The sequence below is a fragment of the Williamsia muralis NBRC 105860 genome (assembly GCF_001598915.1).
Taxonomy (GTDB): Bacteria; Actinomycetota; Actinomycetes; order Mycobacteriales; family Mycobacteriaceae; genus Williamsia; species Williamsia muralis.
Map to the genome: position 1 here is coordinate 1 of NZ_BDAP01000008.1, position 104,290 is coordinate 104,290.

The window sequence follows — 104,290 nt, forward strand, 5'->3', positions numbered from 1 at the left end:
CGGTCCGGCACGTCGCGTTCTTGGAGATCGCCGGGACGAGTCATCTGTTGCCCGACAAGAGGATTGAGTCTAAGGACAGGGATCGAATTCGACTTATTGCAGTTCGGTCAGCATCGCGAGGCCGACCATGGTGCCCACAAGTGCCGGGAGGGTCAGCAAGATCGCCAGATCACCCCCGACGGGAGTGAACGGCGACGAGGCCGTCGTCGGCCGCACGCGTCGCCTGGGTGTTCCCGTGTGTAGGCGCCTCGGCGGTTCCAGAAACATCATGCTGTTCATTATGTCGGTGTTGGTGTACCCGTCAGCGCCAATCATCAAGAATTCATCTGGACGGTGTAGTCCTTGCATCTGATGCCGATGCATACGGGTGGGCCGTGGTGAGTATGTCGCGATCAGCGAGCATGGTGTGCTGACCGAGGGCAGGGCCATGGAGAGGCGGCGGTGTCGTGATCGAGCGCGTGAGGTCGCTGTGCGGCCGCGCAATGTCGCCTTCACGGCACGACCCGCGCAGGGCACGGCGCCGTCAGGTGTCGGTGTGGCTGTTTCCCACACGACTATCGGAGTGAGGCGCACCTGCGTTCAACCGGGTCGGTGCAGGAAGGGTGCCCAGTACCGGGCTGTGGCAACGACCAGTTCCGGATCAAGATAGTGTCGGTTTGATTGTGATCGATACTGCTCCAAGACAGCGACTTTCGCATCGATCGTCTCGTCGACGGGCACAAACTTGCTGGGCGCGAACCCGTTCAGAGAGGACGGCGACTGTAACAGAAAACCTGCTGCACGCGGCGGGCGGCGATCAACGCCTTCTCGTGCACCGCCCGGTGATCTTGATGGCTGTCGGCAGCTGAATGCACGTACATCGTTGTCGGCCGAACCGCAGCGATGACCTGTTCGATGATGGCGGTCATCTCCGGGCCTCGCCCAGTCGCGTGTCCGGTAAATCCGCCATCAGCAATTGCGCCGACATCGCCATAGCCGCCGCGGCAGCCTCGGCCCGCCGGGCCGCGGCCGGCCCGCCTACCGCGCCGCCACTGAGAGTCACACCGTGACCGGGTGGCCCTGCTGGCTATGCCGCAACAAGGTGGCCCCGCACCCAATCTCCACATCGTCAGGATGCGCGCCCACAGCAAGTACCCGCTCGGCACCCTCGGCCGCCGCCGCCGGCGCCAAAACACCGACCACCGCGTCGTGATCATCAGCGTCGACGACCTCGGTGAACCCGCCCGCAGCGCCGAAGCTGTGCAGATCGGGGTGGTTCTCAGTGACGACGTCGTAGCTCGGCTGCGAGCATAAGGGCCGCACCGATCCCACCAAGTCCACCTTGGCAACACTCAGCACCTGACGCCAGTCGGACCGAGTCAATCACGCAAAGGGCCAAAATTTCACGGTCGCCCGACGGCGCCCGGTCGTTGCGGAGCAGTTCCAGGTTCAACCGCGGGCACCGCCAGCGTCCTTACGCCCAAACGTTGTTACCGTGCCGGCGTCCGGTATTCGACCAAGCTTCTTCGTCTCCCGGATAGGAGGACGAGATCCATGCGGAACCACCAGGCTCTTGTTGACCACGGCCTTGGCAGGTCGCGCGGTTGGGCTGAGCAAGTAACCAGGTGTGGGTCAAACCCGGGGTGGTTCACTCTGTAGATTTGCTTTGAAGCTGGTCGAGGGTTCAGGAAGGCATGTGGTGGAAAGGTCCGCGGAAGTCGTATTTCGCTCACTCGGAAATGCAGAGGTCGAGTGCGCGGTTCGCAGCCCGCAAGGGCTGACGATGCGCTGCAACGGTGCGCTGGGCGATCTAGAGCCTCGCGTTCTGGGTGACGACGCGTTGGGTACGAATCCCGCCTTGGTCCACAACGCATGGGCATTCGCCAAGCACGATCATTTAGACCGCACGCTACCGGAAGGCGACGAGCGAAAAAGTCATCGTGAGCAGGCAAGTGTGCACCGTAAAATTGTGGCTGGCATCGCAGAACTGGTCGATAAGTTAGGTACCGCGTCGAAGAATTCCTGGTGCTCAGCATGCTTCACCCGCAGCGACCATCGACGCCTGACGCAAGGATTCGGCACGATGCCGGCGTACCTCTGCGAATCGTGCGGATCGCCGACATTGGGATGCGCAGGTCCTGGGTGCGCGAACATGGCGACGCGAGGTTTCGCGGCCGTGCTGGTGCCACGGTATTGCGCCGAGCACAGGCATGAGATCCCCGGGTTCGAGAAGGCGTCGGCGAGCTTTGGGGTGCTAGAGGATTACCACGAATTCCTCAATTTCGAGCGCCGCAACCTCGCACTGGGGTCACGTGTAGCGACGATCTCTGTTCTTACCGCCGGCGCACTCGCGACTGGCGCATTTTTTGCTGCTCCGGCGATCGGTGGGGCAATAGGAAGTCTGAGCGTCGCGGGGGGCGGCGGCTACGCCGGTGCCGCGGCGAGCAGTTACGGATTAGCCTTGCTCGGTGGTGGCTCGATCGCTGCAGGTGGGCTGGGAATGGCTGGCGGGACAGCAGTCGTCGCAGCTGTCGGCGGAGCTCTGGGCGGTGCACTAGGCAGTTCCGTGACAACTGCTTACATCGGCGCCGACAAGTCGTTCAATATCGAACTGATCAAGCCGGGGTCCGGCATAGCCGTGATCGTCGCGAATGGACTGTTCAGCGAGGGGACGGACACACGCAAGGACTGGAAGAAGCTTGTCGCACAACGCTACCCGGATTCACCGATCTATCGGGTTCATTGGGGGAGCAATGATCTCGGAGATCTGGCGGCAATGGTCAAGGCGCTGGGTGGACAACCGGCAGCGGCGCTCGGAGTCAAGGGGCTGGCTGCAAAGGCGGGGAAGGCGGGCGCGAAGAAGTTGGGACCGCTGGCACCCGCGCTCGCGATGGCAGCCATTGCCAAAAACCCCTGGCACACCGCCAAGGTCAAGGCCGACCGAACGGGTGTGGCTCTGGCAGGACTGTTGGCGAGAACCGATGCACAAAGCTACGTGCTTGTTGGCCATAGCCTTGGTGCCCGCGTTGCAGCCACAGCGGCCGAAACCCTTGCGACATCGAAGAGCAGACCGAAAATCGACACGGTCCATCTGCTAGGCGCCGCAGTCGGGTCAAAAGGTGACTGGCGACTGCTCAGCAACGCAGTCACCGGTGCAGTGCACAACTACCACTCATCGAACGACGGTGTCCTCAAGTTCGCCTACAAGACCGCCCAAGGCGGACAAACGGCGGTCGGATTCGCTGGCTTCCGCACCAAATTCGCCCGCATCCACGACCACGACGTCTCCGCTAGTGTCGCTGGCCATTCGAAGTATCTCGAAAACGTGCAGCTCAACTGATCGAGCCGTGCTGCCGGGATGCCGACGAGGCCACCCGCAAGCCCTGCTGCAAATGCCCGCCCCATATGGCCGGTGGCCCAGAGGCCGGCCTTCAGAGTGCGCTCGCGACGGGACGTGCGGGCCCTCAACAACGGGCATTCTGCTTTTCGTTGCGCTGTTTCTCGTTGACCTTCTTGCGTTGCGCGTCGGTTACGTTCTCTACGATCGCGACCGTCAGCGTCCTCAACCGCGCGGCCGTCCGCAGGTCCTCGGGCCAGGGTCTGCACACGGCCGTCGTCGACGGGTTCCTGCGAGGCCACAAGCCTCTCTAGCGCGTCCGCAACGGCGAGAAGGCCTCGACCTGTTCCAGGGTGGCCGGACGGTGGCTCTACCTGCGGCGTGTCAAGTTTACTTGACATAAGGTATCTTATCAGTGCGCGGAATATGTTGCACCGCAGAGGATTACGTGCCCTATTGGCATAGGTCATCCTGGCCGTTGGCTGGGTCCGGTTGCTGATTTGGCGTAGATCCGCCAAAGCGAGCGGTCGGATGGCGAGTGGTCCCAACGCGGACTGAGCGCTGGCTACTCACGTGACCGCGATGCGCATTGCTAGGGCGCGTCAATGTTCTCGGCCACGGGTATGTTGCGGCGTTCGCGGAGTTCGCTGGGCACGGCAAAAAAAATCAAACACACCGATGGTCGCCGGCCGTCCCGTCGCCGCGACAAGTTCTGTCGCAGACCGGGCGCTGGGAGCGTGGATTTCAATACCCTCGAGCTGGCGGCGCTGCTTGGGGGCGTGCAGCTGATCAAGGCGAGCGGCCGCCGACAGCAAAAATGCCGCCTCGCCGCACGAGGGCTCAAGGATCCGGTCCGTAGGTGCCTGAATGGCCCAGCGCGAGACGAAATCGGCCAACGCCGGTGGTGTGAAAAACGCGCCGCGGGCCTTGCGTAGGAGCTGTGTGTCAACGGGGTTACCGCCGAACGGTGCGCGTGTCATGCTGCCGAGTCCTCACCGAGAGCGTTCGCAAGAATAGCTGCGGCACAATCACTCACAGACGTACCACGCGTCTCCGCCTCGTGCGCCAGCTGGTCAGCAAGGGCGACCGGTACACGCACCAGCACGGCCTTGCGTTCACCGCGCCAATGCCGACGCCTGTCCTGGGTACCGCTAGATGAAGATGCCACGCCAGAAGTTGTATCAGCTTTCTCCGACACCGCCCGCGAGGCGCGAGCTCTACCGGCGAAGCAGAGCGCAGGACCCGCACAGCTCGTGCACAAACCGGCATTCGTCCGACCAGGATAGATTGCTGTAGAGACCTGGAGGGAAGTGCGCATGGCGAAGGACCCGCACGGTCGCACTTTGCGGCTACTAGTGGACACGAACATCGTCATTGCCCACGAAGACGACAACCCAGCGGAGCCGCACATCAATGCAGAAGACGCGGCGGCCCTGATCCGGCTCGCCCGCGATCTCGGTTTCGAGCTACTCGTCAGTCACGGGACTCGGACCGACTTCCAGAACGCCCCCGAACCCCGCCGCACCACGCGCCAGAGGACGCTCGACAAGTACTACGTCGTACTCCGCGCCGTGGGAACAAATCACGCTGTGCGACAGCAGTTTCCCGCCTCACTTACTCGCAACAACAAAGCGGACATGGAAGTGTTGTCTGCGTATTCGACTGGAGCAGCGACCGCTCTTGTGACCGAAGACCGTCTGATGCGCTCACGTGCAGAACGCGCTGGTCTGGCCAACGTATTCTCCCTCGCGGAAGCGATCGACTGGCTCCGCGCCTTGCGCGATCCCACGCTGGCCAACGCCGCCGCCGCTCATATGCCGGCCGCCTACCAAGTCAACCGAGATGCTCCGCTATTTGCATCGCTCAGCGACGACTACCCGGACTTTTCGAGATGGTGGGACAAGGTCGTCGATGAACGCAGATCGGTCATCCTCCTCGGAGACAACGCCGACCCCAACGGGATCGCAGTACTGAAAGAGGAGCACAACGCGTTCGGGCTGGGGGATCGTGTACTGAAGATCTGCACTTTCAAAGTCGATGAAGGCGTCGGTGGTTCACGCCGCGGCGAACTGCTCCTTCGCGCAGTCGTTGACTACGCCGTTGAACGTCATTGCCCAACCGCCTATCTCACCGCTTGGCCCCGTCATGAAAAGCTGATCGGGTGGCTAGAACGGTTCGGCTTCGCCGAGAGTGCCGTCACTGACGACGGTGAGGTCGTCATGGTCAAGCGATTCGGTCCCGAGCCAGGCTCCCCCCGGCTCCCCCCGCTCGAGCACCACGTACGGTACGGCCCACGTGCGTTACTCGTCGACTCCCTATTTCTGATCCCGATTCAAGACAAGTTTCATGCCCGGCTGTTTCCCGACAGCGACGATCAGCAGTCGCTCCTGGAGAACGAATCGTGCGGGAATGCCATCCGTAAAGCGTATCTATGCCACTCACCTAGCCGTCAATTGCGGCCTGGCAGCACGGTCGCGTTCCTGCGCACCGGGAGCGGCTCAGCCCAAGTCACGGCTGTTGGTGTGGTCGAGCAAACTCTAGTCAGCCGTAAGCCGGACCAAGTGGCCGCGTTCGTCGCTGGACGGACCGTTTACAGCTACAACGAAATCTGCCGTCAGTGTGAAAGCGAGGTGCTAGCCATACTTTTTCGTTTAGATCGCCGTGTCGAACCGCCATGGAGCCGCCAATCGCTCATCGACAACGAGGTGATGAAAAGCTCGCCAATGAGCATTACCGCAGTCCCCGAGGCAGGAGTGAGATGGGCACAACAGCAGCTGGACACGTAGGACGCGTAGGACGCGTAGCGCTTATGTCCATCCATCCAAAGTATGCGAATCAGATCCTGGCTGGAGCCAAACGAGTCGAATTTCGCAAACGCCCCATCGCACCGGACGTTACCCATGTCCTGGTTTACGCGACCGCGCCCGTCAGCGCCATCGTCGGAGCATTCGCCGTGAACGAGCAGGTGACGTTGGCTCCACAGATGCTATGGCGAAGATTTCGTCACGTGGCCGGCATCGGATGGGCAGACTTCACCGCGTATTACACCGGCCGACAGTCCGGGACAGGCATAGCCGTCGGCGACGTATTAGTGGCCGATGAACCGATGTGTCTGCAGTCTCGACTCGGACTATTCAGGCCCCCACAGAGTTTCCAGTACTTACCCACGGAAACCGGGCGAACGCTGCTAGGCGAAATGCAGAGCGTCAACCGCTACTCGACCGCTTAGGGTTTCTCAACGTGACGACGCCCGCCGCCAGGAGGTTCGACGCGAGCTGCTGATCGAGGTCTGCCGGTGAGCTGCTCACGTGGGCTTCGCCTGGTTCTCTTCGGCAGGGATCATGATGAACTGATGGTCGAGGTAACCAGCGTCTCGCAGCGCTGCGACAAGGACCGCCGTGTACGGCAGGCTTATCGTCGCAGCGATACCTTCTAGCGTGGATCGGTTCGGCAGCGCTTTGACACCGTTCGTACGCATCAAACTTAATGTGGCCCGCGAGATTCCGATCCGGCGAGCTGCCTCCGCGTCGGTCCGCTGGTCGGCCACCCGCCAGAGGTCGATGAGCTCGAGTAGACGAGATGCGGACATGGTCCCAGTGTTGCAAAGTAAGACCGGTTTGTCGAGTCTGACCTAACGATTAGTTTGGCGCTACTTGACATAAATACACTATCGGCGTAATCAATTGCTTTGCAATACTTTTCGTCGCGAGATATTGTCAAGGCCTGTGGATGAGCGATTTCTAGGCGGCATCCTCGGCGTGTGAAGTGGCGTCGGGTTCGATGAGTTTGCCTTTGTCGAAGGTGGCGCCATCACGGACCAGTTTCACCAGCTGCGATGCGTTGACTGCCCGCCATGTGGCCTGCGCGGCCTCGATGAGCTGCGCTGGCTGGCAACGACGTCACCGTTTCGATGGCCGCAGAGGGTGGATAATTGCAGCTGAACGCGTTTGAACCCATCATCGCAAAGTCCCTCTTTGACAGCCTGGAGCATCTGACAGCTGGGAGCTGCTACGGACGCTCTCGGACTGCGAGCCCCTAACTTGCGGGCACGGGTGTTACCCGCCACCCGCTGGTTCTTCTCGCGCGTAAAGTTGGTTGTGCTGGCCGGTTCTGACCCTGTCGGCTAACGCCGCTGTCCCGGTCTGGGACCCCGACCCCTCAGGCCGGGGCAGCACCACTAAGAGCCGGACCGCTCACCTTGGTCCGCGTGACTGCCGAGGTCGTAATAGCCGTGCGCCAACTGGCCGAGAACCCATGGGCTAGGTCGGTCGTCGAGGCTGGCGTAGCCCTTTATGTGCCCGTCGAGCAACATCTGGTCGTAGACGAATGCTGTCCTTGACTGCTCCGGAAGGCGACGGAGGATCGTGATCGCCCGGTTCAGTTGGTCCGCGTCCACGCCGTTCCTCTCGGCGGTCTTGCGGAGATCATCGGGCGGCCGGCCGTTTGCCTCGGCCGTGATCGTCATGCCCGCGAGCTCCAGGACGTAGGGCAAGTTCTGGCTACTCATAGGGGCAACGGTATCTTCTGCCTCCCCAGATGGTGGTGCAATCGGCGTCGACGCCTCAGGCCGGGGCCGCACCTTGGTCGCGCGGGATAGTTCGCGAGAGCGGCGATACCCCCGACGGCCGCTCGACTATCGGATCTGCGGGTGTCGAAGCAAAAAGAGAAGACCACCCCTTTTCGGCTCTTGACGGTCGCGAGGGGTGGTCCTCTGTTGAAGTGGCTCAGACCCCAACGTGGAGATGCTACATCGGTAATGCCCCCACGCGTCGAATCCGGAACCCGGCAGAAGGACACGGAGGCCGAACACTCAAACCGCCTACCGCCAGGGCGAGCGAGAGCCAGTTCACGGTCGCACAAAGAGGGCTCGGGTCTTGGTTCGAGAGGGTTGACTTGAGGTCATGACCTACTACGTATCGAGCCGCAACTGCCAATGGTGTACACAGTCGAAGACTCGACTAAATCTGAAGTCCAGGCCTACTTCGAAGATCTGATGCTCGGATCGACCCGCAGAGCCGATGACCCCGAGGATGACGACGAGCTCGAATCGCAAGGTTTCGTGATCAAGCAGGGACCGGGCGTGCTGCGGCACGCTCGGCGCGAGTCAATGATTGAGACGACGGACGCTGAGGATCCGAATCCGTCGTACATCATCGACTGGGGGCGGGTTGCATGCATTGCCATCACCGATGCGGATCCGGACCCGGAAGCTGAGCACTAAGAGTTGATCATTCACGACGATCGGAAGCAAGTGCTCCCCGGAGGCGGCGAGATCTATTTGTCGCGACCGTCGGGACCGAGCTGGGAAAGTGGCGGGGAGTGACTCAGCCGTAAGACCTCTGGGGGAAGGCATACTTTCGATCATGGGATCTGGGGGACCTCACCGGCGGCCGTGACGTAAAGAAGTAGTCCTTGGAGCGTTCATTCTTCTCATACTGGTGGGGCTGTCCGCTGTGGCATTCCTGTACGCGCATTGACAGCGGCCGCAGCCGGGCGTGACGTGCCTGAAGTGGACCAGAGCGTGCTCGGGTTGTCTTCTCTTGCGATCATAGAAGCGTGGGGGAAGAAACTGGAGCCTCGGAGTGCAGCGTCCTGCATTGTCAGCGGCCCGGTGCGTGGGTTGCGTTGGAGTTCAACGTTCGGGGCAAAGTCGAGCAGGCGAGGATCTGGCTGTGTGACGAACACGGGAATGGTCCGTCCGACTAGCGTGCTGTGATTGTTGGGCACCGATTGAACGGCAGCCCAACGTGGGCCGGGTGGTCCCCTAGGTCGGTAACCCAAGTTTGTTGGCGGTGCGGTGCCCGTGGGTAGTGGTTATGCTCGTGACGGCCGGTGTCCTACCTAGGATCACACGCCCGGCCTGATGCCCCCGGCCATTTCTCTCCCTAGATCCATGGCCGGGGGCCATCGCTATGTGTTCTATGCGATATTCCTGATCAGATGCGGCGGGCATCATGTTGTGGCTGTTCGCGGTGGGGTTTAGCTTGTCTTCATGGGGGATAAGCGGGAACGAAACAGCTCAGTCGCGCTGTACGTGCGCATCGTTTTATTGGGTATCGTGCTGATCGCCTTCGGGCTGCTCGTGGCTTTTAGCACCACAGTTCCAAGTCCATAGAGTGGGCGCCCAAACCCGCGATCGGGGGTGTGTCCGGTGCGGAGGGGGGGCGGTCGGAAGCTGTGGGCGAGTATCAGCAAATGCAGGCGCCCGTATCTGGGCGTCTACGCTCGGTTGCCGGTGCGAGTGGGGTTGGTGAGTGCTGCGAGACCGCTGTCGTAGACGCCGTTACTTCGGGCTCGTATGGCCCATTTGCGAATGTTGAACTGGCTGCCGCACTCAAGTTCCTGACAGTCGTAGCCAGACACTCTCTGGTGCAATGAGTCTCCGCCTGCTCGATCGTCGTAAGCCACGTCAGCGAGCATCCGACCCCCGCAGTTTGGGCAGGGTGCGTCGGTGCTCAGGTAGTCATGGTCGATCATGGTTGGTGACCTCCACTAATGTGATGTAGAACACATACTTTACCGCCTTGGTGACGTGGTGTGCAGCTAGCCGGGCAGATGGACCTAGCGAGCGGGATGGCCAATCGTGGTGCGCCGCACCCGATACCGCTTGTCGCGATACCGGGTGCGGTTACCGGAAGGGTTGGGTCTTCCGGCATCAGTGATTCGGTGCTGTTGGGCGCGCGGATGGAGCTGGACACACAATTAGGCACGCTGATTTGATCGGCAAAATGCGGCCGCGAGGTTCCATCGAGGAAAGCGTGAGTCGAACGGGTGGCGGCTGTTTCACCGGGGAGTTTGGACACCCTTGCAAGTTGGGTGAGAATCACTAGATCGTGCCGCAGTATGGATTGCTGCCCTGGGGCCGGGGTTTGGGGCACTCGGCCCCAGGGCAGCAAAGTGGCGACGCCGGTTGGAGGTCCAGCTTCGCCCAATCGGACGTTACCCAACCGTGGCCTGTGGCGCTCGGCGAGAGGAGCTGGCGCCCGCGGAATCCCTGAATTTTATTTTGTATTCCGAAACTCCTCCATGGGTGGCATTCTGCCGCTTTTAGGGTGCCGCCCCGAGCGGTCTGAGGTCTGGGTCGGCGCCCGGGGCGGCACGGGCACACGGCGCGGCGTAGGTGTGCGACGGGGTTGCACCAGTCGCGGTGGCCGTGTCGCCAAAGTTCCACGAGTGCGACACGACCGAGCCATCGGTTTCGGTGGAGGTCGAGCCGTTGAACGCGACGGTGAGTTCGTCGGCGACGTAGGTGAACTCCGCCAGCGTTCTCAAGGCAGAGTCGCCGTGCCGGGCCGGTGGTTGCGGTTGTGGTTGCTGGCCATCTGGATGGTCCCGTTGATCGGGGCCGCCGGATGGTGGCTTTACCTGCGTTATGTCAAGTTGACTTGACATAATCTATCCTATCGGCGCGTAATCAATTGCGCTGCAACGTGTTTTGTCACCGGTGACGAAAGGCAAAGGGAATCACGCTCGGTTCGCTGGCCACAAGGCCATCAGGAAGACCCCGGAGTTCGCCTCACCAATGCAGTCAGGTACGTCGACTCGTGGAGCAACGAGTGCGTTACTTGCACACCCGAAACGCGCTCCATCAGCGCCATGACGGCAGCTTCGGTGTGTACGGTCGCCGGAAACTGAGAGGCGCCCAAATCCGCCGATCTCTTCTAGCCAGGGCACTACGCGTCCGGGTTGTTGTGGACACCAGCGGTGCACGTGCTGTGCCTGGACGACGGCGACGGTTTAGCCGGTTTGAGCGTTGACGAGTAGTCGGCCGTCGCCGAGTTCTAAGACAGCGTCCATGTCGGACAGATGTGTGCGGTCGTGGGTGACCACAACGGTTGCAGTGCCATTGGTATGGGTCAGGGTGGTGACAAGATTGAGGATCGCTGCTCCGCGCTGGTGGTCGAGTGCGCTGGTGGGTTCGTCGACCAGCAGCACTGCGGGGTTGCTCATCAAGGCTCTGGCGATATTGACCCGCTGCCGTTGCCCACCGGACAGTTGATGCGGCCTCTTGTGCGCGTGATCGCCTAGACCGACAGCGTCGAGCAGCGTGAGCGCGTGCGTTGCTGCGCCGCGGGGGGAGTGTCCATCGAGGTGGGCGATGACCTGCAGTTGCTCGACGGCGGTCAACGACGGCAACAGATTGGGCTGTTGAAATACGGTCCCGATCTTGTTGCGCCGCAGTGTCGTCAATTCTCCGCGGGTCATTGCGGCAGTCGGTGTTCCGTCGATGACGACGTGTCCGCTGTCGGGTGTGATCAAGGTGGCCGCCACGGCGAGCAAGCTGGATTTGCCGGAGCCGGACGGGCCGATGACGGCGGTCATCGTGCCCTTCTCGACGTGCAGATCGACGCTGTCCAGCGCGGTCAGCCGGGCGTCGCCGTCGGGGTAGGTAAGGGTGATGTTAGTCAGATGCAGGCTCATCGTGCGCTCCCGAGTGCGGTGAGGGGGTCAACGGAGGTGATTCGATTGATGGATAGTCCGGCGCCGGCTGCGCCGAGGACGATGATGATCAACGCGGGTATAGCCACGGTGCCGATGTCGAGTACGAACGGCACAGGGCCGCTGACGAGTGCGCCCACTGCTGCGGCCAACCCTGTTCCGATGGCGGTGCCGACGGTAAGAAGTGCGACGGCTTGACCGAGGGCATCTCGAAGCAGGTACGCGGTGGACGCTCCGAGGGCTTTGAGTACCGCGACGTCGCCACTGCGCTGGATGGTCCACACGGTGAAGAACGCCCCGATGACAAGTGCGGAGATAGCGAAGAGGAAGGCGCGCATCAGTTGCAGCGAACCGTTTTCCGAGCTGTAGGAGCCGACGGCGGACTTGGCGTCCGCTGTGGGCACCGTGTCGGTGCCGATCCGCTCGTCGGCCGCGGTGAGGTCGGCGTCGGAGACAGTGCTCAACCCGACCACCGTCGCGCGTAGTGGGCCGTCGGACGCTCCGCCGGACAGGGTCTGCCATGCCTGCAAGTCCATGTAGATCACCGGCGTGTGGCTGTAGGAGGCGTCGCCGGCGATCGCGGCGACCGACAGCCGCTGTCCACCGAGGATGATGTGGTCGCCGGCACCGGCGTCGAGCTCGTTGGCGGCCGACGTCGACAGGATTGCGGTGTCGGCGTCGATTCGGTCCGATTCCGGTGCCAGCGTTGAGCCTGGTTGCACGCCGAAGGCAGAGATCGAGGCGCTGCGCGACCCGGCTTCGGCTTTGGTAGTGGTGATGCCGAGTGGTTCGGCTCGCTGCACTCCGTCCACGGCGGCCCACTGCTGCCATGTGGATTCAGTGACGGTGCTATCGGTGAAGGACACCGACTTGCCCTCTGTCGGCGCTGCGAACGTCAGATGGTCAGCCGGCAATTCGGTGATCGCCGACGTGCTTTCTTTGCCCAATCCTGCGGTGAGTCCGGACAACAGGCCGACCAACATGGTGATCAGGACGATGACGGTTCCCATCAGGGCGAACCGCCCCTTGGCGAATCGGAGGTCTCTCCATGCGACGAACACGTCTCTTCTGCCTTTCTTGCAGACGACCGGATCAGGTGCCCGGTGACTGTGTTCAACCCTCGCCTGAGCCGGGGTGCGGGGGCATCGACCGGGAGAGTGCATCCTGAGAGCCGGAAGGATCAGAGCCGGTTACATCTTTTGGCTGATGTCGACGAGAGTGAACCGCATAGCCTGGACACTGTTATGGATCCGTCGACGCTCGCCCCTGTCATGCGCAGCCTGCGCGGGTGCCTACATCTGATGATGGGGGCACTGCTGACGCTGTCGGTCGTGCGTGCGGTCCAGCAACGCGGACCGCACCTAGCGATTGTCATCGTTCTTGCCGTGGCTCTGGGCGTGATCTATTCAGTGGGCGCAGCTTGGCCGAGAGTGCGTAACTCCGGGGCGACGGCGGCGGGATGGCTACTGGCGGTCGGGGCTGCGTGGGCGGCGTTGCTCGTGGTGAGCCCGGAGGCCGTGTACCTGGCGTTCCCATTGTTCTTTCTCGAGCTCCACCTCCTGTCCACGCGGTGGGGCTTGACAGCCGTCGTCGTCACGACTATCACGGCGATCGCTGGATTTTGCTGGCATCAAGGGGGTTTCGCGGTCGGTGCGGTGGTCGGGCCCTCGCTCGGCGCCGCGGTGGCGATCGCGGTCGTTCTCGGTTACCAGGCGCTCTACCGGGAGAGCGAACAGCGGCGCACGCTCATCGAAGAGCTGACCGCTGCCCGTGGAGAACTGGCAGCTGCGGAACACGAGGCCGGGGTACTAGCGGAACGTGAACGGCTGGCCCGCGAAATCCATGACACCCTAGCTCAGGGTTTGTCCAGCATCCATTTGTTGCTCCGCGCGGCGGAACGCCTACTCCCCGAGCGTCCGGACGAGGCGAACAAGCATGTCGTCCAGGCCCGAGTGACAGCGTCGAGCAATCTCGAAGAGGCACGCCGCTTCGTTCGTGCGCTCACACCGCCGGATCTGGAGAACGGCTCACTGCCCTCGGCGTTGGAACGATTGTGCGCCCGCACTTCGGCGGCTACCGGTCTACCGGTCGATTGGCAGCTGTCAGGTGTTCCGGTGCCCCTCCAGACAGCACACGAGGTTGCGCTGCTGCGCATCGCCCAGTCTGCGCTGGCGAATGCCACGCAGCATGCTGATGCCACCCGGGCGGCGGTCACCCTGAGCTACATGGACACCGAGGTGGCGCTCGACGTCGTCGACGATGGTGCGGGCTTCGAACCCGACACCGTCAGCAAGGGGGATCGCGGCTTCGGGCTGCCCGGAATGAGAGCTCGCGCTGATGCACTGCGCGGCACCCTGGCGGTGGAATCGGGACACGGCGAGGGCACAGCCGTCGCCATCACTGTGCCGTTGCAGGTGCGAACATGATCCGCCTCCTCCTGGCCGACGACCATCCGATAGTTCGCGCTGGGTTGCGTGCGGTGCTCGAGACCGAGCCAGACTTTTCGATCATTGCCGAGGCGACGACTGCCGAGCAGGCGATCGAATTGTCCAGGGAACTCGAGGTCGACGTGGTACTGATGGACCTGCAATTCGGCCCCGGAATGCACGGCGTCGACGCCATCGCCCGCATCGCAACCCTCCCCGACGCACCGTATGTCCTGGTCTTGACGACCTACGACACCGATGCCGACATTCTCGCCGCCATCGAAGCCGGCGCCGTGGGTTACTTACTCAAAGACGCGCCGCCCGATGATCTCTCTGCCGCGGTGCGCACCGCGGCAGCGGGCGGATCGGCGCTTGCGCCTGCTGTCGCATCGCGACTGATGGACCGAATGCGGGCACCCGGAAACACACTGACGTTGCGCGAGATCGAAGTGCTGCAGTTAGTGGCAGACGGACATTCCAACGTGCAGATCAGCCAGCAGCTGTTCTTGAGTCAGGCCACCGTCAAGTCTCATCTGGCGCACATCTACACGAAGCTGGGCGTCGATTCACGGACCTCGGCCGTGGCAGCAGCAGCATCGAGAGGCTTGATCCGCCACGGCCAACACTAATTACAGCTCGTACCCGATGATTGAAGGGATTATGGAGGTTCCTTCACGCCGTAATCTCCTGTCATGGGTGCGCTTTGTGCGCCCGCCGTTGGGGCTGCTCAGCAGGCTCAAGTGAGGTCGACCATCCGCAAGTGAGCCGCAGGGAATCGTGCATCCGATGCAATACTGCCGACTCCAGTTGACCTAATCTATATTAGCAGCGAAACCCGTTGCTTTGCAGAGATATTCGGTTTGTTCCATTGATCGGAGCTGGCGCATGGTGGCTATACCTGCGCCGCGTCAAGTTTACTTGACATAATATATATTATCGGCGTAATCAATTGTGGCACAGTACATTTTGTCACCAGTGACGAAACGCTACGCGATCCGGGAGTCGCGTTGCCCGACCTGCGCCCGGCTCGCGCGTCGCGGGTCCTGGCACAGCTTCAAATGGCTCTAGCTCCGCAGTGATAGAACAGGTACCGTGAATCGGACAAATGACGCAGAACGGACAGTTGCCTCAGCGATCGGCCTCGGCCGAATCATATGGGGCGCGACGACAGCACTGGCACCGGCCCGCGTTCATCGCGTCCTCGGGGTCGACTACCCCGGGCCAGACCGCGGCATCTGGATTAGAGCATTCGGCGTTCGCGATATCATCCTTGGCGCTGCGGCCCTTCACCCCGATCAGACCGTTAGACGATTAGTACTGCAGGCCGGTATCGCGATGGACCTTGTGGATGCGGGCGTAGTCATCGCGGCCGCCCGCAACGGCGTCCCCCGCCGAGCCGCTGGAGTCGGGGTCCTACTTGCTGGTGGTACTGCGGTCGTGGCAGCCATAGGACCTTCGCTGCTACGCCAATCGGTCCGGGACAAATCCTGCCATCGCAGCTAACCCGACGTAAACTCAATCTCGGCTTTAACTAGGACAAGTCCAGAAACATGAGCAGATCTGTGTCACTGCATTGTTCGACGATTCTTCGCACAATATTGCTCTATCCGGGCTGGCTCGCATCCCGGCTAGTAGTTGCTCGTACACGTCCGGAGGGCATCGGCAGTGATTGTGGGTACCTCGCATGAAATTTGCACCCATTCTTTGCCGCCGTCGCGGGACCTATCTAGGAAAACTTCGACGGTTGAGGCGCTTTCAGCCGTCCGATAGTACGTTCTGATCGGGTCACCCTCGGTCGTAAAGGCAGTGACGCTCAGCTCCGCGCCCTTCCCGTAGCGGCTCCTCAGGAGGCAGTCCACAATTGACTGCGGGTACAACTCGGCGAGGGTGGAATCGGGCCCTTTAGCTGTGGTCTCCCCGCAACTAGGCAGCGTCGAGCGATCAACGAATGCTTGCGGTGCGGAAACTCTCGGAGCGTCCTCTTCCGCAGAACACGCGGCGGTCATCAGAACTGCCGCAACGGTGAGGACGATGGTGCATTTGACTCGCATCTGACCAGCGTAGTTCGGCCTGATGAGAACTTACGGCCAGCTTCCGCCGACGCGACCGGAGGTGACTGCCAAGGCCTGACGCCCCAGGGCAACAGTCTCTCAGTAGTGACCGTCCGTGGTATCTCGACCCGTTGAAAATCACTGCTATAAGAGCATTCTTACTCGTCCTACACGCCAATGCGTCTCACTAACTGCTTCCGTTTCGCAGCAACGCCTTTCGACACCAGTGACGAAAGGTATCCCGAACCACGGTGTAGCGGCGCCTCAGTGAGGTCGCAGCGTCGGCCGTGCGTAAGTGCACAGGTTCACGCGTTCGACGTCACGAAGATTCCGGAAGCAGCTGCGACGAGTGGTAGGTCGCCCGAGTTGGTAGACGATCGGGCCCAAGCCCAACGACGACGGACTCGCCTACCTGGCACTCTTTGCCATCGGGGGTCAGTTTGCTGGCTCAGTGTTGTTTTGACGGCGAATGAACTCGGCCATGCCGGGAACGGTGAAGGCTACGACCCCGCGTTCGGGTGCCCAGATTAAGCCTTTCTTGATGCAGGCGTCGCGGTGCGGTGCCACCGATTGCATGGAGCTACCCAGGGCTGTGGCGACCGCGGAGGATCGCGGTTGCTCGGTACCGCTGACAGCCATGGCGTGTAGATATCGCCGTTCGGTCTCGGTGGCGCGGAGCCACCGTGAGCTGTAGAAGCCAGAGTCGAGGGAGGCATGTCCGGTGCTCACCGCGTCTTCGGCTTCAATCACGCTGAACGGTGATCCTGTTGCCACGCGCCATAGTTCGTATCCAAACACTTGCAGGAAGTATGGGTAGCCGGCGCTGGCAGTGACCACGTAGTCAGCGGCCTCGTCGGTGACGGCTTGTCCCAGTCGGGAAATCGGCGCGACGATCGCCGCCCGTGCTTCGTCGTTGGACACTGGTCCGATGGTGCGGTAGTCGAATTGCCGTTCCGCGTAGGATCGCGCATCAGCTAAGACTTGAGGGAGGTTCGGCAGTCCCGCCCCGACCAGAAAGAACGGCCATCCCCGTTGGGCGGCACGGTGTTGGGTTGCTAGCAGGACCTGGAGCAGCGGCGCCTCGAGCTCCTGCATTTCGTCGACGAACACTCCGAACGCGTTGCCTTCTTTGCGCAGTTCATCGCATAGCTCTTCCACGAGATCTTCGAACTCCACCCCCAGCGATGCTTGCGGTGGCGGCGCTGCTTTGGACACGCTGACTCCCGTGCCGAACGCGGTCGCTGACACCGAGAACTCTTCGGTCATCGACCGGAGTCGGTCCACGATCGACCGGGCGAACTTTCGGCGTCGAAGCGCCCGGGTGACGTCTTTGGAGATTCGCCGGCGCAGGGCTTCGGCGCCTTCCTGACTTGTCTGTGCTTCGACTTCGACAACGACCCAGTCGTTACGCCGGGCTTGGTCAGCCATGGTCGCCAACAACGTCGTTTTTCCCACACCACGCAGCCCTTGCAGCATCAACCCACGGTCGTAGCGGCGTTGCTTGACCCGCGCGACAAGCAGATCGAAACGCTCCAGTTCCCGAGTACGCCCTACCAGCTCAGGCGGACGAGTACCCGAACCGGGCGTGAAGGGATTGAGGCCAGATTCCACCCGCAGACACTAGCAAAGTATCAGTCTCTATAAGGCGAGATCTTATACAGACTGATACAGTCCTACAGTCCGGCCAGTCCAGTTCGAGCTCTTGACTGTGACGTGGCAGAGGCGTTCCTGAGCTCCTGCAACAGACCAGTTGTGAATCGCTCAGCCTCTGGCGTGTAGGACATCAGCCAGTTGATCAACGGACGGCAGCCCGGACGCACCGGCTTCAGTCCGGTAGAGACGGCACGCAAGTTGATCGACGTGAAGGGCATCGTCGAAGGCATCAGCGCCATCGATGAGTATCGTCGGCGAACCAGCGAACGGTGACGCTGCCGCCTCGGCATCCGACCCAATTCGCCGCACCCCTATTTCGAGATCTGTCCTTCCGATTTTGGCCGCCGCCGCACGGACGCGCTCGACCGCCGCTACCCAGTTAGGGCAGCCCTCGACATAGAGAATCTCCACCCTCATATCAACGACCCTGCCCTGCTCGACGGCACGAGTGCTCAGGTCCCGGGAGCTACTGGCGAGAAAAACGTCAGCAGATTTCCAGCTAGATCAAGTACCGCGAACTCTCGCGTGCCCCACTCAGTGTCCGTGGGCCCCGCCCCAGCATCACCCGGATGAAGAACCTGAGCCGCCGCCATCTCGCGGTAGAGCTCGTCCAACCCGTCGGTCTCTATCCGGCAACTAGCCGTTCCCGCGATGAAGCTTTCTGCCCCACTGCAGATCGGCATCGCGACAAAGTCAGAACGCGCACGCCAATCGTCGTCGAACGCCGCCCATAGATGCACCTCAGCACCCTCGCGCACCAGTTTCGCGAACCCCTCATCTGATGCGATAACCGTGAACCCAAGTCGTGTGCAATAGAACTCCACACCGAGCACGATTCGCTCGACCGGCAGCGCCGGCACCACCCTCAACAAACTCATCACCCAATCTAACGCCTGACCACAGGAACCGCGAGACTCGGTGCAGCCGGGAAGTCGTAGATGAAGGCCGCCGTCACACCGCACAGGAGGACGCCGTACCCGCTGGGGCAGCGATGTCGCTTCGCCGCAGCCAGAAGGCACCGGCGGATTACCGGAACGAACCAGGATCAGAACCGCAAATCCCTTGCGGCGCAGACCGCCTGCTCTTCCTCACTGGGTTCGTCGTGCCCGCAGCCGCATGCCTCGCTCATCGCCACACCGTCGCTTTGCCCTCCGGGGCGCCGACTCCGGGCTCTGGGCCGTCGCAACACTTGCTGTCAGTGCCGTACGTAGGACACAACGCAACAGCGTTCCCGGTCGCCGCCAGCAGTGTCTGCGCCGCGGCGAGCAGGTCCATCAGCTCCGGCCGCGCCAGGCTGTAGAACACCTGCCGCCCCACCGGACGGCCGACCACCAGCCCGCAGTCCCGCAGGCACGCCACATGCGCCGAGACCGTCGACTGCGCCAACCCCAGCTCAGCCATCACATCGGCCACCCGGGCCTCACCGCCCTGGGCAAGCCGGGTCGCGATCGCCAACCGGGTGCCGTCGGACAGGCTGTGAAACAACGCCACCGCCGGATCGAGGTCCGCGCCGGTCGCCACCGCACTCTTATTCATCGTCATATGGCGATGATAGCGATATTTTGTGGTGTAATCGAGTACCACGACATTTCCGGGCGACGCGCCCCGGACAAAGTGTGTAAGGAGCCGCCGGTATGCCATCGATGTCGACGATCGAGTCACTGTTCTGTCGCAGCGCACCCTGGGAGGCGGCAACGGGCAGATGGGTGCTGCCGTGGGCGTTGCAGGGCATCGAGCCTCGGGGCCGGGTGCTCGAGATCGGTGGCGGCAGTGGTGCAATGGCGACCCAAATCCTCGCGACGGCGCCACCAGATCTAGTTGACCTAACAGTGACCGATATCGATCCCGAGATGGTCGAGGCCGCCGGGCGCCGGATGCAACCTTTCCGAGGTCGTGCTCACGCTCGGGTCGCCGATGCCACCGCGTTGCCGTTTCCGGACGGCGCCTTCGACACCGTTGTCTCGTTCATCATGTTGCACCACGTGCTCGACTGGGAGAAGGCCCTGGCCGAAGCGGTCCGGGTGCTGGCGCCCGGCGGGGTACTGGTGGGCTACGACCTGCTCGCCAGCGCACCGGCACGGCTGCTGCATCGCCTCGAAGGTGCACCGCACCGGTTCATCAGCCGTGGCGAGCTACGCCCGCATCTTCACACCCTGCCGCTGACCGACCTCCGGATCCGGGAGAATGCGGTCACTACCCGGTTTCGCGCGCGCCGCGGCGGTGACCGATGATCGCGCCGTCGCACCCGCACCACCACGGCGCGAACTCGAACGAGCTGGCCGGACTGGAGCAGGTGCAGGTCACCGTCGCATTCGTCGACCTCGCCGGCTTCAGCGTGCTGACCGAGATCTGCGGGGACCAGGAAGCCGCCGAACTCGCTCTCGCGCTGGCCGAACAGGCCCGGCGAGCGCTTCACCCGGGTGTCCGAGTGATCAAGACCATCGGCGATGCGGTGATGCTCGCCGCCGACACCACCGATGCGATGCTCGCCACGATCAACACCCTGTCGGACGCCGTCGCCGACCACGATGGATTCCTCACGCTGCGCGCCGGGATCCACCACGGCACAGCGATCGTCCGCGACGGCGATCTGTTCGGGCATACCGTCAACGTCGCTGCCCGCATCACCGCCCTCGCCGGCGCAGGCCAGGCGGTCATCACCACCCCGGTACTGCCCGCCGCCACCCGCATCGGATGGCCCACCACGGCACTGGGGTCTCGGGGGCTGCGCAACATCAGCGCCCCCGTCGAGCTGCACGCCCTCGCACTCACCCCAGCCCGCCATCCCAGCGACCCGATATGCGGAGCGCGGATCGACCCAGCGACAGCACCGGCACACCGACAGACCGGCACCGACCGGTGGTGGTTCTGCTCAACCGACTGCGCCGAACGCTACGACCACACCAACGAGCAGACCGCCAGCCTGGCCTCACCCCGGGGCAGCACACCGGCGCTAGAAAGCCCTAACTCGCGAGGCGCCACCACCAGGTCACTGAGATGAGCTTGCCGTGTCCGCTGGCCGCTCCATGAACACAGCCACGATGAGAACCACTGCGCCGCAAGTGATATAGGTATCGGCGAGGTTGAATGTGGGCCACCACCCGGTGTGGAAATAGTCTGTCACCTTGCCGTCGATGAGCCGATCGATGACGTTGGCCGTGGCGCCGGCGAAGATGGCGGCCAGGCACATGGCGTGCACTGTGTGGTGATGCGGTGCGCTGACCCACGCGTAGATGCCAATACCCACAGTGATTGCAGCGGTAACCGCAATCAGGGCCGCAGCGGGAAGTTGATTGCCCAAGCTAAAAGCGACCCCGGTGTTGAACGCCAACCGAAGCTCCAGCGGGCCAAGGTCAACGATGCGGCCATCGGCAAGCGTGGCACGGGCGATCGGATCAAAAACAAGAGCAAGAGTCGTCAAAACCATTGCCACATAGACCAATACCCGGCGCTGTGGTGTCGCGGTGGCGCTGGGTTCGTGGGAGATACTCACCAGTGCCACTCCCCCACGACACGGTCCTGACCACCCGGGGCGGCCAGCCCGTGCTGCCGCCCGACCGGCTCGCCTCCGGGGGTGCCGATAACGACGACATCGGTCACGTCATGAACTCCGGCGACCACGGCCCAGCTCCACAGGAGCCCATCAGCATCAACCCGGGAGGGCGCGCGTTCTGACAGACGAGGACACATAGTCACCGCACCAAGTGGGTTTGCAGACGTCGTCTCGCCGGTAGCAGCGCAGACTGCGCTCATGATCGACATACAACGATATTATCGCCCACGAACGAGTGGGTCTACGCTGGTCGGCCGCGTGCACCCTCGTGATCCTGAGCCGTTCCCGGTGCAGCGCGAGTGCATTCCTCGGGGTCGCGGGCGGTGGGCTGCTCTGTGGCCAGTGTCTTCGGCGCAGCGCTCGCTGCTTACCCTGAAAGGGTGAGTACGCCGAGCGCCGATTCGATCGACATCCGCCGTAGCGCCGCGGCGAGCATCGGCTGGGTGCTGGCCTGGGTTGCGGCCGCCGTCGCCATTGCTGTCACCGCCATCTCCGCGAGCAAGGCGCTGGACCTGGCCGGCGTCGGTGACCCCGGCGCGCTGACACGCTACGGGCTGCCCACCGTGCAGACGATAGGTGAGATCGGTGCCGTGGTGGCCGTGGGCGGGGCGCTGTTCGCAGCGTTCTTCGTTCCGCCGCAATCCGACGGGATTCTCGACGTCGGCGGGTACCGCGCAATCCGGTTCGCATCGGTGGGAGCGTTGGTCTGGGCGATCGCGGCACTGCTCATGATCCCGCTGACGATCTCAGATGCGTCCGGCTTCCCGTTGTCTGAGACGCTGACTGTCGATCGCATGACCACCGCCTTCGACCAGGTGGCCGATGCGCGATCATGGTTGTGGACGGCGATCTTCGCTCTGATCTGCGCAATCGTCGCCCGGATCGCGTTGCGATGGACCTGGACCCTCATCACTTTGCCTTTGGCATTGCTGACGCTGATGCCGATAGCCATCGCGGGGCATTCTTCGACCGGCGGAAGTCACGATGTCGCCACCAACAGCCTGATCCTGCACATCGTCGGCGCCTGCCTGTGGATGGGTGGCCTGTTCGCGCTGCTGGCCTACGCGCGCGGGGGCGGGCAGTTCACCGCGCTCGCGGCCCGGCGATATTCGCGGGTGGCTTTCTGGTGCTTCATCGTCGTCGGAGCCAGCGGTGTCATCAACGCTCTCGTTCGCGTGCACATCGATCAACTCTTCACCGAGACGTACGGGCAACTGGTGCTCGCCAAACTCTCCGCGTTGGTGATCCTCGGCGGGTTCGGCGCCTGGCATCGTCGCACGACCATCCCGGCCTTGACCGGCGGCGACGAGCGTAAGCCGTTCGTCAGATTCGCATTCGTCGAATTACTCGTGTTTGCGGCGACCTTCGGTATCGCAGTCGGTCTCTCGCGTACCCCGCCACCTGCCAACGTCAACCCGGCGGACATGCCGGCCGCCGAACTCGTGCTCGGATATCGGATCGACGAAGCGCCGACCTTCGGGAGCCTGCTGACCGATTGGCGCTTCGACCTGCTGTTCGGAACCTTGGCGATCGCGATGGCCGTCGTCTATCTGCGGGGAGTGATCAGGCTCCGTCGGCGCGGCGACGCGTGGCCGATCGGCCGCACGATCGCCTGGATGCTGGGCTGTGCGGCGCTGTTGTTCGCCACGTCGTCCGGGCTGGGCAAATACGCCCCTGCGCTGTTCAGCATGCACATGATCGCGCACATGGTGCTGTCGATGCTGGTGCCGGTGCTTCTCGTACTCGGTGGTCCGGTCACCTTGGCGCTCAGAGCGTTGGCACCGGCCGGGCGCGGCGCACCGCCGGGACCCCGGGAATGGATTCTAACGCTCCTGCACAGTCCGTTCTCGAAGTTCATGACCCACCCGCTGGTGGCGTCTGTACTGTTCGTCGGCAGCTACTACGTGCTGTACCTGGGCGGCCTGTTCGAACTACTGGCGGACTATCACGCGGCGCACGTCGTGATGAACCTGCACTTCATGGTCAGCGGTTATCTCTTCTACTGGGTCGTCATCGGTATCGACCCAGCACCGCGCACGCTGTCACCGGTGGCCAAGCTCGCGATGGTGTTCGGCTCCTTGCCGTTCCACGCGTTCTTCGGTGTCGCGTTGATGAGCACCGACAACATCATCGCGCGTAACTACTACAACAGCCTGATGCTGCCGTGGAACCCCGATCTGATGAGTGACCAGCGCCTCGGTGGTGGCATCGCCTGGGCGGCGGGTGAGATCCCGTTGGTCTTGGTGATGCTCGCGTTGTTGGTGCAGTGGAGTCGGCAGGATCAACGGCAGGCGAAGCGATTCGACCGACGCGAAGAACGCGACGACGGTGCAGAGTTGGCAAGCTACAACGCGATGCTCGCCCAACTCTCCGGCCGGACTCAGACCCGCGACCCGTACGACTAGCTTCTGGCGCGCAGCGCGTCAGCCGGTTGATGAACGGTCGGCAGCCCGGAAGAACCGTTCCCGGTCCATAGACACGGCACGCGAAATCATTGACTTAAACGGCATCGTCGAACGCATCAACGCCATTGAGGCACCTACCGCGATGCGCTCAACCGGCATCGCCTGGCACCGTTCTCAACAGACCCATCACTCAATCGAACGCGCGAGTGCACAAACTGCGAGACCGCTCGAACGCCCCCACACATCCGGCAACCTACCCACGGCCAAGATCGGACTAAATCACACCAAACCATCGACGCCCACGGACTCATACCGACCACCAAACGGAACGGCGATCGGCATCGGCCGAATCGTATTGGGTGCGACGACAGCACTGGCGCCGGCCCGCGTGCACCGCGCCCTCGGGGTCGACTACCCCGGACCAGACCGCGGCATCTGGATTAAAGCATTCGGCGTTCGCGACATCGCGCTTGGCGCCGCAGCACTGCACCCCGATCAGACCGTTAGGCGGTCAGTACTGCAAGCCGGTATCGCGATGGACCTCGTAGACGCGGGCGTAGTGATAGCGGCCGCACGCAACGGCGTCCCCCGTCGAGCTGCCGGAATCGGAGTCTACTCGCTGGGGGCACTGCGGTCATAGCCGCCGTCGGCCCGTCACTGCTGCGCCGAGCGGCACAATCCTGACATCGAAGCTGACCCGACGCAGTATTTGCTATCGGCGTAATCATATGTGGTGCACTGTATTTCGTCACTAATGACGAACCGTACCGGCTCTCATTGCATCGACGGTCGACGGTGGATGTGCGCAGACGGTGTCCCAGATGTGTAGTCAGTCCCCACTCCCGGTGGCCATAATGGCCGGTGAGCAACATGAAGCGGCGCTGGTCTGATGAGTACGTCGATGCATTCTGCGAGCACGCAGGGCAGCACGGATTGACTGCGCCGCGGGGCGCGGTGGCCGCGCTGATCGAGAACCATGTTCGTACCGTGGCCGACCGGCCGGGAATCACCGAGAAGACCGCCCGCACCAACTTCACAATCGCCGATGCGCAGTCTCTAGCTGGCCAGGCGGTCGAACCGTTCGCCAAAGAGCAGCCAGGACAGGACCTGCTCGACCTACCCATCACCCACACCATTCCTTTGGCCCTGGCCGCCCGGACCATCGCCGGACTCGCGATCGCCGTCGAACTGTCGACCTCCGCGGGCGGCAGTGATCCCGGCGACGTCCTAGCCGCTCATCGTGAATCCCAAGCCCTGATCGCCGCCTGGGGGCTGCTGATCGAACGCGCCGCCCTGACCGGCCACACCACCAGCCGCGAGTATCCCGACATCGCGATCCCCGAAGCAGCAATCCACCGCGCCCTACGCGAACTCGACCGCGGACTGCGCCACCTCACCGCCGCCGGCGTCACTCCCGCCGACGGCTCTACTTCTGCCGGCAAGAGGGCACGGCGGTGAGTCGAGTGGTGGCGCACGGCGCCCCGGCAAGCTATACGCGCTCGTGGAGGCTGGTCTGATAAGTGTGGGTGACACCCTGAAGCATCATCAACCACGAAAGCATCGGACGTTTACTGCGACCGTCGAAGCGGCCGGATGGATTACCACCGAGCACGGTCAGTACGAGTCACCTTCTCCTGCCCTCGCAGACTGCGTCGGCACTCAAATCGATGGGTGGGCGTGGTGGATTCATGAGCCGACTGGCAAATCCCTTCGACAGCTCCGGGACGCCGTTCGTAGATCAGGTGCTGTAAACGGTTAACGTGCGGCCGCTCGCCGAAGGCATGGCGCGCAGATTGGATAAGCCACCTGTGAGGCTCGGGATCTGCTAGCAGACATAATGCAATCTTATCGCCGGAACACGGTGTGGCACTATACCTTCCCAGTTCCAGACCCATCAGCAGACAGCAGAGGGTACTGCAGGGGCTCACGCCCGACGCCGTTACGTCTGACGCACAACGAGTGGCGTTGTGAATGTGTGAACTCAACGCGTCTGGTGTGAGACGAATAGGTGGTAGTAGTGAGTTGCTTTCCGAACGCGAACAGGAGTGTGAACGGCAGCAATGGAGGCTCACCCCCGTAGATTGAAGTCGGTGTTCCGCAGCGACTTGCGGCTCGTTGTCCCGTTGTTCCAGCGGCCGTATGTGTGGGACGAGGAGGATCAGTGGGCTCCCCTGTGGGAGGACATCCTGGCAGCGTTCGACCGCCGCACCGACGTGGACACCCCACCTCATTTCCTGGGTGCCATTGTCCTGGAGCAGAAGCGCGGTGCGCTGGGCAGCCTCGAAGTCCGTGAAGTTATCGACGGCCAGCAGCGGCTGACGACGCTGCAACTGTTCATCGCAGCGCTGCGGGACACGTACCTGGCGGAGAACATCAAGACCCGGTTGTTCAATCACCTCCGGAAGACGTTGGAGAACGACACCGATCTGATCGAACGGTCGGAAGAGGAGTTCAAGCTCTACCCGACGAACCGTGATCGCGCTCCGTTCGTCGGCGTCATGCGCGGTGAGTACCGGGACAAGACATCGGACCCCAGCTACGCACAGATCCCGCGGGCCTACCTGTACTTTCGGGGGCAGTTGGAGGATCTGGTGTCCGCGTGCGGATCGGAACAAGAGGTCGAGGACGCGCTCGACGGTCTGTCCGAGGTAGCGCTCGAGCACCTTGAGCTCGTCGTCATCGACCTCGACGTTGAAGATAACGCACAGGTCATCTTCGAGACGCTCAACGCACGTGGAACCGCGCTCAGGGCATCGGACCTTATCAAGAACGCCCTTTTCCGCACCCTTCAGGATGGCGCCGCCGGTGACGACGGCATTGAGACGCTGTATCGGACGTACTGGGAGCCGCTGGAGAGCGAGCAGTGGCAGACCGAAGTGCGGGTGGGTCGACTCACGCGGCCGCGGCTCGACGTGTTCGTCGGCTACTTCCTGACTGTTCTGCTACAGCGAGAAGTACAGTCCCACCAACTTTTCCCGCAGGCACGAGGCTACTTTGACGGCGACAAGGAAATGGCCGCAATCTTCCTCAAGGAGATGTCGCGCTACGCCGCCGTCTACGCAGGAATCGACGATCGCACGATCGCGTCGAAGGCAGAGAAGGTGTCCCTCGATCGGCTTGAGATCGTCGACACCACGACGATCATGCCGGTCTTACTGTGGCTGTTCGCGAACTCCGATGGAGCGGAGCGGAAGCGGGCACTGGCGCTGTTGGAAGCGTACCTCGTCCGCCGCGCGATCTGCCGGCTCACACCCAAGAACTACAACCGATTGTTCTTGGAGCTGACCCGTCGGCTGGAATCAGCGACGGAGGAGGCGGACGTAGTCGTGGAGCGATTCCTGGTCGGCCAGCGATCCGACTCGGGAGTGTGGCCGACCGACGCTCAGGTCGTCGATGACATGACGCGTTTGCAACTGTACCGGCTGTTGAAGCGGGATCGCCTGCAACGACTATTGCTCGCAATTGAGAACGAGATGACCACCGACAGGACAGAGCCAGTGCCGCCCAGCAAGAAGCTCTCAGTAGAGCACCTCTTGCCCCAGGCGTGGCATGAGAATTGGCCTGTCGACCCAGGTGACGGTGGGGCGGAGGAGGAGCGCCGCGACGAACTGGTGCACACGATCGGGAATCTGACGCTCATCACGCAAAAGCTCAATGCGAGCGTCTCCAACGGCCCGTGGTCGATCAAGCGTGAAAACTTGCTGAAGCACTCGGCGCTGACAATGAACAGATCGCTGCCAGCAGTATGGGGTTCCGACGCGATCGCGCAGAGGTCGCGTGTTCTGGCCGACGTGGCCACGCGGATGTGGCCGCGCCCCGATGCGGCTCCGGCGCGCGAGCTCTCGGACAATGAGCGGGAGCTCCGACCAGATCGGGACCGGGCAGTGGCGGCATCCAAGTCATCACCTCAGCGCACAACGGGGTCGGGCACGCGGCGCCGGGACATTGGCCAGCACATCGTGAGCGCGTTCAGCGAGCTAGATTCTGGAGAGTTCCTAACAATCAGAGAAATCAGTCGCACGCCTTCCGAGCAATATCCGGCGAACGACCCTCCATCTGACGGCGCCATCTCGATTCGTCTGTTCCCCAAAGACAGCAGATCCTCGACGGTGCCCGGCGTGGAGGGCGTCATCGTAGGCGGGCGGCGGGGCGCGCGAAAGCTGTGACGAAATGACCGTCGAGATAACTGGCTGCGAGGGTTGCGTAAATGCACTGCACACATCTCGCGCACTAGGAAACCGATAGACGAAGCGATCGGGCACAAGATCACCAATGCCCATCCACCAGGGTGCGTACGATTCCCGCAACACCCAGGAGGGCGGCGCCCTCACCGTTGAGTTCACGGCGTCGTCGCCTGTCGCTATGGCTGTTCCCACACGACTGTCGGAGTGAGTCGGGCTGGTCGTGGGTCCGGACCGCGCGGTAATCTTCTTGATTCGGTTCGTGCCGTTGCTTGACCTGCGGGCGGGTGTTTTCGTCCTCTGTGGTCAGCCGAGTTGGTCGGCTGGTCGGAGCAGATCAACAGTTAACCTGCGCGGCCGCCCTGGGATTATTGAAGCCGCTCGTTGGGTGGGTGATCTGCTTCGACGATCTGGCGGGCGACCTCGGCGAGGCGGATGTTCTCGTTCTGGGACAACGTGCGCAGCATGTCGAAAGCCTCGATGGCGTTGACGCTGAAGCGTTCCATGATCATGCCCTTGGCTTGGCCGATGATGTCGCGGCTGGCCAAAGCACTGCGGAACTGCTCACCACGCCGCACCGCGGCCCACACGATCGCGGCATGCGCGGCGAAGATGTAACCGAGATCCCGGGCATCCTGATCGAAAGCATTCGCGTTGTCGGAGTACAGATTCAATGCGCCGACCGTGTCACGGGTAGTGAACAGCTCGAACGAGGCGATCGACCGAATTTTGGTTTGCGCCAACGCCTCAGCACGAAAGTCGGGCCACCGCGTCTCGGTCTGAAGGTCGCTGATGAAGTAGCTGTCGTGCTCGGTTGCCGCAGCGAAACACGGGCCCTGGCGAAGTTTCTCCTGGATCGAGTCGATCGTACGGGCATGCTCATGGGTCGCGGCCGGTGTAGCGATCTCCTCGCGGCGGGCCACGATGGTGATGCCTGCGTACTGAGCTCCCGGAATATGCTTGACGGCGTTAGTGAGAAGCTCATCGAACGCGCGCACCGAGGTGTCTGGCAACCGTTCATTCATCTGCCGCGCAAGCGCTGCGATCTGCTTGTAGACGTCGCTGTGTTCAGTGCCCACTTCTCGAGCCTTCCGCTGGCAGGATGCAACAGTCGTGCAACTGACTGTATGGCATCGCAGATGTCGCTGCGGGATTAGTTAGCAAAGCCAAAATGGCCCAGGTTGGGCGGCCCGACCTGGGCGTCGTCAAGTTTACTTGACATAACATAGATTATCGGCGTAACCCGTTGTGGCTCAATCAGTTTCGTCACCAGTGACGAAACTCGGGGTGGTTTCGCCGTCGTTGTGTGCCGCAGTCGGTGCGCGTAGGCTGGGAGCCAAGTCGCGCATACCGCTCGGTGGTGATGCGGGAAGTGGGCTCGAATGGGCGCCGACAACGACAGTGATTTCTACGCGCGGATCGCGCATTTGATGGGAACGCCGCAGCAGCGGCACTTTGATCATTCTGATGAAGCACTCGCTGATGTGGTGCACAGCGCGGTCCGCCACATTCCTGGTGTGGACTACGCCGGTATCACGGTGGTTTCTCGCCGCGGCCATGACGTGACCACGCCCGCGGCTACTCACGATCATCCCCGCACCCTTGATGCGTTGCAGCAACAGCACCGCCAGGGCCCGTGTTTCGATGCTGCTCTCGAGCATCAGACTTTCTTTGTCGACGACCTCACCGTAGACAGCCGGTGGCCACTGTTTCGGCGCGACGCCCTCGCCCGCACCCCTGTGCAGGCAATCAGCTCGTACCAGTTGTTCACCACCCGCGACAGGGTCGGCGCCTTGAACCTGTACGCCGACCGCCGCGGCGCCCTCGACCAGCCTGCCCGTGACCTAGGGTTCATTTTCGCCTCCCATGCCGCGATCGTGTGGACCGGATTACATCGAAGCGAGCAATTCAACAACCACCTGGCCGGCCGTGAGGTCATCGGCCAGGCCACCGGCATGATCATGCAACGCGAGGGTTTCGACGCTATTTTGGCCACCGCCTACCTACGGCTGATCGCCGACAACCGCAACATCACCCTGGTTGACGCCGCACACACAGTCCTCGACGGCCAATACGGACGCAATCGATAGCTACGCCCGTTATCTTTTGGTGCACAACAGGTTTGCGGTCAGCGTCCTGTTCGCGGCGGTGTAGCTGATGGTGTAGCGCTCGATCAGCATGTTCTTTTGTCTGCCCGGTGAGATCACGTGAGATGGCGCTTCAGATGTTGCCGTATCGGCCGTATCGAACGCGTTCGGACTGTAGGCACACATGCTCAGCGCGCCGTGGTCCTGTCCCACTAGCAGCACCTCGACAAGTACCCCTCCTCCGGTCGCTCCCTCTGAGCCAGTGGGTGAATCGGGCCCTCGGACGCGGTCAGGTGTCGTGGGGGTGATCGGCCTCCACGAGGCTGTGGGCGATGTCGGCGAGACGGATGTTGGCGTCCTGGGACAGTTTGCGCAGCAACTCGAACGCTTGATGGGGGCCGATGTTGTAGCGCTCCATCAACATGCCTTTGGCCTGGCCGATTGTGTCACGGCTAGCCAGCGCGCTCCGGAACTGTTCACCGCGGCGCATCGCGTTCCAGAGCACTGCGGCATGGGCGGCGAAAACATAGCCAAGATCGCGGGATGCTTCGTCGAACGCATCAGCTCGTTCCGAGTACAAGTTCAGCGCACCCACGGCATCGCGGGTGGTGAACAGCTGGTAGGACACGATGGACTGCACTGATGTCTGCGCCGACGCTTCGCGCCGGAAGATCGGCCACCGCTCATCGGCGCTGAGATTGGCCAGGTAGTAGGTGTCCTGATTGAGCGCCGCATCAAGGCACGGGCCTTCATGGTGGCGGTGCTGAATGGCATCCAACGTACGCGGCACCTCGTGCGAGGCGACCGGGGTGATGACCTCTTGGCGTCGGGCCACGACCGTGATCCCGGCATAGTCCACACATGCGATGTGCTCGACAGCATGGCGGACAAGTTCGTCGACCGCACTGCCGGAGTACTCGTTGATGCGTTCACTCATCGTCTTGACCAGGTCGGCGATCTGTTTGTACGCGTCGATGCTGTAGCCGCTCATCTCGGCCCTTTCGCTGACCATCGAGCGGGTGCACGATATGACCAACTGTAGCCGGTCCTTCGCTCCGGGCGTGGGCGATAGGCTAGACGGCGCTCCGATAGCAGATGACACGTTTGGCCTAGTTCGGTGGGTAGGCGGCCAAACAGGTCGGGAGACAAGCAGCGGTGCCGGCTCAGGCATCCGTGGTCGAGGACTGAGCCATGGGTGCCGCCCGAACCCAGCCTCCATGAGCCGGTGCGGCCCTGCCAGCCCAGGCCCACGAGAACCTCGGTGGCCGCGGAGGCGGCATTGTGTGGCAGGCCCCGAAAGCACCGAACGGGTACAGTGATTTGATGCACCGTCCGCGTCTTGGCCTCTGAGTGACGGGCGTGTTGCGGTGGAACCCAACGCTTTTGAGTTTTACAAGCAAGTTGCTGACTTGACACAGGGTATGAGCCGACGTCTGCCGGCCACTGCAGCAGGCGCACTCGACGAACTCATCGGCGGCGCGATCAATCACGTAGGGGGAGTGAACTACGCCGCTGTCACCGTCATCGACCGGACACACCACGTGACAACGGTGGCAGCCACCCACCACAACCCCCGACTGCTTGACAGCCTGCAGCAACAACACCAGCAAGGTCCTTGTTTCGACGCAGCCGCCGGGCCGCACAGCTACTACATCAGCGACCTGAACGATGAGCAACGATAGCCTGGTTTCCGGGCAGATGCACTACATCGGACACCAATTCGCTCCATCGCAGCATTCGAGCTGTTCACCACCCGCAGCTCGGTAGGCACCATGCAGTTGTATGCCGACACACCCGACACCTTCGACCACCAGACCCGCGACCTCGGACACATCCTCGCTGCCCACGCCTCGATCGTGTGGAATGCGGTACACCGTTGCGAACACATGCGCACCGCACTCGGTAGCCGCGACATCATCGGCCAGGCCAAAGGCATGCTCATGGAGCGTTACAAGATCACCGCCAGCGACGCCTTTGCCCTGCTGAGCAGGCTGTCACAGGAAGACAACACCAAACTCGTCGACGTCGCCCACCGCCTGATCACACCGAACGCTTACAGAGGTTGACTCCGACAGCGCCTGCCGCACCGAGGGCAGCTGGCACCCTTACTCGGTGCCGCGTTCGGCAACTACCACTGAATGGTCGAAGTTCTATGGCGCAAGATTCTCCGTTGCCGATGTCATACTTTGCAGCACAACCATTTTCGTCGTCATTGACGAAGATACCATCGGGTCAGCAACCCTGCTCATTGTCCTTGACTCCCGCCGCAAGGGGCTGGAGCCGGTGTCGTGTGAGACAGTTCGGCGGTGTAGAGAGGTGGCCCGGTGGTGGGCTCTTTACGGAAGGGGTTGTCGATGGTGTCCTGGCAGGCTCGTGCGCAGATCGCATGGATGCGGCTGCAACGCAAGAACCGGTTTTATGCCGATCCGCAGGTGATGCGTGAACGACTTGGCCGGCACCAGGATCCGAGGCGGGCCCAACCGCCCCGATCTGTCGCTGCCGCTCTCACGGTGGACCGTACCGTCGTTGACGGGCATGACTGCTTCACCTTGAGCCCCACACACGGCCCGCGAACTACCTTGCATATCTTTCACCTCCATGGTGGCGGTTTCGTCGAGCAACCCGATACGCAACACTGGTCGTTCGCCCGGCGCATGGTCGAGCTCCTCGGGTGCCGATACACGCTGCCGATGTACCCGTTGTGCCCGGCCGCCGACCACCGCACCATCGTGCCCATGGTGGGTGATGCTTATGCCCACACCATGGCCGGCACCGACCCCGGCCACCGCGTCGTTATCGGCGATTCCGCCGGCGGTGCACTCGCCCTGGACCTGGCGATTGATCTTCGCGAGCGCCGCCTTCCCCAGCCCGCGGCGATCGCACTGTTTTCACCCTGGCTGAACCTGCCCACCGATGCCCCTGAATCCCTGCGCATCGCACCATCGGATCCCGAGCTGGGGATCGACGGCTTACGTCAAGCCGCGCGCTGGTACGCCGCGGACACGGACTTCCACGACGTGGCGGTACGTCCGGTCGACGCTGACCTGTCCGGGCTGGCTCCGCTCATCGTGTTCATCGGGACCCGCGACATCCTGCTACCCGACGCTCGGCTCCTGCAGGCCCGCGCCCGCCAGCACCGCACGCCCCTCGACCTGCACATCTATGACGGCATGTTCCACAACTGGATTCAACACGAATTACCCGAATCACACACCGCGACCGACACACTAGTCGACTTCATCACCAGCCGCGTCTTCTGACCGCTCATCACTGCGGCGGCGCTGGGCCGACTCGTTACGGGTTTGAGCGGGCTGCGCGGGTCCCCGCAACGGTGGCGCGGTGAGGTCGCTGAGCAGCACCGCCTCTTGCGGACGTTCATTCACAGTCATGGTGGATTAATGCCCGCCATATCCACTCACCAAACCGATCTCCGGTACGTCAGCTCACTCCCCTCACCGTGGTCAGCCCCTCTCCCTCAGTCAGCCCATGCCCACCCGGCAACGGCACGGGGCGCTCACCCTTCTCAGCGCCGCAGCATCTACCTCACGGCCGCTGCTGCGGCCAGGTCGGACGCCCAGAACCGGGCCACCATCATCGATGCCGGCCTCGGGCTCTGCCAGACTCTCCCCAGTCGTCGCTGGGCACGTCGCTGGGCCAGTTGAACGATGCGCCGTAACGACCCGCAATGGGCGGCCTGCCTTTGGTGCCTCGAATCAGTGTGGGCGGGGATTAGGCTTTGGCAGTGGTAACAACCAACTCGCTTGATCTCATCGGCGACCGCGTCAAGGGGCATCTCCGCAACAACGGCCTGTTCTGGGCGTGCATGGGCCTGTTCGCGGTGTTCTTCATCGGCATGGTGATCTCGGGATGGCAGGTGTACAACCACGAACAACTCGATCACGGCAGCACCGAACAGGTCAGTTTCGTCGGATATCTACGTACCGGCGACTTCATCGAGGCCACGTTTGAGAACTGGGAATCGGAGTTCTTGCAGATGGCCATGTACGTGGTGTTGACCGCCTACCTGTATCAACGCGGGTCGTCCGAGTCCAAGCCGGTCACCGAGCACGCCCACCAAGATGATGACCCCCGAGCGCGGGCAGGTGATCCCCGGGCGCCATGGCCCGTGCGCCGCGGCGGTTTTGTGCTGAAGCTGTACGAAAACTCGCTGGCGACTGCTTTTTTCGTGCTGTTTTTTGCCTCGCTGGCGTTGCACGCCTGGGGTGGTGCACGTGCCTACAGCGACGAACAGCAACAACACGGGCAGGCGCCGGTGTCGGTATGGGAGTACCTGAGCACCTCGCAGTTCTGGTTCGAATCGATGCAGAACTGGCAGAGCGAGTTCATCGCCGTCGCGGCGATTGTCTTGCTGTCAGTCTTTTTGCGTCAACGCAGATCTCCCGAATCCAAACCCGTCGCCGACCCACACCGCGACACCGGCGCGTAACCGCCGGTCGACCTGGCCACACCCACTCACCACACACATTGAGCGTTGTGAGCATTGCTGTCCGGCGTTGATGAACCTATCGATCTCGGTGGACCTTTCGGTAGCTCGCGGACGGCCCGGCCTAGGTGGCTGTACTTGAGGCGACAGTATTTGTGACCATGGTGTTGGTCAACGGCATTTGTCGTAGCCGCATCCAGATCGCCGATGTCTGCGGCACGCTCGGCTCGATACTCGCCAACGCGAGCTCATGCTCTGTGCGGTACCGGTGAATCTGGCCCTGTCTCGGTGACTGTCGAAGGAACCGATAAGTCCCTCGATCAGTCGCGTACCCGAAAGGGCGGCAGACCCAGCACATCTGGTGGTATTTCAATCGCCTCACCGGAGTCCATGGATGTCTCGCCGCCACCTAGAGGGGATCAGGCCACGGCACAGTGGCCTGCAGGACCGCTTCGGTCAACGCCGCGGTGCGCCAGGTCGTCACCTGCTGATAATCGGGGTCTGCGACCATCTCCGAGAACGCCTTCCGGGACGGGTAGCGCACGAGCAACACCGCATCCCATTGCTGGCCTGCCTCTGCCACAAGGGCGGTGGAACCGTCTCCGGCATAGAGGACCTCGCCGCCAAAGCGTGGCAGGAACGTCTCGTGCAGCGCTGCGGCGTAGCGGTCATAGAGTTCTCGGCCTCCCTCAGCGAAACGCAGAAGGTTCAGCATCACTACCGGCCCACCAGGGTCCTCAACGAGGAAACGCTTCAGGTCGGCACCACGCGGATCGACAGCCATATCCGCAGTCTGGCATATCCCCCACCCGTTACGAACGTGCCCACACTGCGAAGCAGTGCAGGCGCTGGTGCTGGTGCTGGTGCTGGTGCTGGTGAAATCGTGGCCGACCGAGCTTTCCCGAGAATCGTATGGATCTTGGTTCGCCACTGGCGCTGGCGGGTACGCGCATCGACATGATTGATCCACGTGTCGCCGGTTCCGATGCCACTGTTGACTCCACTCGATACGAACACCGTCCAGCTGGCGAGGTGAGCAGTTCGGGATCGACTCGCATCGTCGTTCGCCCACTCGGCACACCGCTGCCCTTGGGCTTCCTCGGTCTATGCGTGGCTACCTTCGCTTTCGCTGGTCTGCAATTGGGCTGGGTGCCTGCACAACAGGGCAGTGTGATCGCCTGGGCGGTACTCGGGTTGACCGTGCCCGCGCAGCTACTCGCGGCCGTGTTCGGATTTCTGGCGCGAGACTCGGTCGCCGGCACCGGGATGGGGGTGCTCGCGGGCACCTGGGCGGCGGTCACTGTGGTGACCCTGCAGTCGCCGCCGGGCGCGGACAGCGATGGCCTTGGACTGGTGCTACTGGCCTCGGCGGCAGCTTTGCTCGTGCCGGCCATCGCGGCCCTGAGCAAACCGGTCGCGGTCGACACCGATCCGGCGCCCCGGCGCATGGGTACCCCCATCGCGACCTGTACCCCACGATGAACAGGCAGCTGTCGGCCGAAGCTGGGCATCGTTGATCTATCCCGGCGATGCGGGGCGGGCCGAAGCGCACAGAAGGGTAACTACCCGACGGCCGAGAGGTCCTGGTCGGCGATTCGCCGAAGCGACCAACTCGCGGCTTTGCGTAGCACCACCACCACAGCGGTCACCATGATGGCCTGCCACGGCGCTGCAGCACTGAGCCGCAACACACCGGCGGCCAATAACAGATCGAGCAAGATCGGCAGGGCCACTGTCAACTGACGCGTCCGCACAAGTACCGCGGCGGCCAGCACTACGCCGGCAGCAGCGATGATGAGCGCGACTTGGGCGAGCACCATGCTCACGGCGAGTCGCCAGGGGACTCGATGTCCGTGCGCGCTGCGCGGTTTCTGTTCAGGACTCGTTGTTCCTCGGCGACTTCGCGAGCAAGAAAGTAGTTGAGAGCGGTACGGATTGCGGCGATGGCCGCCAGTTTGCCGATCTCTTCGTAACTCGGCGAGATCGCGGTACGCAAAATGTCACTAGCGAGCTGAAACTCCAACCCCAACGCCAAGAACCGACCCAGCGTCAGCCGTACCGGCACGAAAGCATCTGGATCGCGCCGAGGGAGCGCACGCACAAACCCGGTGACCGCGATGACCGCGCCGATGAAGATGACACCTGCACCAGCGGCCTCGACCAAGCGCACCAGCAGGTCCACCGCCGAGCGCAGCGATTCTTCGGGAAGTATCTCCAGAGCCCGGGTGCTTGTACTCCCGCTATCTGCAATGTTCGCCGGTACCGCGCCGAACGAAACGACATTCGCCGCGCTCACCGCACCTGCAGCTCGGGCGGGCATGCGACGCCAGCGGTGCGGTTTTGAGCGGCATCGACGCGGCGTGGTCTCGGTAACTCATTGTGCCTCAGCATGTTTGTCCAGATACTCCACTACGACTAGGTGCGGTCACGGCCGAAACAACTCATTGCACGAGCTACCCCGTTCGGCAGCGTTCCAATCACCACACCGCTTGCTCGCCACAAGCGGACAGGGGCTCATGAGCAACAGATAAATATTCGCAAATCAAGCTAGCCATCGCACACTCCAAGTTGTAGTGTACAACTGTTGCGCATTGCCGTATATGGATGATGCATCGCTTCTCGGCGAGCGAAGGGCTGGTTGTGGGATCGTGAGTATCGATGAGCGGCAAGAAGACAACCGGTGGGCCGGCGACTGCAGCGCCGACTGTCAACGAGATCAGCGACGCGGTGCTGACGGCGTCGCGGCTGTTGGTGTCGATAGCGGCTCGGTCGATCGCCGAGGTCGAGCAGCAGGTGACGCTGCCCCAATTTCGGGTGTTGGTGGTGCTGGAGAACCGCGGGACGGTGACGCTCAACAGCTTGGCTCAGGCGTTGTCGGTGGAAAAGTCGACGATGGGCCGGATGGTCGACCGACTGGTGACCAGTGGGCTAGTCAGCCGGACCGAATCCCCCACCTCGCGGCGCGAACGCAACATCGCTCTCACCGATCATGGCCAGAAACTGGTCAAGACAGTCAGTCGTCGACGTCACAAAGAGATCGAGCGTGTGGTGGCGCAAATGGCGCCGGATCAGCGTGTCGGATTGGTAGCCGCATTGACCGCGTTCACCGACGCCGGCGGCGAACCGGCCATCGACCAGTCGTACTGGGTCTGATCCCTCGTCTCATACACTGCCGCCACGGCGCTGCGCGGCACATCAATCAGGTCGACCAGGCGGTGTAAGCGGCCGCTGTCACCGACCCCTACCTCAACGACGAGGAGCACTGATGAAAACCGATCGCATCGAAAACCCCTGGGGGAAGCGCACCCCGTACGGCCCGGGACAAACATGGCCGACACGAGTTGATTCCTTTCTGCGCGATGGCCTTTCGCCCGAGGACATCGATCGGTGGCTGCCATCAGCATCGGTACTCCATTCCAACGGAGATGGTCTCGACATCGCCGTCAAAGATGAACAGATCGTGGGGGTACGCGGACGCGCAGACGACCGCGTCAACCACGGGCGCCTCGGACCGAAAGATCTGTTCGGCTGGCAGGCAAACAACTCACCCGACCGGTTGACCACACCATTGATCCGCCGCGACGGCGAACTGGTCGAATGCGATTGGGGCACGGCCATGAACGCCGTCGTCACCCATTCGAAAGACTTGCTTGCCGAACAAGGTCCGAGCGCGCTGGGCTTTTACACCAGTGGCCAGCTGTTCTTGGAGGAGTACTACACCCTGGGTGTGATCGCGCACGGGGCGATCGGTACCAACCATGTCGACGGCAACACCCGACTGTGCACAGCCACCGCCGCGGCAGCACTCAAAGAGTCCTTTGCCAGCGACGGTCAGCCCGGCTCCTATACCGACATAGACCACGCCGACGTCATCGCTTTGTTCGGCCACAACGTCGCCGAGACACAGACCGTGTTGTGGACGCGCATGCTCGACCGGCTCGCCGGACCGAACCCACCCAAAATCGTGTGCGTCGATCCTCGCCCCACCGAGGTCGCCCGACACGCAACAGTGCATCTCGCGCCGCTACCGGGAACCAACGTCGCCCTCATGAACGCCCTACTGCACGAGATCATCGCCCACGACTGGATCGACGAGTCGTACATTGACGAGCACACCGTCGGTTTCGAGGAACTACGTATCCGTGTCGCGGACTATCCACCCGACCGTGGCGCCGAGATCTGCGGGGTGCCCGCTGACGCTATCCGCGCGGCGGCCGAGATACTCGGATCTGCCGAACGCTTGCTGTCTACCGTGCTGCAGGGCTTTTATCAATCGCACCAGGCCACCGCTGCTGCAGTTCAGGTCAACAACATTCATTTGATCCGCGGCATGCTCGGCACACCGGGCTGCGGAGTCCTGCAGATGAACGGGCAACCCACGGCACAGAACACCCGCGAATGCGGTGCCGATGGAGACCTGGCCGGCTTCCGGAACTGGTCGAACGACAGCCACATTCGTGAACTTGCCGACCTGTGGAACATCGACATGCAACAAATACCCCACTACTCGCCGCCGACGCATGCGATGCAGATCTTCCGTTACGCCGAGCAGGGCTCGATTCGCTTGCTATGGGTCAGTGCCACCAACCCGGCGGTATCGATGCCCGAACTACGGCGGATCCGGTCCATCCTCGAACAGGACCGACTATTTCTGGTGGTGCAGGACATCTTCCTCACCGAGACAGCAGAGTTGGCCGACGTGGTGCTGCCGGCAGCGGCGTGGGGGGAAAAGACCGGGACGTTCACCAACGTAGACCGGACAGTGCACCTGTCCGAGAAGGCGGTAGAACCACCGGGACAGGCACGGCCCGACCTCGACATCTTCCTCGACTACGCCCGACGCATGGACTTCCGGGACAAAGACGGTAATCCGTTGCCGCCGTGGGATGATCCCGAGTCCGCGTTCGAGGCGTGGAAGAGGTGCAGCGCGGGACGACCCTGCGACTACAGCGCCATGAGCTACGAGATGCTTCGTCAGGCGGGCGGCGTGCAGTGGCCCTGCAACGACGAACACCCCCAGGGAACAGAACGCCTCTATGTTGATGGCGAGTTCTTCAGCGACCCCGACTATTGCGAAAGTTACGGCAAAGACCTGATCACCGGGGCACCGCTCGAGCCAACCGAATACAAGGCGCTGAACCCCTCGGCGAAAGCGATTATCAAAGCCGCCGCGTACATCCGGCCGCATGAAATGCCCAGCGAAGATTACCCTTTCGCGTTGATCACCGGACGAACCCTCTTCCATTTTCACACGCGCACCAAAACCGCGCGTGCGCCCCAACTTCAGCGCGCTGCCCCGCAGGTGTGGGTGGAGATCTCCGAACACGACGCGCTCGAGTACGACGTCACCGAAGGCGACCTGGTGGAGGTGCGTTCGCCTCGGGGAGCAATCCAAGCACAGGCGCGTATCACCGCGATCCGGCACGGGGTGCTATTCGTCCCGTTCCACTACGGCTACTGGGACACCGACGACTCCGGCGGCGACCACCACCGGGCGGCAAACGAAATGACCCTCACCGACTGGGACCCTGCCTCCAAACAACCCATCTTCAAAACAGCCGCCGCCGGGCTTCGACGAATCCAAGCATCCGACGAACCGACCGCGGCGCCGACCAACACGGCCTCGGCCCCCATCACCGACTACGTGGCGCCCACGACCGGCGGCGAACAGGCCATCGCCACCAGCCAAGGAGCGCTGTCATGAAAATCAAGATGGCGATCGTCGAACTGCACCGCTCAGAATCCAAACTCGCCAGGCAACTGCGATCAACCGCAGCCCGCCACTACGTGGAACCCGAAATACACCACGTGGCATTGGATTTGGCCGAGTGGAGCGACGACCACGTGAAACAGCTCGCCGACAGCGCCGGCCGCTACAACCTCTTCCTGCCCCGAGGAGACCGCCACAGCGCGCCGCCGATCGTTGATGCGATCCAGAAGAGGGTCAGCACAGCCTTTGGCAGCCAACCGCAGCCCGGGATCGTTTTGCTCGCCGACCTACGCCGGCTTCACCGCACCGCAGCAGGGGTGTCGTTGGACTGGGAGTTGCTCGCACAAGGCGCACAAGCAGTCCGCGACACCGACCTTATCGACCTCGCAGCGCAAAGCCACCCCCAATCACTTCGCCAAATGAGATGGGCCAACGCCATGCTCAAAACCCTCTCACCGCAGATTCTGGCCAGCTGATGGCGACCACCACGGTTCCTAGTCACAGGAATCGGCGAACCAGTTCGCACACCTGGCTCACCACAGCGGTTGTGGGTCAGTCTCGGGCTCGCCGCAGTCAGCTTCTACGCCGCTCTCGCCGTGCTGGGCACTTCTCACACCACACACGAGGTGTCCCTTCAGGAGGACCACCGGCGACCCACAGGAAGGTAAGACACCATGAACACAGCAGCAGCCATGCTCGACACCTACCCCCTCGACGTGGACACCGTCGATCGGGCCACGCTGGTGGCCTGTATCGAAGCGTGCGCCGAATGCACACAAACCTGCACCGCCTGCGCCGATGCGTGCCTGGCCGAAGACCACGTCACCGACCTCATCGCCTGCATACGGGCCAATCTCGACTGTGCCGACGTCTGCCAAGCCACCGAACGCGTGGTCACCCGCCAAACCAACCCCGATACCCAGCTCACCCGAAAAATGTTGCAGGCGTGCGCAGCCGCCTGCTCCGCGTGTGGCGACCTCTGCGCCCAGCACGCAGACATGCATGAGCACTGCACCGTCTGCGCCGACGCTTGCCGTCGCTGCGAAAACGCATGCCACTTACTGCTCGAAGCACTGGGCTAACAGCTATGACCAGCGAGCAACGAACCGGCAGCGACCACACGCAATCATCGCCTCGAGAAAACAGCAATACCCTGGCAGTGTCCTTCGGCCGCGAAGAACTCGTCATCCGCCAGCGCTGGGAAGTCATCAGTATCAGCAATGACATCGCGATCGCACTGTGGTTCATCGTCGGCAGCGTTCTGTTCTTCCACGAATCAACCACCACCATCGGAACGTGGTTTTTTCTCCTCGGCAGCATCGAACTGTTGATCCGACCCGCGATCCGCCTGGCCCGACGGATTCACCTACAACGCATCCGCCCACACAGTTCACCGCCCGATGACTCCAACGACTACTAGAGCACCGCACATGCCAGACCGATCACGTCGCCCCGCAGACGCGCGAGAGCGTCGGCCACGCAGGTACGGGCAGGGATACGACTCGAAACATTGCCGGGGGGGTCATCGCCCGACACGGGTCGAGACCTCTGTACCGACATCGCGGAGAGTTCGCCGCCAGAGAAGGTGAGGGTTGCTCGCACGTGGTCATCGGCGCCCACCGCTGCGGCTCAGATTGCCGTCGTAGTGTGCGCCATGCTGTTGGTGCGGTGCGCATCCGGGGAAGGCGGTATGAGAGGACGTCTGTCGCAGGCGGCGGGCGACGGGTCGGTCGCGGTCAGCTCGGCCGCCTATGGACTTCGGATGTGGCATAACGATCGGGCCACCGGCAACCAGAGCACAGTTCTGTTCGGTGACATGAAGGACCAGATTGTCCAGGCGTATACCTCGTTCAGTGAACTCGACATCGACGATGCCGCCGATGCCCGCGCCAGCGAGCACCTGCTGCAGTTGCTGACCCAGCGAAAATACAAATCCATCGCTCGCACATACAGGGCGCGCAGAAACTTTCCCCAATGACCATCAACACAGCACAAATGAAAGGCTGCACTCCCATGTCTCAGAGCAACGACGATCCCGCCGCCCCCAACCAGAAATTCACTAGTGAAGGACCGCCTGAGAGCCTTCCCATCGGCACCGCAGTCGACATCGACAACGACGGACCCGGCGTCATCATCGAAGACTTCGGACCGCTCCCCGACCACGCCGTCGCTGACCTGGGCAACGGAGAACAAATACGACCCCGCCGCTACGCCGTCGTCCGAGACGATGACGGCACAGTGACCTTCGCCAACGAGAAACAACTCCACACCGCCACCACCGACAATTCAAAAGGTGACCCAGACCCCCAATGAATCGACCGACGTTCACGCCGACGAGGTAACAACGCGTCCTCACCAGCGCACCAACCGTCAGTACACGCCAACAGCCTGCAACGCGCAGAGTGGCTACCACTCTGCGCCAGCTAACATAATCTATCTTATCGGCGTCATCGGTTGCGGCTCAACATATTTCGTCACCAGTGACGAAACTGGGCGGCAGTTACGTACGTACCGAGTAGCTGCGGACCACCGCTCACAACAACTACGGCCGCACCGGTCTAGCTTAGTAGTGCGGCGGGCAGGTGACGCCGGTTTTTACGGCGTCGAGGATGAACATGGTGTCGAAGCGACGGATGTTGGGGTCGTTTTTGAACAGATGGTTGTTGAGGTCTCGTAGGTCGCGGATTGATCGCGCGCAGACGAGGACGGCGTAGTCCCACCGCCCAGAGAATGCGTACAACTGTTGTACCGATGAGTGTTTGCCGAGGCGCTGCGCTAGCCGTCGGTGATGGGCGGTGGACTCCTCGACGAGAGTGAGCACCACCAGCGCCTGGGTCACCGCCGATATTCGCTGTGGGTCGATGACTGCGACGGTGCGCAGCAGCCCCGAGGACTTGTATCGCTGGATGCGTCGCTGCACCGCACTCGGCGATAAGCCGACCGTCTAAATGGCCACGCAATGATATTGCGTTGCGCCGCGAACTTTGCAAGCGCATGTCGCACCAAGTTTCCTACTGTCCACGTATGGAACGAACTCATCGCACTGACCCTGACTGGCCTGTGCTGGATCCGATAGTGGCGCATGTCGATGCAGCGCGAACTGTCATTCCCGCAGTGTTTCTCGATAGTCCGCAGTACGAAGACGAGCTACTCAACGCGGCGCTGGGGACCCGTGTGACAGTGAAGGTGGAGACAGCGAACCCGCTACTCAGCTTCAAGGGGCGAGCGGTGAGTTACGCACTCCGGAAGGTTACGGCCGGTGAGCGTGTGGTGTGTGCGTCGTCAGGGAATTTCGGACAAGCCGTTGCGTTCGTCGGCCGCGCCCGGGGAGCGCGGGTCCGGGTGTACGCGCCGACACCGCTCAACCCGGTCAAACGCGAAAGGATACTCGCCTTCGGCGCCCACGTCGTGGAAGTCACCGGCGGCGGCGAACAAGCACGGCACGCCGCGGCAGCTGCCGAGGACGCGTTGCTCCTCGTGGACGGAGTCGACACGGCCCTGGCCGAAGGGGCAGCAACGATCGCCCAAGAGCTCACAGCCGCCGCCTCTTTCGACACCATCGTGGCACCCGTGGGCGATGGCAGCCTGATCAGTGGGCTTGCGTGTGGACCCGCACCCATGCACCTGCAACACGCATCATCGGGGTCGTTCCGCCTCGGCGCCGGCCATGCACCATTGCCACGATCATCACCGGCGCAAACCCCAACCCCCACACACTCCCCACCCAGACCTGCAGCGCAGACCTGAAGGAAGGACGAACCCCTTGGCGGTTCAGTCGGCGCGAAGGTGAATGGACTGTGAACCGTGCCTGGATTCGGCGGAGTCGCTCGGGAAACTAGGGGGCCAACAATGGCCAGGCCCCCTGGGGAAACGGGACGTATGCCGCCGCGGCACAGGAATATACGTGCGGACATGCTTGGCACCTGGGCGGGCGCGTTGGGTGTGGATCGGTCACACTAGTGTGTGGCGCGTATCGGCCTGGCCGGTGCGCTCCTCTCGTGTGCAGTCGACCGTCGTCTGCAGACATCGACACGAAAGGCATCACCATGACCTCGACGTTCGAACTCGCGTTGCTCGACATCTTCCAGTTCCTGATCGACAACTCCGAAGCTCTCACCGGCCTCGTCGGCTAGCAGCAGTTCCATCCCCGCGGCCTCTACGTCCACCGCCGTCAGAGACCGTGCACGGATAGCGTGATGCCCCGAGTCCCCTACGACGCAGAGCATCACTCACTGAACACAACGCCCCCGCAATTCACGAAAGGCTTAACCCTATGTCGACGTATTCAGCACTAGACGCCGCTATCGACACCTTCCTCAACACCACCCCGTGGGCCATGGACGTCCTGCGGTTCGTCCTCGCCGGCCTGCCCTGACGCTGACACCCAGCGAGTTCGGGTCGAGCCGAGCCCGTCCGGAGCCATGGTGGGCGCTCGGCCCACACTGGGAACGATCGCCGTTCATGAGAAGGCTCGTGGGAACCCGGTCTTGGAGCGCTTTGATCTGCCGGTGCACGTCGTAGAGTTCTTGGCGTTTGGCGTGCTGCACCGACGCAGGCAATGGGACCCGGCCGGATAGTTCGGCCTCGAGATGATCGACCCAGCGGTCGAGTTCGCCGGCCAAGTAGCGTGCCTGGGCTTCGCTCGAACTAACCGGCCGCGGCGACTTCAGCCCGCACATCTGCGGGCAGCCCAGTAGCACCATCTGTGACAAGCACGAGTAGCCGCTGAAAATACGCTGCTTCGGTCAGTCCGAACTCCACAAAAATGTCTTCGCCAGAACCGCCCCCGTACCGATACCACTGCATGGCAAAGGTCATCAGCCGACCACGATCATCTGGCTCGGACACTGATGTCATACTTCAATCATCCACCGGCAACTGCGTTCTGGTGACGCTGCCATTCAAAGCGAACAACACGCAAACAGCATGTGAACGTTTAGCAAACGGCAGTAGCGCGGTGGCAACTACTTCGCATCGGCCATTAGATTGGCTCCCATGATCTCGAACGAAGAAGAGCAATTGCTGATCGATCAGATCATCGACCGCCTCGTCACCCGACACCCGGAGACCGCTGAGCAGGCGGTCACCGACGTGGTCCACACTGCGTATCACCGATACGACGGAACGCCCATCCGCGACTTCATTCCGCTGCTCGTCGAGCGTCGCGCCCATGAACAGATCGCCGGCTCGTCCTACCTCGCTCCCCCGGAACTGAGCTCTACCGCCCCCTGAGGTTCGCACGGAGAACTTCTTCCCCCGCGACTGCAGATGTGGCTCAGTGGACGCGCTCAGCGAGAACAGTGGCGATATCAACTGCAGTAGCGCAGTTCTCATCCACAACGCCAGCATTTTTGAGCGCGTACTCGAACTGGATGGTCCCACCCGATGGCACCGACACCCACAGCTGGCACGTTTGAGTGCCACTGAGGTTGCGGTCATCTTCGACGAACGCCGGCCGCCCGGCGACGGTCAGGGTGCGGAAGTTCGGTTCATCGCGGTAGGCGGCCTCGAGGTCCTGGTATTGCCGTCTGATGTCGGGCAGGAAGTACATCACCGCCGTGGTGGGTGCGGTGGGGAGGCTCTGCCACCGACAGAACTCGGAGCCGTCCCCGACCACACCCGGACTGACCATCTCGAAACGGGCCAGGTCGGCCTCGTCGAACACTGCGCACTGATGGTTCACCAGATCCGCCAACGTCCATGGCGGAGACGACGGCGGAGGGGTGTCAGATCCCCGAATCGTCACTGGCGTCGACGGCTGCGTCCGCGAGGAACCATCGTCGTCACCGAGATCGCACGCTGACACCACAAACCCCACCAGCAACACCACCGCTATCGCACGACTGAACCCATTGCACCGCAACAGAACATCCCCCTTTCGTGCCCACATCACTCAGTTTTCGTCCGGCACCTCACGGCTAGTTTCTACCTGGTCGGCTGCGGCGGCGGCGGCGGATGGTAGTCGCCAGGCGTCGGTAGCGGAAAGGTCAAAGTCGGAGAGCTCACTGGCGGCGGTTCGATGATCGTTGCTTCCGGGTTCGCGCGCATCGCCTCAGTCAATACCGTGATCGGCGGTGAATCCACGTCGCGCGCATCCTGTTCGCTGACAGGCACGTCGCCGACGACCGGGATGACGGTAAACCACCCCTTCGATTCCAAGATGCGGGTAGCGAACAAGTACCACTGACCGGGCACCAGGGGTACGTCGCCGCCCAGGGACATGTACACCCCGGCCACTGTTCCCCCTTGCTGATTGACCAACGCGGTGCCTGGGACCGTTCCTTTCACCACTACGCCGACAGTGACGTCGTACTGCGTTTCCGAACCAGCGCTTAGAGCCTCGGTGCCAGAGAGTGCGGCAACCTGCCCGGTGAAGATGTGGGTAGCCATAGCGACCAGGTTGCGGGGGTCGGTCGTGTCGGCGACCGGGTCATAGGGCATGACCAGAGTGGAAGTTGCTGAATCGAGGGTGGCAACACCGCCGGGCCGCTGCGAATCACCCTCGCTGTCACCACATCCCGCCAACATCGCGACGGACACCGCGGCCGCGCACGCCATCCGATGCGGCGACCGTCCACGTACGTTCACCACAACCCACCCTTGCTGCCGATACGATGCCCCGCCGACAGTCTGCGCCCCGGCGACCGCGTATGCCCGTTCTATGACGCGATCGCCATGACCGGTCGGTGGTCAGACCCAGGGGAATTACGACGTTCAGCAGGGTTGTCGGTGACCGACGGGGTGACGCCGGCATGGTCGGTTGTCACCGCACCGTCAGCGATCTGATCAACGAGTGCATGGCTGACCAGGATGTGGTCGATCAGTTCACGGCGGCCGCGGTAAATACGGGAGAACCGTTGATCCTCGGGGATGTGGGCGGCGAGGTTCCACAACCGTTGACGATCGCCACTGTCAGGTTGGGTGTACCCACCGGTGCCGATCTCAGATCCGGGCGGCCCAGCCATCAGCTGGGTAGTCGCAGCATCGACGGTGTCATTGAGATCGCCCAACACCACCAACGGTGCGTCACCATCGGCGGCGAGGATCGTTGTGGCGGCCGCGCGGACCGTCGCCGCCTCCGCGGCCCGCCGGAACAACGCGTACGTCGCGAACCGGGCCCGCTCATCCTCATCACGAGGACTGAACCGCCCACCAGGAAAGGTCAACAATTTCGATTTGAGGTGACAGGTCAGCACATGCACACCGTCGACCACAGCGTGCAACGCCGGCCGGCCCATCGCCGTCTCCCCCACCGCAGTGTCATCCACCTGAACCGGACGCAACCCGTCGAGGAACGGACCCACCTGGTACACCTGCGACAACGGGGTCCGGGCTGCTATCGCCACACGGATGCCACGCCCGTCGGGTTCAGCGGTCTCTACATACCACCGACCCCCTACTCTCCCCAACACGTTCTCGAGCGCTCCCAGAGCCCCGATCTCCTGCAGGGCAAGCACATCCGGGTCCATCTCAGAGATAGTCGCAGCCAACGCATCAGCCTTCGCCGCGAACTCAGCCGCAGTGTCCGGACCCGAATCAGCATCGGGTGTAAACAGGTTTTCCACATTCCACGTCGCGATCGACACCATAAATCCCACCCTCCCAGAACACCAACGGCCCAGTCATGGACCACGGTGACATCCAAAATGCAAGTCCGTAAACACCTGCCATCGAGGACACCCCTACATTGCGTAGATCGCGAACGTGCACCCCTACGTCATCGCCCTCACCAAGGTTCCGCCGCCGACCCCACAAATAGCCAGCTCAGCCTGACGTGATCTATATTATCGGCGAGACCTATTGTGCTGCAATGTCTTTAGTCACCGGCGACGAGTGTAGATCGCAAACCGGTAAGCTCGGACCACCTCATCCATTCAGTGCAGATGCATGGCGAGCAGGTTGGTCCGAACAGACGTTGGGAGTCAGACGAGTTGGAGCCGACTACCGCCGCTGAAAAGAAGCTGTTCCTAGCCGCCAGTATGGGGCGTCTGTGCGATCTTCGAACCGCCGCCGAACGTCACTCTCGGATTGGGTACCGACCGTGGAAGATGCTGAAGTGTGGGGCGATTCCCGTATGGTTCGCAGCGCCTTCTTGCATCGTCTACGGCGGCCATTCGGTTAGTCTCGTCGGCGGATGGATCGGTGGCGAGTCTGGATCTGGGCGCCGATTACCCGAACCCGCTGACCGATGATGTGTTGGCCGCCGCCGATGTGGTGGTCTCGATGGACTGCGGCGATGCCTGCGCGATCTATCCCGGCAAGCGCTACCTCGACCGGACGCTCGACGATCCGCAGGGGTCAAACTCTCGAGACGGTCCGCTCCATCCGCGACGACCTGGACACCAGGGTCCAAAATTTGTTGCGCGAGTTGACCACTCCCGTTCCTGCCTGTCCCCCATCTGCTTCCTGTCCCTCCTGACGAAGGGATCTCACTTCACGTCCATCACCCCCAGCGAGTTGTTCGTCTGCGTGCACAACGCCGGACGCTCGCAGATGGCCGCCGGTTTCCTCTCGCGCCTCGCCAGGCGATGCGATGAAGGTCCGCTCCGCCGCAAGCGTCCCCACCGACAGCTCAAATCCGCTGCCGTCGAGGCGATGGCCGAGGTGGGCATCGACACACGGCGCAAACACCGAAAATCCTCACCACCGATGCCGTGCAAGCCTCAAATGTGGTAATCCTCGTGGGCTGCGGTGACAGCTGCCCCATCTCCCCCGGGCAAGAGCTACCGGGACTGGGTCCTTGACGACCCGGCCGGGCCAGGGCGTGGAAGCGATTCGCCCGATCCGCGACGAGATTAAAACCCGCGTCGAGGCGCTGATCGCCGAATTGACGTCCCAGCCCGCCGCCTCGGGCGGGTGCTGAATCAGAGATCAGTCCGGGGTCACTGTCAGCGCGCGTTGCGCGGAACGTGCAGCGAGAAAGTCGTCAACGAGTTGCTGGCGTTCAGCCGGGCCGATCGGCGGGAGTGCGGTGAGTCGGGTGAAGACGATGGGTCCGACGAGTTGGGTCAGGGCGAGATTGGTGTCGAAGCGACCGAGCTCCTGCTGGGCTTTTGGGCTGCCCAGGATCCGGTCGAACGGTTCGCGGTATTGGTTGACCACCCGTGCGCGAAGGGAACTGACCGGGTTCCGGTCTTCTTCGGGATGCAGAGTCGCCCCGGCCGTGCCGGGTTCGGCGGACCCGAGGGCGAGCCACCCGAGCATCGTCAGTTGGGCGGGGGCTTCCTCGATGAGCTTGGCCTGACGGTCCAGCAGTTCGATCAACTGTTCACGCATCGTTCCGGACACCGGCGGCGCGGTGACCGGGGGCAGCAGACGCTCGAAGGCCGCGGCCAGGAGCTGGGTGCTGTCGGTGAAATGCCGGTAGAGGGTAGTCCGCGCGACCTTGGACGCCTTGGTGACCGCGTCGATCGTGACGGCCTCGACACCGCCGGTCGAGAGCAGGGACGTCGCCGCGTCGAGCAGTCGTGCGCGTGAGCGTGCCTTCCGGGGATCCACGAGCCGGTCCTCGTCGTCGTCGGTGTTCTGGTTGATCATCTCTTCGCCCACCTCGTAATTGTGCCCTCGGATCAGTCGCAGGCACTATCCCCGCACCCCGCATTGTGCTACTCATAGTAGTGGAACGCTACCAACTGTAGCGTTAACTGGAGGTGGCTGCATGACCGCCGATGATCGAGTGCTGCTGTCGCGGGCGCAGAAATGGACGTTGGTGGTCTCGTGCCTGTCGGTGGCCCTGGTGGTCGCCTCGATGGCGGCCCTGTACACCGCGCTTCCGAACATTGCGGTGGCCACCGGGGCGACGCAAACCCAGCTCACCTGGGTGGTCGACGGGTACACGCTGGTGTTGGCGTGTCTGGTGTTGCCCGCCGGGGCCCTGGGTGACCGCTACGGCCGGCGGGCGGTGCTGATCGTGGGGTTGGCATTGTTTTCGCTGGCCTCGGCGGTGCCACTGTTGGTATCGACACCGTGGTGGTTGATCGCGGCGCGGGCAGCGGCCGGGGTGGGGGCGGCGTTCATGATGCCGTCTACGCTGTCGATCCTGACTGCGGGATTCCCCGAGCAGCAGCGGGGGCGTGCGGTCGGGATCTGGGCGGGGGTCGCCGGGTCCGGGGGTCTGCTGGGGATTCTCGGGTCGGGGCTGCTGCTCGACTACTGGTCGTGGCAGTCGATTTTCGTCGGCCTGACCGCGGTGGGGGTGTTTCTGCTGTTGTGTGCCTTCACCATTCCCGAATCCCGCCAGGAAAATCCGCCGCTGATGGATGTGATCGGATCGGTCGCGGTGGTGTTCGCGGTCGCACTAGTGGTGCTCGCCATCATCGAAGCCCCAATACGCGGCTGGTCGGATCCCGTGGTGGTCGCCGGGTTCGGGCTGGGGGTGGTGGCCACAGTGGTGTTCGTGGTGTGGGAGTTGCGGGCGGATCATCCGCTGCTCGATGTGCGGTTCTTCGCCCGTCGGGGCTTCGGGAGCGGATCGTTCTCTATCACCATTCAGTTCCTGGTGACGTTCGGTGTCTTCCTGGTCCTCGTCCAATACCTGCAGTTGATCTTTGGATACAGCCCGTTGGGTTCAGCGCTGGCCTTGGCGCCGATGATGGTGCCGTTGGTGCTCTTGTCGGCGATCGCACCGTGGATGACGACCCGGCTGGGGTTGCGGTTGATGACGGTGACCGGTCTGCTCGCCATCGCCGCGGGGTTCTACTTCATCAGCCGGCTGGGTTTGGACTCCACCTACGTCGACGTGATGTGGCCGACGCTGATCATGAGCTCGGGTCTGGGCCTGACCGCGGCGCCGGCGACGGCGGCTATCGTCGCGGACACCGCCGTCGAAAAGCACGGGGTCGCCGCGGCGGTCAACGACGCCACCCGCGAGATCGGCGCGGCGATCGGCATCGCGGTCGCCGGCAGTGTCCTGGCCGCCGGGTACAGCCACAACATCGCCCCGGCGATCGCCCGGCTCCCACCGGAGGCGCGGGGCCCGGTCGCCGACTCACTCGCCGGTGCCCTCGAGGTCGCCGATCGGGCGGGACCGGCCGGCCAGCAACTCGCCGACTTCGCCAAGTCCGCGTTCCTGCACGGTGTCGAGCAGTCCGCGATCGTCCTCGCACTCATCGCGGCGGCGGGTGCCGCGATCCTGCTGGTCTGGGCGCCCGGCCGCGCTTCCCCGGACGCAGGCGCATCGAGGAGCCCGACTGAACCGGCCCAGCGCAGTCGATCCCACGCCCGCCCGCTAGCCAGCACCGTCGAGAAGGAACGCCCGTGACCCAGCTACCGCTGCCGCCGCACTCGCCGACCTGCATGGGGTGCGGGCCAGACAATCCCGCCGGCCTGCAACTGGTGGTGTTCCGCTCCGGCGACGAGGTCTACACCGATGTGACGTTCGACGAACGCCACATCGGTGCGCCCGGCCTCGCGCACGGCGGGGCAGTGGCCGCCGCCTGCGACGACCTGTTCGGCTTCGGCCTCTGGATCGCCCGCACCCCGGCAGTGACCCGGAGCCTCACCGTCGACTACCTCGCCCCCGTCCCGCTGCACCGACCCCTGCGCATCAGCGCCCACGTCCGGGAGATCGACGGCCGCAAACTGCACCTCAAGGCGACCGCCACCGCCGATGACGGCACCGCATTGTTCACCGCCCACGCGGTGTTCATCGCCGTGTCGATCGAGCACTTCACCCAACATGGCGCCCCCGGCGCCGTCCAGGACCTACTCGACCGCCTCACCTCCGCGCTCGACCACGACGGGCCGGACAGACCGTCACCGCACCCGCCGGACCGCTGACACGACCGAAAGAAGATGCATCGGTAATGCAGCACACCAGTGCCCGTCCTCACCCCGGGCGCCCACACCCACCAGAAGCCCACAATGCGGCCCGGCCAGTTCCGGTGCTGTTACGCACGAAGTGGGGTCTACCACTGCTGACCGTGGGCTCGAGCGTGGGCGGGGCCGTCGTCGTCGCGCTGCTGATCGTTCTGGGCGGCGCACCGCACCGCTCCGGTGCCCAGCTCGGAACGCTTCTGCAGATCCTGGCGGTCTACGTGGTCGTGGCTCTGCTCGCCGCAGTTCGCGGCGTTCTCGCCCTGCGTCGACGCAGCCTCGGGTGGCTGGACACCTCCTCTGCGCCCACACCCGACCACGCCCGCCACACCCTACGATTGCCCACCGAGTCCACCGTCCTCATCGGATCTCTGTGGGCCGGGGGCATCCTCGCGATGTCCGGCTCGGCCTTCGCGCTCCTGCCCGTCTGGGAGGCCCTCGGCGGAACCCTCCTCATGACATTGGGCGCACTTGCCACCGTCGGATACAACTACCTCTTCGTCGAACGTGCACTCCGTCCAGTGATGGCCACGATCCTGGCCGTCGACACCCCACACGCGCCACCACGAACGTCAGTCATCTCCCGGCTGATCCTGACCTGGGCGCTGACCTCCGCGCTGCCATTGGCCGCGGCCATCGCGCTCCTGCACTATCCAGATGCGGCACCGCCCGACCGCATCCGCGCCGCGACCTACCTCGCCGCCCTCGGACTCGTATCCGGAGCCCTCGCGGAAACACTGCTGGCCCGCGCCGTCGCACAACCGATCCACCAGATGCGCGGTGCACTCCGCCGCATCGGGCAAGGCCGGCTCGACGTGCGCGTGCCCGTCGACGACAGCAGCGAAATCGGGGTACTGCAATCCACCGTGAACGACATGGTCCGCGGACTCCAGGAGCAGGACCGATTGCGCGACCTGTTCGGACGGCACGTCGGAAGAGACGTCGCGCAACGCGCACTCGACCGAGGAGCCGACCTCACCGGCGAAATCCGGGAGATAACAGCACTGTTCGTCGACGTAACCAACTCGACGGCACTCGCCCACCAGATCTCACCGCAGGAATTCGTCGACAAGCTCAACCGCCTCCTCGCAGAAGTGATCGCGGCAACCGAGAGCCACCACGGGCTGGTCAACAAATTCGAGGGAGACGCCGCACTCTGCATCTTCGGGGCGCCCGTCGCCCGAGCCGATGCCGCTGACTCCGCACTCCACGCCGCACGGCAGATCCGCGACCGCGTCCTGGCTCACGCGGAACTCGACATCGGGATCGGACTAGCCACCGGCCCCGTCTTCGCCGGAAACCTCGGCACCGACCAGCGCCTGGAATACACCGTCATAGGCGACGCGGTAAACGAAGCTTCACGCCTCACCGAACTCGCCAAACACACGCCGGGACGGATCCTCGCCAGCGACGCCGTCATCAGAGCCGCCAGCGAACCCGAACGCCAATACTGGACACCACACGGCGACTGCTCCCTCAAAGGACGAACCCTGCCGACACAAACCTGGGAAAGCATCCCACCAGGGAACTGACCGCAATCACCCGCAACCTGCATCGAGACCGACAGCGCATAGAAATCTTGGTCGGGAAGTCGAAGCAAACCTTGGCCGGGTTTCCCGTCACCACGGTCGCCAAGCACAGCGCGACGCCTTCAGCACCCGAACCTACGACGGTTCGATTTCCCCGGTATATGACTATGACGATGGGGACGATCAAGCCGGATTGAGCCCCACTGAGCACAGGGTCCAACTCGTCGAGCGCAGTGCAAATCGACCACGTAGTCGCGTTGTCGGATGCCTGGCAGAAGGGCGCCCAGCAGCTCTCCCCCACTCAGCGTGCCGATTTCGCGAACGACCCCGCAACCTGCAGGCCACCGACGGCCCAATCAACCAGCTAAAGGGCGACGGGGATGCGGCGACCTGGCTGCCGCCGAGTGGTGCCTACCGCTGCACCTACGTCTCCCGCCAGGTCGAGGTCAAAGCCACCTACCGGTTGTGGGTCGCCCAAGCTGAAAAAAGACGCCATCACCAGTCCTCGCTGGCTGTGGGGCCACCTCGGCGACTATCAATGTCGGCCGCGGCCAAGCAGCGAATGCTCCTCGCCCGCCAACCTCGACCCCGCTGCCCTCCCCACACCTGACCCTGTCGCGCCGGCAAAGGGTAGCCCCGGAGGACCCTGCTGATCCTCCGTACCAGGGCAATCTGCCCGCCGAGACGCTGCCACCGACCGTGCAGGCACCGTCGGTGTCGTCGCGATCTGCGCCGCAGTCCGGGCGGCTGGGGCTGCCCCGATCTATGCCGGCCAACCCGGGTACAGCAGCAAACTCGATCGCGACGGTGTCGGCGTGGCCTGCGAGACCTGACCCTCACCGACAGGCCCACACCGTGCCGGTCACTGACAGACGGAAAGCCGCGACTCTGCTAGAGGGTCACGGCTTCCGTTGTCTAAGTTGGCTAGTCGGCGAGTTCGGCGACTGCGTGGGCCCACAGGAAGTACTTGTTGGTGCCCAGATCGCGCACAGTCTTGATGTTGAACGCGTCCTTAAGGTGCTGGGCATCGCCCGGGCTCACACCCTGGAGCGCCAACGGGGGCGTCAGCGAGCTCACTGATCGGCTTCTCTTCGTATGCCTTGTCGAACTTGTCGGCAATTCCACCCATTGAAAATGACCTCATGTGCTCGGCTCGGTGTACCGGGTTCGGCACACCGCCACCATCGTAGGAGCGTTCAACGACCAGATCGCCGTCATCAACCCCTGATTCACACCCCTATGGCGTCGTGCCCAGCAGTGATTCGAGGGCAAGGCACCCGGCGTGTTTCGGGTGTCGCGCCAGCACCTGTACGTGTCGTTCCACACTTCCCCGCCGGCAACATCGTGGCGGACTGCAGCACGTGTGACGTGACTGCCGCGTGGGCATCCTGAACGGGCGCCGCCTGTCCCGGATCCGATGCTTGCCACCTTGGGCGAAGCCCCGTCTGGGGAGGGATGGGCGTTTGAATTCAAGCGGGATGGGGCTCGTGCCCTGGTCGAAACTGATTCTGCGAGAACCTATATGTGGAGTAGGCACCGCAATAACTTCTCTTCCCACTTCTCCGAGATCGTTGCTGGTGTGCCCGCGGCGTTGGGCGGCCGGCAGGCGATTCTCGACGGTGAGATCGTCGTACTCGATGCGGCCAGGCGGCCCTCGTTCAGCCGGTTGCAGCGACGGCTGCGGATTCCCAAACCCAGCCCACAGGTGCTTCGGGCGGTCCCGGCGGCGTTCTACCCTTTCGACATGCTGGCCCTAGACGGCCGGGACACCACTGCTCTGCCCTATGTCGAGCGCCGCGCCCTTCTCGACGGGCTGGCGCTGTCGGGCACGTCGGTGCAAGCCCCTCCGTACTGGACTGATGTTGACGGTCAGGTGATGCTCGACATCGCCCGCGAGCATGGCCTGGAAGGCATTGTCGCCAAACGCCTTACCTTGACCTACCACGTTGGTCGTCGCTCCCCTGCGTGGAGAGTTAACTGCACCAAACAGCCGATGTGAGCTAGGGTCCGACTGAATCCCGGGGGGCGGAATGGACGCAGGAGCGGCAAACAAGCGGTACGCACTGGCGGACGGTGCCGTCGACTTGCCACGGATCGGTTCAGTGATTGCATCTCGTTCGACCGGGGCACCGTACGAGGTTGCAGGCGCCGACGGAGGGCGAGTCGACGCGATCGACATGTGGGTGCGAGATCTGATGCTGTGTGATCGCAGCCCCAGAACAGTTCGAGCATACTGCTATTCGCTCCTCACATGGTTCCGCATCCTTTGGTATTTAGACGTGAGATGGGACGCGGCAACGGAGTCGGACGTAGCCGCGATGGTCGGTTGGCTCCGCAGCAGCACCAATCCGCAGCGCGCCCGGTCAGCCAGCTCGACCAGTGATTTCGGCGCGGTGAACGCCAAGACCGGCAAACCTTCGCTGGGACGTGGCTACAGTCCATCAACGATCAACGTTGCGCTGGCCGCGATCTACCAGTTCTATTCCTTTCATGAGCATTTCGGCCGCGGCCCCCTCATCAATCCGGTACCCCAGTCCCCCCAACGCCGACGAGCGTTAGCTCATCGCAGCCCGATCGAAAGTCAACTACGACACCGCAGAGCACGGCTACGGCAGAAGTCGGTCGACACCCAGCCCCGGTCGATACCTGACGAATTGTGGTCCGAGCTTTTCGCAGTCCTGCGCTGTCCCCGAGACCGAGCACTCTTGCTTTGTTACGTCACTAGCGGGGCACGAGCTTCTGAGTTGCTGGGCTCCACCACCGACGATGTCGACTGGGCTCACCAGCGAATCTGGGTGATCTCGAAAGGGACCAGGCTGCGTCGCCCTGTACCGGTATCACCAGAAGCTCTTATGTGGCTCGCGGCGTACCTCGACACTGCGGCCGACCCTAAACCGTCAGCTCCGTTGTGGCGGACATTGAGGAAACCTGAACGTGCATTGAGTTATTCAGCTGCACGGCGGGTTCTGCAACGCGTCAACACTGTCCTTGGAACCAACTGGACTTTGCACGATCTGCGGCACACCGCCGCGGTCCGGATGGTCAGCGACGGAACGCTGACCCTCCCCGAAATCCAGACGGTTCTCGGCCATGCCGACCTGCGAACCACTAGCCGCTACACCGTTCCCCGTCTAGAGGAAATGGTCGAGTCCATGGCAGCTTTCTATGCACGGCCTGCACCCCCTGCCCGTCTGCACAGCGACTACGACCCCACCGACTTCTCGGTGGTCTTCGGTGCCTAGATCGCAAGGCACGACCACCGCCCGCACTCGTCGACGCTCGGTTCCAGACCCGGCAGGACCCTCCGCTGCTGGATATCCACCGGCAGCGACCACGGTTACACCGTGCCCAGCACCGCCCAATCTGCCAACCCCGTTTGGGGATCTATCGGCGGCCACACCCGACGAACTGGTCGAAGTCTCAGCGCATGCGTGGCCGCAGGCGGTGTCCACCAGGCAGAAGCGGTCGGCCTCGATTGAGATGTTTACGACTTACCTAGCGACGCTGCCGGGAGACACCTGGCAGGAGCGGTGGCAGTTGACTGGGCTCGACAACGGCGAATCTGTCATCACGGACATTCCCAACCCAAGAAGAACGAGCGGCTCACACCGGGAGGGTATGAAGGTTCTGGCGGCGCTCCGTGTGATCTCACCCAGTGTCTTAGCGCTGCGGCAGTCGACAATTGTCCAATACGGCTTGCTGTTCGGGCCCGCCCAGAAGGATCCGCTCCTGGACGAGCTGTACGACGCGCTTAACAGCACCGATACCCAAGTCCCACAGCGAACTAAAGCTCGTAACGAACTGTGTTACGCGTTGACCAGCCAGCGCATCGGACTGGTAGATCTGACGCCCGAAGCGTTGATGTACTACGCCCGAGCCCACATCGACGCGTGCGGAGACAAGGCATCTGCAGAACGCCCCGGCGTGCACGTCGCGTGGCAGACATTGGTCTCGATAGGCCACTTCGGACCTGATACACCCAGCACCTTGGCGTTGGCGCGGTCACGGCAGCCCCGTTCCGTCGAGCAACTGGTCGACCGCTACCACCTCACCAACCGCGCTGTCCGCACTCTGTTGGTGGACTACTTGCGCCACCGCAGCAGCGACGGCATGGACCACAACACACTCGAGTCACTATCGCGCGTGCTCGCATCAATCTTCTGGAAAACCATTGAGCGACTGTGCCCTAACCAGCAAGATCTGCGACTGAGTCCTGATCTGTACGCCCTGTGGCGCGAAGAGATTGGCGTGATTCGAACGTCGGCCGGCACCCGCCCTCGGACTGACATCTTCCACATCTTGATGGCAGTGCGCGCGCTGTACCTCGACCTACAGAGCTGGGCTGCCATCGAACCTGAACGATGGGCCCGCTGGACGGCACCATGCCCCATCCCGCCGGCTGCTACTTCCGGATACGCACGAGTGCGTCGCCGTCAGAGCGAACGCATCGCCGACCGCACTCGCGAGCGGCAACCAATGCTTCCCGCCATGATTGCCCACGTCGAGCGTGAACGGCGAAAGACACGCGAGTTGCTGACACGCGGCGACTCCGCGGCGATCGGTGAGACATTCGAGCATGGCGGCACAAAGTTCACCCGGGTGGCCTTTGACCGCGACCACAAGAACACAAATCGAACGGGCACGGCCCGCGTCCGGGTCGTCAACGTTGCCACCGGTGTGACGATCAATCTTCAAGATGCCGAGGATCGCGCGTTCTGGGACTGGGCGTTACTCGGAGTGCTCCGGCTCGCTGGAGTTCGGCAAGAGGAACTCCTGGAGTTGACACAGTTAAGCGTCCGCCAGTACACCCGTCCCGGGGGCGAGGTGATTGCCCTCCTGGTCATCGCGCCATCGAAAACCGATCGCGAACGTGTCATACCGATGTCGACCGAGTTGTTCCACATCATCGCGGCGATTATCGGCCGGCACACCTCCGGCGGCCGGAAAATCTCTGCACTGCAACGGTTCGACCCGTACGAATCCACCATTGGGCCAGCACTTCCTTACCTCTTCCAGAACACGCTCGGACCGGTAGCGCGCTGCAACAGCAGCGCATGGATGGGCGCTTCACTCGCGCGCATCTGCAACGCAGTCGTGGCAGAGCACCCACAATTCACTGGCCTTCGATTCACACCACACGATCTGCGTCGGCTTTTTGCCACCGAGCTAGTGAACAACGGCCTGCCCATCCATATCGGAGCCGCCTTGCTCGGCCACACCAATCTGCAAACAACCCGCGGTTACGTTGCAGTATTCGACGAGGACGTCGTTCAGCACTATCAGCAGTACCTCGAACACCGTCGCTCACAACGTGATTCCGAGGAGTACCGTCCCGCCACCACTGGCGAGTGGAGCGAGTTCGAGCAACACTTCGACAAACGAAAAGTCGAACTGGGAACCTGCGGCCGGCCCTACGGCACCCCGTGCGCACACGAACACGCCTGCATCCGCTGCCCGATGCTGCACGTCAGCCCCCACATGCTCGACCGGCTTAACGAACTCGAAGCAGACCTGCACACCCGCCGAACCATAGCCCAAGCAAAGGGCTGGATCGGCGAGATCGAAGGCCTCACCCTCACACTGTCATTCCTGGCCCAGAAGCGCACCGACCTCGAGCGTCTGAATCCCACTACATCTACGCCACTGGGCATTCCTGCCGTCGGAGTTCCCCTCTAGCGCCTGACCGCAGCGACTGGCTTGATCTGCGGTCAGGTGGCTCATCTTTGGTGCGCTGGACGCGAGGCGCGGGCTAACTCCTGCCTCAGGAACTAAACGTTGGCGGTCCGTTGTGTGGTCGTTGTAGTTGAGCGAAGGCGCTCGTGGTCGACAGTGTCTGCAGGGCGTCGAACAACTGGTCGCCCTCGCGGTCATCGGGGATGGCTGTGAGCACGGGCCCGAAGAAGCACTGTCCGTTGATGCACATGATGGGGCTACCGCCAGAGTCACCGAGACTGTCTTGGCTTTCCTGGTGGGCCACGCGCACGGCACTGTCGTAGGTGGAGTCGTCGAGACTGTCGGCGAGTTGGGGGTCGAGGCCGCTCTCGGTGAGGGCTTTGGCCACCATCGCTGTGGTGACGTCGGCGCCCTGCTGGTGCACACGCTTGCCCAGAGCGGTGTAGAGCGGTCCGAGTGCGCTGTCGCCGGCCCGGTCATGCGCGGCGGCCAGGACACGGCCAAGTTGCTGGGACACTTCCATGTGGTGCCGTTGCTGTTCGGGAACATCAGATCCCTCGTTGAGTACTGCCAAACTCATCTGCCGCCAATCGATCTCGATCTCGCGGCGCTGCGTGGTGTTGAGCAGCCACCGAGAGGCGGCCCACGCAAACGGGCATGCCGGGTCAAAATAGAACGTCACTGCGCTCATCTGTACTCCTTCGGGTCGCGGACTGGTGGAACTCACGCGGAGGCTACAGCTTCCAATGCAGCGATAGCGGCTGAGAGTTTGGCTGATGCATCGGCGGCCACGGGTTCGAGTTCCGCTTCCCCAGACACCTCGACCATCAGGGCGGGGTTCATGGCTTCGACGATCGAGTTCGATGAATTGGTGGGGTCGGTGCGGACCACGACGTTGCACGGCAGCAGTAGTCCGATCTGTCGATTGATCTCCAGTGCGCGGTGCGCCAGCGGCGGGTTACAGGCACCCAGGATCAGGTAATTTTCCATGTCCACGTCGATTTTTGTCTTCAGGGTGTCTTTGACGTTGATCTCGGTGAGGATCCCAAAACCCTGGTCGGCCAGTGCTGCGCGGGTTCGTGCGACTGCCTCGTCGAACGGTAGGTGGAGAACGGTGGAGATGGCCAGTGACATAACAGCTTTCCTTCCGGGTGGGGTTTCGTGTTCGGATCTAGCGGAGTTCGGCGCGGCGTTGTAGTCCCAGGCGGTGCATGAGCAGGCTGGCCGGGCACCAGCCGACCGCGGCGAAGAGCAGCAGGTTCACCGCTACAAAGGCGGTCAGCAGCAGCCACCAGGTCGAGACAGTGGTGGCCAGGGCCAGGCTCACGAGAATCATCAACCCTGCCAGGAGTGGCACTGCTCGTTCGACGGTCCACGTAGGTGGGGTTGTTCGTCTGTTCATCGGTTCGTAGTCCTCTCTGGTGGTGTATTCAGTGGGAGAACGAGATCGCGGGCAGGACCTTTCGGAGCCAGGTCGGTGACCACCATGCTGCCCGCCCGGTCAGGCGAAGTAGCGCAGGCAGCAGCATCAGCCGGATGAGGACTGCGTCGAGCAGAACGGCAACACCGAGGATGATGCCCATCTCTTTGGGCGGCAACGGGTCCGCCAGTGCAAAGGTGAAGAACACTGCGACCATCACCGCCGCGGCGGCGAAGATGATTCGGCCCGAATGAGCCATGCCGTCAATCTGCGCGACGTCAGCGTCACCGGTGCGTTCATAGTGTTCCTTGGCGGTCGCGAGCAGGAAGACGGTGTAGTCCATGGCGATGGCAAAGATCATCGCGAAGAAGAACACCGGCCCCCAGCCGTCGAGAAACCCTTGCGGGGTGAATCCGAGCAGCCCGGACAGGTGGCCGTCCTGGAAGATGAGCTTGGCGACACCGAACGCAGCCGCAGTCGACAGGAGGCTGACGACGGTGCCGATCAACGCGATCAGCGGGGCCTGCAGTGAGACTAGGAGCAGGACGAACCCGAGAACCAAGATGATGCCGACAATCAGCGGGAAGTAGTCGTTGAGGGCCTGTTGCAGATCGAGGTTCTCGGCCGGGGCGCCGCCAACCAGCGCGTCTGCGGGAAGTGCGCTACGCAAGTCATCGACGATGACGCCGAGTTGGGCATCGGAGGGATCCACTGCGGGCAGTGCTTGCATCATCACGTAGTCGGTGCCGTCGAGCGCCGGTTGCGGCGGGGTGACCATGCTGATGCCGGATGTCTGTGTAGCTGCGGTGGCAGCCTGCTGTGCCTGGTCCGAGGGTGCGACGATCTGGAGCATGCCGGGGGCGCCCTCGCCCATCTGCTGCTGGACCAATTCGTATCCCTGGCGCACGGGTGCCTCCTCGGGGACCACCGAGATCGAGGGCATGGCGACCTTGAGGCCGATGACCGGGATGGCCAGCGCGATCAGCACGGCCAGCGATCCGAGCGCGAACGGCCACGGGTAATTGTGCAGAATCTTGCCCCAGCGTTCGAACAGCGGCGAACGGTGTTGCTGGCGTTTGGCGTACGGGAGCGACGCGGCGTTCACCTTAGGACCCAGAGCACCCAGGGTGGCCGGGAGCAACGTCAACGTAGCCGCGAGGACAAACGTCACCGCGAGCATGATGCCCACAGCCATCGTCCGAACTGCAGGAGCCGGCACCAGCAACACCGCCGACAAACTGACCAGCACGGTCAGACCCGACAGCACCACGGCTTTACCAGCGGTATCCATCGTTTCGGCGACCGCGTGGGTCTTGTTGGTGTGGTTTTTGAGGGCGTCCCGGAATCGGGAGACGATGAACAGGGCGTAATCGATTCCCAGCGCGAGGGCGAACATCATCGCAAAGTTCATGGCCCACACCGAGATCGGCGTGACCTGATTGAGCAGGACCAGACCGCCCGCGGAGGCGACCAGGCCGGCAATGGTGAGCAGCAGCGGCAGTCCAGCGGCCACGAGCGACCCGAAGGCCAGGACCATGATGGCCAGAGTGACCGGCCACGAGAACAGCTCCGCCTTGATCATCGCGTCGTGGTTGGCTTTGTTGAAGTCGCTCCACAAGGCCGACGCTCCCGTGGGATATACCTCGACACCATCACGCGAGAGTTCGGTGAGCTCGCCCTTGACCTCGTCAACGGCCCGAACCATGTCGTCGGTGTTCGCGTTCGCGCCGGCGATCAGGATGCCGGTGTGCTGATCCGGACTGATCGTCATCCCCGGTTGCGGGGGTACAACCTCGCCGAACCGGGAGTCACCGCCGAACACTGCGGTGGCATTCGCGATTGTTTCACGCATCGCCGGGCTGTCGATGGTGTCGCGGTCCGAGTGGATGACGACCTGCACCGCAGCCGATGAGTTGCCGCCGAAGTGCTGCTGCGCCAGCTCTCGCACCTGCACCGACTCCGACCCGTTGGCCTGCCAGCCGGCGCCGGCCAACGAGGAAAACACTGACGGCGCGGCCGCACCCAACCCGACGAGCACCAGCAACCAGATGGTGAAGACCCAGCGCGATCGACCGGCCATCGCCGCACCCCACCGGCCCAGCACTCCAGGCGCTGAGCTCGGTGGCGAGCTGGGCTGTTGATCGGTGGTCGAGATGTCAGGCATGGCAACGAACCTTCTCTCTAGATATCGAACCGATACCCCATGGGGTATCTGCGCAAGTCTCGACGGTACCCCCGGGGGTATCGTGAGGTCAACCCCGACCGACCCGTGCGCCCATACCCCCTGGGGTACCCTGGCACTTGTTACACAAAACAGAGAGGCATGACCCGTGACCGGTGACGAAGAATCAATGGCGGCTGTACTGAACCGCCTACGGCGTGCGCAGGGACAACTCTCCGGAGTGATCGCGATGATCGAAGCAGGCCGCGACTGCAAAGACGTCGTAACCCAACTCGCCGCGGTGTCCCGCGCACTCGACCGCGCCGGCTTCAAGATCGTCGCCTCAGGAATGCGCCAATGCATCAACGGCGCCGACGGCGACCAGGCACCCTTGACCGAAGCCGAATTGGAAAAACTGTTCCTAGCCCTAGCTTGACGGCCCGGCCGACGACCCCCGCCCAGCAATGGCTTCACGGACTCGGTGTAGCCTTCATCGGCCCGCCACCAATAATGTTGCGACAGAACCGAGAACTCCTGGGCGTATCGCTCGCCTAACCATAATCGGAGGTTGGAGCAGCAGCTCTTGACTAGTGCAGTCAAGGTCGAAAACACCGTTGCGGAAAGCAACGTCGGTGGTGGTGTGCGGCTGGGATCCAGGCCCGCGTGGTGGGCTCCGGGCGCTAATTCTCGGCTCCCACAACCCTGCCGGCGACCTCTATTACGTCGGGATGTGGGTACCGGGTTCAGCGCCAAAGACCGGCGCATTCTGCGTGTGCAGCTCGAGGCGATCGAGCAACCGACCCCACCATTCACCCAACCGCTGGCGGGCGATGCCGGCTCGTCGATGCGGTGGGTCAGCGCCGTCTACGTCGGGGACATCGAGTACCGCGAGTTCACCGGCCACCTGCGCCATCCCAGCTGGAAAGGACTGCGCGACATACCCGCATCCACAGTCGGGTAGCCCGGCGACCACTAAGGAAGGTTCTGGCCCTGCCTGCGGGCCCAATCCCGGATCCCCTGCGTCTGCTCGTCCGCTGCAGGCCGTTGGCGTTGGCGGTCGGCGGCCCCGGGCGTTCCTGGCCTGTTGACGACCTCGACGACCGTAAAGGTGGCAGCGCGCAAAAGCTGTGGGGTCAGGCGCAGACCGGTCAGGCTGTCGCAGAGAGCGGTGTCCTGTACTTCGGCCCCGGGGACGTGTTGATTCGAACGCGGTCGGCCAACGAATGGACTGGCTCTGACTTCACGCGCCCCACAGACCGACCAGTCAGGGAGATCGACTTTCTAGGACGGCACTGCTGGGAAGTTGAACTCGCTCCGCCGTCCTACAAGCCAGCGCCGATCCAGTTAGTCGTCGATGTAGCCACCGGGACGGTGCTCGAGCCGGGTAGATGTTTTCCTCGCTCACCTGACGCGACGGCCAACTGGTAGAAGCTCGGCCAGCATGCCGGAGTGGGTTGACAGTGGACCGCCTGACGTAATCTGTGTCGGCATAATCAGTTGTAATGCAATCTTTGGTCACCAGTGGGAAATACAACCTCGACGGTGTCCAGCTTGATAAACCCGCGCGGCTGTCGTACGTGGTCGCAAGCGACTTCATTTACGTCAGTACGCTTCCAAATCGAGCGATCGGACCATCGGTTCATCGGTTCATCGGACGCTTTTGGGCAACGCCTACTTACGAGCGTCAACGACTGGGGGCGCGCCAATCGTGCTGCGCTTGCCGACCCCGAGTGAGTGCTTGCTGGCAAGCATCTGTTGCGGGGCCTCGCAGCGTTTCTTGCCTATTCGGCTGACGAGTTCGCCTTTACAGAGGCGGCTAGGCCATCCCAGATTAGTTCGGTGAGCTGCTCGACCAGTTCGTCTCGATCCATAGCACCGGCCATTGCCTCACACCAATGAGCCGCTGCCCAGACAGCGCCAATCAGCGCATGCGCCCAAGGCGCTGCGGCCCGATCGTCACAACCGGCCTCGCTCAGCGCCTGCTGCAGTGCGTCCTGTATCGGCGCGGTGATCGAGGCGGGGCCTGATTCGTTGAATAGACGCGGCGCCAACACGGTCGCGAGAAGCCGATGGCGCTCGACCCAGCCAATAACAACCTCAACCACCAACTGGGTTCGCTCACGTCCACCATCGACGCCAGCCAACACCGCGGCCATTTCTATGGTCAGTCGACCAGCGTGCCGCGCTGCCACGGCGTCGAGCAGATCGTCGCGTCTATCAAACACCGCATACAACGCCGAACGGGCATACCCCATTCGCTCACCCACTCCGCTCAACCCGAACTCGGACCCATGTTCGCCGATTTCAAGCTCAGCGGCATCAATGACAGCTTCCCGCCGAGCCGCCCGGTCGACCCTGGGCCCAGGCGGGCGGCCGCGTTTTCGTCCAGGAACTTCGTCCCCCGCTGCCAACATTGCGTCGCCACCCCTCCCTTGAACCACACTAGTCCTGGGCTAACGCGGCGCCGTAGCGCTGCTCGATTTTGTCGGCCTTGGGCGGGTGAACGTTCACCCTGGAGAGGTCGCCGTTGTAGTGGCCGAGCACGCGGGGATCCATCACCTTGCGCCACAGCGGCGGGAAGAACGCCAGGACCACCATCATGGCGTAGCCCGCAGGGAATTGTGGGGCCTCGCTGCAACTACGAAGGGCCTGGTACCGCCGTCCGGCGCGCGCGTGGTGATCGGAGTGCCGTTGCAAGTTGAGCAAGACGACGTTGCTGACGAGGTGGTCACCATTCCAACTGTGCTCAGGACGCACCTTTCCCAATCTGCCGTCCGGAGTGGGCATTCGCAGCAATCCGTAGTGCTCGATGTAGTTCACCGCTTCGAGTACAAGCATGCCGATGACCGCCTGCAGCGCGAAGTAGGGCAGCATCGCCCACCCGAAGGCTGCCACGATGACGACAACGATCGCGACACTCACCGACCAGGACTGCAGAATTGTGTTGCGCCAGTTCCAGAATCGGTGGCCCTGACGATGTAGCCGAGCGGTTTCGAGCTCGATACCCGAGACAAGTCCTCCATAGAGCGCGCGGGGATAGAACGCGAACAATGACTCGCCGAAACGCGCGCTCGCCGGATCTGCAGGGGTTGCCACCTTCACGTGATGGCCGACGTTGTGTTCGACGTAGAAATGCCCGTACACCGACGGCGCCAACGCGATCTTGGCCAGGCCCTGTTCCAATTTCTCGCGCTTGTGGCCCAACTCGTGAGCGGCGTTGATACCGATCGCGGCACTCATGCCCAGAGTGATCGAAAGACCTACCCGCTCACCCCTGGTCATGTCCGCGAAGGCAAGGCACCAGAAGCCGAAGAACAGGCCCGCGTACTGGAGCGGGACGAAAATGTAGGTGCACCACCGGTAGTACCGGTCCGCCGACAGCGTCCGCACCGCATCCTCCGGCGGTCCGGCACGGTCGGGCCCCCGGATCAGGTCGAGGAGAGGGACGACCACGAGGAGCAGGTAACCACCGAAACCCCAGAGCAACCCCGACACACTGTTGGCCAGCAGGCACGCGATGAACGGCCCGGCAGGCACGAGTAGACACAGCGGCCACAGGTGACGTTTGGGGTCCTTCCAAGTGCGAGTATCCGACATACCCCGGTCCTCGAATTCAGCCCTGAGCTTGGTGTGGTGCATCAGCACAGCCACCTCGCCCGCAATCTTCACGCGTCTTCACACTCACGGATCCCTTCCGTGGCACTGCATACCCCAAAACCCGGTTGTTCGACGTCAGGACTGGTTCGCCCGCAATGGCCGCTTTCAGTCCGTCTCGCCGTTCACCAAATGCAATTCCCCACTAATCGTCTGATGCGCAATTTAAACACAGCATCTCCGATAAGGCAGTGTCAGATTAACGGTGGATCCGGGCCTTGGTGTCGGTTAGTTTCGCTGCAGGGTGATCCACCGTTAATCCGACACTCCCGGGTTCCTATGTGTTTGTCAAGTGAAAACCTTCCCGGGGCCTGGCGATGAAGCACTAGCTTCGTGGAATCAAACTGCGCGACCCAGAGAGTCGAACCCCAAGCGATCGACTCTCTGCTCAAGGCCGAGTATATCCGCCAAAGCCTTCATTCGCCCGAAAGATGAATGACCCGGGGTCGATGACGTTTAAGATCGCTGTGTACAAATACATCTGGTGTCTCATCCATTGCGCCGAACACGGCGAGATCGGAACATCAGCCGTCGAATACGAGACCGCCTACTGGTCGAACCCGAAGATATCCGAGTACCATAAAATCCGGCTTTAGCAGAAGCCGGAAACCAACCAATCGAGCCTCCAAAAAAGGGGGCGTTTCCCGACTCCTGGGACGCAGGATGCGTGGCCGCACGGTCGCTTTGAAACGGCGAAGGCACTGAAACGAAGGGCTGAATCATACTTGGTTGGGTTAGCCCACCGGGGTTGTGGTCGGGTGTTTTAGATCTCTGCCACGGTAGCGGTCACTCCGGGGTGCAGGTCGGCAACAATTCTAACTGGGCTTAGATAATAGAATCACGACGAGAGGGAGCGGAATTTTGAAAAATGCCGAAAAGCAGTGGAACAGAAACCCGAAGACGGCACGTGTCGTTGCGGCCGTTGCGTCTAAGAGTCCGGCGGTGGTGACGGCGAAAGCGGCCTATAAGACAGGAAGGGCTACGGCGACGGTGTTGCCGAAATTGATCGGTTTCGGAATCGCGGGAACAGGGCTGGCGCATCTTGTTCTTCCGCAGGCTTTCGAATCGATCACCAAGCTTGCATTTCCCGAGAACACGCGTGAATGGATTTATGCGAACGGTGCAAGCGAGACCATGATCGGCCTGGCCATCTCAAACAGCCCAACCCGCGTTTGCGGTTTGGTCGGGTTGGCCGCATACGTTGGTTTCCTCGGCAGTCGAATCGTCCGATCCTGAAAGTAACCGGCGGACTACACTGCTTGAGCAGGCAGTGAAAGTATCTACTTGTCAAGCTTCGCTGTTTCCGCTCATAAATTCTTGACCGTCGCGGTTGCAGTTCTACCGGGGCGAGGGACTGCTATGTGGTTTTGGCCCGGCGTGTCCGCTGGCTCTGTATTCCGCCGCCAGCCTCCCCGGGTCCACTATTCTGCCGGGTACGCTGACCGCCGTATCAACGCTCGCCGTCCCTGGGCTGCACGATCGACTGACAACGATCACCCCTGGCCATGACGCGCGGCCACTGATTACGGATAGTTCGGCGATTGGCTGATTGCAAACGCGGTCAGTTCACTTCGAGGCGGGACGCGAAACCGGGATGGCTGAATGGCAGATCAGGTGAGAAGGCAACGCCTACTGTTGCGGCTGCACCGTTGATAATTCCCCACGTCGTCTCCGATAGGTGTGCGGCGAAATAGCTGTCGTTGACCCCTTGCTCACGACCGCTGTCAATCCACCACTGAGTCGCAGATAGCCCAGCACCCAGGATGGACGCCACTGCCAAGGGAATGATCGAGACATCTGCGTGAATACGTCGCAGACTTTCAGTGAATCGATCGGCGACAACCTCCATCACTGACCTCAATTGCTCAGCAACTCCACCATTTCCCGACCCCGAGTACTGAAACAAGTGATTCGCCATAAGGAAGCTGACGACCACGGGATGTTTCCCAACCAGCGCGACGTAGGACTGGACGGACGAGCGAATCATGTCGTCAACAGACGCATGCTCTTGCTCAGCAAGGATCGTGACTTGCGCCGACTCCCACATCAACTCACCGAGTTTCCCCGCCACCGCCCCGTTCAGTCCCGCTTTGTCGCCGAAGTAGCGGTACAGCTTCGGTTTGGACACGCCTGCCTCCGCAGCAATGTCGTCCATGCTCACGCCTACGCCATGGTGGTCGATTGCCCGTATGGCCGCATCGACTAATTCCGCTCGTCTTGCGATGCGATGGTCATCCCACCGGGTGCTGCGGGCATCACGCACCCGACGCTGTACCTGGGATGGCGCGGACGAAACGCGGCGGACGACTGACATTGTGGACACAATACTACCGAAAGCCCCCAAGTCATCAGCGGCCATCCGCGTCAGCCCATTGGCATCGTCAGTTCGCTATCAACGTTCAACCGTGGCTGCGTCCAATCGCGCCACCGCTTGGTTGAAATCGTTCGGCGCCTCCATGTTAATCATGTGACCGATCTGCGGCAACGCCACTAAATCATGCAACCGGCCGCCCTGCTGCAGCCGTTCGGCGAGATCAGTCGAATGAACCTCAGGTGTCAACTTGTCGGCAGAACCCACGATCACCGTCGTCGGCACAGCAAGCGAGTCAACTCCTTTGCTGACGTCGATGGAAGCCAGAACCTTCCCCCACATTCCCCGCACCGCAGGTGGGCAACGCAATACTATGCCGGAACACTCCGCTACAACGGCGGCCGACGCGTGCGGACCCATCGTCCCGTACTTTACCAACCGTCGGTTAAAACGAGTGTCGAGCATCTCCGGTCCCGCGACGGCGAGCCCAGCCGCGAAGCCCCGCTCGAGTGTGGCGCGGAATCGACGTGGCGACCTTATTAACGTTGATCTGCTAACCAACTGCGAGGGGCCAGTGCTCGCCAACACGGCACCGCGTGATGAGGCGCGCACAGAGTCCGGGTGCCCGGCAGCCCATCCCATGATGGACATCCCCCCCATACTGTGACCGATCACCAAGGCCTTACGACTCGAGGTCACGACCGCACGCAAGACAGCCTCAAGGTCGTCGCCGAGCAACGAGGAAGAGAATTGGGAGTGACCCCGGTCGCTCCAGCCATGTCCGCGTTGGTCATACACCACCACACGGTGTGTGCTGGCGAAGTGTTCGATCTGAGGTCGCCAGAACCGGCCCTGGCAAGCCCACCCGTGGCTAAACACCATTAGTGGCGCATCATCACCCAGCCCGTACTCCTCGACAAACAACCTCGTGCCGTCACTCGAGAGAACCTCCCGCGACCGCGCCGGCAATAGGCCAGCTCCCGAAGAGTCAGAGGTCATCGAAGCTCACCGTCACAGCGTCGGTGAGCGGAAGTGCCTGGCACGCGAGTCGCTCACCGTCCTCAATGTCGTCGTTGACGAGGATGTTGTTTTGCGCCATCTCGACATCGCCCTCGATGAGCTTGCAGACACACGCGCTGCATGCGCCCTCTCGACACGAGTACGGGGCGTTGTGCCCTCGTGAGAGCAGCACATCGAGCAGCGGTGTATTACGTGGCCATTCCGTGGTGATGCACTCTCCGTTGAGGTAAACCGTGGCGGTAGCCACACCCTCGTCGTCGCTGAGTCGACGCAGTGTGGCGGTGTCAAACGGGTCACCCGCCAGCGACTGGAACACCTCCCGATGTACATCCGAATGGTCCACTCCACACTCGGCGGCAGACCTTTCCACCAGATCCATGAAGGGGGAAGGGCCGCAGGTGAAGATCGACGACCCCTTGTGATCACGAATAATCTTCTCGACAGCCACAGATGTGGGGAGCCCGTTCTCCGACTCAAGCCAGTAGACCAAAGTGAACCGCTCGAGGAATTCGGATTTGATCTGCTGAAGCTGGCGCTCGTACATGACCGAATCGGCGTCACGGTTCGCGTAGAACAGGACGACTTCCCCACTGCCCGACACCAGTGCCGACTTGACCAGCGACAGCACCGGCGTGATGCCACTTCCGCCGGCGAAGAAGAGCATGTCGACGTCGAGGCTCTTAGCGGTAAACTTTCCCGACGGCGTAAGTACGGTCACCTCCATGCCGACGGAGACGTTGTCACACAACCAGTTCGACGCATATCCCCCAGCGGTGCGCTTCACCCCGATCTCGAGGCGGAAGTCATCGACATGAGGTGAACTGCTCAGCGAATAGCATCGTGCGACGTGGCCCGTCTGGTCCGACGGAATTTTTAGCGTAATGAACTGACCGGGTAGATGCTTGAAGTCGTCGACAATCTCGTCAGGCACTTCGAACGCGATGCTGACCGAGTCCTTGGTCTCCTGCACGACCTCCGACACGGTCAGCGTCCGCGATCGCGCGGTCGCGCCCGGCCGATTTTCCTGCTCGACGGTCATTTGATAATCCCCCGCTTTCGGGCCAATGCGTAGCCCGCACGTGAAACAGGCGCAGAGATGTCCTGGTAGCGCGGTCCCACAACGCGCGCGACAAAGTCGAAGCCCCGTGCGTCTGCGCCGATCAGCACTCGAGGTTTCTTCTTGTCCATTCCCTTGAGGATGGTGGACGCCGCTTTTTCCGGAGTGGTCCGGGCAATGTTGTTGAACATTGTGGCAATGGTGGCGGTATCTGCCCCCATATCGGATACACCTCGAGCGTTATTGACGATATTGGTTTTGACGCCGCCGGGGTGAACGCATGTCACTGTGACCGGATGCCGACTGATCTTCATCTCTTGGCGAAGCGCTTCGGTGAAGCCACGCACACCGAACTTGGCGGCGTTGTAGGCACTCTGGCTGGGAATACCGACCAGACCGAAGACGCTGGAAGTGTTGACAAGATGACCATCACCGGAGGCGATGAGATAGGGCAGGAAAGCCTTCGTCCCATTGACGACACCGCCGAAATTGATACCCATCAGCCAGTCAAAGTCCTCCCAAGACATGTCAACAACGTCGGCGCCGAGGGCGACGCCGGCATTGTTGAACACCATGTTCACGGACCCGAAAGATGACTGGACGCTTTCGGCGTAATCTTGGAAGGCAGCACGATCTGCCACGTCCAACACGGCGGTCTCGACTTTCGCCCGATGCGCGGTACGGCACATAGCCGCCGTCTCCGCGAGATGCACCTCGTCGACGTCGGACAAGGAAAGGCTGGCCCCGCGTGCGGCAAGTTGAAGCGCAAGGGACCGGCCGATCCCTGAAGCGGCTCCCGTGACGACTGCGACCTGATTCGCATAGTTATCTGTTGTCGAACTACTCACTGTTGAATACTCACTTCTCGATGACCTACGGCTGGGTTGTCAGGCGATCTCGTACTCGGCGGGCTTGAAGTCCTTCGTCGCTCGCCAGTACTGCCAGGTGAACCCGGGCCACACCGTACGGTTGACACCCTGCGAGTCCAGATACCAGCTCGTACACCCGCCGTTGGTCCATACCCCCTTGGCGAGCTTGTGCTGAATGTTCTTGTTGAAGTGTTCTTGAACCTCGGGCCGGACATCAACGCGCTGCGCTCCGCGACTGTCGACGGCGTCGATGGCCTTCATGATGTACTTGATCTGCTGCTCGATCATGAATACGACAGAGTTGTGCCCAAGACCTGTGTTGGGCCCGAGCAGGAAGAACAGGTTCGGGAAGCCCTCGGTGGTGATGCCGAGGTGGGTGTTGATACCCGTCCGATGCCAGTGCGACGGCAAGTCTTCGCCCCGGGCGCCCTTGAGCGCGAGTTGATCGAACCCGTCCGTGACATGGAACCCTGTGGCGTAAATGATCACATCTACAGGATGTGACACGCCGTCAGCGGTGACGATAGAATCCGCAGTGACCTTTTCAATCCGATCACTGATCACTGTCGTGTTGGGCGCGGCGAGTGCAGGGTAGTAGTCGTTCGATCCCAGGATGCGTTTGCATCCGATGCGGTAGGACGGCATCAGCTTTCTGCGTAGTTCGGGGTCGGCGATAGAACGTTCGATGTTCCATTTCGCCACTTTTTCGATGGGTCGCATAAGGTTGGAGTGGCCGTTGAGCCCGAAGGCTAGGCTCTCTGCGCCCCAGTAGACCGACCACCGAGCGAGGCGGCGAGTGATAGGGATCTTGCTGAGCAGGGTCCGAAGTGCCGTCGGCACTGCGAAGTTCTTGCGTGGAAGTACCCACGCCGGGGTTCGCTGGAAGACCGTGAGTGTGCCGGCCTCTTTCTGCACGAATGGCACGAACTGAATTGCGCTGGCACCGGTGCCAATGACGGCCACCCGCTTGCCCTGGAGATCCACCGTGTGGTCCCACTTTGCCGAATGGAATGCCTGGCCGGTGAAATCGTCGATTCCGGGGATGTTCGGATAGTTCGGGATGTGCAGGGCGCCGACACCGGACACGACGTACTGTGCGATGTACTCTCGGCCCGACTCGGTACGCAGGTGCCACCGCGATTCGGACTCGCTCCAGTATCCGGAGACCAATTTCTGCCCGAAATGGATCTTCTGAGTGACACCACGCTTGTTGGAGATCTCTTTCAGGTACTGCTCGATTTCGGGCTGCGAAGACCACACCTTCGACCAACTACCGCGGCTCTCGAACGAGTAGGAGTACATCAGTGACGGCACGTCGCATGCGCATCCTGGATAGGTGTTGTCGCGCCAGGTTCCACCGACAGAGTCGGCCTTTTCCAGCACGATGAAGTCGCTGTAGCCGCGCCGGCGGAGCTGCACGGCCATACCGAGGCCAGAGAAGCCGGTGCCGATGATGAGTACTTTGGTGATTATGGGCTCGGTTATTCCCGGGTCTGTCGCCGTGGCGGCGCGCGCCGCGCGCTTGGTGTTGGAGGACGGCATTGAGTGAAAAACTCCCTGATCAAATACAGCAGACGGACCTGCACGCGCGGGGACGCGTCGCAGGTGTGAGAATGTCATCCACCCGAGCCCGCGAACGGAGAAATTCGAACGTGGGGGTCGGGGATGAACTGGTGGCCGACGGGGCCAGGCTAAGGGTGTTAGCGCAGATCGTCGGGCAGGCTGCGCGTTGCGCGCCACATCGCCATCGTGAATTTCCCCTCCATCATCCCGGCCTCGTGGAAGAACCGGATCATAGGCTCGGACATGAACTGCAAATTGACGCGATAGTTCGGGCTCGTCTGCTGCGCCCACAGGCCGCGCACACGACTGATTCCGACAGCGGGGTACACCTTCGGATTGATAAGCAACGGGTACGCAAAGTTCGCAATGGCCGCCAGCGTGCCTCGATGCCAGGCGCGCGAGATGCGTCCGCGACGCTGCATCCCCTCCACCATTTCCAGCCGCGCGAAGGTGATGTGGCGGGCCTCTTCGAGAACGTGAATCTTCATGAGCTGGCGCAGCTGCGGCTGCATTTTCGGGTCATTCATCGCCTCGCGCTGAGCGCGGTCGAGTATCTCTTCGATGAGCAATGTCGCGCCGGATACAGACGGGCCGAGAGGCACAAAATGCAGAATCTTCGCGAAGCCCAAGAATCCCTTCGGCAACTTGTACGGCGCCAGCCCCGTCTTGTTGATCAACCGGGCAAACATCGTCGAGTGACGTGCCTCGTCGCCGATCTCGTTAAGGGCGTACAGGGCCCTTTGATCTGTCAGGGCGCCTTTGGCAGACATTCGGAGCAGCGCTGAGCTAAGCAGATTCTCTGCGTAGATACCGAAGCTGAGAATGCTGACAATTTCATGGCGCCCGAGTTCCACCTTCTGTTCATCGCTCATTTTCTCCCACAGCTTGGTGCCGTAGAGCGAGACACGATGCTCGGGCAGGAAGTACTTTCCCTCCTCCCAGGGCGAGTCCCAATCGATGTCGATCTCCGCGTCGTAGAACTTTTCAGCCGCCGCCCGCAGGAGTCGGCCGGCAGACCTTTGCATGTCGACGGGCTTGCGGGCACTGACGCGCGAAACCCCTTCCGTCGAAACGTCGGGCTTGATCTCAACATTCTGAACGGTCATGTGACACCTCCGTTGTGTTCCGGGCCGAGCTGAGTCTCGTCTTTATACCCGATACTCTGGGTACCCGATACTGCTAGTGTCGCTGCCAGTGTGTTCTTTTGTCAACGCTTGATGTGAAGAAAGTGAGCTTTACGTGTCTGACGACCACGACCTCGACTACTCCGGCGAGGGCACCTTGGTGTGCCGTGGCAAGGAGATTGCTGTCGGGGTGAAAATCAAAGGTTATTTTCAGCCTCTCAATGGCTTGTACACCTGGTACGGCAGGATCGACAAAAATGATGCGCTCGACACGCTCCTCGCGGGCAGGCGCACGGTTGCTGTCTTCGTGACACCAGAGGGCCGCGCCGAGTGCGTCGTGGGCGATCCTGATTTCTGGGACCGCTATCGCATTACGGGCACGAGCAGGCCGCCGTACCACATCCCCACCACCCTCGAAGACGTGGAGTCGATAGCAGAGAGTGAACATCACGGCTGACCGACCCGCGGAGCCGCCTGTGGGGGCGTGCCCCTACATCCCATGAGTCCGAGAGGAAGTTCGTACGTGGCCAGGTCGTCGATCGTTCACAACCGTCCATCAAGGCGTTCTGCCGGCACCGGTGAGTACAGCGCTCAACTGGAAAAGGTCGCCTGGTTCACGCTGCGGCGCAAGGGATTCGCGGCGTCGGTCTGGGTCGTGGTTGCGGTCGGCTTAGCGGTGCTATTCCCGCAGTTGGAGTCCGTGATCCGACAGCAGTCGGTGGACCCGATACCCGCGGGCGTACCGTCATTTCAGACGCTCGACCGGATGGGTGAGGCGTTCAATGAGAAGGGGGCCAAGACCACCGTCTTCGTCGCCATGGAGAACGACAGGGGTTTCTCGGACACCACCCGCGTCAGGTATGACGAATTGGTGACCGCACTGCGTGCGGACACGGAACACGTCATCGCAGTCCGCGATCTGCTCGGCGACCCGCTCACGGAGAGTCAGGCGCTGAGCAAAGACAGGAAGGCGTGGTATCTGCCTATCGGTGTCACGGGGACGTTGGGCGGACCGGACGCTGCCAACGCCGTGGAAGCGGTCCGTGACACCGCGAACGAGATCTTTGATGGTACCGACACAATTGTTCGGGTGACCGGTCCACCTGCCACGTTCACCGACCAGCTCGCGGTCGGTGAGTCCGATCTGGTCGTAATCACGATCGCCACGGTGCTGTTGATCGCAGGGATCCTGCTGGTCGTCTACCGATCGGTTTTCACCGCTCTCATGCCGCTGCTGGTGGTCGGCATGAGCCTGGCAGTGGGCCGCGGGGTGCTCTCGGGTCTGGGCGAATTGGGCATGCCCGTGTCTCAATTCACCTCGATGTTCATGACGGTAATTATCTTCGGCGCCGGAGTCGACTACTCCGTATTCCTTATAAGCCGGTATCACGAGGGCATCCGGGCGGGCGATGCCCCTGACGTGGCCATTGCGAACGCCACGGCAACGATCGGTCGCGTGGTGCTCGCGTCCGCAGCCACAGTTGCCTTTGCTTTCTTAGCGATGGCGTTCGCCAAGCTCAGCGTGTTCAACACGCTCGGCCCGGCGTGCGCGATCTCTATCGCCTTTGGCTTCCTGGCAACCGTCACTTTGCTGCCCCCCGTGCTGTCGTTCGCGGCGAAGCGTGGTGCGGGGCTACCTCGTCGTGACCTCACCAGGCGGTACTGGCATCGGGTGGGAACGGGGGTGATCCGGCGGCCGGTCCCGCTGCTCGCGGTGAGTCTAGTGGCACTGATCGCTCTCGGCCTTATCGCGACCACCATGACAATCACCTATGACGATCGGGAAGGTCAGCCGTCGGATACCGGAAGCAACGAGGGATACGCGCTGCTGAACCGGCATTTTGCCAAAGACACCATCATCTCCGAGTTCCTTCTGGTGGAGTCGAACAAAGACATGCGCACCGGCCAGGGACTGGCCGATCTTGAACAGATGGCGTCGCGCGTCGCGCAGACGCCCGGTGTCACCCGCGTCATCGGGGTGACTCGCCCGACGGGCGAGAAGCTTGAGCAGGCTGAGTTGTCATGGCAGAACGACCAGATCGGTAGTGGTATCACCGAACAGACCGGTGACGCACAGTCACGGAAGGGCGAACTGGAGCTACTGAGGACCGGGTCCTCACAACTCGCCGACGGTCTTGCTTTGCTGAACGAACAAATCACCACCAACCTCGCGCCGCTGTCGGGGTTGCTCGAGCAGGCCTCGTCGGCCGGCGAGGAACTCAGCCAGTATCGTCCGCTCGTCGATCAGCTGGCTGCTGCGGCGCCCGCACTCGATGAGTTCTCCCAACAAGCTCCTGAACTGTCTCGAGTGGCACGACAGGCACAGTCGGCTGCCGACTCCGTCGCACCTGCGTTGAGTGCACTCGATGCTCCCTGGTGCGTTCAGATCCCGCAGTGTTCGGCCTTGCAGGCACAGACCTCGGATATCCGCGCATTGGCCGACAACCAGTCCCTCGGTCGTTTCGCGGACTTCGCTACCCAGCTCGGTGGAGTTGAGGGCCCGGGAACGGCGGACCTCGCGCAGTTGCAGAGCTCATTGAACGTCCTCGACTCCGCGCTGCAGACGATCAACGGCCAGGACCTCGGCAGTCGGTTGTCACAGCTCCAGACGGGCGTCCGAGCGCTCGCCGACGGGTCCCGACAGCTTTCCGGCGGTGTGAGCGCATTGGTGGACAGCAACCTGCAACTGCTGGCGGGCCTGTCTCAAGTGGCCGCCCAGCTACGCGCGCCCGCCCGGGACATCGGCAACTCTGACTCGGCAACGGGGTTCTACCTACCCGCCGACGCGTTCAAGGATCAGCAGTTCAGCCAAGTGGCGCGCCAGTTCATCTCGCCGGATGGCAAGACTGCTCGCTTTGTAGTGCAGACCGCCTACGATCCGTATACCGCGGATGCTATGACGTTGGCGAACAGTCTGTCGAAGGTGGCCGAGGACGCCATGCCGAACACCACGCTGCAGGGTGCGCGCGCATCTGTCGCCGGGTTCCCGGCGATCAACGCCGACATCCAACGACTTCTGGCGTACGATTTCAAGTTACTCGGATTCGGAACGCTCCTGATAGTCGGCTTGATCCTAATGCTCTTACTCAGGGCGATCGTCGCACCGATCTATCTACTGGCCACCGTTGTACTCAACTACGCAGCCGCTCTGGGCATCGGTGTCCTTGTCCTCCAACACATTTTCGGCAATGAAATAGCGTGGCCCGTCCCGCTGGTGTCCTTTATCGTCCTGGTTGCAGTGGGGGCCGACTACAACATGCTGTTGGTTTCCCGGCTCAGAGAGGAATCGACGGCCAATGTCCGGCTCGGAGTGCTACGCACCGTTGCATACACCGGCTCGGTCATCACCTCGGCCGGTTTGATTTTCGCGGCGAGCATGTTCGGACTCATGCTGGGATCGATCGACGTGATGGTCCAGATCGGCTTTATCATCGGTATCGGGTTACTCCTGGACACCTTTCTCGTTCGCACTATTGTCGTCCCTGCGCTGGCAGCATTGCTCGGTGAGGCGAGCTGGTGGCCAGGGCGGCTGCACCGCGCGGCCGTGAGCCGGGATTCCACCGAGGTAGGACCCTATGCCAGAGGACCTTTGACGACGTCTAATCGCTGATGGCGGGGTGAATCTACATCAGGCGCGCGAGGGTTGACAGGAACTCTCGGTTCCTGCTGTGAAACGGACCCACGATCAATTGCCCATTCTCGCTAACGCTTTCGCTACACCCGTGCCGTGGTGCTCGGTAGCAGTGTGAGTCATCGCTGCGGACGCCTGGCCTGAGTACTTCTAAGCGCACCGGCCCGGGCCGAGGCGGTGAACACCAGACGGCGGCGGTTCAGCGAACCGCCGCCGTCAGCGAGAAACGTGTTCAGTTCGGCACGACGACCAGACTCCCGTCGGCATGTTGGGAACGCAAAGCTCTTTTGTCGAACTTGCCCACGCTGGTGCGGGGCACCTGGTCCACGAACGCCCAGTTCTTGGGAATCCACCAACGAGGGATCTCGTCGGGGCAATTCTCGAGGAACCACTGGCCGAGTTGATCGGCGGTAACCTCGCTGCCGTGCGTCCGGACGACCACGGCTAGGGCCGTCTCCTGCCATCGATCGTGAGGGATAGCGATCACGGCAGCCTCGGCCACCTGAGGATGGCCCATTATGGTGTTCTCGAGCTCCACCGATGAGACCCACTCGCCACCCGACTTGATGACGTCCTTCGTTCGATCGGTGAGCGTCAAATAACCGTCTTGGCTGATGTGGCCAACGTCGCCGGTTCGCAGCCAGCCGTCACGGAAGTTGTCGCTGTCTTCGTCCATGTTGTAATAGCTACCGGTGATCCACGGCCCCCTCACTTCCAATTCCCCCACGGACCTGTCGTCACGTGGAACCGGCATACCTGCCTCGTCGGTAAGACGCATCTCAACGCCACAGATGGCACGGCCCTGACGCTTGCGATACGACATATCGGATTCCGATGCGACACCGGCCGGTGGTCGACTCACCGCGGCGAGTGGCGAAGTTTCCGTCATCCCCCACGCTTGGATAATCGGGACGCCGAACCTGTCCGCGAATCCCTCGATCAACGACTGCGGCACCGCCGCACCCCCGCAGGCGACCAGACTGATCGACGACAAATCCAGGTCGGGGTGCGATGACCCAAACTGCAATAGATCGTTCCAGATGGTCGGAACGGCACCCGCTTTCGTGGGCCGATGTGTCTGAATCATGTCCGCCAGAGGAGCCGCTTGCAGGAATCGGTCGGGCAGAAGCAAGTCGGCACCCGCCATAAGGGCCGCATAGGGGAGGCCCCAGGCACTGGCGTGGAACATCGGCACCACGGGCAGGACTCGGTCACCTTCCTCCACGGCGAGCGCATTGCCGGTACAGGCTGCCATCGAGTGAAGGAACACCGAACGGTGGCTGTAGACAACGCCTTTGGGGTCTCCCGTGGTTCCGCTGGTGTAGCACATAGCCGCCGCCGATCTCTCATCGGGTTCTGCCCACGGAAAGGCCGGGGACTCCGCAGCGAGCGCGTCCTCATAACGAATGATTTCGACGCCGTTGCCCTCCAGCGCCGACACCTCCCCACCGCCGGCGACGAACACGACACGTACGGTCGACAGGCCCGGCAGCAGCGGCGCCAGCAACGGCACCAGCGAACTATCCGTAATGATGACCCGGTCCTCAGCGTGGTTCGCGATGAACGACAGTTGGGACGCAGACAACCGCAGATTCAGGGTGTGCAGGACGGCACCCATGGCGGGAACCGCAGCGTACGCCTCGAGGTGCTCCTGATTGTTCCACAGCAAAGTGGCGACCCGGTCATCGTCGCCCACACCGGCACGACGCAGAGCATTGGCCAGCTGCCCGCAGCGTTCCTCAAGGGGCCCGTAAGTCGTGGTTCGAGCCGGTTCGGCGCCGCCGTAGGTGATCACCTGCCTGCCGGCGTGATTCGTCGCGACGTGGCGAAGGATCGACGACACCGTCAAAGGTACGTCCTGCATCGTGCTCTTCATGAATAGAAATACTCCTTCTGCGGCACAGCCGCCTTATTCAGCTGGGCCGTAGTCCTGGATCTGCCAGCTCCCAGCCGTTTTCGACACAATTACCTTTAACAACGTCGGCAGTTCACTCGGTTGTGGGTTCTGCACGTTCTGCGTCTTCTGGCTCGCGAAGACCATCACCGTGTACTCGCCGTCGGTGTCACCGGTGACGCTGGTGGCCAGAACGCGGCCCGACGCTTGCACCTGGGCTTGCTGCATGATTTGCGTCAGCGTCGGTCGAACCTCGTCGTAGCGCTTGATAAGCGCCTCACCTGCGTTCTCCTTGACCGCTGCAAAAAAGGCGTCGGTGTTTTCGTAGCTGTAGGTCAGGGACTTGGTCGTGTAATCCGAGGCGGCCTCCGCCGCCGCGGCCCGTTGCGCGGCTTCGTTTTCCAATGTCGACTTCGCGTCGTCGGCCTCGAGGTAGAGGTAGGCGAACACGCCGACCAGCACAGCGAGCACCACGATCACGGCCGAAACGGCCACGGCAGCACGTGATTGCGGCAATGCTGACCAGCGCCGCGCACTCGGCGAGAGGGGGGCGACGTCGCTGTCGTCAACCCCCGCCGTGGCTACAGAAGCAGTTGGGGCGTTTTCGTCCACCAGTAGATCGCCATCCGTCGTCGCTGCTGCCGAGCCGTCCTCGACCTCAGTGGGCTCAGTAGGCGGATTGGTCTGCTCGTCATTTGTCATCTGGACCTTCTTGTTACTTGCGGTGGATAGTCGCTCGCGGACAAGTCGTCATCGTGGTGACTGCGACACCGTGATGGGGACCTCGGCACGACCTGGTCGCGACGTCGGGAAGGTTCGGGCGAGGAGGTCGCCGATCGATCCGAAGTCGACGTAGGTGTCCGCGACCTTCTCGGTCGCCGGTTTCACCGCACGGGTGATCGTCAGCAGATCCGGCTGCAGGATCTGGATATAGCCGCTGAGCTTTTCCACAAGCTTCAACACGGGAGGCCACTTGTCGTACGAGGTGGTTGTGAACTCGATGAACGCCCGCTGAATTCTCGCCAATCCGTTCACGGCGTCAGGGGTACGCACAGCTGCCTCAGTGAGGACGTCCCCGACGTTGGACATGAGGCCGAGCAGGAACTCGGCGTTGTCCGCGGTCACCCGGACGGACCCATCCTTGCCGACGAAATCGACTAGGCGGTACATCATGTCGCCGATCATGTCGAGGTCTCCCTGCTGTCCGGCGACGGCCTCGGCGACGGTCTTGTTGATGGACTCGATCGATGCTGGGTCGAGCCCATCTGCCACTGCAGCCATCTTCGGCAACACCTGGGGCACCGATTGCGACACGTGCACCGCCTCAGCGGGCACCACGTCTCCGTTGCGGAAGTACCCGCTGGTAGCCGTGCCCGCGGGCACGAAGTTGATGTACTGTTCCCCCGCAAGTGACAGATTCTGGATAGACATCACACTGTCCTGGGGAATCTTGTTATCGGAATCGATCGCCATCTCGACCTTAAGTGCCGAATCCACGACGTTGATGGAGGCCACCCTTCCGACGGGTATCCCCCGCACCATCACCGGCGACGTGTCCAGCAGACCGCCCGAGCTGTCGATGAAGGCGGTTAACGAGTACTCGGAGCGGGTGGGGTTCACGCGAGCCACGCCGACGACAAGGTAGCCAAGCCCTACAACGAACACGACGGCCAAAGCCACCATAGATATGAGCGTGCTGCTGCGGTTCACGGCATCATTCCGATCGATTTCAACACGGTAATAAACGATTCGGCGTCCCGCCGCGCCAGGTTCCGGCCATCGATGGAGATGTCCGAAAGGTTGATGTCGGGCGACCCCACGAATGGAATCAGTTTGTCGCGGATGACGCGTGTTGCCTGCTCCGTGAAGGACTTTGAGTAAATGTCGGAGTTGGCGATCGAAGCAATCACCGGGGCGATCGCAGCCACCGACTCCTTGATGCGTGAGTACTCCGGATCCACGATCCTGCCCGCGGCCACAGCGAAATCACGCAAGTTGGCGATGAGTAACGCGACGTCGATCAGGGAGTAGCCGAGGCCATAAAAGTTGCGTCCACCCTTAGTCAGCATCCGGTCGATTCCCGATGGATCAGCCAAGATCACCTTCAGAGTCCGATCAGCCGACCTCAACACTACGTCGAGCTTGTCAGTGTTCGAGGAGACCTCCGAAACGGTCTCCAGCGTTGTCCGATACAGGGCGTCGAATTCCTGCGGGTCCTTGGGGAACGTGGTGTTCAATGTCGAGATGGCGGTGTGGATCTTGTCGAGCTCACCGCCGCCGAGGACATTCGCCATTCCGCGCATGACGTCCTCGACATTTGCTGCCGGCTCGGTCCGTGCCAGCGGGATCACCGAACCCGACCGCAGCAAGGCACCCGTCGACGGCTCGGCTGGGGGAAGGATGGCAACGTAGATCTCACCGAGGAGAGTGTCTTGACGCAGTTCGGCTCGCGATTCGCCCGGCAGCTGAGTCTTGTGATCGATGCGAGCTTTGACGACCGCATGCCCGTTCTCGTACGTGACATCTTCGACGGTTCCGACGCTGATCCCCTCCGACAGGACTTTAGCGAGGGCTGGCAGGTTGAGTGCGCTGGTGAACTCCATCTGGATGTCGTAGCCGTTGCCGTCGGAGGTCCCTATGGTCGGCGGATTGTCGGCGTTGATCCCACATGACGTGACGAACACCATCGCTGCCATCAGTGCGACTATCGTGGGTCCGAGGCGTGCCCGGTTGACCGAGATCATCAGGCCCCTCCACCCATCATCCCGGCGATCGTTTTTGATGCATCGCCGGGCCTGCAGACGCCGTTTGCCACTGGCGCGGCGCAGCCACTGACGAGGCTTCGCAAAGGCAGCGACACTGCGAACGCCTGCACGATCGACTTGGCATCGGGGTGTTTGACGATGAGGTCTGCCGTGCGGGCTGCTACTGCTGCCATCATGTCCGGCTGCTCTCCCATGCCGGCGATGAGCGGAACGGCAGCATCACCGATCGCGAATACCGGGGGGCCGAAATCTGTTGCGAGCCGCGAGAGAATCGGTACGAACGTCCCCGCGTACTCGACTGCTGCACCGAACGTCTGGCCGAACGCGACGATGACATTGATGGCACCGACGAAGTTGTCGAAGAGGGCGGTCAGCTCTTTGTCGTTCTCGGTTGCCACCCCCGTCAGTGTTGCGAGGTTCCCGACGATCCTGCGAATCTGTCCATCCCGCTTGGCCGGGTCGTTGATGAGCGTGGCAGAGTCCTTGATGATCCCGGCCACGTCGCCCTGTGTCCCTTCCAGATTGCGGGAGACGAGCTTGAGGGACTGCAGGACGGCGTCGGTGTTTCTACCGTTGTCCTTGACCAGGTCCTCGGACAAGTTGCTGATCGAGTCGAGCGTCTGACTGACGCCTAGCGGGGTTCTCGTCTTACTCAACGAAATGCACTGATTCGTCTCGTATCGGGCTCCACCGGAGTACGGCTTGGTGAACTCTATCTGACGTTCGGTCACGATGGATGTCGACACCATAGTCGCGCCGACGTCGGCGGACAGCGGCACGCTCTTGTCGACCCGCATCTCGACCCTTACACCGGACTGACCTTTATTCTGTTGCACCCCAACGACGCTGCCCACCTTCTTGCCGAGCATGGCGACTGCGTTGCCTTCGAAGAGGCCCGATGCATCGGTGAACTCTGCGCACAAGGCACGCGTGTCGTCGGACGCTGTCCGCCCTATCCCGATACCAGCGATGACCACAACCACCACGGCGATCAAGAGCAGCAGCCTCCGGACCCAGGTGGTCAACATTTGTCGTCACCACTCGGAATGCACACACGAACCTCTGGTTCTGTGGTGGCCGGCGCACCCACCGGCGCTGCCTGGAGGAGTACGCCGAGGCGCTGAGTGATCTGATCGACCTGTGTTAGGGCATTGGAGTAGCCCGGCAGCTCTGTCGACACCTTGTCCAGGAGCGTCTTGAACTGTTGCACGGACGGTTCGATCCCATCGCGGTACGCCACGAGCGGCCTCGTCAGAAGTTTGAACAGACGCCTGAGGTAGTCGAACCCGTCGCGGACGTTCTGGATATCAGGTCCCAGAGTGCTGGCCAGGAAGCTGAGTTGACGGAGAAAGTCGACCAGCACCTGCTTTTGGTCGGCGAAAGCTTCGACGTATTCATCGGACAGAGCGACCGTTTTGTCGAGCTGACCGTACTGTCGCTCTAGGAGGTCCATCAGACTGCTGGTGTTCCTCAGTGCGTCGGGAATGTTTGTGTTGCCGTCGGAGAACGCATTCTGCAGCAGTGTTGCGGTTTGACGGAGATCGACGCCGTTCACATCACGAAACACCGGCGTCGTCGTCTCCAGCGTGTTCGAGATGTCGTAAGTACTCGATGTCTGAACAAGGGGGATTGCCCCCGAGAGCGCGGTCGGTCCTGACCCTGGGTCCAGATCGAGAACTCGCCCGCCGATCGGCGTGATCAGGCGAACCGCTGCGGTAGCGTCCGAACGGACCGATACCGAGTCGTCGAGTCGAAATTTGACTGTGATGAACGTTCCTGTGAGGTCCACCGACGACACCTTCCCTTGTCTTATCCCCGCTATACGCACCTGATTACCCGACTCCAGCCCGCCGGTGTTGACCAGCTGGGCCGAGTACACTTTTTGGCCGGGCGGTGCGATATACACGGCCCCTGCGATCACCAGACCGACCACCACGGTCACCACCACCACACCGGCGACGATGAGGTCGCGCCTGCGTTCAGGCTGGTGATGCGATCGATTTCGACTAAACAACCTCACTTACACACCACCAATCGTTGCCCCATAAGCGCGATCCTCGCTGTATCCGGCAGAGGCAGAGGACCTTTCGAACATCGCGCCTCGCTCGGCGTGGAGTTCGTCGCAGCGGCCAGCGAGTCCATAAGGGGCTTGAGCAGTACCGCGCCGTTGAGTAGACCCTCCAACTCCCCGGGTTCTCGCGTCAGACGCTGATAAATCGTCGCGAAACTCTGGTCGTACGTTGACTCAAGTTGCTCGCCGGTGATGACCGTCTTCGACATGGACCGGTTGACCTCGCGTAGCGACTCTCGCAGCCGGTCACTCACGCGGCTGAAGGCGTCGACGATCGATCCCAGCTTGTCGACAAGTTCGACCATCTCCGCCGAGCGGCCTTCGAGCTGGTCGGAGACCTGGCCAAGGCTCGTCACAATATTCGTGATGATCTCAGACCGCTGGTTCCCGTAGGCAGTGATGTTGGCGACCTGCTTCAAAACAGGCGATATGCCCCTTCCATCACCTTGAGCAACGCGCAACAAATTGGACTGCAGTTCATTGATCTCGTCGGCATTAAGCGTGTCGAACACCGGCTTGAACCCGTTGAACAAGGTGGACACATCAAATGAGGGAACGGTCTTGTCGAGCGCCACCTGTGTGAGTGCCCCCTGTGTTTTTCCCTGTGCCGCACCGATCAATTCGACATATCGCTGTCCGAGAAGATTCTGATACCGCACGGCGGCGGTGGTGTTCGATGTGATCGTGACGTCGTCGTTCAGTTGGAAATGAACGACCGCCGTGGGTCCTTTCAGGTCGATCGCCGTCACATAACCGACCTTGACTCCCGCCAACCGCACACCGTCGCGAGGCTTGAGCCCGGATGCATCGGAGAAGACCGCAGATCGTTCAGAACTCGGTCCGTCCGAGCTGGGTTCGAGGATGGCGATGATCACGTAGGTGAGAACGCCGATGACTGCGGCGAACGCAACGATCTTGATGATGGTGGGAGTTAACGACTTCATCTACCTCGGTCCTCCTGCTGCAAGCGCGCTCTGCAGCGCAGGTGACGTCTGCACTACCAGGGCGACCTGAAGCTGTACTCGCTCGCCGACCTGCGGCGTGGCTTTGTCGATGCTGTCCAAGATTTGCGGGATGGTGTACACGGTTCGCACCAGCCCCGATGCCGACCTGGCGACCGGCCTCGCCAGATCGAGACCCACGTCCAGTAGTGAACTCAACGCCGGATAGTTTTTGCTCAACAGTCCCCCGAGTCCGCCGAACAAGACCGCGCCGGTGTCGTTGAGGTTGCCCTTTGTCTGTTTGATGGCTTCGTCAGTGGCGAAGAAATCAGCGACGTCAACGTTTATCAGAATGCCTGGAACGAACGGCGTCATGAAATCGGCTACACCCTGGGACAGATCTGCTGCGATCGCCAAATCCTGGCCCACTGGCCGCTGTTGAACGTCCCGAGTGATCTGTGCAATCTGGAACATGAGCTTGCCGGCGTCGGCAAACGTTTGGGAATCATCGACAACAAACTTAACCACGGAATTGAACGCCGGCTGATCGAGAGCATTGACAAGCTTGGAAAGCTTACGAATCAGTGTCGAAACCGACGTTTGTTCGGACTGCTGCTTGTTGACATAGACACTGCCGCCATCACTGATTAACTCTCCCCGTCCGGGGTCAACAATCTCCAGTGCCGTTGGCCCCAGCGCGCTGGCAGACGTGTAATTCACCGCCAGGCCCTGACGCAACCGGATGTCGTCGTTAGCTCCGGTGAGCTCAATTCTCACAGATGTGCTTTGGTCGCGCACCGACACCGAGGACACCTTGCCCACGGTAAAGCCCCGATACTTCACCTCCGATCCGCCCTTCAGCCCGTCACCAATCGCGTCGGTGGTTATCGTCACTGTCTTGCTGTCTACAAATTTTCCGGTTGCGTTTCCCACCAGAAAATAGGCGGCAACCACCACGACGACCAGGACACCGATCCCACGCAGGGTCAAATTTGTTATTGATGGCGCGCGCCCTGACGGATCTTTATAAACAGCCACTTCAACCCCTACCCCGAAATCCTGACGCCCGAATCGAAGCCCCACATCAGCAGGGTCAAGATCATGTCCTCCACAACAATGATGATGAGACTGCTACGGATCGCTCGACCAGACGCGCGGCCGACGCCCTCTGCTCCACCGGTGGCGTAGAAACCCTGGTAGCTGTGGACGATGACGACCGATACTACGAAAATGAGGACCTTGATGACCGAGAACACCAGATCCTGCGGTTTGAGGAACGCATTGAAATAGAAGTCGTAGGTGCCACCTGACTGGCCGTGCAGAAGGATGACGACCAGCTTGGCTGCGGCGAAACTGAGTATCAGCGTCACGATGTAGAGCGGGATGATGGTGGTGATCGCTGCAACCACGCGCGTGCTGACGACATATGGAATCGGCCGCACCGCCATCGATTCGAGTGCGTCTATCTCTTCGGCGATGCGCATCGATCCGATCTCCGCAGTGAGACGACAGCCGGCCTGGGCTGCGAAGCCGATCGCGGCGATAATCGGTGCCAACTCCCGAGTGTTGGCGTACGACGAGATGAACCCGGTAAGAGATCCCATCCCCACCAGGTCCAGCGAGGCGTAACCCTGGATGCCGATGGATGCCCCGACAGCCATTCCGAGAATGACAAGCACGACTGCGGTACCCCCGCCGACCAGAATAGCGCCTCGCCCCCAGGCAAACTCCTGTATGTACAAGAGCGTCTGTCGTCGATATGTGGTCGCGACGTGGCGGATTCCGGCCACGGTGTCAAAGGTGAACGTGGTGATGTGCCCGAGTTGTGCGGGGACTTCGGCGAGGGGCGTCACAGAACGAGCGATCGGACGAGTGACAGAAGTCAAGCGGGTGGAAGGTACTGCGGTCACGTATTCTCCGTCATCCGATGGTCTGCGGGACGAACATGATCGTTAGCTGGGTGATGAATACGTTGATGACGAAGCACGCCACCACCCCCAGAACTACGGTGGCGTTGACAGATTGGGCCACACCCTTCGGGCCGCCTTTTGTGGACAGACCCCGGTGACATGCGATTGCCACGACAACGAGACCGAATACCAACGACTTGACCAGTGCCACAAGGATGTCCGCCGATGACGCGAACGAGGCGAACGAGGCGACGTAACTTCCGGGCGTGATGCCTTGGACGTTGACGCTCAGGATGTAGCCGGCCACGAGGCCGGTAAACACGATGAGCATGCACAACATTGGAGCGACGATGAGAACCGCGACGAACCGCGGTGCGACGACTCGACGGGTCGGATTGAGTCCGAGAGTTTCCATAGCATCGATTTCTTCACGGACGGTCCGTGCGCCAAGGTCAGAGGCGATGGCCGACCCTGCCGCACCACCGAGCAGTAGGGCTGTGACGATCGGTGCCCCCTGCTGAATGATCCCGAGTCCACCAGCGGCTCCGGCGATCGACGTGGCCCCGACCTGCTGGGTCAGACTTCCGACCTGCACCGAGACGATGACGCCGAACGGAATTGCCACCAGGATCGCCGGCAACGTCGTGACGGTGATGACGAACCAGGTCTGTGTGACAACCTCCCGAAAAGGAAACCGTCCGGTGACAATGTCGCGCACGGCCCACCGCAGTGCCTGGCCGGCGAGGGCAATCGTATTTCCGAAGGTCGCAAGACTGTCTGTCGCACGACCAGCAAGTTCCGTAGCGATACTGATTCTCCTTCACCTTGCTGAACATCCCACCGCGATGGGTGTTCGCACGGTACCAGGTACTTGCAGTACTCCATTCGCGGTTTGGATATTTCTGCCCGAACTAACCAGCCGCACGACGGAACACCGGCCCCGTTGACCCTCGATGACGCACCGACCCGTCCCTGTGTGCGGCAGTGGCTCTGCGGGGCTGGCAGGTCTGCTCCGAGTTCGTTATTTCGGTTGAGCACGACCGGGCTGACCTAAAGCATCGGATGCACGCGTGTTCGTGTGAGCAGCGCGTAACGTAGGGTCGCCCGCCGGTTCTGAGTTCGACTTTTCAGGTCCCCTCGTTGCAAGCCGGGACCTGTGGCCACAGCGGTCCACGTTTACATTCTTTGATCGCCAGCGCTCGCCTGACGTACAGAGATCGACACTTTGTGCCGTCAGGCATGTAAATCACCTGCAGCACAACTTTGTTCGGGGAAAAGATGCGGAATCGGTTCCGGCTGCGCTGGATTCGCTAGTGAAGCCAGCGGCAGCGATCGCGCCGACAGACAGCGTTTGCACCCCAGCGGACGGCGGGCACTGGTGCTGCGGGGCCTCGTGATCTACGGTTCCACCCATGGTGACAGTAGCCGTGAAATACGTGCCAGCCCGAGTCGCGCATACAGCTTTACAACGGCCACGCACGCCGGTCGAGCTCGTCAACACACTTCGCACCAGATCGCCGGCTAGACGGTTACAAAACTTGACCGTCCTCGTCACTGGCTCGTCGTCGGGCATCGGCGCTGCGGCAGCTGAAGAGTTCGCCCGTCGTGGAGCCCACGTCCTGACGGTGGCGCGTCGTGCCGACAGCCTCGACGAACTCGTCACGCGTATCCGGGCCGCGGGCGGCTATGCCGACACCTGTCCGGCGGATCTCTCCGATACCGACGACACAGCTCGCTTGATCCAGTACGTGCTCGAGGAATACGGCTGCCCGGACATCGTCGTGAACAACGCCGGGCGGTCGATTCGCCGCGAGGTCCTCGACTCGACTGATCGGCTACACGATTATCAGCGCACCATGGCGGTCAACTACTTCGGTCCCGTGCAACTGACGTTAGGGTTCCTACCTGCCATGAAGGAGCGTGGCAGCGGTCACTTCATCAACGTGTCCACCTGGGGTATCCCGATGGGCGCCATGCCGAAGTTCTCGGCATACGCGGGATCGAAGGCCGCGATTACCGCTTTCGGACGCAGCATAGCGTCGGAGTTGCGCGGCACAGGGGTCTCTGTGACGACAGTCTTTTTCCCGCTCGTCCGGACACCGATGATCGAGCCCACCGACGAATACCACCACACTCCCGCGCTCACTGCGGCTGAAGCTGCGGCCTGGCTTGTGCACGCGGCTGTGTACCGCGATCTGGAGGTCATGCCGCGAGTGGCACGGCTTCTCCGACAAGTGGGCGCGGCATCATCGAGAATCGCGGACGGGCTTGTAGAACGCAATGCGCCCTGACGTGTGTGCCCCAGATAGTGGCCCCGGCGAGGTGATTAACTTGCTCGGGGGCCGATATGCGCGGACACGGGATAGCTGACTCATTCGGTGCGATCCACCGGAGCCGCCGAGACCGTCTTGGCTTTCCCGGTGAGCGACGCACACTGCGCTGACGTAGGTGTCGTGGAGATTGTCGGCGAGCTGGGGATCGAGGCCGCTTTCGGAGAGCGCGTCGGCCACCATTGCTGTGGTGACGTCGGCGCTCTGGTGGTGCACACGCTGCCCCGGGGCGGTGTAGATCGGTCCGAGTGCGCTGTCGCCGGTCTTGTCATGTGCAGCGGCAAAGACACGACGCAGCCTGCGAGAGACCTCTATGTGGTGCTGTTGCTGGTGCTCGGGAACATCTGCGCCCTCGTTGAGCACTGCCAAACTCATTTGCTGCCAATCAATCTCGATGTCGGCGCCGCGCGGCGTTGAGCAGCCACCGTGAGGCGGCCAAGGCGAACGGGCATGCCGGGTCAAGATAGAATGTCCCTGCGCTCATAGGTACTCGTTGCGGTCGCGGACTGTTGGACGTGTTTGCTCACGTGGAGGCTATGGCTTCCAATGCGGCGATAGCGGCCGAGAGTTTGGCTGACGCGTCGGTGGCCACCGGTGCAAGTTCGGCTTCCCCGGAGACCTCGACCATCAGGTCGGGATTCATCGCTTCGACGATCTCGTTTGATCGATTGGTGGCGTCGGTGCGGACCACGACATTGCAGGGCAACAGCAGACCGATCTGCCGATTGACTCCCAGAGCGCGATGAGCCAATGGTGGATTACAAGCCCCCAGGATCAGGTAATTTTCCATGTCCACATCGAGCTTTGTTTTCAGGGTGTCTTTGACGTTGATCTCGGTGAGGATCCCAAAACCCTGATCGGCCAATGCGGCGCGGGTTCGTGCGACCGCCTCGTCGAACGGGAGGTTGAGGACGGTGGAGATTGCCAGTGACATAACAGCTTTCCTTCAGGGCGGGTTGAACGTGATCGGATTTAGCGGAGGTCGGCGCGGCGTTGTAGTCCCAGGCGGTGCATCAGCAGGCTGGCCGGGCACCAGCCCACGGCGGCGAAGAGCAGCAGGTTCACCGCTACGAAGGCGGTCAGCACCAGCCACCAGCTCGACACACCGGCCGCCAGGGCCACGCTGAGGAGAATCATCAATCCCGCGAGCAGTGGCACCGCTCGTTCGACGGTCCACGTAGGTGCGGTTGTTCGACTGTTCATCGCGCCCTTGACCGCAGCCGAACTGGAGAAACTGTTCCTAGCCCTAGCCTAACCAGGCTGGCCAAGCGTTGGCGCCCAGCATGGCCTTGACCTTTTGCGACGGAACGACCCAACATTATGAAAGTGCCCAAGCTAAGAGCCTCGTGTCGCAAGTCCGCGCTTTCTACAATGCCGGACTTTTCGGAGCACCGCGCCTCAGCGATCGACATCGGCGAGGTGGCACGGGGTTCGCAGTTAAGAATCTTCGAGCTGCGCACGCAGCGCGACGAAATGAACAGCCGGATCAAGCGTTCGCACCCCCCGCCTTCGGTCGTTCTTGAAGCAAGTTGGGCGAGGGGGCAGAACTCGTAGGAGCTGTTCAACACGGAGAAGTCTATCGACGGGTCACCAATCGTAGCGTAGTACAAGATGTTTGGCCTAGTCGTCGCAAACTTCCCTCCGTCTCGGGCGGGAGCGGAGCAGCGACACTGGACCTTTGCGCTGTCGGGATCGGACGGTAAATCCGTTGGCGCCGCTCGATATACTGAGTTCAATGTGTGGAGGTCACCCATGAATGGTCGATGTCTGTTGCGAGGCAGCGCGCCACTTTGAGCCCGGTCGAAGACCAGTTCCGTTCAGGCGGTGAGGAATTCGCGTGTGCGCAATGTGCTCGGGCAGAATAGTCCAGGGTCATACGCACCGGGGTGTGTGCGGGATAGTACTGAGGTCAGCGTGCTATTGCACTCAGCGAGCTCGAAGCGGACTCAAGGGACTCGACTAGGTTCAGTTCGAGCTCTGGCATACGGCCGGCCGACATGGCCACTGTTTCCGCGCGAGCTTGCGCGTCGATTTCGCGTTGGACCCCCGCACGTGCGGTGTCGGTCCATGCCTGTGCACAACGGTCGGCGGCCACGGCGAGGTCTGCTGTTGCGGGGTCGCCGGTCAGGCGCGCGATGTCGGCACATCCGTCGGCGAGCAAGCGGCGGAACAGTCCTCCGCCAGTCCCTGCTTTTTCGATGAAGGCGCTTAGGCTGAACAGGAATATCTCGAGCTGGTCTACGGGGAGGTCGGTCCAAATCGGGATGTCGGCCGCGAGTTGAGCGGCCGCAGCTAGGCCTTCGGCGCCCTCGGCCGTTGCAGTCGGGTCGACGATTCCTGGCTGTGACGGGTGCCGCATGCTGGCGGCCGATTGGCTAAACGCTTCTGCTGCCACTTGCGCCAAGTCTGGCAGTTCGTCTGACCACGTGATGCGGTACGTGCAGTGGCGTGTCGGTTGCGGAAAGGATGTCGAGGATCGAGCGCGCGCCAGTGCCTCGAGTGGGACCTGCTGCACCTCGGCGCGGTCATTGTCTACGACGTAGGCGATACCTCTAGCCTCGTCGTAGCCGATAATCACGATGTCGTGTCGACTCATCTGTAGCTGGACCCGCAGGTATGGCAGCTCGGCGATGTCGCCCCATATGAGACTGGGTCTGCCTGTGTCGATCTCGTCGCGGATCCACGACCATCCTTCCTCGGGGTCGTCGGTGGTAAGCATTTGGACCTTCGCACCGAGGCGGCGGGGCAGATCGAGCTCGAAGTCGGCGCCTCGGCCCACCAGGTAGAGCGGTGGGACGAGGTCGTCCGATCGGAGGTAGGACAGTCCTAGAGCGCCGCCGAGGGCGAACACCAGGCCTTCATCGGGTGGGCCATCCCATCCCAAACCGTGCCAGTGCAGAAGATCGCGCATTGCGCCCGAACCACAGTGTCCCCCCATCCGGTGGGGGTAATCCTCGATCACGGTTGGGCGTTGCATCCGTACTCCTCACGGGGTCAGTCGGTCAGGGCTTGGTCGGGCGGGCAGGCATTGGTCGGCGTTCGTCGCTGGAGGTTTCTTCGACGCTTGCCGTGTGTACCTCTCATCGTGCTGGTGAGTCAGGGGATGTACTGGGTCATACCGGTATTGGTGAGCTCAGTTCGGTTCGGTCGGTGGGGAGTTGCTGGGTGATGGCCCGTTTACTGAACATGAAGTCCCGCGGTCGGTTGATGCAGTCGGCGGCGAGGAGTTCACCTGCGCGCAGGTAAAAGCACGTGAAGTCGCCGTCTCGGGTCGGATCGCCGCGCAGGACAATTTCATCGTACCCGGAGTTGAGACCGGCGATCTGGAGTTTGAGGTGGTATTGATCGGACCAGAACCATGGAAGCGCGGCTATTTTCTTGTGTTTGCCGCAAATTGTGGCGGCGGCGACTTTGGCCTGCTCGCCAGCGCTCGGCACGGACTCTAAGCGTATGCGGCGGCCGTAGCGGGCCATGTCGTGAATTGCGCAATCTCCGGCGGCCACGATATCGGGGTCGCTGGTGCGTGCTTGGTCGTCGATAACGACGCCGTTGTCCACGGCAAGCCCTGCGGCGGCTGCCAAATCGGTGTTCGGCTCAATACCGATGCCGACGATGACGAGGTCGGCAGGAATTGATTCCCCATCGGCCAGGATCACCTCTCGGACCCTCCCGTCGCCGGACATGGCCTCGACGAGCGTGTCCGTTCTGATGTTGACGCCTTTCTCCCGGTGGATCCGGTCGAAGAATGCCGACACCTCAGGCGCGGTGACACGCTCGAGCACGCGGCCGGTCGCTTCGAGCACGGTGACCTCCAGACCCAGCGCTCGCAACGAGGCCGCCGTCTCGAGACCGATGTAGCCACCTCCGACGATCACGGCGTGGCAACCGGGGCGGGTGGCCTCACGGATCCTGGTGACGTCCGCTGCAGTGCGTAGGTAGTCGACCCCGGCCAGGCCGGCTCCCGTGGTAAGTAGTCGTCGAGGACGGGCACCGGTGCACAGCGCGAGCTTGTCGTACCGCAGTGTGTCGCCGTTATCTAGGATCACATGACTAGCCGCGCGATCAATCGTTTCTACGGTTGCATCGAGGAGATGGATGCGCTGCTTGGCGTAGAAGTCTGGGCTGCGGATCGCGAGGTCGGCGAGTGCGCTGCGGTCGGCGAGGTAAGCCTTCGATAGCGGAGGGCGATGGTAGGGCAGGGTCGACTCGTCCCCGATGAGGACGATCTCGTCGGTCCACTTTTCCTGGCGCAGGCTGGCTGCGAGCTGGGCGCCGGCGTGGCTGGCCCCGACGATGATGGTTCGCTGCATTGTCATGTGCTCGATTTCGGGGTGAGGCGGACCATCATCTTGCTGATGCCTCGAACGAAGTTGGACTGCACATATTCAGGTTCACCGATGACCTCGATGTTCTCGAAGCGAGGGAGCAGTTCCTCCCAGAGAATCCGCAGTTGCAATTCGGCCAGCCGGTTGCCCATACAACGGTGGACCCCAAAGCCGAAGGAGATGTGGTTGCGGACGTTGGCTCGGTCGATGATGAAGTCATCCGGGCGATCGAACACGCGCTCGTCGCGGTTGCCCGAGGCGTACCACATGACCACTTTGTCGCCCTTGCGAATGAACTGCCCGTTCAGCACGGTGTTGCGTGTGGCGATCCGACGCATATAGGCCAACGGTGTCTGCCACCGGATGATCTCCGAGTTCATGTTGGGGATCAGGTCGGGGTTTGCTTTGAGCTTCTCGAATTGATCCGGGAACCGGTTCAAGGCGAGCACACCGCCACTCATCGAGTTCCTAGTCGTGTCGTTGCCTCCGACGATCAGCAACAAGAGGTTACCCAGGAACTCCATCGGTCGGTTGATCAAATCCTTGGTGTTGTCGTTGCTTTGCAGCATTGTGATCAGATCGAACCCGGGTTCTTCTCCGGCAGCGGTCCGGGCAGCTTTGTCGTGCCAGTGCTCGCTGAGACCTCGCGCCATCTCGCGCATGCCCACGAAAGTCTCGTCAAGGTCGGACGGACCGCCGTTGGTCTGTTCCATCGAGGTCGCGAGATCTGACCACTCGACGAGCTTGCGACGATGCTCGTACGGAAAGTCCAGGAGAGTCGCGAGCATTCGAGCGGTCAACTCGATCGAGACCCTTTGTACCCAGTCGAACGGCTCGTCCACGGGAAGGTCATCGAGGACCTCTTGGACGCGCGATCGAATCAGCCCTTCCATTTCCCGCAGATTCTTTGGCGCAACCACACCCTGCACGGCGGCCCGCTGCCGGTCGTGGCGTGGCGGGTCCATAGCAATAAACATCGTGATGTCCAGAAAACGAGGCGGGGTCCCGATTACGATCAGTGGTTCGGCGGAGAAGACCTCGTGGTTCTTGTCGACCGCGACAATGTCGGCATGGCGGGTGATGGACCAGAACGGTCCGAACGCGCTATCGGGCAGGTAGTGCACCGGCGCTTCGTTGCGCAGGCGTTCATAGTAAGACTGCCAGCGTCCCTGCCGGTAGAGGAAGGGGTTGCTGAGGTCGATGTCGGCGAGGTCGACGTCCTCGACCGGGGGTATGGGCCGCTCGACGAAGATCTTCTCCCCGTCCGTTCTGGTCACCCACCGGCGGGTCTTGTCGTACAGGTGCGCTCCCTGGATCTGCAGATCCACCGGGATGACCGACTGGACTTGTGCGGTGATTGTTTCAGAAACCTTCACGATGACTGTCCGTTCTCTCGTCGTTACAGCTGGTACTCGGGGAGTTCGACGATCAACCCGTCCCACTGCTCAGTTGCCGTCATCTGGCAGGACAGCCGCGAGGTCGGTTGACGCTCGGGGTGCATCGCGAGCATCTCCTCCTCACCTGGGCCAGAGCGGCCGACGTGCTCGGACCACTGCGGATCGACGATCACATGGCAGGTGCCGCATGCTGCCTCACCTCCGCAGTCGCCGTCGATGCCGGGCACCGCGTTGTTGGTCGCGATCCGCATCAATGACTGGCCTGCTTCGACGGGCGCTTGGTGCTTCTCGCCGTCGTAGGAGACAAAGGTGACAATTGCCATAACCAACTCCTGTTACGTTGTCCTTGGTGTGGGGACTACTTCAAAGTGTCGTGGAGCACAAGCGCCGCGGCTATGTTCACTCAAGTCATTAAGTTGTGAATTCGGGTCAGGACCCACCATATGAACAGGGATTCGTTAGTTCCCCCGCTGGTGTTCGTGCAGATGCTCGAGAGCCAGGCGCTCGACCCGGACGCCATCGCGCGGCTTCGCGCCATCATGACTCGCGCCGGCGCTGACGAGGCGACGCTGCTCGAGCGTGACATCCCGGCACCGCTGCAGTGGTTTCGGCAGGTCTATCCCGAGCTCGACATCGACCAGGCAACGCTGCTGGGTTTTGCGTTCGCCGAACAGGCCCGTCTGACGTCGTTTGGAGCCCTGAGTGTTCCGCTGGTCAGTGCGGGCTCGATCACCGAGGTCGTAGAATTACTCACCTACCTGCCGTTGATTTCGACAGCTCTTCGCCCGCAGTTGCATCCTGGTGACCATGGCCTCACGGTCGGGCTCACCGCATACACCGGCGACCGAGCCCTGGACTGCCTTACTGTCACGTACAGCGGCGCAACGTTGTTGCGGCTGCTCGACATGCTCGTCGGTGACGCCCCGACCGTCACACTCCACATGAACTGGTCAGCACCCACCGCCCTGGCCACGCATGAAAAGGATCTGGCCGTCGCCGGGCGCCTGCACTTTGACGCTCCGATGTCCTACCTGTACGTCCCCGCTGACACGCTCGACGAGGTGTGCCGGTTCTCCGATCCCCTCGCCTATCGGCTCGCGGTCGCGGACCTGAAGCGGACCCTTGACCAGAGAAGCGGAGATGTGTCGTTCTCCGAAAAGGTCAGGCAGCTGTTAGAGAAAGATCCCAGACAGCCCCATAGCCAGTGGGTCGCGGACGAGTTGGCGGTATCGACAAGCACACTCAAGCGGCGCCTGTCTGCGGAAGGGACGACCTTTCGTGAGCTGCGCGAGTCGTGTCTGCGTGAGAACGCGATGCTGATGTTGCTCACCCGATCAATGTCGGCAAGTCAGATCGCCACCGAGCTCGGATACAGCGATCTGACCAGCTTCTCGCACGCCTTCAAGCGGTGGACCGGCCACTCTCCGAGCGAGTTTTTACACTCCCGTCCGTGAGCAATCCCCACCACCCATTGTGATTTGCCGCGGTGTCGGCCTTTTGGCTGTTGGTACTCGTGGGTCTGGGTGCGCTTCAGTTGGTGCCAAGGGCCGCGATCTTTGTCAGCCTGGCGCGGGAGGTTCCTCGAGTCCTAAATAGCGCAGTGCAACTCGTGAGATCTGGCGTCCTGTTGTCTGACGATCGCCAGCAGGCAAGACAAGGTGACTCACGGTCAGCCGGACGAGCGCGTCGACTCCGTCAGCGACATCGTCACCGTCCAGTTGCGGAAAGTGCGCGGCGAACCAGCGCACCAGCTCGTGCGAGGCGATCTGAAGCAAAGTGGTCGAGGACGTCAACAGCGGCAACATCCCTGTGCCGCGTGCGGTTTCCTCGCTGACGTCGGCAGGATTGGATGTCAGGACCGCTTTGAGCAGAGGGCTGGCAGTGGCCTCATCCAGCGTGAATCGCACCGAACAGACGATGGCCTCTGCGGCATCGCCGCTGTGTTCATCGAGAACTCGACGAATCCCCGTCAGGAACCGTTCTCCCTCACGCACCACCAGGGCGTCACCCAACCCCTGCTTGTCCCCGAACTCTTTGTACAACGTCGGCCGAGAGACCCCGACCCGCGCGGCTATCTCAGCCACGCGCACCCGATCCCACCCCTTTTCCACGGTCAATATGTGAGCTGCCGAGAGCACTTGCTCGCGCATGTGCCGTCGGAACGACATGCGCATCGTCTCGCTCGCCATGGCGACACTCTAAACACATGACCGATTTTGTCCATTCTTGACCAGAATGCAGTGTTCAGCGCGGTGCCGCGCCAGGCGGCCCGACGTTGACATTCTAGGTAGATCTGACTGCACTGTTGACAGTTATGGTTCATTTGTAGTGCTGTTACATCAGCGAACTTCCTCGGCCCGATTGGAGCGGTGTGACAGATGGCCCAAGTGGGATAACAGGTTCGCCGGATTCACCTGCCGATCATATCGACCCCGTGCTGGCTGGCTGGGCGGCTGGAATGGTAGCTGACCTGCCCGACGGTACGCAGCTACCTGCGCACTCCCCTGGCTGCCTTGGTTGCGGGCCTGACAATCCTCACGGACATCACCTCGAGGTACATCGCGACGGCGACCGCGTGCATGCGGCGCTCACCTTCGACGAACGCCACGTGGGAGCGCCCGGTATAGCCCATGGCGGTGCGGTGGCCACCGTCTTTGATGACCTGTTCGGATTTACGCTTTTCATCGTCGGCGAGCTAGCCGTCACCCGCTCGCTGCAGGTCGAGTACCTCGCACCCGTGCGACTGGGAACTGACTACACGGTCGTTGCAAAACTGGACCGACGCGAGGGCCGTCGACTCCATGTCGATGCGCACCTATCCGAGCCGGGCGGCCGCGAGATCGCCACGGCATCAGCGTTGTTCATGACGGTGACCCTTGAGCACTTCGCGCGCGCACTCGAGCAGCCATGAGCACCGACGCGAACGGCGCTAGTCTGCTCAGGGAAGCACTTCTAACCGACCACGGCAGTGCCGGCCCCTACGAGTCCTACCAGCGACTACGCGCCGCTCATCCAGTCCTACAGACGAGTTCAGGGGTAGTGGTGCTCAGCCGACACCGCGACTGCGACAGCGCTCTGCGCGACCGCACCTTGGGCAAGGCCGACGAGTCACTGGGGTTTGGGCTCACTGAGGTGCCCGACGCGCTACAGCGCAGAGCCATGCACCGCTTCCGACGCACTATGCTTTTCCGCAACCCTCCCGATCACACCCGGCTTCGCCGGTTGATCACCGACGTCTTCACCACGCGCCACGTCGAGTTGCTGCGCGCCGGTATCGTCGCGACCATCGAGCACCTGCTCAGTGAGATGGCAGGCAAATCGACCGTCGATGTGATGACCGATCTCGCACTGCCCCTTCCCGTGAACGTCATCGGCGATCTGCTCGGCGTGCCCGCCGAAGGACGAGATCTAGCCGCCAACTTGGTGCGCGACCTGGTAGCACCCTTGGAGCCGATGTCCGATGCACAAGCCATTCGGCAAGCGGCCCACGCCGAGGATCAACTGGCTGAATACCTTGGAACGCTGCTCGCAGACAAGCGCATTCACCCCGCCGACGATTTACTCAGCAGACTTGCCGCAGCGCACGGCGAGGACAGCCTCGACGACGACGAATGCGTCGGTACCGCAATCTTGCTGTTCGCCGCCGGCTTCGAGACCACCACCAATCTCATCGGCAACGGGCTGGCAGCACTCCTGGCCAACCCTGATCAAGCCGACCTCCTACGCCGACGACCTGCGTTGTCCGCCAATGCTGTCGAGGAGCTCTTGCGCTATGACGCCCCCATTCAGACGAACGGACGTACCGTACTCGAACCGACTCAGATTGCCGGGGTCGACCTTGAGCCAGGCCAGGTCGTACTCATCTTGCTCGGTGCAGCCAATCGCGACCCTGACCACATCAAATGCCCCGACACCCTCGACATCACCCGCACTGTCTGGCGGCCGCTGTCGTTCGGTGCAGGCATCCACTTCTGCCTCGGTGCCGCGCTCGCCCGTATGGAAGGCGCGGAGCTGTTTCCGCGACTACTGAACCGATTCCCCGAGCTCGCCGCAACTGGAGAGGCGACATGGCGACCGGGGCTCTCGTTCCGCGGTCTGATCTCACTCCCAGTGACCACCCAATGACAACTTCCGCGCCGGCTAACCTCGACAGGCTAGATGAGTCTGCGGCTGCGCAACGCGACGCGTCCGGACGCCCTGCACCCGACCCGGCCTGTGCCCGGTTCGCCCTCCTGCCCAAGACGTCCTCACCAGAGCTGGATACTCGGATTCACTTGTGTGCGCGTGCAACCATGGCGCGCTGCCAGGCCCTTGCTGCACACCCGGACAAACCCTTCAGCAGTACCCACCCCAGCCCTGCCGCCAAGCCCCGAATTGATCTACCAACCCTTCGCCGAAGGTACCCCGGAGGCGGGCACCGTGGCGCCGACCTTCCTGCCGGGTCGGGGTGTCGAACAGGTGAATTGCACGACTAGCCCGGCGGACACTCCTCGACTTTCGCTACTATCAGTAGCACTTCGTGCGAACGAAGATCGCCAGGCGCCCGAGAGCAGTCTCGGGGATGGGAGTGTGGGTGCGGTGATGGCGGCCAGGCGCGACGCGGGTCCTCGGTCCAAGGACGTGATGGATGACAAAGACCCGCGTTTGGTTCGTTCACGCAATCGGTTGGTTGATGCGGCATCTGCCCTGTTGAAGACCGGCGGGGTTGATGCAGTCACGGTCGGGGCGGTCTCCCGGATGTCGTGGGTGGCTCGAACGACGTTTTACCGGCATTCGACGGCAGCACCGATTTGTTGGCTGCGGCGTTCGAACGATTGTTGCCCCCACGCCGACGTCCCTGACGCGCACGGACCAATCCGCGACAGTTTGGTGCGGTTGGTCCGTGCTCAGGCTGCGTTGATCGAGCAGGCGCCACTGCAATTGACCACCTTGGCGTGGCTGGCGATGGTGCCCGAGGAGCCCGGGGAGCAGCAGAACACCCTCGCGCCGCTGCGCGCTCGTGTCATCGCGCAGTACCGGGAACCGTTCGATCAGGTGTTGCAGAGCGCCGCCGCCCAGAAGGAACTCGACGAGTTCGATCCCGGCGTGGCCATCACCCAGCTCGTGGGCCCGCTGGTCTTCGCGCGGCTGTCCGGCCTTCGCTCGATGAGTGGCGCAGACTGCGAACAGCTTGTCGACGATTCTCTGGCCGCCCACCGTCGCGACTGACCGAAGTCCCGCGTGCCGAACCATCCCTCCTTTTCGCTACATGTTGTAGCGTAGTGATACCGATTGATTCATTTGTCGAAGGGTGTGCGATGCCAACGCAGCGATGGATGCGTGAGCAGTGGTGAAGCTTCGGCGATCAACCGGCCGCGGTGAGTACAGCCGGTCGCTGGGTCAGGTGGGACGCTTCGTCTTGTCGCACAAAGCGCTGGTAGCGGGCGTCTGGGTGGCTGTTGCCGTGGTGTTGGCTGTGCTGTTTCCCCAGTTGGAAACAGTTGTGCGCCAGCAGTCGGTGGACCCAATTCCTAAGGGAGTGCCGTCGTTTCAGGCGCTCGATCGCATGGGCGAGGCGTTCGACGAAAAGGGCGCAAAGACCACGGTGTTCGTGGCAATGGAAGACCCGGCCGGACTCACCGAGCCCGCCCGCCAACGCTATGACGACCTCGTGGTCCGGCTCCGCGCCGACCGCGACGATGTGCAGGCCGTACGCGACCTGCTCGCCGACCCGATCACTGCCCGACAAGCGCTCAGCGAAGACGGCAACGCCTGGTACCTGCCCGTCGGGGTCAGCGGCAGCCTCGGCGGGCCGACGGCGGCCCACGCTGTGGAATCGATCCGCGAGACTGCAGCAGAGGTCTTCGCCGGCACCAGCACCACGGTCCACGTGACTGGACCAACAGCGACCTTCAGCGATCAAATCGTCACTGCTGAAAAGGATCTGGTGATCATCACCATCGCCACCGTCGTGCTGATCGCCATAATCTTGCTGATCGTATATCGGTCAGTATTCACTGCGTTGCTGCCGCTTTTGGTCATCGGTATCAGTCTCGCCGTAGCCCGCGGAGTCCTGTCTGCGTTAGGTGAACTGGGCATGCCAGTCTCGCAATTCACCGTTGCGTTCATGACTGTCATCTTGCTTGGCGCCGGTGTGGACTATTCGGTTTTTCTGGTCAGCAGATACCACGAACGGCTGCGCCAAGGCGCCGCCGCGTCCGACGCTCTCATCGATGCCACCGCCACCATCGGCCGGGTGATCCTTGCGTCGGCAAGCACTGTTGCTCTCGCGTTCTTAGCCATGGTCTTCGGGCAGCTCAGCGTCTTCGCCACCCTCGGCCCCGCCTGCGCGGTGGCGATCCTCATCGGATTCCTCGCCACCGTGACATTGTTGCCGCCAGTGCTGTTGTGGGCTGCGCGTTGGGGGTGGGGTGCCCCGCGCAAAGATCTCACGCGGCGCTACTGGAACCGCATCGCGGTCCTCGTCGTACGCCGCCCGGTGCCGTTGCTGGCCGTCAGCCTCGTCGGGTTGACGTTCCTCAGCCTCACCGCGCTGGGCATTCAGATCACCTACGACGACCGAGACGGTCAACCGAAAACCACCGACAGCAACGAAGGTTACGCACTGCTCAACCGGCACTTCCCGCAAGACATCACCATCGCCGAATTTGTCGTCGTGGATTCGCCCACCGATCTGAGAACAACCAACGGACTTGCCGACCTTGATCAGATGGCAGCTCGGATTGCGCAGATCCCCGGCGTCACCCGTGTGGTCGGTGTCACTCGCCCGACCGGGGCCAAACTCGAACAAGCCCAACTCTCCTGGCAGAACGGGCAGATCGGCGATCGCCTGTCCGGCTCAGTAGGTGAGGGCCAAGCCCGCAAAGGCGACCTCGAACAATTGCGTTCTGGTGCAGACCAACTCGCCGACGGCCTCGAACAACTCGACATACAGATCCGCACCAATCTCACCCCACTGGCCGGCATTCTTAACCAAGTCACCACCATCGGGGCCGAAATAGGTCAATACCAACCACTTCTACAAACACTGACCGCCGCCGCACCCCAACTCGACCAAGCCGCGCAGAACGCCCCTCAGCTAGCAGCCCTGGCCGAACAGTCATCAGCCGCCATAGCCACAATCACCTCAGTGCTCCCGTTACTGGATAACTCAGCGCTGTGCACTCAACTACCCCAATGCAGCACCCTGCGCCAACAAGCCCGCGATCTCGCCGCACTCCGCGACAGCGGGTTCTTCACCCAGATCACGACACTGTCCACCCAGCTCGCGCAGATGGACACCCCCCTCACCGCGGTCACCAACCAACTCAACGCCACCGTCGCCACCCTCGAGACCACTCTGGGAACCATCGGGGCCCAAGACCTGCCAACCAAACTCGCCCAACTGCAGACCGGGGTCTCCCAACTCGCCGCCGGCTCGCGAACACTCGTCGAAGGCGTATCTGCACTCGTCGACAGCAACCTTCAACAACTCGCCGGCATGGCCACCCTCGCCGCCCAACTACAGACCACCGCGCGCGAAACCCGCGGCTCGGACTCGGCCACCGGCTTCTACTTACCCAAAGATGCTTTCGCTGACCAGCAATTCGCCGACGTTGCGCGCCAATTCATCTCCCCGGACGGACACACCGTGCGCTACGCCGTCCAGACAAGCTTCGACCCCTACAGCGCGGACGCCATGCGCCTGGCCAGCACCATCGCCACCGTCGCCAACGACGCAAAACCCAACACCACCCTGACCGACTCCACCGTCTCCGTCGCCGGCTTCCCCGCCATCAACGCCGACCTGCAACGACTGCTCACCAACGACTTCCGCCTCCTGGCCCTGGCCACCCTGGCCATCGTCGGCATCATCCTGATCATCCTGCTGCGCTCACTGGTCGCACCCATCTACCTACTCGGCACCGTCGTACTCAACTACACCGCAGCATTGGGCATAGGCGTCCTGATCTTTCAGCACATACTCCACACCGACATCGCTTGGCCCGTACCACTATTAGCGTTCATCGTCCTGGTAGCCGTCGGCGCCGACTACAACATGCTGCTGGTCTCACGATTGCGCGAAGAATCACATCACAACGTCCGAGTCGGAGTGCTCCGCACCGTCACCAACACCGGCTCAGTCATCACCTCAGCAGGCCTCATCTTCGCCGCCAGCATGTTCGGCCTCATCGCCGGCTCCATCGGCATCATGACCCAAGTCGGACTCATCATCGGCGTAGGTCTTCTTATCGATACTTTCATCGTCCGCACCATCGTGGTACCGGCCATCGCCACACTCCTCGGCAACGCGAGCTGGTGGCCCCAAAAACCAACGCCCACTCCCACCCACCACCGCCACTGACCCCACCCCGCAGACAAGAGTAGGCCGACGTCGACGAACAGATCCAGTACTTCCCGGACCCGACCAGGGCCTTCGAACACTTCCGCCACTTGACAAACACAGAGGCACCAAATTCTCAGGCCCCACCGGGACTGTCTGAATAACGGTGGATCCGGTCCTTGATTCAACACGCCGAGCTGAGCTTGGCGGGAAGGATCGACGATGACCGAAACACTTGATCCC

Annotated in this window: 100 protein-coding genes and 7 pseudogenes; 50 read left to right on the forward strand and 57 right to left on the reverse strand. The window is 62.2% G+C overall.

Features of this window, described 5'->3' with window-relative positions; genetic code table 11:
- Window positions 1-93: 93 nt before the first annotated feature.
- From WIMU1_RS22915 to WIMU1_RS26545, 3 genes are all read right to left on the reverse strand, one after another.
- On the reverse strand, window positions 94-270 hold the full coding sequence (locus WIMU1_RS22915) for a hypothetical protein (protein WP_157366804.1): 177 nt from the start codon (window positions 268-270) through the stop codon (window positions 94-96).
- A gap of 473 nt (window positions 271-743) precedes the next feature.
- Complete coding sequence (locus tag WIMU1_RS26250) at window positions 744-908, reverse strand: PIG-L deacetylase family protein (protein WP_157366805.1); 165 nt, start codon at window positions 906-908, stop codon at window positions 744-746.
- Window positions 909-1,038: 130 nt separating this feature from the next.
- Window positions 1,039-1,311 carry a PIG-L deacetylase family protein gene (locus tag WIMU1_RS26545; protein ID WP_211339064.1) on the reverse strand — a complete coding sequence of 91 codons (273 nt, stop codon included), beginning with the start codon at window positions 1,309-1,311 and terminating at the stop codon, window positions 1,039-1,041.
- 334 nt (window positions 1,312-1,645) lie between these two features.
- Here WIMU1_RS26545 and WIMU1_RS22925 point away from each other — a divergent pair, with 334 nt between their 5' ends.
- Window positions 1,646-3,319 (forward strand): DUF726 domain-containing protein, encoded by a 1,674-nt coding sequence (locus WIMU1_RS22925; RefSeq protein ID WP_245969316.1) that lies wholly within the window; start codon window positions 1,646-1,648, stop codon window positions 3,317-3,319.
- 599 nt (window positions 3,320-3,918) lie between these two features.
- Here the strand turns inward: WIMU1_RS22925 and WIMU1_RS26260 are convergent.
- Complete coding sequence (locus tag WIMU1_RS26260) at window positions 3,919-4,296, reverse strand: N-6 DNA methylase (protein WP_120803092.1); 378 nt, start codon at window positions 4,294-4,296, stop codon at window positions 3,919-3,921.
- Entirely contained in the window at window positions 4,293-4,484 is a 192-nt protein-coding gene (locus tag WIMU1_RS26265; protein WP_147431452.1) for a hypothetical protein, read from the reverse strand. The genes WIMU1_RS26260 and WIMU1_RS26265 overlap by 4 nt, the downstream gene beginning before the upstream one ends.
- A 148-nt stretch (window positions 4,485-4,632) precedes the next feature.
- On the opposite strand from WIMU1_RS26265, the gene WIMU1_RS22935 reads away from it, so the two are divergent.
- Window positions 4,633-6,102, forward strand: a complete 1,470-nt coding sequence (locus WIMU1_RS22935) for a GNAT family N-acetyltransferase (protein WP_147431451.1) — start codon at window positions 4,633-4,635, stop codon at window positions 6,100-6,102.
- A gap of 518 nt (window positions 6,103-6,620) precedes the next feature.
- Here the strand turns inward: WIMU1_RS22935 and WIMU1_RS22945 are convergent.
- The 3 genes and pseudogenes from WIMU1_RS22945 to WIMU1_RS22950 all read right to left on the reverse strand — a co-directional run bounded on the left by WIMU1_RS22945 (window position 6,621) and on the right by WIMU1_RS22950 (window position 7,823).
- Window positions 6,621-6,905 (reverse strand): helix-turn-helix domain-containing protein, encoded by a 285-nt coding sequence (locus tag WIMU1_RS22945; protein ID WP_062800688.1) that lies wholly within the window; start codon window positions 6,903-6,905, stop codon window positions 6,621-6,623.
- Window positions 6,906-7,056: 151 nt separating this feature from the next.
- Window positions 7,057-7,197 (reverse strand): annotated as a pseudogene (locus tag WIMU1_RS26270) (IS256 family transposase); the annotation flags it as partial.
- A 296-nt stretch (window positions 7,198-7,493) separates the two neighbouring features.
- Window positions 7,494-7,823 (reverse strand): hypothetical protein, encoded by a 330-nt coding sequence (locus WIMU1_RS22950; RefSeq protein WP_062800689.1) that lies wholly within the window; start codon window positions 7,821-7,823, stop codon window positions 7,494-7,496.
- A gap of 426 nt (window positions 7,824-8,249) precedes the next feature.
- Here WIMU1_RS22950 and WIMU1_RS22955 point away from each other — a divergent pair, with 426 nt between their 5' ends.
- On the forward strand, window positions 8,250-8,537 hold the full coding sequence (locus tag WIMU1_RS22955) for a hypothetical protein (RefSeq protein WP_062800691.1): 288 nt from the start codon (window positions 8,250-8,252) through the stop codon (window positions 8,535-8,537).
- Window positions 8,538-10,363: 1,826 nt separating this feature from the next.
- On the opposite strand, the gene WIMU1_RS22970 is transcribed toward WIMU1_RS22955, so the two are convergent.
- The 4 genes from WIMU1_RS22970 to WIMU1_RS22980 all read right to left on the reverse strand — a co-directional run bounded on the left by WIMU1_RS22970 (window position 10,364) and on the right by WIMU1_RS22980 (window position 12,816).
- Entirely contained in the window at window positions 10,364-10,588 is a 225-nt protein-coding gene (locus tag WIMU1_RS22970; protein ID WP_062800697.1) for a PKD domain-containing protein, read from the reverse strand.
- Window positions 10,589-10,809: 221 nt separating this feature from the next.
- Complete coding sequence (locus tag WIMU1_RS26935) at window positions 10,810-10,962, reverse strand: DUF6461 domain-containing protein (protein WP_371850312.1); 153 nt, start codon at window positions 10,960-10,962, stop codon at window positions 10,810-10,812.
- Between the two features lie 91 nt (window positions 10,963-11,053).
- Window positions 11,054-11,737 (reverse strand): ABC transporter ATP-binding protein, encoded by a 684-nt coding sequence (locus WIMU1_RS22975; protein WP_062800699.1) that lies wholly within the window; start codon window positions 11,735-11,737, stop codon window positions 11,054-11,056.
- A complete protein-coding gene (locus WIMU1_RS22980; RefSeq protein ID WP_062800701.1) occupies window positions 11,734-12,816 on the reverse strand; it encodes an ABC transporter permease in 1,083 nt (360 codons plus the stop codon). Before WIMU1_RS22980 ends, WIMU1_RS22975 begins: the two co-directional genes overlap by 4 nt.
- A 183-nt stretch (window positions 12,817-12,999) precedes the next feature.
- Here WIMU1_RS22980 and WIMU1_RS22985 point away from each other — a divergent pair, with 183 nt between their 5' ends.
- Together WIMU1_RS22985 and WIMU1_RS22990 are read left to right on the forward strand one after the other, a co-directional pair.
- Window positions 13,000-14,181, forward strand: a complete 1,182-nt coding sequence (locus WIMU1_RS22985; RefSeq protein ID WP_062800703.1) for a sensor histidine kinase — start codon at window positions 13,000-13,002, stop codon at window positions 14,179-14,181.
- Window positions 14,178-14,810, forward strand: a complete 633-nt coding sequence (locus WIMU1_RS22990) for a response regulator (RefSeq protein ID WP_062800705.1) — start codon at window positions 14,178-14,180, stop codon at window positions 14,808-14,810. Before WIMU1_RS22985 ends, WIMU1_RS22990 begins: the two co-directional genes overlap by 4 nt.
- A 1,857-nt stretch (window positions 14,811-16,667) precedes the next feature.
- Here WIMU1_RS22990 and WIMU1_RS23000 read toward each other — a convergent pair.
- On the reverse strand, window positions 16,668-17,843 hold the full coding sequence (locus tag WIMU1_RS23000) for an ATP-binding protein (RefSeq protein WP_062800709.1): 1,176 nt from the start codon (window positions 17,841-17,843) through the stop codon (window positions 16,668-16,670).
- Between the two features lie 180 nt (window positions 17,844-18,023).
- Between WIMU1_RS23000 and WIMU1_RS26740 the strand changes: the two genes are divergently transcribed.
- Window positions 18,024-18,158, forward strand: coding sequence for a hypothetical protein (locus WIMU1_RS26740; RefSeq protein ID WP_255283891.1), 135 nt, complete (start codon window positions 18,024-18,026; stop codon window positions 18,156-18,158).
- A gap of 179 nt (window positions 18,159-18,337) precedes the next feature.
- Here the strand turns inward: WIMU1_RS26740 and WIMU1_RS23005 are convergent, their stop codons facing one another.
- Both WIMU1_RS23005 and WIMU1_RS23010 read right to left on the reverse strand, forming a co-directional pair.
- Window positions 18,338-18,763: a VOC family protein gene (locus tag WIMU1_RS23005; RefSeq protein ID WP_062800741.1), complete on the reverse strand. Its 426-nt coding sequence runs from the start codon at window positions 18,761-18,763 to the stop codon at window positions 18,338-18,340.
- Window positions 18,764-19,010: 247 nt separating this feature from the next.
- Window positions 19,011-19,427 carry an ArsR/SmtB family transcription factor gene (locus tag WIMU1_RS23010; protein WP_062800711.1) on the reverse strand — a complete coding sequence of 139 codons (417 nt, stop codon included), beginning with the start codon at window positions 19,425-19,427 and terminating at the stop codon, window positions 19,011-19,013.
- Between the two features lie 92 nt (window positions 19,428-19,519).
- On the opposite strand from WIMU1_RS23010, the gene WIMU1_RS23015 reads away from it, so the two are divergent.
- Together WIMU1_RS23015 and WIMU1_RS23020 are read left to right on the forward strand one after the other, a co-directional pair.
- Window positions 19,520-20,116, forward strand: coding sequence for a class I SAM-dependent methyltransferase (locus tag WIMU1_RS23015; RefSeq protein ID WP_062800713.1), 597 nt, complete (start codon window positions 19,520-19,522; stop codon window positions 20,114-20,116).
- Window positions 20,113-20,886: an adenylate/guanylate cyclase domain-containing protein gene (locus WIMU1_RS23020; protein WP_084248511.1), complete on the forward strand. Its 774-nt coding sequence runs from the start codon at window positions 20,113-20,115 to the stop codon at window positions 20,884-20,886. The genes WIMU1_RS23015 and WIMU1_RS23020 overlap by 4 nt, the downstream gene beginning before the upstream one ends.
- On the opposite strand, the gene lspA is transcribed toward WIMU1_RS23020, so the two are convergent.
- Window positions 20,875-21,372 (reverse strand): signal peptidase II, encoded by a 498-nt coding sequence (gene lspA, locus WIMU1_RS23025; RefSeq protein WP_062800743.1) that lies wholly within the window; start codon window positions 21,370-21,372, stop codon window positions 20,875-20,877. The two genes, WIMU1_RS23020 and lspA, sit on opposite strands and share 12 nt — an antisense overlap.
- Before the next feature lie 8 nt (window positions 21,373-21,380).
- Between lspA and WIMU1_RS23030 the strand changes: the two genes are divergently transcribed.
- From WIMU1_RS23030 to WIMU1_RS23050, 5 genes are all read left to right on the forward strand, one after another.
- A complete protein-coding gene (locus WIMU1_RS23030; protein ID WP_062800715.1) occupies window positions 21,381-21,560 on the forward strand; it encodes a hypothetical protein in 180 nt (59 codons plus the stop codon).
- Window positions 21,561-21,818: 258 nt separating this feature from the next.
- Complete coding sequence (locus WIMU1_RS23035; protein ID WP_062800717.1) at window positions 21,819-23,843, forward strand: bifunctional copper resistance protein CopD/cytochrome c oxidase assembly protein; 2,025 nt, start codon at window positions 21,819-21,821, stop codon at window positions 23,841-23,843.
- Window positions 23,844-24,713: 870 nt separating this feature from the next.
- The gene (locus WIMU1_RS26745) at window positions 24,714-25,301 is read left to right on the forward strand and encodes a hypothetical protein (RefSeq protein WP_255283892.1); all 588 of its coding nucleotides are present in this window, start codon (window positions 24,714-24,716) and stop codon (window positions 25,299-25,301) included.
- 43 nt (window positions 25,302-25,344) lie between these two features.
- Window positions 25,345-25,602: a restriction system modified-DNA reader domain-containing protein gene (locus WIMU1_RS26940; protein ID WP_371850313.1), complete on the forward strand. Its 258-nt coding sequence runs from the start codon at window positions 25,345-25,347 to the stop codon at window positions 25,600-25,602.
- Between the two features lie 331 nt (window positions 25,603-25,933).
- The gene (locus WIMU1_RS23050) at window positions 25,934-28,009 is read left to right on the forward strand and encodes a DUF262 domain-containing protein (protein WP_158599305.1); all 2,076 of its coding nucleotides are present in this window, start codon (window positions 25,934-25,936) and stop codon (window positions 28,007-28,009) included.
- A 383-nt stretch (window positions 28,010-28,392) separates the two neighbouring features.
- Here the strand turns inward: WIMU1_RS23050 and WIMU1_RS23055 are convergent, their stop codons facing one another.
- Complete coding sequence (locus tag WIMU1_RS23055) at window positions 28,393-29,103, reverse strand: GAF and ANTAR domain-containing protein (protein WP_023957702.1); 711 nt, start codon at window positions 29,101-29,103, stop codon at window positions 28,393-28,395.
- Between the two features lie 303 nt (window positions 29,104-29,406).
- On the opposite strand from WIMU1_RS23055, the gene WIMU1_RS23060 reads away from it, so the two are divergent.
- Window positions 29,407-30,114 (forward strand): GAF and ANTAR domain-containing protein, encoded by a 708-nt coding sequence (locus WIMU1_RS23060; RefSeq protein ID WP_023957704.1) that lies wholly within the window; start codon window positions 29,407-29,409, stop codon window positions 30,112-30,114.
- A 286-nt stretch (window positions 30,115-30,400) separates the two neighbouring features.
- On the opposite strand, the gene WIMU1_RS23065 is transcribed toward WIMU1_RS23060, so the two are convergent.
- Complete coding sequence (locus WIMU1_RS23065; protein WP_031332149.1) at window positions 30,401-31,102, reverse strand: GAF and ANTAR domain-containing protein; 702 nt, start codon at window positions 31,100-31,102, stop codon at window positions 30,401-30,403.
- 430 nt (window positions 31,103-31,532) lie between these two features.
- Here WIMU1_RS23065 and WIMU1_RS23070 point away from each other — a divergent pair, with 430 nt between their 5' ends.
- The 4 genes from WIMU1_RS23070 to WIMU1_RS23085 all read left to right on the forward strand — a co-directional run bounded on the left by WIMU1_RS23070 (window position 31,533) and on the right by WIMU1_RS23085 (window position 34,558).
- Window positions 31,533-31,793 (forward strand): hypothetical protein, encoded by a 261-nt coding sequence (locus tag WIMU1_RS23070; RefSeq protein WP_051406493.1) that lies wholly within the window; start codon window positions 31,533-31,535, stop codon window positions 31,791-31,793.
- A gap of 90 nt (window positions 31,794-31,883) precedes the next feature.
- Window positions 31,884-32,177, forward strand: coding sequence for an ANTAR domain-containing protein (locus WIMU1_RS23075; RefSeq protein ID WP_051406494.1), 294 nt, complete (start codon window positions 31,884-31,886; stop codon window positions 32,175-32,177).
- 261 nt (window positions 32,178-32,438) lie between these two features.
- Window positions 32,439-33,371 carry an alpha/beta hydrolase fold domain-containing protein gene (locus tag WIMU1_RS23080; protein ID WP_147431450.1) on the forward strand — a complete coding sequence of 311 codons (933 nt, stop codon included), beginning with the start codon at window positions 32,439-32,441 and terminating at the stop codon, window positions 33,369-33,371.
- Window positions 33,372-33,853: 482 nt separating this feature from the next.
- On the forward strand, window positions 33,854-34,558 hold the full coding sequence (locus WIMU1_RS23085) for a DUF6766 family protein (RefSeq protein ID WP_023957710.1): 705 nt from the start codon (window positions 33,854-33,856) through the stop codon (window positions 34,556-34,558).
- 406 nt (window positions 34,559-34,964) lie between these two features.
- Here WIMU1_RS23085 and WIMU1_RS23090 read toward each other — a convergent pair whose 3' ends face one another.
- Window positions 34,965-35,339, reverse strand: coding sequence for a DUF1330 domain-containing protein (locus tag WIMU1_RS23090; RefSeq protein WP_023957712.1), 375 nt, complete (start codon window positions 35,337-35,339; stop codon window positions 34,965-34,967).
- 248 nt (window positions 35,340-35,587) lie between these two features.
- On the opposite strand from WIMU1_RS23090, the gene WIMU1_RS23095 reads away from it, so the two are divergent.
- Window positions 35,588-36,037: an acetate uptake transporter family protein gene (locus WIMU1_RS23095; protein ID WP_152538048.1), complete on the forward strand. Its 450-nt coding sequence runs from the start codon at window positions 35,588-35,590 to the stop codon at window positions 36,035-36,037.
- Between the two features lie 80 nt (window positions 36,038-36,117).
- Here WIMU1_RS23095 and WIMU1_RS23100 read toward each other — a convergent pair whose 3' ends face one another.
- Window positions 36,118-36,375 (reverse strand): DUF1622 domain-containing protein, encoded by a 258-nt coding sequence (locus tag WIMU1_RS23100; RefSeq protein ID WP_031332157.1) that lies wholly within the window; start codon window positions 36,373-36,375, stop codon window positions 36,118-36,120.
- Between the two features lie 2 nt (window positions 36,376-36,377).
- Window positions 36,378-36,851: a DUF1622 domain-containing protein gene (locus WIMU1_RS23105; RefSeq protein ID WP_235189513.1), complete on the reverse strand. Its 474-nt coding sequence runs from the start codon at window positions 36,849-36,851 to the stop codon at window positions 36,378-36,380.
- A gap of 362 nt (window positions 36,852-37,213) precedes the next feature.
- Between WIMU1_RS23105 and WIMU1_RS23110 the strand changes: the two genes are divergently transcribed.
- From WIMU1_RS23110 to WIMU1_RS23145, 7 genes are all read left to right on the forward strand, one after another.
- Window positions 37,214-37,708 (forward strand): MarR family winged helix-turn-helix transcriptional regulator, encoded by a 495-nt coding sequence (locus WIMU1_RS23110; protein WP_023957720.1) that lies wholly within the window; start codon window positions 37,214-37,216, stop codon window positions 37,706-37,708.
- A gap of 112 nt (window positions 37,709-37,820) precedes the next feature.
- Window positions 37,821-40,259, forward strand: a complete 2,439-nt coding sequence (locus WIMU1_RS23115) for a molybdopterin oxidoreductase family protein (RefSeq protein WP_023957722.1) — start codon at window positions 37,821-37,823, stop codon at window positions 40,257-40,259.
- Window positions 40,256-40,741, forward strand: coding sequence for a hypothetical protein (locus WIMU1_RS23120; RefSeq protein WP_023957724.1), 486 nt, complete (start codon window positions 40,256-40,258; stop codon window positions 40,739-40,741). Before WIMU1_RS23115 ends, WIMU1_RS23120 begins: the two co-directional genes overlap by 4 nt.
- A gap of 198 nt (window positions 40,742-40,939) precedes the next feature.
- Window positions 40,940-41,347 carry a four-helix bundle copper-binding protein gene (locus tag WIMU1_RS23125; protein WP_062800725.1) on the forward strand — a complete coding sequence of 136 codons (408 nt, stop codon included), beginning with the start codon at window positions 40,940-40,942 and terminating at the stop codon, window positions 41,345-41,347.
- 77 nt (window positions 41,348-41,424) lie between these two features.
- Window positions 41,425-41,685 carry a YrhK family protein gene (locus WIMU1_RS23130; protein ID WP_307715591.1) on the forward strand — a complete coding sequence of 87 codons (261 nt, stop codon included), beginning with the start codon at window positions 41,425-41,427 and terminating at the stop codon, window positions 41,683-41,685.
- Between the two features lie 270 nt (window positions 41,686-41,955).
- Window positions 41,956-42,243: a hypothetical protein gene (locus tag WIMU1_RS23140; RefSeq protein ID WP_147431448.1), complete on the forward strand. Its 288-nt coding sequence runs from the start codon at window positions 41,956-41,958 to the stop codon at window positions 42,241-42,243.
- A 35-nt stretch (window positions 42,244-42,278) separates the two neighbouring features.
- A complete protein-coding gene (locus WIMU1_RS23145; RefSeq protein WP_031332164.1) occupies window positions 42,279-42,578 on the forward strand; it encodes a hypothetical protein in 300 nt (99 codons plus the stop codon).
- A gap of 250 nt (window positions 42,579-42,828) precedes the next feature.
- On the opposite strand, the gene WIMU1_RS23150 is transcribed toward WIMU1_RS23145, so the two are convergent.
- Entirely contained in the window at window positions 42,829-43,185 is a 357-nt protein-coding gene (locus tag WIMU1_RS23150; protein WP_051406495.1) for an Lrp/AsnC family transcriptional regulator, read from the reverse strand.
- 104 nt (window positions 43,186-43,289) lie between these two features.
- Between WIMU1_RS23150 and WIMU1_RS23155 the strand changes: the two genes are divergently transcribed.
- The 3 genes from WIMU1_RS23155 to WIMU1_RS23165 all read left to right on the forward strand — a co-directional run bounded on the left by WIMU1_RS23155 (window position 43,290) and on the right by WIMU1_RS23165 (window position 45,497).
- On the forward strand, window positions 43,290-44,012 hold the full coding sequence (locus WIMU1_RS23155; RefSeq protein ID WP_158599304.1) for a PLP-dependent lyase/thiolase: 723 nt from the start codon (window positions 43,290-43,292) through the stop codon (window positions 44,010-44,012).
- A gap of 251 nt (window positions 44,013-44,263) precedes the next feature.
- Window positions 44,264-44,398 (forward strand): hypothetical protein, encoded by a 135-nt coding sequence (locus WIMU1_RS26750; RefSeq protein WP_255283893.1) that lies wholly within the window; start codon window positions 44,264-44,266, stop codon window positions 44,396-44,398.
- A gap of 862 nt (window positions 44,399-45,260) precedes the next feature.
- The gene (locus tag WIMU1_RS23165; RefSeq protein ID WP_023957740.1) at window positions 45,261-45,497 is read left to right on the forward strand and encodes a three-helix bundle dimerization domain-containing protein; all 237 of its coding nucleotides are present in this window, start codon (window positions 45,261-45,263) and stop codon (window positions 45,495-45,497) included.
- 43 nt (window positions 45,498-45,540) lie between these two features.
- Here WIMU1_RS23165 and WIMU1_RS23170 read toward each other — a convergent pair whose 3' ends face one another.
- The 3 genes from WIMU1_RS23170 to WIMU1_RS23180 all read right to left on the reverse strand — a co-directional run bounded on the left by WIMU1_RS23170 (window position 45,541) and on the right by WIMU1_RS23180 (window position 47,854).
- On the reverse strand, window positions 45,541-46,083 hold the full coding sequence (locus tag WIMU1_RS23170) for a DUF3558 family protein (protein ID WP_158599303.1): 543 nt from the start codon (window positions 46,081-46,083) through the stop codon (window positions 45,541-45,543).
- 107 nt (window positions 46,084-46,190) lie between these two features.
- Window positions 46,191-46,853, reverse strand: coding sequence for a hypothetical protein (locus tag WIMU1_RS23175; RefSeq protein WP_133248736.1), 663 nt, complete (start codon window positions 46,851-46,853; stop codon window positions 46,191-46,193).
- A gap of 71 nt (window positions 46,854-46,924) precedes the next feature.
- Window positions 46,925-47,854, reverse strand: coding sequence for an endonuclease/exonuclease/phosphatase family protein (locus WIMU1_RS23180; RefSeq protein ID WP_023957746.1), 930 nt, complete (start codon window positions 47,852-47,854; stop codon window positions 46,925-46,927).
- Window positions 47,855-48,404: 550 nt separating this feature from the next.
- Here WIMU1_RS23180 and WIMU1_RS25935 point away from each other — a divergent pair.
- Together WIMU1_RS25935 and WIMU1_RS23185 are read left to right on the forward strand one after the other, a co-directional pair.
- A pseudogene (locus WIMU1_RS25935) lies at window positions 48,405-48,684 on the forward strand (hypothetical protein); the annotation flags it as partial.
- 74 nt (window positions 48,685-48,758) lie between these two features.
- Window positions 48,759-49,128 (forward strand): annotated as a pseudogene (locus WIMU1_RS23185) (low molecular weight phosphatase family protein).
- A gap of 8 nt (window positions 49,129-49,136) precedes the next feature.
- Here the strand turns inward: WIMU1_RS23185 and WIMU1_RS23190 are convergent.
- Window positions 49,137-49,802 (reverse strand): TetR/AcrR family transcriptional regulator, encoded by a 666-nt coding sequence (locus WIMU1_RS23190; protein WP_031332175.1) that lies wholly within the window; start codon window positions 49,800-49,802, stop codon window positions 49,137-49,139.
- Window positions 49,803-49,923: 121 nt separating this feature from the next.
- Between WIMU1_RS23190 and WIMU1_RS23195 the strand changes: the two genes are divergently transcribed.
- From WIMU1_RS23195 to WIMU1_RS26950, 5 genes and pseudogenes are all read left to right on the forward strand, one after another.
- A complete protein-coding gene (locus WIMU1_RS23195) occupies window positions 49,924-51,525 on the forward strand; it encodes an MFS transporter (RefSeq protein ID WP_062800729.1) in 1,602 nt (533 codons plus the stop codon).
- Window positions 51,522-52,043 (forward strand): PaaI family thioesterase, encoded by a 522-nt coding sequence (locus WIMU1_RS23200; RefSeq protein WP_023959038.1) that lies wholly within the window; start codon window positions 51,522-51,524, stop codon window positions 52,041-52,043. Before WIMU1_RS23195 ends, WIMU1_RS23200 begins: the two co-directional genes overlap by 4 nt.
- Window positions 52,044-52,186: 143 nt before the next feature.
- Complete coding sequence (locus WIMU1_RS23205; protein WP_243404732.1) at window positions 52,187-53,611, forward strand: adenylate/guanylate cyclase domain-containing protein; 1,425 nt, start codon at window positions 52,187-52,189, stop codon at window positions 53,609-53,611.
- A gap of 230 nt (window positions 53,612-53,841) precedes the next feature.
- A pseudogene (locus WIMU1_RS26945) lies at window positions 53,842-54,218 on the forward strand (HNH endonuclease family protein).
- Window positions 54,219-54,336: 118 nt separating this feature from the next.
- Window positions 54,337-54,438 (forward strand): annotated as a pseudogene (locus WIMU1_RS26950) (excalibur calcium-binding domain-containing protein); the annotation flags it as partial.
- A 94-nt stretch (window positions 54,439-54,532) separates the two neighbouring features.
- On the opposite strand, the pseudogene WIMU1_RS23210 reads toward WIMU1_RS26950, so the two are convergent.
- Window positions 54,533-54,737 (reverse strand): annotated as a pseudogene (locus tag WIMU1_RS23210) (hypothetical protein).
- 288 nt (window positions 54,738-55,025) lie between these two features.
- On the opposite strand from WIMU1_RS23210, the gene WIMU1_RS23215 reads away from it, so the two are divergent.
- The 3 genes from WIMU1_RS23215 (at window position 55,026) to WIMU1_RS23225 (ending at window position 59,284) form a co-directional block, all read left to right on the forward strand.
- Window positions 55,026-55,607 (forward strand): ATP-dependent DNA ligase, encoded by a 582-nt coding sequence (locus WIMU1_RS23215; protein WP_023959034.1) that lies wholly within the window; start codon window positions 55,026-55,028, stop codon window positions 55,605-55,607.
- Window positions 55,608-55,785: 178 nt separating this feature from the next.
- On the forward strand, window positions 55,786-56,850 hold the full coding sequence (locus tag WIMU1_RS23220; RefSeq protein WP_116917849.1) for a site-specific integrase: 1,065 nt from the start codon (window positions 55,786-55,788) through the stop codon (window positions 56,848-56,850).
- Window positions 56,851-57,226: 376 nt separating this feature from the next.
- Entirely contained in the window at window positions 57,227-59,284 is a 2,058-nt protein-coding gene (locus WIMU1_RS23225) for a tyrosine-type recombinase/integrase (RefSeq protein ID WP_062800731.1), read from the forward strand.
- Window positions 59,285-59,369: 85 nt separating this feature from the next.
- Here the strand turns inward: WIMU1_RS23225 and WIMU1_RS23230 are convergent, their stop codons facing one another.
- Genes WIMU1_RS23230 through WIMU1_RS23245 form a run of 4 tightly spaced genes read right to left on the reverse strand, consistent with a single transcriptional unit; the run spans window position 59,370 to window position 62,865 of the window.
- The gene (locus WIMU1_RS23230; RefSeq protein WP_023959030.1) at window positions 59,370-59,972 is read right to left on the reverse strand and encodes a mycothiol-dependent nitroreductase Rv2466c family protein; all 603 of its coding nucleotides are present in this window, start codon (window positions 59,970-59,972) and stop codon (window positions 59,370-59,372) included.
- 32 nt (window positions 59,973-60,004) lie between these two features.
- Window positions 60,005-60,415 (reverse strand): DUF302 domain-containing protein, encoded by a 411-nt coding sequence (locus tag WIMU1_RS23235; RefSeq protein ID WP_023959028.1) that lies wholly within the window; start codon window positions 60,413-60,415, stop codon window positions 60,005-60,007.
- Between the two features lie 37 nt (window positions 60,416-60,452).
- A complete protein-coding gene (locus WIMU1_RS23240) occupies window positions 60,453-60,683 on the reverse strand; it encodes a YgaP family membrane protein (protein WP_023959026.1) in 231 nt (76 codons plus the stop codon).
- 28 nt (window positions 60,684-60,711) lie between these two features.
- Complete coding sequence (locus WIMU1_RS23245) at window positions 60,712-62,865, reverse strand: MMPL family transporter (RefSeq protein ID WP_081729788.1); 2,154 nt, start codon at window positions 62,863-62,865, stop codon at window positions 60,712-60,714.
- A 166-nt stretch (window positions 62,866-63,031) separates the two neighbouring features.
- On the opposite strand from WIMU1_RS23245, the gene WIMU1_RS23250 reads away from it, so the two are divergent.
- Together WIMU1_RS23250 and WIMU1_RS26460 are read left to right on the forward strand one after the other, a co-directional pair.
- The gene (locus WIMU1_RS23250; RefSeq protein ID WP_023959022.1) at window positions 63,032-63,298 is read left to right on the forward strand and encodes a metal-sensitive transcriptional regulator; all 267 of its coding nucleotides are present in this window, start codon (window positions 63,032-63,034) and stop codon (window positions 63,296-63,298) included.
- A 294-nt stretch (window positions 63,299-63,592) separates the two neighbouring features.
- On the forward strand, window positions 63,593-63,823 hold the full coding sequence (locus WIMU1_RS26460; RefSeq protein WP_023959020.1) for an ATP dependent DNA ligase: 231 nt from the start codon (window positions 63,593-63,595) through the stop codon (window positions 63,821-63,823).
- 820 nt (window positions 63,824-64,643) lie between these two features.
- Here the strand turns inward: WIMU1_RS26460 and WIMU1_RS23260 are convergent.
- The gene (locus WIMU1_RS23260; protein ID WP_133248737.1) at window positions 64,644-65,117 is read right to left on the reverse strand and encodes a hypothetical protein; all 474 of its coding nucleotides are present in this window, start codon (window positions 65,115-65,117) and stop codon (window positions 64,644-64,646) included.
- Window positions 65,118-65,304: 187 nt separating this feature from the next.
- Entirely contained in the window at window positions 65,305-66,531 is a 1,227-nt protein-coding gene (locus WIMU1_RS23265) for an alkane 1-monooxygenase (protein WP_023959016.1), read from the reverse strand.
- An 846-nt stretch (window positions 66,532-67,377) separates the two neighbouring features.
- Between WIMU1_RS23265 and WIMU1_RS23270 the strand changes: the two genes are divergently transcribed.
- Entirely contained in the window at window positions 67,378-67,752 is a 375-nt protein-coding gene (locus WIMU1_RS23270; RefSeq protein WP_307715602.1) for a DoxX-related protein, read from the forward strand.
- Window positions 67,753-68,077: 325 nt separating this feature from the next.
- On the opposite strand, the gene WIMU1_RS23275 is transcribed toward WIMU1_RS23270, so the two are convergent.
- The 6 genes from WIMU1_RS23275 to WIMU1_RS23300 all read right to left on the reverse strand — a co-directional run bounded on the left by WIMU1_RS23275 (window position 68,078) and on the right by WIMU1_RS23300 (window position 74,442).
- Window positions 68,078-68,830 (reverse strand): TetR/AcrR family transcriptional regulator, encoded by a 753-nt coding sequence (locus WIMU1_RS23275; protein ID WP_031332475.1) that lies wholly within the window; start codon window positions 68,828-68,830, stop codon window positions 68,078-68,080.
- A 78-nt stretch (window positions 68,831-68,908) separates the two neighbouring features.
- Window positions 68,909-69,826, reverse strand: a complete 918-nt coding sequence (locus tag WIMU1_RS23280; RefSeq protein WP_023959008.1) for an alpha/beta fold hydrolase — start codon at window positions 69,824-69,826, stop codon at window positions 68,909-68,911.
- Window positions 69,816-70,886 (reverse strand): ferredoxin--NADP reductase, encoded by a 1,071-nt coding sequence (locus WIMU1_RS23285; RefSeq protein ID WP_023959006.1) that lies wholly within the window; start codon window positions 70,884-70,886, stop codon window positions 69,816-69,818. Before WIMU1_RS23285 ends, WIMU1_RS23280 begins: the two co-directional genes overlap by 11 nt.
- A complete protein-coding gene (locus WIMU1_RS23290; protein ID WP_023959004.1) occupies window positions 70,883-71,752 on the reverse strand; it encodes an SDR family NAD(P)-dependent oxidoreductase in 870 nt (289 codons plus the stop codon). The genes WIMU1_RS23285 and WIMU1_RS23290 overlap by 4 nt, the downstream gene beginning before the upstream one ends.
- Before the next feature lie 39 nt (window positions 71,753-71,791).
- Window positions 71,792-73,315, reverse strand: a complete 1,524-nt coding sequence (locus tag WIMU1_RS23295; protein ID WP_023959002.1) for a flavin-containing monooxygenase — start codon at window positions 73,313-73,315, stop codon at window positions 71,792-71,794.
- 158 nt (window positions 73,316-73,473) lie between these two features.
- The gene (locus WIMU1_RS23300; RefSeq protein ID WP_023959000.1) at window positions 73,474-74,442 is read right to left on the reverse strand and encodes an AurF N-oxygenase family protein; all 969 of its coding nucleotides are present in this window, start codon (window positions 74,440-74,442) and stop codon (window positions 73,474-73,476) included.
- Between the two features lie 133 nt (window positions 74,443-74,575).
- On the opposite strand from WIMU1_RS23300, the gene WIMU1_RS23305 reads away from it, so the two are divergent.
- On the forward strand, window positions 74,576-74,917 hold the full coding sequence (locus tag WIMU1_RS23305; protein WP_023958998.1) for a DUF4873 domain-containing protein: 342 nt from the start codon (window positions 74,576-74,578) through the stop codon (window positions 74,915-74,917).
- A gap of 42 nt (window positions 74,918-74,959) precedes the next feature.
- Window positions 74,960-78,070: an MMPL/RND family transporter gene (locus WIMU1_RS23310; protein ID WP_051406546.1), complete on the forward strand. Its 3,111-nt coding sequence runs from the start codon at window positions 74,960-74,962 to the stop codon at window positions 78,068-78,070.
- A 253-nt stretch (window positions 78,071-78,323) separates the two neighbouring features.
- On the opposite strand, the gene WIMU1_RS23315 is transcribed toward WIMU1_RS23310, so the two are convergent.
- From WIMU1_RS23315 to WIMU1_RS23360, 10 genes are read right to left on the reverse strand one after another with little or no spacing between them, the layout of a single operon-like run.
- Window positions 78,324-79,967 carry a long-chain fatty acid--CoA ligase gene (locus tag WIMU1_RS23315; RefSeq protein ID WP_023958994.1) on the reverse strand — a complete coding sequence of 548 codons (1,644 nt, stop codon included), beginning with the start codon at window positions 79,965-79,967 and terminating at the stop codon, window positions 78,324-78,326.
- Between the two features lie 33 nt (window positions 79,968-80,000).
- Complete coding sequence (locus tag WIMU1_RS23320) at window positions 80,001-80,687, reverse strand: hypothetical protein (protein ID WP_023958992.1); 687 nt, start codon at window positions 80,685-80,687, stop codon at window positions 80,001-80,003.
- 48 nt (window positions 80,688-80,735) lie between these two features.
- Window positions 80,736-81,668, reverse strand: a complete 933-nt coding sequence (locus WIMU1_RS23325) for an MlaD family protein (protein ID WP_023958990.1) — start codon at window positions 81,666-81,668, stop codon at window positions 80,736-80,738.
- Window positions 81,669-81,691: 23 nt separating this feature from the next.
- Complete coding sequence (locus WIMU1_RS23330; protein WP_023958988.1) at window positions 81,692-82,729, reverse strand: MlaD family protein; 1,038 nt, start codon at window positions 82,727-82,729, stop codon at window positions 81,692-81,694.
- The gene (locus WIMU1_RS23335; RefSeq protein WP_062800734.1) at window positions 82,729-83,778 is read right to left on the reverse strand and encodes an MlaD family protein; all 1,050 of its coding nucleotides are present in this window, start codon (window positions 83,776-83,778) and stop codon (window positions 82,729-82,731) included. Before WIMU1_RS23335 ends, WIMU1_RS23330 begins: the two co-directional genes overlap by 1 nt.
- Window positions 83,772-84,770: an MlaD family protein gene (locus WIMU1_RS23340; protein ID WP_023958986.1), complete on the reverse strand. Its 999-nt coding sequence runs from the start codon at window positions 84,768-84,770 to the stop codon at window positions 83,772-83,774. Before WIMU1_RS23340 ends, WIMU1_RS23335 begins: the two co-directional genes overlap by 7 nt.
- Window positions 84,767-85,765: an MlaD family protein gene (locus WIMU1_RS23345; RefSeq protein WP_023958984.1), complete on the reverse strand. Its 999-nt coding sequence runs from the start codon at window positions 85,763-85,765 to the stop codon at window positions 84,767-84,769. Before WIMU1_RS23345 ends, WIMU1_RS23340 begins: the two co-directional genes overlap by 4 nt.
- The gene (locus WIMU1_RS23350; RefSeq protein ID WP_031332473.1) at window positions 85,766-86,800 is read right to left on the reverse strand and encodes an MlaD family protein; all 1,035 of its coding nucleotides are present in this window, start codon (window positions 86,798-86,800) and stop codon (window positions 85,766-85,768) included.
- Between the two features lie 8 nt (window positions 86,801-86,808).
- Complete coding sequence (locus WIMU1_RS23355; RefSeq protein WP_031332472.1) at window positions 86,809-87,672, reverse strand: ABC transporter permease; 864 nt, start codon at window positions 87,670-87,672, stop codon at window positions 86,809-86,811.
- A 10-nt stretch (window positions 87,673-87,682) separates the two neighbouring features.
- Window positions 87,683-88,390 carry an MlaE family ABC transporter permease gene (locus tag WIMU1_RS23360; RefSeq protein ID WP_023958978.1) on the reverse strand — a complete coding sequence of 236 codons (708 nt, stop codon included), beginning with the start codon at window positions 88,388-88,390 and terminating at the stop codon, window positions 87,683-87,685.
- A gap of 694 nt (window positions 88,391-89,084) precedes the next feature.
- Here WIMU1_RS23360 and WIMU1_RS23365 point away from each other — a divergent pair.
- Window positions 89,085-89,963, forward strand: coding sequence for an SDR family NAD(P)-dependent oxidoreductase (locus tag WIMU1_RS23365; protein ID WP_369792625.1), 879 nt, complete (start codon window positions 89,085-89,087; stop codon window positions 89,961-89,963).
- Here the strand turns inward: WIMU1_RS23365 and WIMU1_RS25955 are convergent.
- The 7 genes from WIMU1_RS25955 to WIMU1_RS23400 all read right to left on the reverse strand — a co-directional run bounded on the left by WIMU1_RS25955 (window position 89,919) and on the right by WIMU1_RS23400 (window position 96,047).
- On the reverse strand, window positions 89,919-90,377 hold the full coding sequence (locus WIMU1_RS25955; protein ID WP_174548773.1) for a mycothiol-dependent nitroreductase Rv2466c family protein: 459 nt from the start codon (window positions 90,375-90,377) through the stop codon (window positions 89,919-89,921). The genes WIMU1_RS23365 and WIMU1_RS25955 overlap by 45 nt on opposite strands.
- A gap of 148 nt (window positions 90,378-90,525) precedes the next feature.
- Window positions 90,526-90,936 (reverse strand): DUF302 domain-containing protein, encoded by a 411-nt coding sequence (locus tag WIMU1_RS23375; RefSeq protein ID WP_023958972.1) that lies wholly within the window; start codon window positions 90,934-90,936, stop codon window positions 90,526-90,528.
- A gap of 38 nt (window positions 90,937-90,974) precedes the next feature.
- A complete protein-coding gene (locus WIMU1_RS23380) occupies window positions 90,975-91,205 on the reverse strand; it encodes a YgaP family membrane protein (protein ID WP_023958970.1) in 231 nt (76 codons plus the stop codon).
- A 706-nt stretch (window positions 91,206-91,911) separates the two neighbouring features.
- Window positions 91,912-92,979 (reverse strand): BtrH N-terminal domain-containing protein, encoded by a 1,068-nt coding sequence (locus WIMU1_RS23385; RefSeq protein ID WP_023958968.1) that lies wholly within the window; start codon window positions 92,977-92,979, stop codon window positions 91,912-91,914.
- Window positions 92,980-93,115: 136 nt separating this feature from the next.
- Window positions 93,116-94,318: an NAD(P)/FAD-dependent oxidoreductase gene (locus tag WIMU1_RS23390; RefSeq protein ID WP_023958966.1), complete on the reverse strand. Its 1,203-nt coding sequence runs from the start codon at window positions 94,316-94,318 to the stop codon at window positions 93,116-93,118.
- The gene (locus WIMU1_RS23395) at window positions 94,315-95,703 is read right to left on the reverse strand and encodes a cytochrome P450 (protein ID WP_023958964.1); all 1,389 of its coding nucleotides are present in this window, start codon (window positions 95,701-95,703) and stop codon (window positions 94,315-94,317) included. The genes WIMU1_RS23390 and WIMU1_RS23395 overlap by 4 nt, the downstream gene beginning before the upstream one ends.
- Before the next feature lie 23 nt (window positions 95,704-95,726).
- Entirely contained in the window at window positions 95,727-96,047 is a 321-nt protein-coding gene (locus WIMU1_RS23400) for a 2Fe-2S iron-sulfur cluster-binding protein (RefSeq protein WP_023958962.1), read from the reverse strand.
- Window positions 96,048-96,167: 120 nt separating this feature from the next.
- Between WIMU1_RS23400 and WIMU1_RS23405 the strand changes: the two genes are divergently transcribed.
- On the forward strand, window positions 96,168-97,178 hold the full coding sequence (locus tag WIMU1_RS23405; RefSeq protein ID WP_031332468.1) for a helix-turn-helix transcriptional regulator: 1,011 nt from the start codon (window positions 96,168-96,170) through the stop codon (window positions 97,176-97,178).
- Window positions 97,179-97,283: 105 nt separating this feature from the next.
- Here the strand turns inward: WIMU1_RS23405 and WIMU1_RS23410 are convergent, their stop codons facing one another.
- Window positions 97,284-97,874 carry a TetR/AcrR family transcriptional regulator gene (locus WIMU1_RS23410; protein WP_031332467.1) on the reverse strand — a complete coding sequence of 197 codons (591 nt, stop codon included), beginning with the start codon at window positions 97,872-97,874 and terminating at the stop codon, window positions 97,284-97,286.
- Window positions 97,875-98,182: 308 nt separating this feature from the next.
- Here WIMU1_RS23410 and WIMU1_RS23415 point away from each other — a divergent pair, with 308 nt between their 5' ends.
- From WIMU1_RS23415 to WIMU1_RS23430, 4 genes and pseudogenes are all read left to right on the forward strand, one after another.
- Entirely contained in the window at window positions 98,183-98,635 is a 453-nt protein-coding gene (locus tag WIMU1_RS23415; protein WP_023958954.1) for a PaaI family thioesterase, read from the forward strand.
- The gene (locus WIMU1_RS23420) at window positions 98,632-99,849 is read left to right on the forward strand and encodes a cytochrome P450 (RefSeq protein WP_062800736.1); all 1,218 of its coding nucleotides are present in this window, start codon (window positions 98,632-98,634) and stop codon (window positions 99,847-99,849) included. Before WIMU1_RS23415 ends, WIMU1_RS23420 begins: the two co-directional genes overlap by 4 nt.
- A 456-nt stretch (window positions 99,850-100,305) precedes the next feature.
- Window positions 100,306-100,932 (forward strand): annotated as a pseudogene (locus WIMU1_RS23425) (TetR/AcrR family transcriptional regulator).
- A 118-nt stretch (window positions 100,933-101,050) separates the two neighbouring features.
- Complete coding sequence (locus tag WIMU1_RS23430; protein ID WP_062800738.1) at window positions 101,051-104,068, forward strand: MMPL/RND family transporter; 3,018 nt, start codon at window positions 101,051-101,053, stop codon at window positions 104,066-104,068.
- Window positions 104,069-104,290 lie beyond the last annotated feature (222 nt).

What these genes read in the sequence shown, in the direction of transcription:
- WIMU1_RS22915 (WP_157366804.1), bottom strand. Translation starts at nt 270, where the DNA reads ATGATGTTTCTGGAACCGCCGAGGCGCCTACACACGGGAACACCCAGG.
- WIMU1_RS26250 (WP_157366805.1), bottom strand. Translation starts at nt 908, where the DNA reads ATGACCGCCATCATCGAACAGGTCATCGCTGCGGTTCGGCCGACAACG.
- WIMU1_RS26260 (WP_120803092.1), bottom strand. Translation starts at nt 4,296, where the DNA reads ATGACACGCGCACCGTTCGGCGGTAACCCCGTTGACACACAGCTCCTA.
- WIMU1_RS22935 (WP_147431451.1), top strand. Translation starts at nt 4,633, where the DNA reads ATGGCGAAGGACCCGCACGGTCGCACTTTGCGGCTACTAGTGGACACG.
- WIMU1_RS22945 (WP_062800688.1), bottom strand. Translation starts at nt 6,905, where the DNA reads ATGTCCGCATCTCGTCTACTCGAGCTCATCGACCTCTGGCGGGTGGCC.
- WIMU1_RS22950 (WP_062800689.1), bottom strand. Translation starts at nt 7,823, where the DNA reads ATGAGTAGCCAGAACTTGCCCTACGTCCTGGAGCTCGCGGGCATGACG.
- WIMU1_RS22955 (WP_062800691.1), top strand. Translation starts at nt 8,250, where the DNA reads ATGGTGTACACAGTCGAAGACTCGACTAAATCTGAAGTCCAGGCCTAC.
- WIMU1_RS22975 (WP_062800699.1), bottom strand. Translation starts at nt 11,737, where the DNA reads ATGAGCCTGCATCTGACTAACATCACCCTTACCTACCCCGACGGCGAC.
- WIMU1_RS22985 (WP_062800703.1), top strand. Translation starts at nt 13,000, where the DNA reads ATGGATCCGTCGACGCTCGCCCCTGTCATGCGCAGCCTGCGCGGGTGC.
- WIMU1_RS22990 (WP_062800705.1), top strand. Translation starts at nt 14,178, where the DNA reads ATGATCCGCCTCCTCCTGGCCGACGACCATCCGATAGTTCGCGCTGGG.
- WIMU1_RS23005 (WP_062800741.1), bottom strand. Translation starts at nt 18,763, where the DNA reads ATGAGTTTGTTGAGGGTGGTGCCGGCGCTGCCGGTCGAGCGAATCGTG.
- WIMU1_RS23010 (WP_062800711.1), bottom strand. Translation starts at nt 19,427, where the DNA reads ATGACGATGAATAAGAGTGCGGTGGCGACCGGCGCGGACCTCGATCCG.
- WIMU1_RS23015 (WP_062800713.1), top strand. Translation starts at nt 19,520, where the DNA reads ATGCCATCGATGTCGACGATCGAGTCACTGTTCTGTCGCAGCGCACCC.
- WIMU1_RS23020 (WP_084248511.1), top strand. Translation starts at nt 20,113, where the DNA reads ATGATCGCGCCGTCGCACCCGCACCACCACGGCGCGAACTCGAACGAG.
- WIMU1_RS26745 (WP_255283892.1), top strand. Translation starts at nt 24,714, where the DNA reads ATGAAGCGGCGCTGGTCTGATGAGTACGTCGATGCATTCTGCGAGCAC.
- WIMU1_RS23060 (WP_023957704.1), top strand. Translation starts at nt 29,407, where the DNA reads ATGGGCGCCGACAACGACAGTGATTTCTACGCGCGGATCGCGCATTTG.
- WIMU1_RS23065 (WP_031332149.1), bottom strand. Translation starts at nt 31,102, where the DNA reads ATGAGCGGCTACAGCATCGACGCGTACAAACAGATCGCCGACCTGGTC.
- WIMU1_RS23070 (WP_051406493.1), top strand. Translation starts at nt 31,533, where the DNA reads ATGAGCCGACGTCTGCCGGCCACTGCAGCAGGCGCACTCGACGAACTC.
- WIMU1_RS23075 (WP_051406494.1), top strand. Translation starts at nt 31,884, where the DNA reads ATGCAGTTGTATGCCGACACACCCGACACCTTCGACCACCAGACCCGC.
- WIMU1_RS23090 (WP_023957712.1), bottom strand. Translation starts at nt 35,339, where the DNA reads ATGGCTGTCGATCCGCGTGGTGCCGACCTGAAGCGTTTCCTCGTTGAG.
- WIMU1_RS23100 (WP_031332157.1), bottom strand. Translation starts at nt 36,375, where the DNA reads ATGGTGCTCGCCCAAGTCGCGCTCATCATCGCTGCTGCCGGCGTAGTG.
- WIMU1_RS23110 (WP_023957720.1), top strand. Translation starts at nt 37,214, where the DNA reads ATGAGCGGCAAGAAGACAACCGGTGGGCCGGCGACTGCAGCGCCGACT.
- WIMU1_RS23115 (WP_023957722.1), top strand. Translation starts at nt 37,821, where the DNA reads ATGAAAACCGATCGCATCGAAAACCCCTGGGGGAAGCGCACCCCGTAC.
- WIMU1_RS23120 (WP_023957724.1), top strand. Translation starts at nt 40,256, where the DNA reads ATGAAAATCAAGATGGCGATCGTCGAACTGCACCGCTCAGAATCCAAA.
- WIMU1_RS23125 (WP_062800725.1), top strand. Translation starts at nt 40,940, where the DNA reads ATGAACACAGCAGCAGCCATGCTCGACACCTACCCCCTCGACGTGGAC.
- WIMU1_RS23140 (WP_147431448.1), top strand. Translation starts at nt 41,956, where the DNA reads ATGAGAGGACGTCTGTCGCAGGCGGCGGGCGACGGGTCGGTCGCGGTC.
- WIMU1_RS23145 (WP_031332164.1), top strand. Translation starts at nt 42,279, where the DNA reads ATGTCTCAGAGCAACGACGATCCCGCCGCCCCCAACCAGAAATTCACT.
- WIMU1_RS23155 (WP_158599304.1), top strand. Translation starts at nt 43,290, where the DNA reads ATGGAACGAACTCATCGCACTGACCCTGACTGGCCTGTGCTGGATCCG.
- WIMU1_RS23165 (WP_023957740.1), top strand. Translation starts at nt 45,261, where the DNA reads ATGATCTCGAACGAAGAAGAGCAATTGCTGATCGATCAGATCATCGAC.
- WIMU1_RS23180 (WP_023957746.1), bottom strand. Translation starts at nt 47,854, where the DNA reads ATGGTGTCGATCGCGACGTGGAATGTGGAAAACCTGTTTACACCCGAT.
- WIMU1_RS23190 (WP_031332175.1), bottom strand. Translation starts at nt 49,802, where the DNA reads ATGATCAACCAGAACACCGACGACGACGAGGACCGGCTCGTGGATCCC.
- WIMU1_RS23195 (WP_062800729.1), top strand. Translation starts at nt 49,924, where the DNA reads ATGACCGCCGATGATCGAGTGCTGCTGTCGCGGGCGCAGAAATGGACG.
- WIMU1_RS23215 (WP_023959034.1), top strand. Translation starts at nt 55,026, where the DNA reads ATGCTTGCCACCTTGGGCGAAGCCCCGTCTGGGGAGGGATGGGCGTTT.
- WIMU1_RS23220 (WP_116917849.1), top strand. Translation starts at nt 55,786, where the DNA reads ATGTGGGTGCGAGATCTGATGCTGTGTGATCGCAGCCCCAGAACAGTT.
- WIMU1_RS23225 (WP_062800731.1), top strand. Translation starts at nt 57,227, where the DNA reads ATGAAGGTTCTGGCGGCGCTCCGTGTGATCTCACCCAGTGTCTTAGCG.
- WIMU1_RS23230 (WP_023959030.1), bottom strand. Translation starts at nt 59,972, where the DNA reads ATGAGCGCAGTGACGTTCTATTTTGACCCGGCATGCCCGTTTGCGTGG.
- WIMU1_RS23235 (WP_023959028.1), bottom strand. Translation starts at nt 60,415, where the DNA reads ATGTCACTGGCCATCTCCACCGTTCTCCACCTACCGTTCGACGAGGCA.
- WIMU1_RS23240 (WP_023959026.1), bottom strand. Translation starts at nt 60,683, where the DNA reads ATGAACAGACGAACAACCCCACCTACGTGGACCGTCGAACGAGCAGTG.
- WIMU1_RS23245 (WP_081729788.1), bottom strand. Translation starts at nt 62,865, where the DNA reads ATGCCTGACATCTCGACCACCGATCAACAGCCCAGCTCGCCACCGAGC.
- WIMU1_RS23260 (WP_133248737.1), bottom strand. Translation starts at nt 65,117, where the DNA reads ATGGGGTATGCCCGTTCGGCGTTGTATGCGGTGTTTGATAGACGCGAC.
- WIMU1_RS23275 (WP_031332475.1), bottom strand. Translation starts at nt 68,830, where the DNA reads ATGTCAGTCGTCCGCCGCGTTTCGTCCGCGCCATCCCAGGTACAGCGT.
- WIMU1_RS23280 (WP_023959008.1), bottom strand. Translation starts at nt 69,826, where the DNA reads ATGACCTCTGACTCTTCGGGAGCTGGCCTATTGCCGGCGCGGTCGCGG.
- WIMU1_RS23285 (WP_023959006.1), bottom strand. Translation starts at nt 70,886, where the DNA reads ATGACCGTCGAGCAGGAAAATCGGCCGGGCGCGACCGCGCGATCGCGG.
- WIMU1_RS23295 (WP_023959002.1), bottom strand. Translation starts at nt 73,315, where the DNA reads ATGCCGTCCTCCAACACCAAGCGCGCGGCGCGCGCCGCCACGGCGACA.
- WIMU1_RS23300 (WP_023959000.1), bottom strand. Translation starts at nt 74,442, where the DNA reads ATGACCGTTCAGAATGTTGAGATCAAGCCCGACGTTTCGACGGAAGGG.
- WIMU1_RS23310 (WP_051406546.1), top strand. Translation starts at nt 74,960, where the DNA reads ATGAGTCCGAGAGGAAGTTCGTACGTGGCCAGGTCGTCGATCGTTCAC.
- WIMU1_RS23315 (WP_023958994.1), bottom strand. Translation starts at nt 79,967, where the DNA reads ATGAAGAGCACGATGCAGGACGTACCTTTGACGGTGTCGTCGATCCTT.
- WIMU1_RS23320 (WP_023958992.1), bottom strand. Translation starts at nt 80,687, where the DNA reads ATGACAAATGACGAGCAGACCAATCCGCCTACTGAGCCCACTGAGGTC.
- WIMU1_RS23325 (WP_023958990.1), bottom strand. Translation starts at nt 81,668, where the DNA reads ATGGTGGCTTTGGCCGTCGTGTTCGTTGTAGGGCTTGGCTACCTTGTC.
- WIMU1_RS23330 (WP_023958988.1), bottom strand. Translation starts at nt 82,729, where the DNA reads ATGATCTCGGTCAACCGGGCACGCCTCGGACCCACGATAGTCGCACTG.
- WIMU1_RS23335 (WP_062800734.1), bottom strand. Translation starts at nt 83,778, where the DNA reads ATGTTGACCACCTGGGTCCGGAGGCTGCTGCTCTTGATCGCCGTGGTG.
- WIMU1_RS23345 (WP_023958984.1), bottom strand. Translation starts at nt 85,765, where the DNA reads ATGAAGTCGTTAACTCCCACCATCATCAAGATCGTTGCGTTCGCCGCA.
- WIMU1_RS23365 (WP_369792625.1), top strand. Translation starts at nt 89,085, where the DNA reads ATGGTGACAGTAGCCGTGAAATACGTGCCAGCCCGAGTCGCGCATACA.
- WIMU1_RS25955 (WP_174548773.1), bottom strand. Translation starts at nt 90,377, where the DNA reads ATGAGTTTGGCAGTGCTCAACGAGGGCGCAGATGTTCCCGAGCACCAG.
- WIMU1_RS23375 (WP_023958972.1), bottom strand. Translation starts at nt 90,936, where the DNA reads ATGTCACTGGCAATCTCCACCGTCCTCAACCTCCCGTTCGACGAGGCG.
- WIMU1_RS23380 (WP_023958970.1), bottom strand. Translation starts at nt 91,205, where the DNA reads ATGAACAGTCGAACAACCGCACCTACGTGGACCGTCGAACGAGCGGTG.
- WIMU1_RS23385 (WP_023958968.1), bottom strand. Translation starts at nt 92,979, where the DNA reads ATGCAACGCCCAACCGTGATCGAGGATTACCCCCACCGGATGGGGGGA.
- WIMU1_RS23390 (WP_023958966.1), bottom strand. Translation starts at nt 94,318, where the DNA reads ATGACAATGCAGCGAACCATCATCGTCGGGGCCAGCCACGCCGGCGCC.
- WIMU1_RS23400 (WP_023958962.1), bottom strand. Translation starts at nt 96,047, where the DNA reads ATGGCAATTGTCACCTTTGTCTCCTACGACGGCGAGAAGCACCAAGCG.
- WIMU1_RS23405 (WP_031332468.1), top strand. Translation starts at nt 96,168, where the DNA reads ATGAACAGGGATTCGTTAGTTCCCCCGCTGGTGTTCGTGCAGATGCTC.
- WIMU1_RS23410 (WP_031332467.1), bottom strand. Translation starts at nt 97,874, where the DNA reads ATGCGCGAGCAAGTGCTCTCGGCAGCTCACATATTGACCGTGGAAAAG.
- WIMU1_RS23415 (WP_023958954.1), top strand. Translation starts at nt 98,183, where the DNA reads ATGGTAGCTGACCTGCCCGACGGTACGCAGCTACCTGCGCACTCCCCT.
- WIMU1_RS23420 (WP_062800736.1), top strand. Translation starts at nt 98,632, where the DNA reads ATGAGCACCGACGCGAACGGCGCTAGTCTGCTCAGGGAAGCACTTCTA.